Below are 113,715 nucleotides of genomic sequence, written 5' to 3' on the forward strand. Positions count from 1 at the left end.
GGCCCGAGGGCTTCCTCGAGCGGCAGGTGCGCCGCTGGACGACGCAGTGGGACGCCACCCGCGACACCGACCGCCCCGAGATGGACGCCGCGGTGTCGGGAGCGGCGGGGTCGCCCATCCCGGCCGGCGTGCCCGGCATCGGGGCGCTGGGCGCGTGGGCGGCCGTGGTCGCGGCGGCCGGGGCCGCGGGCTCGGCGTCGGCGCCGTCGGTGAGCAGGGCGCGCAGGGCGGCGCCGGTGACGCGGCGGAACGCCCGCTTGGGCCGCCGCCGGTCGAGCACCGCCACCTCGAGCTGCTCGGCGGGCAGCTGGGCGCCGTTGGCGGCGGGGCTGACCGACGACAAGGCCGCGACGCCGACCCCGAGCGCCTCGCGGAGGCTGAGCCCGGTGTGGAAGTGCTGGCGCAGCTGGCTGGTGACGGCCTCGGCCTGCCCGCCCATGACGACGAAGTCGGGTTCGTCGACCAGCGAGCCGTCGAAGGTGAGCCGGTACAGCTGGTCGGACTCGGGGGTGGCGCCCACCTCGGCGACGCACAGCTCGACCTCGTAGGGCTTCATCGACTCGGTGAAGATCGAGCCGAGGGTCTGCGCGTAGGCGTTGGCGACGATCCGGCCGGTGACGTCGCGGCGGTTGTACGAGTAGCCGCGGACGTCGGCCAGCCGCACGCCGGCGACCCGCAGGCTCTCGAACTCGCTGTAGCGGCCGATCGCGGCGAAGCCGATCCGGTCGTAGATCTCGCCGACCTTGTGCAGCGTGGAGCTGGGGTTCTCGGCGATGAACAGGACGCCGTCGGTGTAGGTGAGCACGGCGACGCTGCGACCGCGGGCGATGTTCTTGCGGGCGTACTCCGAGCGGTCCCGCATGACCTGCTCGGCCGACGCGTAGTACGGCATCGTCATATCTCAGCCCTCTCGGCTCGCGGCGGCCCGCTCGGCCACGATCGTCTCGGCGACGGCAGCGACCTCGTCGTCGGTGAGCCGGACGGCGCCCTCGGCGTCGACCCGGTAGAGGATCGGGAACAGCCGGCGGACGGTGTCCGGGCCACCGGTGGCGGAGTCGTCGTCGGCGGCGTCGTAGAGCGCCTCGACCACGGTGCGGGTGGCGGCGTCGGCGGACAGGCCCGGCCGCCACGTCTTCTTCAGCGAGTTCTTGGCGAACAGCGAGCCGGAGCCGACCGAGGCGTAACCGCGCTCCTCGTAGTTCCCGCCGGTGACGTCGTAGCTGAAGATCCGGCCAGGGCTGGCCCCCTCGGCGGCGTCGAGGTCGAAGCCGGCGAACAGCGGGACGACGGCGAGGCCCTGCATGGCGGCGCCGAGGTTGCCGCGGATCATCTGGGCGAGCCGGTTGGCCTTGCCGTCGAGGGACATCGTGACGCCCTCGATCTTCTCGTAGTGCTCGAGCTCGACCTGGTAGAGCCGGACCATCTCGATGGCCAGCCCGGCCGCACCGGCGATGCCGATGACCGACCAGGAGTCGGCGGCGTAGACCTTCTCGATGTCCCGGCTGGAGATCAGGTTGCCCATGGTGGCCCGCCGGTCGCCGCCCATCAGCACGCCGCCGGCGAAGGTCGCGGCGACGATGGTGGTGGCGTGCGGGGCGAGGTCACCGGCCGGCACGGGCGGCAGGGTGCGGCGGCCGGGCAGCAGGTCGGGCGCGGTGGTGCCGAGGAAGTCGGTGAACGACGAACCCACCCGGTCCAGGTAGGCGGGCGGGAAGCCACTCCGCCCGAACGACGTGTCGGTCACCCAGTCTCCTCTCTCGCCGCCGGCACAGCGCGGCCTCGACTGCACGAACGCGTCCCCCGGGGTGCCGGTGGACGTCGTTGCGACCCTACCGGCGGGCTCACCGGCCGGCTGGTCACCTCGGGACACCGCTGCGCCAGCGGGACCGGCCGCTCCCCCGCCTGCCGCCGGCGGTGCTCCTCGACGTACTCCGCGGCCGCGCGGAGCACCGCCGGGTCGTCCCTGAACTGGCCCAGCCCGCCGTTGCAGTTGAAACACAGCAGGGCGCGGACGGCGCCGGTCCCGTGGTCGTGGTCGACGTGCGCGGCCGGCGCCGCGCGGCAGATGGCGCACAGGCCGCCCTGGGCGGCCAGCATGCCGTCGGCCTCCTCGGCCGTGATGCCGTACCGCCGTTTCAGGTGGTACGTCCGTGACCCTCCCACCTTGTCCTTCGACGCCTTGCCCCGAGCGTTGTGGCAAGGCTTGCAGTAGCCGGCAAGGCCCGATGGCTGGCTCACGTTGCGGACGAACTGGTCGATCGGCTTCACCGTCGAGCAGTCCGGGCACCACTTGTGGCCGGGAGGCACGTGAGCATCGCGTCGATGGCGGGTCTTCGCCGGGCCCAGGCGCTCATCGCGGGATGCTCGTTGCCGCCGACGAGCGTGCATCTTGCAGTAGAAGCTCAGGCCATCGGGCCGTCGGCGGTCTGCAGTGAAGTAAGACGCCGGTCTGACTTCACCGCAGTCGCGGCAGAACTTGCCTGGAATGCTCATCCGCCCACCACTTAGAATGGCCGGAAATGCCCCTATTGGCCTCCCTTTTGCACGTAGCTCTTAACAAATTCCTCGGCATTCTCCTCGAGCACCCCGTCAATTTCGTCAAGCAGAGAATCGACGTCCTCGGTGACTTCCTTGGTGCGCTCCGAGGCCTCGGTGTCGACCGACGCCTCGACCTCCTCGGTCTCCTCGCGCGATCGCGTGGCCCGCTGCTGCCCGCCGGTGTCCCTCGTGGCCATGTCACCCTCCAGATCTCGTGTGGGGTGGTGCTGATCCAGAACGTACCCGTGGGAGGTGACAGTTCGCCGTCACGATTTCCACAGGCCTGTGCGGCGCGTCAGGCCACGCTCGCCGGGTGGTCGAGGGGATCCCGCGTCGCCGGGTGGCCGGCGTCCTGCGCGGTGTGCCGCCGTTCGGGTACCGGTTCGCCGGCACCGGCTGGTTCGGCGACGACGTCCTGTGGCTGGCGCCCGGCGACCCGGCGCCGTTCCGGGCGCTCAGCGACCGGCTCCAGGCGGAGTTCCCCGAGCACCCGCCGTTCGAGGGTGCGTTCGGCGACGTCGTCGTCCCCCACCTCACCGTCGGCCACCGGCACCCGCCGGCCGTGCTCGCGGCGGCCGAGCGGGAGGTCCGCACCGGCCTCCCCGTCAGCGGCACCGCCGCGGAGGTGGTCCTGCTGACCGAGGACGAGGTCGGCGGCGCCTGGTCGCCCCGGGCGGTGTTCCCGCTCGGCGGGTAGCGGTCAGCCGCCGGTGATGGTGTCGACCAGCTCGGCGGCGGTGGACGTCGTCTCGAACAGCTCGCCGACGTGGTCCCGGGTGCCGCGCAGCGGCTCCATGGTCGGGATGCGCACCAGGTTGTCCCGGCCCACGTCGAACACCACCGAGTCCCAGGACGCCGCGGCGACCTGGGCCGGGTAGCGGCGCAGCGCCTCGCCGCGGAAGTACGCCCGGGTGTCGGTCGGCGGGGCGGTCATCGCCCGGGTCACCTCGTCGTCGGTGAGCAGCCGCTGCATCGCGCCGCGGGCCACCAGCCGGTGGTACAGCCCCTTGTCCGGCCGCACGTCGGAGTACTGCAGGTCGACCAGCTTCAGCCGGGCGTCCCCCCAGCCGAGCCCGTCGCGCTTCCGGTAACCCTCCAGCAGCCGCAGCTTCGCCGGCCAGTCGAGCTGGTCGGCCAGCCGCATCGGGTCGGTCTCCAGGTCGTCGAGCACCTGCGCCCAGCGGCGCAGCACGTCGGCGGTCTGCTCGTCGTCGATCCCCCGGTGCGCGACGAACCGCTCCGCCTGCCCGAGGTACTCCCGCTGCACCTCGATCGCGGTCATCCGCCGGCCGTCGCGCAGCCGCACCCGGTGGGTGAGCGAGGGGTCGTGGCTGATCGCCTGCAGCGCGTCGACCGGCTCCTCGATGGTCAGGTCGCGGGTCAGCGCCTTCGCCTCGATCATCGCCAGCACCAGCGACGTCGTCCCGACCTTGAGGTAGGTCGACAGCTCCGCGAGGTTCGCGTCGCCGATGATCACGTGCAGCCGCCGGTACTTCTCGGCGTCCGCGTGCGGCTCGTCGCGGGTGTTGATGATCGGTCGCTTCAGCGTGGTCTCCAGGCCGACCTCGACCTCGAAGAAGTCGGCGCGCTGGGAGAGCTGGAAGCCCTGGGTGCGCCCCTCGGCGCCGATGCCGACCCGGCCGGAGCCGGCGAACACCTGCCGGGTCACGAAGAACGGGATGAGCCCGTTGACGATGGACAGGAACGGCGTCGCCCGGTCCATCAGGTAGTTCTCGTGGCTGCCGTAGGAGGCGCCCTTGCCGTCGGTGTTGTTCTTGTACAGCTGGATCTGCGGCGCCCCGGGGATGCGGGCGGCCCGGCGGGCCGCCTCGGCCATGATCTGCTCCCCCGCCTTGTCCCACAGCACGATGTCGCGCGGGCTGGTGACCTCGGGGGTGGAGTACTCCGGGTGCGCGTGGTCGACGTACAGCCGCGCGCCGTTGGTCAGGATGACGTTGGCCATCCCGGAGTCCTCGTCGAGGTCGTTGTGGTCCAGCGCGGTGGCCGGCGACAGGTCGAAGCCGCGCGCGTCGCGCAGCGGCGACTCCTCCTCGAAGTCCCAGCGGGGACGGCGGGGCGTCGGCGCCTCGGCCACCGCCCACGCGTTGACCACCTGGCTGGACAGCGTCGTCGGGTTGGCACCCGGCTGACCCGGCACCGAGATGCCGTACTCGAGCTCGGTGCCCATGACCCGTCGCACGCTCATGGCCACAGGTTAGGCGGACCCGGTGACGGGACGCCGGACGACGACCGGCCCCCGCCGCGGGTCGCAGCGGGGGCCGGTCGGGACGCCGGTCGTCAGAGGTACTGGCCGGTGTTCGTGGCCGTGTCGATGGCCCGGCCGCTGTCGGCGCCCTTGCCGCTGATGAGCGTGCGGATGTAGACGATCCGCTCGCCCTTCTTGCCCGAGATCCGCGCCCAGTCGTCGGGGTTGGTCGTGTTGGGCAGGTCCTCGTTCTCCTTGAACTCGTCGACGCACGCCGCCATCAGGTGCTGCACCCGGAGCCCCCCGGTGCCGGTCTCCAACCGGTCCTTGATGGCCATCTTCTTCGCGCGGTCGACGATGTTCTGCAGCATCGCCCCGGAGTTGAAGTCCTTGAAGTACAGGACCTCCTTGTCACCGTTGGCGTACGTCACCTCGAGGAAGCGGTTCTCCTCGCTCTCGGTGTACATCCGCTCGACGGTGCGCTGGATCATCCCGGCGATCGTCGCCTCGCGGCTGCCGCCGTGCTCGGCCAGGTCGTCGGTGTGGATCGGCAGCGACGTCGTCAGGTACTTGCTGAAGATGTCGCGGGCCGCCTCGGCGTCCGGGCGCTCGATCTTGATCTTCACGTCGAGCCGGCCGGGCCGGAGGATCGCCGGGTCGATCATGTCCTCGCGGTTGGAGGCACCGATGACGATGACGTTCTCCAGGCCCTCGACGCCGTCGATCTCGCTGAGCAGCTGCGGCACGATCGTGCTCTCGACGTCCGAGCTGACCCCCGACCCGCGGGTCCGGAAGATCGAGTCCATCTCGTCGAAGAACACGATGACCGGCGTGCCCTCGCTGGCCTTCTCCCGCGCCCGCTGGAACACCAGCCGGATGTGCCGCTCGGTCTCGCCGACGTACTTGTTGAGCAGCTCGGGGCCCTTGATGTTCAGGAAGAAGGAACGGCCCTGGCTGGTGTCGCTCTCGCCGCGCACCGCGGCCACCTTCTTGGCCAGCGAGTTGGCCACCGCCTTGGCGATCAGCGTCTTGCCGCAGCCGGGCGGGCCGTAGAGCAGGATGCCCTTGGGCGGGCGCAGCTCGTACTCGCGGAACAGGTCGGCGTGCAGGAACGGCAGCTCCACCGCGTCGCGGATCTGCTCGATCTGCCGGGCCAGCCCGCCGATGTCCTCGTAGTCGATGTCGGGGACCTCTTCGAGGACCAGCTCCTCGACCTCGCTCTTGGGGATCCGCTCGTAGACGTAACCCGAGCGGTTCTCCAGCAGCAGCGAGTCGCCGCTGCGCAGCGGCTGACCGTCGAGGGAGTCGGCGAGGAAGACCACCCGCTCCTCGTCGGTGTGCCCGATGACCAGCGCGCGGCGCGGCAGGCCGGGCAGCGGCTCGAGCAGCTCCTTGAGCATGACGACGTCGCCGGTGCGCTCGAACCCGCGGACGGCGATCACGTTCATCGCCTCGTTGAGCATGACCTCGCGGCCGTGCTGCAGCTCGTCGGGCTCGACGTCCGGGGAGACGGCGACCCGCAGCTTGCGGCCGCCGGTGAACACGTCGACGGTGCCGTCGTCGAACCGCTCGAGGAAGATGCCGTAGCCGGACGGCGGCTGCCCCAGCCGCTCGATCTCCTCCTTGAGCGTGACCAGCTGCTCGCGCGCCTCGCGGAGCGTCCCGGCCAGCTTGTCGTTGCGCTCGGAGAGGAAGGCCGCCCGGCCCTCCGCCTCCGCGAGGCGCTCCTCCAGCCCGCGCAGCTGGCGCGGCCCGTCGGCGACCTTCCGGCGCAGCAGCCCGATCTCCTCCTCGAGGTAGGAGATCTGGCTCACCAGCGAGGCGACGTCACGTTCACGCCGCGCTCGGAACTCGTCAGGACCTGTGCCCATACCGGGGCCCATCGCGCACCTCCACACTTCGGGGGAGCCAGGACGTCAATCTATACACGCGGGCACCGACGGCGCCGCCGTTCGACGAACACCTGTGCGAGGTGGGTCACACCGTCATCTCCCGGACACGTGGCCGGTCCGGGAGCGCGGTCAGGCGAGCTTCTTGCGGCGCTGGCGGACCGGCGCCACGACCCCGTCGGCGAGCCGGCGGGCGGTGATCAGGAAGGCGGTGTGGGCGACCATCCGGTGCTCGGGGCGGACCGCCAGCCCCTCGGCGTGCCAGGGCCGCAGCAGGGTCTCCCAGGGGTACGGCTCGGTCCAGCAGCCCTGCTCGCGCAGCGCCTCGACGTAGGTCGACAGCTGGGTGACCGTCGCGACGTAGCCGATGAGCACGCCGCCGGGCCGCAGGGCGGCGGCGACGGTGGGCAGCACCGCCCACGGCTCGAGCATGTCCAGGACGACGCGGTCGACGGTCTCCTCGGCCGGGTGCTGGTCCAGGTCGCCCAGCCGCAGCGACCAGTTGGCCGGCACCTCGCCGAAGAACGCCCCGACGTTGCCGCGGGCGACGTCGGCGAAGTCCTCGCGCCGCTCGTAGCTGGTGAGGGTGCCGCGCTCCCCCACCGCGCGCAGCAGCGAGCAGGACAGCGCGCCGGAGCCGGCGCCGGCCTCCAGCACCCGCATGCCCGGGCCGATGTCGCCGAAGCCGACGATCTGCGCGGCGTCCTTCGGGTAGATGACCTGCGCGCCGCGCGGCATCGACAGCACGAAGTCCGCCAGCAGCGGGCGCAGCGCGAGGTAGCCGGTGTTGGCCGTCGAGTGGACGACGGAGCCCTCCGGCGCGCCGATCAGGTCGTCGTGCCTGATGGCGCCGCGGTGGGTGTGGAACTCCTTGCCCGGGATGAGGACGAGCGTGTGGTGCCGGCCCTTCGGGTCGGTGAGCTGCACCCGGTCGCCGACCTCGAAGGCCCCCTCCACCGGCTCGGCCGCCGCGCCGACCACCTCCGGCTCGGCAGCGGGCTGCTCCGCGGGGGCGGGGGTGTCGGTCGGGTCGAGCTCGGTGTCCACGGGCGACCAGGGTACGGACGGCGTTCTGCGTGACCTCCGGCGCGGAGTCCCGGTTCTGTCGGAGGCCCCACCTAGCCTCGGTCCCATGACGGCGATCCTGGAGACGGACCAGACCGGTCAGCCCGATCAGGACGGCCAGCCGGCTCCCGCGGGCCGCACCACCGCCGCCCACGCGACCCCGCGGCGGCCCTCGCTGTCGCCGTCCCGCGCGGCCGACTTCAAGACCTGCCCGCTGCTGTACCGCTTCCGCACCATCGACCGGCTGCCGGAGAAGAAGAGCCGGGCGGCGGTGCGCGGCACCCTCGTGCACGCGGTGCTGGAGAAGCTGTACGACCTGCCGCAGGCGCAGCGCACGCCCGACGCCGCCCGCGAGCTGGTGGCCCCGGCGTGGGAGGAGCTGCGCCAGGAGGACGGCGTCGCCGAGCTGTTCGCGCCGCAGGACGGCGAGGCCCCTGCCGGGGAGTCGCTGGACGCGTGGCTCGCCTCGGCCGGGGCGCTGGTGGACAAGTACTTCGCCCTCGAGGACCCGACGCACATCCAGCCGGCCGGCCGCGAGGAGCTGGTCGAGGTCACGCTGCCCGACGGGCTGCTGCTGCGCGGGTACGTCGACCGGCTGGACGTCGCCCCGACCGGTGCGCTCCGGGTGGTCGACTACAAGACCGGCTCGATGCCCCGCGAGGCGTTCGAGTCCAAGGCGCTGTTCCAGATGAAGTTCTACGCGCTCGTGCTGTGGCGGACCCGCGGCGTGATCGCCGCCCAGCTGAAGCTGCTCTACCTCGCCGACGCCGACGCACTGGTCTACGCCCCCGACGAGGCGGAGCTGGTGCGGTTCGAGCGCACCTTGCAGGCGATCTGGGCGGCGATCGAGCGGGCGGTGCAGACCGGCGACTTCCGGGCGAACAAGAGCCGCCTGTGCAGCTGGTGCGACCACCAGGCGCTGTGCCCGGCGTTCGGCGGCACTCCCCCGCCGTTCCCCACCGAGGCCGCGGCCGCCGCCGGCTGGCGCACCACGCTGCCCGTCACCCCCGTCTGAGCTGCCGGGTGGTCGGCCGCCGTCCGCATCCGGCCGCACCGTACGACGACCTGCCCGTGCTCGTGGACGCGGTCCGGGCCCTGGTGGCGGAAGTGCTCGCCGCCCTGCCGCCCGGTGCTGCCACCGTGACCGAGGAGGCTGCTCCGTCGGGTGGGCCGGACGCGACGGTGCGGATCACCGCGTGCCCCACCCGGACAGGTGCGGTCGGGTTCATCCTGGAACCCGACGTGGCCACCACCGTCTTCGTCGCTGTCGGGGAGCACAGCTGGACGGAGGCCTTCCTCCCCGAGCGGGAGTGGCCCGAGCTGGTGCCGACCGTGCGCCGGCTGATCGAGGCGGTCGTGCAGGGCGACGTGCTCGAGCGCCGGTGGGTGCGGCGGGGGCGGGTGGTCGGGCGGCGGACCTCCGTGCGGGACGGCGACCGGTGGCGGCTGCTCGGCGGCGGTCCCGGCCATCGTCCGCTGCGGCGCGGTGTTGGGCTGACCGAGGAGCGGTTCCTCCCCTGGGCGACCGCAGGAGGCTGAACCGCCACGGCCCGGACCGCGCCGGGCCGCATCGATCATGCAGCCGCTGGAACGACGCTGGTCAGCTGGCCAGCGCGCTCTGCGACTCGGCCAGCACGGCGGCCAGGTCGTCGACCGTCAGCCCGGCCAGCGTGGGCCGCAGCACCAGCCCGTCGCGCTCGTCCAGCGGCTGCAACGACGGCACCCCGAGCACCGCCGCCCCGGCGACCAGCCCGGCGGTCACCCCCACGCCGGAGTCCTCGATCACCAGGCAGGCGGCCGGGTCGACGTCGAGCGAGGTCATCGCCCTCCGGTAGGGCGCCGGATCGGGCTTCCGGGCGCCGGCCTCGTCGCCGCAGACGGTGGTGCCGAACGGGTCCCCGCCCAGCTCGTCGGCGATCCGGCCCAGCACCAGCGAGGCGATCCGCCGTGGGGTCGTCGTCACCAGCGCCGTCCGCAGCCCGGCCGCACCCACCGCGCGCACCAGGTCGCGGGCGCCGGGGCGCCAGGCCACGCCCTCCGCGGCCATCAGCGCCGCCGTCCGGTCCTCGACCCAGCGGGCGTCCGCGGCCGCCTGCTCCTCGGTGCGCACCACCCCGAGGTCGGCGTGCAGGATCGCGATCGCCACCCGCATCGCCGTCCCGACGGTCCGTTCCCGCGCCTCGGGCGAGAACGTCCCGCCGAGCTCGTCGGCGAGCGCGAACATCGCCTCGCCCCAGTACTGCTCGGTCTCCACCAGCGTGCCGTCCATGTCGAACAGCACCGCCTCCAGCACGGGCACCGGCCGGTTCACTCCTCGTCGTCCGTGCGGTAGCCCAGGTTGGGCGACAGCCACTTCTCCGCCTCGGCGAGGGTCCAGCCCTTGCGCCGGGCGTAGTCCTCGACCTGGTCGCGGCCGAGCCGCCCGAGCACGAAGTACCGGGACTGCGGGTGGGAGAAGTACAGCCCGCTGACCGCCGCCCCCGGCCACATCGCCATGCTCTCGGTGAGCTCGATGCCGGTGGCCGCCTCGACGTCCAGCAGCTCCCAGATGGTGCTCTTCTCGGTGTGCTCGGGGCACGCCGGGTACCCCGGCGCCGGCCGGATCCCCCGGTACTGCTCGGCGATCAGCTCGTCGTTGCCCAGCGTCTCGTCGGCCGCGTAGCCCCAGAACTCGGTGCGCACCCGCTGGTGCAGCCGCTCGGCGAACGCCTCGGCGAGCCGGTCGGCCAGCGCCTCCAGCATGATCGCGCTGTAGTCGTCCTGGTCGGCCTTGAACGCCGCCACCCGCTCGGCCAGCCCGAGGCCGGCGGTCACCGCGAACGCGCCGACGTGGTCGGGCAGCCCGGTCTCCTTCGGCGCGACGAAGTCCGCGAGCGACTTGCGCGGCGCGCCGTCCCGGCCCTCGGTCTGCTGCCGCAGCTGGTGCAGCGTGGTGCGGACCGCGGTCCGCGACGCGTCGGTGTAGACCTCGACGTCCTCGCCGGCGACCCGGTTGGCCGGGAACAGGCCGAACACGCCGCTGGCCCGCACCCACTGCTCGGCGACCATCTGGTCGAGCATCGCCTGGGCGTCCTCGAACAGCCGGCGCGCGGCCTCCCCGGAGACCGGGTTGTGCAGCAGGTCGGGGAACCGGCCGCGCATCTCCCAGGCGGTGAAGAACGGCTGCCAGTCGATGTACTCGCGCAGCTCGTCGAGCGGGTAGTCGGTGAACACCCGCACGAAGCCCGAGCCGCCGCCCTGCTCGAGCATCCGCGGCTGCGGCGGCTGGTAGCCGGCCCAGTCCAGCTGCGGGGCGGCCGCCCGGGCGGCATCCAGCGACAGCAGCGTCCGGGTGTCCTGCCGGGCGGCGTGCCGCTCGCGCAGCGCCGCGTAGTCGGTGGCGACGTCGGCCAGCAGCCCCGGCCGCTGGTCGTCGGACAGCAGCGCCGCGACCACCGGCACCGACCGGGAGGCGTCCTTCACCCAGATCACCGGGCCGGAGTACTGCTGGTCGACCTTGACCGCGGTGTGCGCCCGCGACGTGGTCGCACCGCCGATGAGCAGCGGGATCTCGAACCCCTGCCGCTCCATCTCCGCGGCCAGGTTGACCATCTGGTCCAGCGACGGCGTGATCAGCCCGGACAGCCCGATGACGTCGGCGCCCTCCTGCTTCGCCGTCTCCAGGATCTTCTCCGCCGGCACCATCACGCCGAGGTCGACGACGTCGTAGTTGTTGCACTGCAGGACGACGCCGACGATGTTCTTGCCGATGTCGTGGACGTCGCCCTTCACGGTGGCCATGACGACCTTGCCGTTGCTGCGCTCGACGTCCCCGGGCTGCTTCTCCGCCTCGATGAACGGCACCAGGTGCGCGACGGCCTTCTTCATCACCCGCGCGGACTTCACCACCTGCGGCAGGAACATCTTGCCCGCGCCGAACAGGTCGCCGACGACGTTCATGCCGTCCATCAGCGGGCCCTCGATGACCTCGATCGGCCGGCCGCCGCGGGCGGCGATCTCCAGCCGCAGCTCCTCGGTGTCGGCCTCGATCGACGCGTCGATGCCCTTCACCAGCGCGTGGGTGATGCGCTCGCCGACCGGGAGGTCGCGCCACTCCTCGGTGGCCTCCTCCTTGCCGCCGCCGTCCGCGGCGTACTGGCCGGCGATCTCCAGCAGCCGTTCGGTGGCGTCGGGCCGGCGGTTGAGGACGACGTCCTCGATCCGGTCCCGCAGCTCCGCCGGCACCTCGCTGTAGACCTCCAGCTGGCCGGCGTTGACGATCGCCATGTCCAGCCCGGCGGCGATCGCGTGGTACAGGAACACCGAGTGGATGGCCTCCCGCACCCGGTTGTTGCCGCGGAAGGAGAACGAGACGTTGGAGATGCCGCCGGACACCAGGGCGCCGGGCAGGTTCTGCTTGATCCAGCGGGTGGCCTCGATGAAGTCCAGGCCGTAGCGGGCGTGCTCCTCGATGCCGGTGGCGACGGCGAAGACGTTCGGGTCGAAGATGACGTCCTCGGCGGGGAACCCGACCTGGTCGACCAGGATGTCGAACGCCCGCTGGATGACCTGCTCGCGCCGCTCCAGCGAGTCGGCCTGGCCCTGCTCGTCGAACGCCATGACGACGACCGCGGCGCCGTGCTTGCGGCACAGCCGGGCCTCGCGGACGAACTCCTCCTCGCCGTTCTTCAGCGAGATCGAGTTGACGATCGCCTTGCCCTGCACGCACTTGAGGCCGGCCTCGAGGACCTCCCACTTGGACGAGTCGATCATCGTGGGCACCCGGCAGATGTCCGGCTCGGTGGCGACCAGCTTGAGGAACCGGTCCATGGCCGCGACGCCGTCGATCATGCCCTCGTCCATGTTGACGTCGATCACCTGCGCGCCGTTCTCCACCTGCTGGCGGGCCACCGCGAGCCCCGCGGTGTAGTCGCCGGCCTTGATCAGGTTCCGGAAGCGCGCGGAGCCGGTGATGTTCGTGCGCTCGCCGACGTTGACGAACAGCGAGTCCTCGTCGATGGTCAGCGGCTCCAGCCCGGACAGGCGCAGCGCGGGGCGCACGGTCGGCGGGGTGCGCGGGGCCGTCCCCTCGACGGCGGCGGCGATGGCCGCGATGTGCGCCGGCGTCGTCCCGCAGCAGCCACCGACCAGGTTGACGAAGCCGCTGGCCGCGAACTCGGCGAGCACCCCGGCGGTCTCCTCGGGCTGCTCGTCGTACTCGCCGAACGCGTTGGGCAGGCCGGCGTTGGGGTAGGCGGAGACGAAGGTGTCCGCGACCCGGGACAGCTCGGCGATGTAGGGCCGCAGCTCCTTGGCGCCCAGCGCGCAGTTGAGCCCCACCAGCAGCGGGCGGACGTGCCGGACCGAGTGCCAGAACGCCTCGGTGACCTGCCCGGACAGCGTGCGCCCGGAGGCGTCGGTGATCGTGCCGGAGATCATCACCGGCCAGCGCCGGCCGCGCTCCTCGAACAGCGTCTCCAGCGCGAAGATCGCCGCCTTGGCGTTGAGCGTGTCGAAGACCGTCTCCACCAGCAGCACGTCCGCGCCGCCGTCGACGAGGCCGTTCGCCTGCTCCAGGTAGGCCTCGACCAGCTCGTCGTAGCTGACGTTGCGGGCGCCGGGGTCGTTGACGTCGGGCGAGATGGACGCCGTCCGGCTGGTGGGGCCGATCGCGCCGACGACGTACCGCGGCCTGTCCGGGGTGCCGGCCGCGTCGCAGGCGGCGCGGGCCAGCCGCGCGGCGGCCAGGTTGATCTCGTACGCCAGCTCCTGCATGCCGTAGTCGGACAGCGAGATGCGGGTGGCGTTGAAGGTGTTGGTCTCGACCAGGTCGGCGCCGGCGTCCAGGTACTGCTGGTGGATCGCGGTGATGACGGCCGGCTGGGTGAGGCTGAGCAGGTCGTTGTTGCCCTGGACGTCGACCGGCCAGTCGGCGAACCGCTCGCCGCGGTAGCCGGCCTCGCTGGGCCGGTCGCGCTGGATGGCGGTGCCCATGGCGCCGTCGAGCACCAGGATTCGCTGCCGGAGGGCGGCGGTGAGCTCGGCGGTGGCGTCCGGCCGGAGGGCGGGCGCAGGGGTCTCGAACACAGGGGTCTCGGGCACGGGGCGGTCCTCGAGTTCGTTCGGGCACGGTCACGAGTGCGTCCGGCGCCAGGGCCCTGGCAACTCCGACAGGCGGTCAGCCGCCCCGTCGTCCGCGAACGCCCCCATCGTGTCATCCCCCGGGCACCGTGTCCCCCATCCGGGGCCCCGGAGGGTCCGGACGCGCGGCCCGGCCACCCGGAGCGGCCCGGCCCGGTGGCGGTCTGGACGTAGGCTCGAAGGGTGATGGATCCGAAGTCCGCCGCAGCCGACCTGCCCGAGCTGACCGACCCCGTGGTGGTCGTCGCCTTCGAGGGCTGGAACGACGCCGGGGATGCCGCCACCGGAGCAGTCGAGCACCTCGAGCTGATCTGGGACGCCACCCCCCTCGCCGCGCTGGACCCCGAGGACTACTACGACTTCCAGGTCAACCGCCCCACCGTCTCCCTGGTCAACGGCGTCAGCCGCCGCGTCGAGTGGCCGACCACCCGCATCTCGGTGGCCAAGCCGCCGAACAGCGACCGGCACGTGGTGCTGATCCGGGGCATCGAGCCGAACATGCGCTGGCGCAGCTTCTGCGAGGAGCTCATCGAGCTGTGCGCCGAGCTCGACGTCCAGCAGGTGGTCGCCCTGGGCGCGCTGCTCGCCGACACCCCGCACACCCGGCCCACCCCGGTGACCGGCTCCGCGTACGACGACGAGTCCGCGGAGGCCTACGGCCTGGAGACCTCCCGCTACGAGGGCCCGACCGGGATCCTCGGGGTCTTCCAGGACGCCTGCGTGCAGGCCGGCCTGCCGGCGATCAGCTTCTGGGCCGCCGTGCCGCACTACGTCTCCCAGCCGCCCTCGCCGCAGGCGACCGTCGCGCTGCTGCAGCGGGTCGAGGAGGTGCTGGAGGTCGCCGTCCCGCTCGGGGCCCTGCCGCAGCAGGCCGAGGAGTGGGTGAAGACGGTCGACGAGATGGCCAACGAGGACGACGAGGTCGTGGAGTACGTCCGCTCGCTCGAGGAGCGGCAGACCGCCACCGACCTGTCGCAGGCCAACGGCGACCAGATCGCCCGCGAGTTCGAGCGGTACCTCCGCCGCCGGGGCTCCTCCCCCAGCTGACCGCGGCGCCCGCTGCCCGGTTCAGCGACCGAGCAGCGGGCGCATGCGGGTGGCCGCGTCGCCGTCGAACAGCCGGTCGTGGGTGGCCAGCGCGAACCGGTCGGTCATGCCGGTGACGTAGTCGACCACCTGGGTGACCAGGTCGGCCTCGGTGTCCCGGTAGCTCTCCGGGATCAGGTCGGGGTGGGCCAGGTGGTGGTCGACCAGCCGGCGGATGACGTCGACGGCCAGGTGCTTCTGCCCGGCGGCGACCTGGCTCTCGTAGACCCGCTCGAACATGAAGGTGCGGAACTCGTTCATCGCGTCGAGCGCGTCGGGGGCCATCCGGACGGCGGCCGGCTGCCCGGCGGCGTCCGCGGTGACGGTGCCGTCGATGACCGCCTCGATCATCGCCCCGACCATCGCGCCGCCGGGCGGGCCGAAGACGGCCAGCGTGCGCACCGGCAGGTCGGCCGGCCGCAGCACGCCGGCGCGGACGGCGTCCAGCGCGTCGTGCGACAGGTAGCCGATCCGGTCGGCGTACTTCACGCACTCGGCCTCGCGGGTGGCCGGCGGCGGGCTGATCTTCCAGCTGTGCGCCCGGATGCCGTCGCGGACCTCCCAGCTGAGGTTGAGGTCCTCGAGCACCTCGACGATCCGCACGCCCTGCGCGGCGTGGTGCCAGCCGCCGGGGACGTAGGGGTCCAGCGCGACCTCGCCGATGTGCCCGAAGGGCGAGTGGCCGACGTCGTGGCCGAGCGCGATCGCCTCGGCGAGCGTCTCGTGCAGCCCCAGGCCGCGGGCGATGGACCGGGCCACCTGCATCACCTGCAGCGTGTGGGTCAGCCGGGTGACGAAGTGGTCGCCGTCGGGGTGCAGGAACACCTGCGTCTTGTGCTTGAGCCGGCGGAAGGCCTTGGCGTGCAGGATGCGGTCGCGGTCGACCTCCCACACGGTGCGCAGCGGGTCGTCGGCCTCCGCGCGGGCGCGCCCGCGGGTCTGCCGGGACCGCGCCGCGGCCGGGGCCAGCGCGGCCTCGGCGTCCTCGCGCAGCACCCGGTCGACCCGGGAGAACGCCCCCACGGTCAGCGCACCCGGACGGTCACAGCGCGATGCCCAGCAGGGCATCGACCAGGTCGCGGACGACGGCCGGCGCCTGCTCCTCGCCCGCTGCGCGGTCCTCGGCCAGGCTGGCCGCGGCCCACGCGTCGACGGCGGCGATCGCGCCGGGGCTGTCGAGGTCGTCGGCGAGCCGCTCACGCACCGCGCGCAGCACCGGGCCGGCCGGGGCACCGGTGGGCAGGGCGGCGGCGCGCCGCCAGGTGGCCAGCCGCTCCTCCGCGGTGGTCAGCAGCTGCGGCGTCCAGGCCCGGTCGGTGCGGTAGTGGCCCGACAGAAGGGCCAGCCGCACCGCCATCGGGTCGACGCCGTCGCCGCGCAGCCGGGAGACGAACACCAGGTTGCCCCGGCTCTTGCTCATCTTCTCGCCGTCCAGGCCGATCATCGCGGCGTGCACGTAGGCCTGGGCGAAGGGCTTGCTGCCGGTGAGCGTCTCGCCGTGGACGGCGGAGTACTCGTGGTGCGGGAAGACCAGGTCGCTGCCGCCGCCCTGCACGTCGAAGCCCATGCCGATGGTGTCCAGCGCGATGGCGGCGCACTCGATGTGCCAGCCGGGCCGGCCGGCGGTGCCCCGCGGGCCCGGCCAGGACGGCTCGCCCTCGCGGGCGCCGCGCCACAGCAGCGGGTCGAGCGGGTGCCGCTTGCCCGGCCGGTCGGGGTCGCCGCCGCGCTCGGCCGACAGCCGCAGCATGGTGGCCTCGTCGTAGTTCGACTCCCCGCCGAAGCCGGGGGCCTGGGTGATGTCCTGGTAGACGTCGCCGGTGCCGTCGTCGAGGGAGTACGTCAGCCCGGCGTCCCACAGCTCCTCGATCTTGCCGACGATCTGCGGGATGGCCTCGACGGCGCCCACGTAGTCCTCCGGCGGCAGCACGCGCAGCGCGGTCATGTCCTCGCGGAACAGCGCGGTCTCGCGCATGCCCAGCACGATCCAGTCCTCGCCGTCGCGGTTCGCCCGCTCGAACAGCGGGTCGTCGACGTCGGTGACGTTCTGCACGTAGTGCACCGCCGACCCGGCGTCCCGCCACACCCGGTTGACCAGGTCGAAGGCCAGGTAGGTGGCCGCGTGCCCGAGGTGGGTGGCGTCGTAGGGCGTGATGCCGCAGACGTACATCCGGGCCGTGGGCCCCGGCTGGGTCTCGACGACCTCACCGCGCGCGGTGTCGAACAGGCGCAGGGCGGGACCGGACCCGGGCAGGGTGGGGAGCAGGGGGGCAGGCCAGGACAGCACGTCACGAGGGTAGTTCCGGCCACCGACGGCGCCGTACGGCGGCTCACCCCTGCGGGCGGGTCACGGCCAGGTGGTGGCGTAGCGGTCGAACTCCGGCGTCTGGACGGCGACGACGCAGAACACCAGCCCGGCCGGGTCGGTCAGCTGCCAGAAGCCGCCCATGTCGGCGAGCCGCCGGGCGCCGAGCGCCTCCAGCCGGGCCACCTCGGCGGGGACGTCGTCGGTCTCGACGTCGACGTGCCAGCGGGCCGGGGTGCCCGCGCCGGTGCGCTGCACCTCCAGGTGCCAGCCCCCGGCGAAGGTGCCCAGCGAGGTCCACCCCGCGTCGGTGGAATCGGGCTGCGCGGGGTGGCCGGTGGCGGCGGACCAGAAGTCCCGGCCCGCGTCGTGGCTCTCCGGTGGCAGGTCGAGCAGCAGGACGGCGAGTCGGCTCCGGTGCGGCATGCGGTCACCCTGGCACCGGCCGCCGGGCCTGCGCTCAGCTCAGAAGGGCGGCCAGGGCAGCGCAGGCCAGTCGCCGCTGGGCTCGGGGTGCAGCTGGGTGCGCAGCAGCCCGTCGACGCGCTGCTGGGTGCGGCGCACCTCGGCGCGGGTGAGGTGCTCGTGCAGCTGCTCGCCCAGGTCGCCGCGCAGGTCGTCGGCGAGCCGCTCGAGCACCTCCAGCGACGCGACCGGCAGCGGCTTGCCGGCCCACCGCCACAGCAGGGTGCGCAGCTTGGGGTCGACGGAGAAGCAGACCCCGTGGTCGACGCCGTACACGTGGCCGCCGCGCATCGGGATGAGGTGGCCGCCCTTGCGGTCGGCGTTGTTCACCACCGCGTCGAACACCGCGATGCGGCGCAGCTCGGGCAGGTCGCGGCGGACGAACTGCTGCAGGTCGACGGCGGGGTCGGCGTCCATCCAGAGCTGCACCATGCCGGGCCCGAACGGTCCGTCGCGCAGCACGGTGGGCGGCACGATCGACCAGCCGGTGGCCTCGCTGACCAGATAGGCGCTGATCTCCCGGCCGGCGAGGGTGCCGTCGGGGAAGTCCCACAGCGGCCGCTCCCCCGCGACCGGCTTGTAGACCGCGGCGCCGGCGAGGGTGCCGGTGCGGATGGCGCCGATGAGGGTGACGTTGCTGGCGTCCAGCAGCCGGCCCTCGAGGTCGAGCACGCCCTCGGTGAGCAGGGTGTGCGCCTCGTCGGGGCCGGCGGGGGCCCGGCGATCGCCGTGGTCGAAGTCGGTGAGGTCGAGGGTGCGCACCTCGCCGTCGTCCTCGGGCGCGTCCTCGTCGTCCTCCTCGTCGTCGAAGAGGTACTCCTCCTCGAGCTCCTCGTCGAAGCCGGACGGCTCGCCGCCCGGACGGTCGGGGGCGGTCAGCGCCGGTAGCCGTTCTGGCGCGGGCACACGTGCCCGGCGGGGTCCAGCGGCAGCGAGCAGAGCGGGCAGGAGGGCCGGCCGGCGGCGATCACCCGGCGGGCGCGGGCCACGAAGGCGCGGGCCGCGGCCGGGCTGATGGTCACCCGCAGCGCGTCCGGGCCGTCCTCGGCGTCGGAGAGGATGGCCTCCTCGTCGATCGGCTCGTCACCGGCGGCGACGGCCTCGACGACGACGGCGTCGGTCTCGCCGTCCCAGGCCAGGCCCATGGCGGCGACCCGGAACTCCTCGTCGACGGGGGCGGTGAGCGGCTCGAGGTCGTCGACGTCGGCCTCCGGCGGCACGACCACCGACGCGCGGGTGGCGACCTCGTCGAGCAGCTCGTTCATCCGCTCGGCGAGCACCTGCACCTGGGTCTTCTCCAGCGCCACGCTCACCGTGCGGCCGCCGTCGGTGGCCTGCAGGTAGAAGGTCCGGTCGCCGGGCTGGCCCACCGTCCCGGCGACGAACCGGGCAGGGCGGTCGAAGAGGAAGACCTGACGTGGCACGGGATCAGGTTACGCGGCGGAGGTCAGGCGGGGCCGCCGGCGCCGCCACCGACGACCGCGTCGGAGGAGGCCTTCCGCCGGGTGCGCTTCTTCTTCGGGGGGATCAGCGCGGACACGTCGCCACCGCTGTCGTTGACCCGCATCACGAACGGCCGGGTGTCGGTGTAGGTGACCACCGAGATGGACGCCGGGTCGACGACGATCCGCTGGAACTGGTCGAGGTGCTGGCCCAGCGCGTCGGCGAGCACCGCCTTGATCACGTCGCCGTGGCTGCACGCCACCCAGACGGCGTCCGGGCCGAGCTTCGCGTTCCACTCGCGGACGGCGGCGACGGCGCGGGCCTGGGTCTGCGCCAGCCCCTCCCCCTCGGGCCCGGGGAAGACGGCGGCCGAGGGGTGCTGCTGCACGACCTTCCAGAGCGGCTCCTTGGCCAGCTCCTTGATCGGCCGGCCGGTCCAGTCGCCGTAGCGCGCCTCGCCGAGCCGGTCGTCGGTCTGCAGCTCCAGCTCCCGGCCGGCGACGACCGCGCCGGCGGTCTGCTGGCAGCGCTCCAGCGGGCTGCTGACCACCGCGGCCAGCGGCACCGGGGCCAGCCGCTCGGCCACCGCGCGGGCCTGCGCCTGGCCGGCGTCGTCGAGCTGGACGCCGGGGGTCCAGCCGGCGAGCACACCGGCCGCGTTCGCCGTCGTCCGGCCGTGCCGGAGCAGGATCACCGTGGTCACAGGGGCGAGCCTAGGACCGGCCCGCTACTTCGGGTCGAGCACGCCCGCACCGACCAGCGCGAGCAGCAGCAGGCCCAGCGCGACCCGGTAGACGACGAACGGGGTGAAGCTGCCGCGCTCGAGGTAGCGCAGCAGCCAGGCGATGACGGCGAACCCGACGCCGAACGCGATCACGGTGGCCAGCAGCGTCGGGCCCCAGGAGATGCCGCCGTCCAGCGACTCGGCGGCCTGGAAGAACCCGGACCCGAGGACGGCGGGCACCGCGAGCAGGAACGAGTAGTGCGCCGCGGCGCCGCGGGTGTACCCGAGGAACCGGCCGGCGGTGATCGTGCCGCCGGACCGGCTGACGCCGGGGATGAGCGCCATCGCCTGCGCCAGGCCGTAGGTGATGCCGTGCTTCCAGGTCAGGTCGGTGAGCTCCCGCTTGTCGGCGCTGACCCGGTCGGCCCAGTAGAGGACCAGCGAGAACGCCACCAGCGCGATCGCGACGATGCGCAGGTCGCGGAACGTCGTCTCGATCTGGTCCTGGAACAGCAGCCCGAGCACCACGATCGGGACGGACCCGACGATGATCAGCCAGCCCATCCGGGCGTCGGGGTCGGCGCGCATCGCCGGGTCGCGCAGCGAGCGCAGCCAGGCCCACACGATCCGCCCGATGTCCCGGGCGAAGTAGATGAGGACGGCGAGCTCGGTGCCGATCTGGGTGATCGCGGTGAACGCCGCACCCGGGTCGTCCCAGCCGAACAGCTCCCCGACGATCCGCAGGTGCGCGCTGGAGGAGATCGGCAGGAACTCGGTGAGCCCCTGCACCAGCCCCAGGACGACGGCCTCGATCCAGCCCACGGTCAGCGCCCCGTTCCGGCGGACGGGCAGCGGGCAGGGATCGGGGCGGGCGCAGGCACGGGAGGCACCCTAGGTGGCGGACCCGGCGTCCCCAGGGTCGGCGCGCGGTGCCGGTCAGCGGCGGGCGGCCCGGGTAGGTTGACCGGTCGTGGAACAGCGGGGGCTCGGACGCAGCGGCCTGGTCGTGTCCCGGCTGGCGCTGGGCACGATGACCTGGGGCGGTGACACCGACGAGGACGAGGCCGCGATGCAGCTGACCGCCTTCGTCGACGCCGGCGGCACCCTGGTCGACACCGCCGACGTGTACGCCGACGGCGACAGCGAGCGGACGCTCGGGCAGCTGCTGTCCGACGTCGTCCCCCGGTCCGAGGTGCTGGTCGCGACCAAGGCGGTGGGCCGCACCACCGGCGGGCCGATGGGCCGCGGTGGGTCGCGGGGTCACCTGCTCGCCGCGCTCGACGCGTCGCTGGAGCGGCTGGGCCTGGACCACGTCGACCTGTGGCAGCTGCACGCCTGGGACTCCTCGACCCCGCTGGAGGAGACCCTCGCCGCGCTGGACACCGCGGTCGCCTCCGGCCGCACCCGCTACGTCGGGATCAGCAACTTCACCGGCTGGCAGACCGCGCAGGCGGCCACCTGGCAGCGCGCCTGGCCGGGCCGCACCCCGCTGGTGAGCACGCAGGTCGAGTACTCGCTGCTGCAGCGCGGCGTCGAGCGGGAGGTCGTGCCCGCCGCCGAGGCGCTGGGCCTGGGCCTGCTGCCGTGGTCGCCGCTGGGCCGCGGGCTGCTCACCGGCAAGTACCGGCACGCCACCCCGACCGACTCGCGCGGCGCCAACCCGCAGTGGGCCGGCTTCATCGACCAGCTGCGCTCGCCGAAGGCTGACCGGGTCGTCGAGGCGGTGATCACCGCCGCCGAGGGGCTGGGCAAGAGCCCGCTGGCCGTCGCGCTGGCCTGGGTGCGCGACCGGCCGGGCGTCGTGGCGCCGGTCGTCGGCGCGCGCACCGCGCAGCAGCTGCAGGCGTCGTTGGACGCCGAGGACGTCCGGCTGCCACCGGCCATCCAGACCGCCCTGGACGACGTGTCCGCTCCCCCTGCCGGCTACCCGGAGCGCCGGCCCGAACCGTGAGCAGCCCAGTGACCGCACCCTCTGACCAGGTCTTCGCCGCCTTCTGCCAGGCGGGCCTCTGGCCCGGCCTCGGCAAGCGGACGGCGGCCGAGCTGCCCGCCGCCGGCATCACCGGCCCCGACGACGTCACCGCCGACAAGCTGCTGAAGCTGCCCCGCGTGGGCAAGCAGCGCGCCGAGCGGCTGTTCTCCTCCTTCCTGTCCGCCGCGCCCACCTACGAGGTGGTCGAGCTCCTCGTCGGCGCCGGGGTCAACGCGAAGCTGGCGTCCAACGCGGCCGACGCGCTCGGCCCGGACGCCGCCCGCCGGCTGCGCGACGACCCGTGGGCGCTGCTGGGCCTGTCCGGCGTGAGCCTGGTGGACGCCGACCGGCTGGCGATCTCGCTGCTCAAGAACGCCGACCGGCAGGACAGCCGCCGCGGCCGGGCGATCGTCGCGCTCACCCTGCGCACCGCCACCCGCGACGGGCACACCGTGCTGCCGATCGACCTGGTCGTCGCCGCGGTGCGCGCCGAGGGCATCACCGACCCGGCGGCGGCCGTGCTGGCGGCGGTCGACTCCGGGGACGTGCTGCTGCACGAGCCGCCGGAGCCGGAGTTCGACGAGGACGCCGACGACCTCGACGAGCTGCCCGAGCCGGACCCGTCGCTGCGCACGCTGTCGCTGGCCCGCTTCGGGATGGCCGAGGAGGCCGTCGCGGAGAACGTGCAGCGGCTGCTGGCCACCGCCGAGCGGATCGCCGACCCGCAGTCGGTCCGTAAGGTGGCCAAGGGGCTGGACCCGGCGCAGTCCGCGGGCGTCGCGCAGGTGCTGGAGGCCGGTGTCTCGCTGCTGACCGGCGGGCCGGGCACCGGCAAGAGCCGCACCGTCGCCTCCCTGGTGCAGCTGCTGCAGGGCCGCGGCACCGAGGTGGCGCTGGCCGCGCCCACCGGCCGGGCGGCCAAGCGGCTGGAGGAGCTCACCGACCACCCGGCGGTGACCGTGCACCGGCTGCTGGGCGCGCAGGGCATGACCGGCGGCTTCGCGCGCAACGAGGAGTGGCCCCTGGACGCCGAGGTGGTGGTGGTCGACGAGGCCTCGATGCTGGACGTCGAGCTGGCCGCCGCGCTGCTGGAGGCCTGCCCGGACGGCACCCACCTGCTGCTGGTCGGCGACCCGGCGCAGCTGCCCTCGATCGGCCCCGGCCACGTGCTCGGCGACCTGATCGACTCGGGCGCGGTGCCGGTGACCGAGCTGACCACGCTGCACCGGCAGGCCGCCGGTGGGGCGATCGCCCGGCTGGCCACCGGCGTGCGCGCCGGGGAGCTGCCCCAGGTCGACTCCCCCGACCGGGAGGTGGTCATCGTGCCGGCGCAGGGCAGCGCGGAGGCGGCCCGGCGGGTGGTGCAGCTGGTCACCGACTCGATCCCGCGGGCGCTGGGCATCGACCCGGCCACGGTGCAGGTGGTCACCCCGGTGCACCGCGGCCCGGCCGGCACGATCGAGCTGAACAAGGCGCTCAAGGAGAAGCTGAACCCCGGCGACGGCACCGTGTTCGGGTTCGACGTCGGCGACCGGGTGGTCGCCACCGCCAACCACCTGGACCTCGAGCCGATCGGTTTCGCCAACGGCGAGGTCGGCGTGGTCACCGGCACCGGCGAGGGGTCGCTGAACGTCGACTTCAGCTCCGGGCCGGTCACCGTCACCGGCAACGCGCTGCCCGACCTCCGGCACGGCTGGGCGATCACCGTGCACCGCGCGCAGGGCTCGGAGTGGCCCGGCGTGGTCGTCGTGCTGCCGCCGGAGGCCGGCGGGATGCTGTCCCGGCCGCTCGTCTACACCGCGCTCACCCGCGCGCAGCGGCACCTGTCGATCGTGCACGCCAGCGGCGCGGCGCTGGCCCGGGCGGTGCGGGACGTCGACGTCCGGCCCCGCCGCACCCGGCTGGCGGAGCTGCTGCGTGAGGCGGCCGGCTGAGCCTCAGGTGGTTTGAGCAGGTGATCTTGAGGGCATCGAAGCGGCCATGATCACTGGCATCATCAGCTTCCTCGTGTTCGGCCTCGTCGTCGGCGCGATCGCCCGGCTCATCAAGCCCGGCAAGCAGAACCTCAGCATCCTCGCCACCCTCGCCCTCGGTGTCGTGGGCTCACTCGTCGGCGGCCTGGTCGCCAGCGCCCTGGGCACCGGCGACTTCGGTGAGCTGAACATCCTGGGTGCGATCGTCGCGATCGTGGTGGCGTTCCTGCTGATCGGCGTCGCCGAGAGCCTGTCCGGCGGCCGCCGGTCGGTCCGGCACTGACCTCCCGCTGAGGGACCGGGCCCCGGCCCGGTCCCTCAGCCGCTCACCGGCCCGGGCAGTCCGCCGCCCGGGCCGCGCACATGAGCCGGTGCACCGCCGGCCCCAGCTCGTCCTCGCACGTCACCGGCGCGGCGAAGGGCACCCGCACGTCGCGGTGCCCGGCCGGCTGCTCGATCCGCAGCCGGAAGCCGCACCGGTCCAGCCCCAGCGGGCGCACGACGTCCCCTTCCCCCAGCCAGCCGACCGGGATCCGCGACCGCAGCAGCGCCAGCTCCTCCGGGTGCGCGGTGTCCAGGTGCGCCAGCGCCGCCGCCTCCACCCCGGCGAGCGGGTCGGGTGCCGCGGCCAGGAACTCCTCCGGCTCGAGCTCGGCGACCGCCCCGCCCTCGCGCAGCACCACCTCGGCCAGGTCCAGCCGCAGCAGCGTGGCCTCCCGCCCGACGTCCAGCAGCTCCGCGACCGGGGCCACGTCGGCGAACGCCAGCGCCAGGCCGCGCTCCTCCGCCCGGCCGACCACGCTCAGCCAGCCCGACAGCCACACCTGCGCCCGCACCGGGTCGCGCAGCGGCACCGGCGCGTGGTCGGTGACGAGCAGCAGCGCGGCCAGGTCGCCGTCCGCGCTCGCCCGCACGGCGGTGGCGACCTCGCCGTCGGCGGCCACGACCAGCAGCACGTCACCGTCCGCCGTGGTGGCGTGCGCGAGCACCCGGCTGCCGTCGATGCCGGCCGCGCAGACGGCCGCCCCCGGGCGGGCGGCGACGGTGCGGGCGCGCTCGGCGACCGAGGGGCGCAGCGCCTCGGGAGCGGGCCCGGAGGCGCTGCGGGTGGGTCGCGGCATGCGGGCCTCCGTGGTCCGGGTCTCACCGACGAGGGGCTCGATCGGGTAGTAAGGTGAGCCTAACCGAACCGGAGGTCATCTGTGAACACGTCCCGCCCCAAGGTCCGGCGCAGCCGCGCGCTGGGCATCCCGCTGACCCCGAAGGACGTCCGCTACTTCGAGCGGCGCCCCTACCCGCCGGGCGAGCACGGGCGGAAGCGCAAGAACACGAGTGACTACAAGACCCGGTTGCTGGAGAAGCAGCGGCTGCGCGCGCAGTACGACATCAGCGAGACGCAGCTGCGCCGGGCGTTCGACCGGGCCAAGCGCACCGGCGGCAAGACCGGCGAGCAGCTGATCATCGACCTCGAGTCGCGGCTGGACGCCACCGTGCTGCGGGCCGGCTTCGCCCGCACGATCTACCAGGCCCGCCAGGTGGTCAGCCACCAGCACGTCACCGTCAACGGCAAGCGGGTCGACCGGCCCAGCTACCAGGTGCAGCCCTACGACGTCGTGGAGATCGCCGAGCGCAGCCGCGCCAAGGCGCCGTTCCAGGTCGCCGCGTCCGGGGCGCACGCCGCGGCGCCGAAGTACCTGGAGGTGTCGCTGGCCGACCTGCGCTGCGTGGTCGCCCGCCGGCCGCAGCGCACCGAGGTCCCGGTGATCTGCGAGGAGCAGCTGGTCGTGGAGTACTACTCCCGCTGAGCCGGCCCCTCCCCCGCTGCGGTGATCATGCAGTTGTTGCCCGCCGGCACGCCGTCCGGCGGCGTGTCGATGCGCAACATGTGCATGATCACCGCGGATCGGGCCGGTCGACCAGGTCCTCCGGTGCCCCGCCGTTGACCCGGGCCGCCCGGCGCAGCGCCGCCCGGCGTCGGCGCAGCCACAGCGCGCTCCCCATCCCGGCGACGATGGCCACCCAGTTGATCTCGCCCCAACGTCCCTGCGCCACCAGCAGCGCGGTGTTCGCCAGGAAGACGGCGAGCCACACCAGGATCAGCACGTGGACCCACCACGGCGCACGAGGCCGGTCGGGGCCGAGCTCCTGGTGCGCCCAGTCCACGACCGCCGCCCGCAGCCGCGCGCTCTCGAGCTCCTCACCGGTCCTCAGGGCCCGCCGCACCGTGGCCACGTCGGCGACCGACAGCCGGTGCCGGCGCACGGTCGCGCCGTAGGGGTCGCGCTCGGCGCGCGGGGTGAGCCGGTTCCACATCGCCCGCCGGCTCACGAACCAGCCGAGCAGCGGCAGGCCGACGAGGACGAGCGCGATCGCCACCCACGCGCCGGTCACCGGTGATCACCCACAGCCGGTGATCATGACGCCCCTCGCGCGTCGGCGCAGGTCAGCGCTCCCACCGAGCGCGGGCATCGATCCACCCGGGTCCGGGCGCGCGAACACCGGGCGTGACCGACCATCAGCGGGTGCGGATCCCTGCCCTGCTGGCCGTCCTGCTGCTCGCCCTGGCCGGCTGCGGCGGCGCGGACGACCGGCCGGCTCCCCGCCCGGGGGCGGCCGAGCCCGCCGACTCCCCCACGCCGACCACCGCACCGGCCGGCACCGTGCTGCCGCTCGCGGACGACCCCGAGGGCATGGTGCTCGACCCGGTCACCGGGCTGCTGGCGGTCGCCGTCCGCCACCCCGACCGGCTGCTGCTGGTCGACGGCGCGACCGGCGCCGTCCGCACCGAGGTGCCGCTGCCCGGGCACGCCCGGCACCTGCAGCTGGCCGCGCCCGGCGGTCCGGTGCTCGTGCCGGCCGAGGACGCGAACACCCTGGTCGAGGTCGCGCTCCCCGGCGGCGGGACGACGGCGGTCCCGGTGGGCACCTACCCGCACGACGCCGCCCGGCTGCCGGACGGCCGGCTGCTGGTGGGCGACGAGCGCGGCGGCACCCTCTCGGTGGTCGACGCCGGCCGGGTGACCGCGACGCTGACCGACCAGCAGCAGCCCGGCGGCGTCGCGGTCGCCGGCGACGTCCCCGGCGTGGTGGACGTCGGGGCCTTCACGCTGTCCACCTACGACCTGGCCGCCGGCCGCCGCACCGCGGTGGTCGCCGCCGGCCGCGGCCCCACCCACGTGGTCGCCGACGACCGCGGGCGCTTCCTGGTCGCCGACACCCGCGGTGACGCCGTCCGCACGTTCTCCGCCACCCCGTTGCGGGAGACCGGGTCGTACCGGCTGCCCGGCACCCCCTACGGGCTGGCGTTCGACCCGTCGCGGCAGCAGCTGTGGGTGACCCTCACCGCCACCAACGAGCTGGTCGTGCTCTCGACCGCCGGGAGCGCGCTGCGCGAGGTCGCCCGGTTCCCGACCGTGCGGCAGCCGAACACGGTCGCCGTCGACCCGGGCAGCGGCCGGGTGTTCGTGGCGAGCCGCACGACCGGCGAGCTGCAGGTGGTCGACCCGGGCTGAGGGGTCAGCTGCGCAGGTCGTCCTCGTCCTCGGGCACCGCGGCCTGCTGCTCCAGCACGTCGTACTCGTCGGCCTCCGCGTCGCCGGGCCGGCGGGTGGTGGAGCTCCCGGGGGCGGCGGTGAGCTGCTGCTCGATGCCGTCGGCCTCCGGCACGTCGTCGGCCAGCGGGCCCACCTCGTCGGCGAGCTCGGCGCCGGTCGGCGCGACGGCGGTGTCCTGCTCCTGGCGGTCGGCGTCGGTGGCTTCGGGATCGGTCACGGTGTGGTCCTCCTGGTCGGCGGGCGTCCGGTCGTGATCACCCTGCCCGGTCGGCGGGCGGCTGACACCCCACGGGAACGCGGTGACGACCAGCACATGACCGGACGGCGTCCGGCAGGCACAATCGAGCGCGTGTCAGTCGCCGGCGAGTACGAGTACGCCCCGCTGCGCATCCCGGCGGGCATCTCGCGCTCGGCGGCCGCGCAGCTCATGAGCCTCCAGGCCGACACCGGTGGGTGGGAGCTCGCCCGGCTGCAGCTGCACGCCGACGGCACCCGCAAGGTCGTCCTGCGCCGCCGGGCGCGGCTGTCCTACCTGCCCGGCCCCATGGTCTGACCTGCCCGGCGCCACGAGCCCGGGTGCTCCAGCACCGCGGGCACCCGGGTCGCGGCGTCCCCGACGGCGGCGGCCAGCTGCGGGCGGGTGAGGAACAGCGCGCCGGCCAGGTCGGCGCCCCGGACGTCGGCCGCGCGCAGGTCCGCGCCGAGCAGGTCGGTGCGGGTGAGGTCGGCGCCGCGCAGGTCCGCCCCGATCAGCAGCGCGCCGCGCAGGTCCGCGCCCACCAGCCGGGTCCGGCGCAGGTCGCGGCCCACCAGGTCGGCGCCGCGGCGGCTGCGGCCGGGGGTCGACGTGCTGGTGTGCGGAGCCCGCACGTGCGCGCTGGCCCGGCCCAGCAGGTCCTCGACCCGGGCCCGGTGCGCGGCCAGGTCGAAGGCCCGCAGGTCCGGCGCCGGCGCGTCGGCGACCGCGGCGGTGCGGTCGGCCAGCGCCCGGGCCTCGTCGTGCAGCGCCGCCGGCACCGGCAGGGTGGCCACCTCGGCCAGGTGCCAGAGCACCTCGTGCAGCTGCCGCATGACCGGCAGGACGGCGAACATCCCGGCCGCCAGCTCCGGCGACTCCCGCCAGCCGCGGCCGCCGGAGGTCGCCTGCACCACCTGCTGACCGGCGCCGAAGCAGTCGAACACCGTGCAGCCGGGGAAGCCGCGCTCGGGCAGCCGGTCGTGGATGCCGCAGCGGTCGTCGGTGCGCAGGTGGACGCACGGCGTCCCGGCCGGCTTGTCGATCGCGAAGTCGGCCGAGGCCGCGAACGCCGGCCCGACGCAGCACAGCCCCGCGCACCGCGCGCAGTCGGCCCGCAGCCGGGTGCGGGGGTCGGTCACGGGCGGAGGACGACCTTGCCGACGGTGCCGCGGTCGGCCAGCGCGGCCATCGCCCGGGGCAGCTGGTCCAGCGGCAGCGTCTCGCCCACCAGCGGGGCGATCGACCCGGCGGTGAACAACCGGCCGAGCTCGGCGTGCACCTGCCCGAAGAGCGCCGGGTCGTGCTTGCGGTACAGCCCCCAGTGCAGGCCGACGATGCTGTAGTTCTTCACCAGCGCGTGGTTCACCGGGGCCTGCGGGATGGTGCCGCTGGTGAAGCCCACGACGACCAGCCGGCCCTCGAACGCGATGCACCGGCGGGAGCCGTCGAACACCGCGCCGCCGACCGGGTCGTAGACGACGTCCGCGCCGTGCCCGCCGGTGATCTCCTTGACCCGGGCGACGAAGTCCTCGGCCGTGTAGTCGATGACGTGGTCGGCGCCGAGCTGCCGGCAGACCTCGGTCTTGCGCGGGCCACCGGCGGTCGCGATCACCCGCGCGCCGGCCGCCTTGCCCAGCTGGACCGCGGCCGAGCCGACCCCGCCGGCGCCGGCGTGCACCAGCAGCCACTCCCCCGGCTGCAGCGCGACCCGGCGGTGCAGCCCCACCCAGCCGGTCTGGTAGGTCAGGTGCAGCGCGGCCGCCTGCTCGTCGGTCATGCCGTCGGGCACCGGGAACGCCGCCGCGGCGTCCATCAGCGCGTACTCGGCGAACGCGCCGGGACCACCGGACGGCGAGCCGAGCACCCGCTGCCCGGTGCCGACGACCTCCCCGCACAGCTCGACGCCGGGGGTGAACGGCAGCGGCGGCCGCTCCTGGTACTCCCCGCGGGTCATCAGCACGTCGGGGAAGTTGAGGCCCGCGGCCAGCACCCGCACCAGCAGCTGGCCGTCGGCGGCTGCCGGCCGCTCGACCTCGTCCAGGGACAGCACGTCGGCGGGGTCGCCGAGGGAGTGGGCTCGCCAGGCACGCATGCGCCCGACAGTGCCAGAACGCGAGCCCGCCGGGATCCCCGGGTGGGCTTCCGCCACGCCGGACGAACGGTCCGGTTCGGCCAGATCCGCCAGTTAGGCTGCGGTGGGTTCGTGGAGCATCACCGTGCGTCCACAGTCGGCTCGGCGGGCGGGAGGCGCAGGTGGACCGGCTCGTGCGCTCCCGGCACCTGCTCCCGCTCACCGCGCTGGCGCTCATCGTCCTGCTGGACCTCGTCATCGGCCGGGGTCACGGCATCATCGGGCTGCTGGTCATGGCGCCGCTGGTGGCGGCGACCTCGGTCGGGCGGCGGGCCACCGCCACCTACGGCGCGGCCGCCTTCGCCGCAGCGGCGCTGCTCGGCTGGTACGACCGGATGTACGAGGCCGACGCGGTCACCGCCCAGGTCGTCCGCCTGGTCGGCCTGGCGGTCGGGACGGTCGTCGCCGTGGTGGCCTGCACGCTGCGGCTGCGGCGCGAGGCCCAGCTGGCCCGGGCCCGGGCGGAGGTCGCCGCCACCCGCGGTTCCGCGCAGCTCGCCGAGCGGCTGCAGCTGAGCCTGCTCACCGACCCGCCCGCCACGCCGGGCCTGGACATGGCGGTGCGCTACCTGCCCGCCGTCCGGCACGCGCAGGTCGGTGGCGACTGGTACGACGCGTTCCCGCTGGGCTGCGGGTCGACCATGCTGGTGATCGGGGACGTCGCCGGGCACGACACGACCGCCGCGGCCACCATGGCGCAGGCGCGGGGCGTGCTGCGCGGCATCGCCCAGTCGGTCGTCGAGTCCCCGGCCGGGGTGCTCGGCGCGCTGGACCGGGCGCTCGGCCGGCTCGGCGTCGACACGCTGATCACGCTGGTCGTGGCCACCGCGGAGGTCCGGCCGGACGGCGCGGTCGTCGTCCGCTGGTCCAACGCCGGGCACCCGCCGCCGGCGGTGCTGCGAGCCGACGGGACGGCGGAGCTGCTGCAGCCGGCCCCCAACCGGCTGATCGGCGCCGGGCCGGTGTGGCGCGACGACCACACCGAGGTGCTGCGGCCCGGCGACACGCTCCTGCTCTACACCGACGGGCTGGTCGAGCGCCGCGGCGTGCCGCTGGACGACAGCATCGACTGGCTCGCCGGCCGGCTGACCGCGCTCGCCGGCCGGCCGCTGGAGGAGCTGTGCGACGCGCTGCTCGCCGGCATGCCCGGGCGGGTGGCCGACGACGTCGCGCTGCTCGCCGTCCGGGTCGGCTGAGGTCAGTCCCCCCGCGGCAGCAGGGACGACGGCAGCCGCGCCGTCTCGCCGGTCGCCGTCCGCGCGGCGGGCACGCCCTTGAACGCGTAGGGCACCGCGCCCACCCCGGGCTGGACGACGTACGCCGCGCCCGGCTCGGCACCGGCCCACGCGGCGGCCAGCGCCTCGGCGACCTCCGCGGCCGACAGCACCGGGAAGCCCGCGTCGTCGAACGCCGCGCGCAGCGGGTCGATGATCGAGGTGTCGGCGAAGCCGGGGCAGACCGCGCTCAGCGTGATGCCGTCGGCGACGAGCCGCGGGGCCAGCGACCGGACGAACGCCACCGCGCCGGCCTTGGCCACGCTGTACCCGGGGTCGGTGGCGACCGGTGCCAGGCCGGCCAGCGACGCGGTCACCACGATCGACCCGCCGCCGGCCCGGCGCAGCGCCGGGAGCGCGGCCTCGGTGCCGTAGACGACGCCGAGCAGGTCGACGTCCAGCACGCGGAGGAACTCGTCGACGTCCAGGGCGTCCCGGCTGCTGCCGGCGATGCCGGCGTTGAGGAAGGCGGCGTCCAGCCGGCCGTGCTCCGCCTCCACCTGCGCGACGACGGCGGCGTTGGCGGCCCGGTCGGTGACGTCCAGCGGCAGGAACGGCGCACCGAGGTCGGCGGCGGCCGACCGGGCGCGCTCGCCGTCGAGGTCGGCGAGGACGACGGTGACGTCGCGCTCGCGCAGCAGCGCGGCCAGCGCCCGGCCGAAGCCGCCGGTGCCGCCGGTGACCAGGGCGACGCTGCCCGGGGTCGGGGTGGGGGTCATGGGTTCAGACCTCCCGCAGGAACCGGTCGAGCACCCGGATGCCGAAGTGCAGCGAGTCGACGGCGATCCGCTCGTCGATGCCGTGGAACAGCGAGGCGAAGTCGAGGTCGGCGGGCAGCCGGAGCGGCGAGAAGCCGAAGCAGCGCATGCCCAGGGTCTCGAAGCTCTTGGCGTCGGTGCCGCCGGCCATGGTGAACGGCACCGCGCGGGCGCCGGGGTCCTCCGCCTGCAGCGCCGCGGCCATGAGGTCGACGGTCGGCCCGTCGAACGTCGTCTCGACCGCCTGGTCGTAGGTGATCCACTCGCGGGTGACGCCCGAGCCGAGCAGCTCGTCGACCTGCTTCTCGAACGCCTCCTCCTGCCCGTAGAGGAAGCGGCCGTCGACGGTGGCGCTGGCGGTGCCGGGGATGACGTTGGTCTTGTAGCCGGCGTCGAGCATCGTGGGGTTGACCGTGTTGCGCAGCGCGGCGCCGATCATCCGGCTGATGCTGCCCAGCCGGGCGAGGCCCTCGTCGGGCTCGTCGGGGTCGATCTCGATGCCGTAGGCGTCGCCGACCTCGTCGAGGAACTGGCGCATCGGCGGGGTGAGCACCGTGGGCATCCGGGTCGAGCCGATCCGGGCGATGGCCGCGGCGAGCCGGGTGACGGCGTTGTCGTCGTGCACGAACGAGCCGTGCCCGGGGCGGCCCGAGGCGGTCAGCTTCATCCAGGCCAGCCCCTTCTCGGCGGTCTGGACCAGGTAGAGGCGCAGGTCGTCGCGGACGGTGATGCTGAACCCGCCGACCTCGCTGATCGCCTCGGTGCAGCCCTCGAACAGGTCGGCGTGGTGGTCGACCAGGTAGTGGGCGCCGTGCTTGCCGCCGGCCTCCTCGTCGGCGACGAACGCCAGCACGATGTCGCGGTCGGGCTTGACGCCGGTGCGGGCCCAGTCGCGCACCAGCGCGAGGGTCATGGCGTCCATGTCCTTCATGTCGACGGCACCGCGGCCCCACACGTAGCCGTCGCGCTCCTCGCCGGCGAACGGGTGCACGCTCCACTCGGCGGGGTCGGCCGGGACGACGTCCAGGTGGCCGTGCACCAGCAGCGCCGGGCGGTCCCGGTTCGCCCCCTCGATGCGGGCGACCAGGCTGGCCCGGCCGGGCTCGGACTCGTGGACGACGCTGCTGATCCCGACCTCGTCGAGCTTCCCGGCGACCCACTCCGCCGCGGCGCGCTCGCCCTTGCCGGTGCGGGTGTCGCCGGTGTTGGTCGTGTCGATGCGGATCAGGTCGGACAGCAGCTCCGCGACCTCGGACTGGGCGGCGGCGAGCGGTTCCGGGGTGGGCTGCGACATGCGGCCGAGCCTAGGACGGCGGACGGGACGGCGCGGTGTCGACCACCGCTCCCCCGCCGGGGTGAGCCGGCGCTACGGCCCGGCCGGTCCGCGGCCGATGTCGTACCCGTGACGATCATGGCCGGGTTGCGCGCCCGCGACCCCCGCGCGGCGGCGCGGTCGTGCGTCCTCATCCTGCTGGTCTGCGCCGGTGTGCTGTGCGCGTTCAACCTCACCGGGATGAGCGGGGGCTCCGCCGCCGCCGAGTCCGCCACCTGGGTGGGCATCGGGATCGAGCTGGTGCTCATCGCGCTGTGCACCCGCGTGCGGCCGGAGGTCCTCGACCGCTCGGGGCTGCTCGTCGTGGTGGGGCTGAGCGGGGTCACGCTCATCTGCTCGCTCAACCTGGTCACCGAGGACCCCTCGGCCGCCGCGCAGGCCTTCCTCGCCCTGCCGGTGCTGTGGGCGTCGTCCTACTTCCGGGCCGGCGCGGTGCTGCTGATCACGGCGGCGGCCGTCACCGGCGACGCGGTCACGCTCTTCCTGCTGGCGCCGCTGGGGACGGCGTTCACCGACGCCGTGTTCTTCGGCGCCGTGCTGGTGCTGATCGCGCTCATGCAGACCCGGTCCAACCGCACGCAGGACCGGCTGGTGGCCGCGCTGCACGAGCAGGCGACGGTGGACGCGCTGACCGGGCTGGCGAACCGGCGGTCCTTCGACGAGGCGCTCGGCACCGCGGTGCGACGTCCGCGGCCGGCCGGCACCGCCGTGGTGCTCATCGACGTCGACCGGTTCAAGTCGATCAACGACGCGTACGGCCACCCGGTCGGCGACGCGGCGCTCGTGCACGTGTCCGGTCTGCTGCGGGGGCGGGTCCGGGCCGGGGACGCGGTGCTGGCCCGGCTGGGCGGCGACGAGCTGGCGGTGCTGCTGCCGGGGTGCGGGGAGACGACCGCGGTGCACCGCGCGCAGGACCTGCTCGACGCGGTCGCCGCCCGGCCGCTGCGCCTGGACGACGGCACGCTGGTGCCGCTGTCGCTGAGCATCGGGGTGGCGCACACCGCCACCGCGACCGGCGCCGAGGACCTCTACTCGGCCGCCGACGGCGCGCTGTACCGGGCCAAGCGCGGCGGCCGGGGACGGGTGGCGACACCGGCCCGCTGACCGGACACCGGCCCACCGCGGGGGGTGTGCAGGACCGCCCGCGCGATCCGCTACGCTGATCGCACACTCGTCCGGGTGGCGGAATGGCAGACGCGCTAGCTTGAGGTGCTAGTGCCCTTTGCGGGGCGTGGGGGTTCAAGTCCCCCCTCGGACACCACGACGTGGGAGCTCTCCCACCTCCATCGGCCGGAAGCGGCCGCTGCGCAACCTGACCACACGGTTCCCCTCCTCCCGAGGTGCGCGATCATCCCGGGACTCCCGCGGCCCAGCCGTCGGCGAACCGCACCCGCCCACGGCGCTCGACGGTGCCGGCCGGGCGGCGGTGCGCCGACCTCTGGACGTCACTGCGCACGCGGCGGCCCGGCACTGATCCGCATCCCCAACGCCGCTCCCCCGCCGTCCTGCCCGGCTCTCTCGAGAGCCAACGGCCGCACTGCGCGTCGACCGCGCTGCCGCTGGACGGCCCCGGGGGCTCACCCAGAGCCCGGGCTCGGGTGTCCGGCCGGCATCCCCGCGATCAGCGGCGCGACGGCCTCGGCTGTCGCGGGCACGGCCTGACGCACGAACGACCACCGCGCGGTGCCAGGCGCTCCGGTGCAGGGCCCCGACGACCGGGAGGTCGGCCGGGGGACGCGGTCCAGGCGAACCTCCCGTCCGCAGCTCAGCCCAGCAGGGCCAGTCGCAGCTCCTCGGCCTCGACGCGCACCCGATCGACGACGGAGAGCAGTTGGTCCTCCGTGAGCATCGCGCCGCACAGGCCACCGACCGGCACCGGCTCGTAGTCGGGGACGCCCAGTCGGTTGGCCACCTCGAAGGCGACGCGCAGCAGGGCACCCTCGGGGGCAGCCGGCTGCTCGAGCCGGTCGAGCGCGGTCACCATCCGGGGCGGGAAACCCCAGTGGTCGAGGGCCACCGAGGTCATGCGCAGGGCGTGGACGCCGTACCGGTCGAGTTCGGCCGAGCGCCGACGCAGGAGGACCGGCTCCTCACGGCACAGCTCTGCGTACCCCTCGGGGTCGTCGTGGTGGAGCAGTGCGACCCCCAACTGGGCGAGCATGCCCAGGCACAGGGCGTCCGGTGGTCGCTCACCGAAGCGGGGAGCGACCGTGGCTGCCGCTTGGGCCACGTGCGTACCGCTCAGCCAGAACCCCGGCGGCAGCTGCTCCTCGTCGTCCAGGTCCGTGAGCGAGACGGTGGCCAGGGTGCGCACCGTCATGAAGCCGACCACCGAGATGGCGAACTGCAGCGAGCTGACCCGCCCGCGCATGCCGTAGTAGGCCGAGTTGGCCAGCTTCATCACCCGCCCGGTGAGCGCCACGTCGGCCGCCAGGAGGCCGGCCAGCTCCTTGGCGCCCGCATCGTCGGCGCTGGTCATGGCGACCACCTGGGCGGCGACCGGCTTCTGCGCGGCCATCGTGTCGATGCCGGCCAGCACGGTGGCCATGTCGATCGGTGCCTGCGGAGCACGCACGCTCACTGGCCGATCTCCTCTCGTCGTGCCGCGAACCAGCGGGTGCACTCGGCACCGCTCATCGGCCGGGCCAGGAAGAAGCCCTGCAGGTAGCTGACCCCCAGCCGGGCGAGCTCGTCGGCCTGCTGCGTGGTCTCGACGCCTTCGGCGACCGTGGTCAGTCCCAACGTCCGCGCCAGGGCTATGACCATCGCCGCGATCTCCTCCCCGCCGCTGGCCAGGTCCGCGACGAACGACCGGTCGACCTTGAGGCAGTCCACCGGCAGATGCCGTAGGTAGGCGAGCGACGAGTACCCGGTCCCGAAGTCGTCGATCGCCAGGTGCACACCGAGGTCGCGGAGCTCCTGCAGGACACCGCGCGCGAAGGCCGGGTCGCCCATCAACGCCGACTCGGTCAGCTCGATGGAGAGCCGGCCCGGCTGCAGGCCGTGACGGTCCAGCGCGGCGGCGACCAGCGCAGGCAGCGTGGCGTCGAGCTGCAGGGCCGACACGTTCACGTTGCCCACCCGGGGCGCAGCCGGCCCCAGCCGGCAGTCCCACTCGGCCAGCTGACGGCAGGTCTCGTCCAGGACGAGCAGGCCGAGTTGGCCGATCAGCCCGCTGGTCTCGGCGAGCGGCACGAACACCTCCGGCGACACCAGCCCACGGGTGGGGTGCTCCCAGCGGGACAGCGCCTCGACCGCGACGAGCCGGCCGTCCTGCGCGGCGAGGATCGGCTGGTACCAGACCTGCAGCGCGCGCTGCTCGATGCCGTCGCGGAGGTCGGACACCAGTGCGAGCCTGTCGCGGGCCGTGGTGCGAGCACGCTGGTCGAGCAGCGCGGCCCGCCCCTTCCCCTCCGCCTTGGCCTGGGACAGCGCGATGTCGCAGTCGCGGATCAGGTCCTCGGGGCTGGTGTGCTCCGCCGTCTGCACCATGACGCCGACGCTGACGCTCGGCCGGAGTTGCACGCCGTTGAGCTCCACCGGGGCAGCCAGCGCCGTCACCAGCCGCTCGGCCAGCGACACCACCCGGGCCTCGGTGACCGAGCCGCACACCACGACGAACTCGTCACCTCCGAAGCGGACCACCAGGTCGTCGGGGCGCACCGCCAGGTGCAGCCGCTCCGCGATCAGCTTCAGCAGGACGTCGCCCGCCCCGTGGCCCAGTGAGTCGTTGACCAGCTTGAAGTCGTCGACGTCCAGGAACAGGCAGGCCAGGCCCTCGGTGCCGGGCACGAAGCGGTCCGCCATCCACCGTGCCAGGTGCGTGCGGTTGGGGAGATCGGTCAACGTGTCGTGCTCGGCCTGGTGGACCAGGCGTGCCTCGAAGGCCAGCCGCTCGGTGATGTCCTCCAGGGTCCCGACGAACCCGACTCCCACCCCCGGGGTGTGCACGCGGCTCAGCCGCAGGACGGCCTGCCGGCTGTCCCCGTCGGGGCGCGCGAGGGTCACGGGCACCGACGCGGTGTCGCTGCCCTCCAGGACCGAGGCGACCTGGTCGACCACCCGATCGGCGTCGTGGGGGTCGATGAACGTCAACCACCCGGTGCCCAGCAGCTGCTCGGCGGGGGCGCCCGCCAGGTGGCAGAAGGCCTCGTTGACGTGCGCCAGGCGCATGCCCTGCTCGGACAGCAGCAACGGGACCGGCGACCGTTCGGTCACCGCGGCGAACCGCCGTTCGTGAGCATCGGCGCTGGCCTGCAGCGCTCGCTGGAGCTCGTTGGCCGTCGAGATGATGCGCACCGTCCACCGACGACCGCCGGGCTCGGGCATGGTGAGCAGCACGGCCTCCACCGGTCCGCCCGCTGCCCGCGCCACCTGCACGGTCAGCTGGGTGCTGCTCTCGGACGCGAACAGCCACCGCAGGTGAGCCACCTCGACGTCGGGCAGCAACTGCACGAGAGGGAGCCCGCGCAGCTCCGCGGCGGACCGGCCGATCACCCGACTGGCCTGGTCGTTGGCCCAGCTCACCCGGAGGACGTCGGCCTCGAGGTCGACGACCAGGAGCGCAGCCTCCCCGGTCACCTCCGCTGAGGAAGGAGGTGCCGGCAGGACCACCGAGGCGTCGACATCCCCGACCGCACCCCTGTACATGCTGCCCCCGTCATCGGCCAGAACGTGATCGAACGATCACAGTCGGTAGTACATGACTGAATGGTGCACTGCCAGCCGCCGTGCGAGGTGTCTCGACACCCGATCTCGCCCCTTGGGGGGTGACTTCGGGACGAGACGCCTGATGTCGTGCCGCCCGCTGTCCGGGGCCGTCGCACGATGCATTCGCGGCCCGTCGTCCAACCGCCCGGTGAGCGATCGACCGATGCGGTACTGCGTCGCCCTCCCCGCGTCGACCTGCCGGCAGTACTCGCCCGCCCGGTAGCAGGCCGCTGGCCAGCTCCTGGATCGGCGCGGTGCCCGAGCCCCTGGGACAGCACGCGGCTCCGCGACATCACGCCGTCCCCCTGATCACCGCGGAGCTGATGGCCCCTCGGCCCGGGGGTCCGGGCTCTCGTCGCGGTCGGGCTCCCCTCCTGGAGCGCGTCGCTCCAGGTCCTCCGCGAGGTAGCCGCTGACGCGACGTTCGGCGGTCGAGGAGGTGGCCGAGAACCCGCTGACGGCCGCGACGAAGTCGGGGCCGCTGAGCGCAGCCAGCTCCGTGTCCTCCACCGCGCGCACGGCCGCCGTCCGAGGAACCGCGCGGAGCAGCGCGATCTCACCGAAGGCGTCACCCGGACCGAGGCGCCGGACCTCCCTCCCGTCGCGGATCACCGCGACCGAGCCGGACTCGACGACGTAGAAGTCGTCGCCCGGGTCTCCTTGGCCGAAGACCTCGCCCCCCGCCGGCACGGGCGTCCGGCGCAGCCGCTGCGCCAGTCCCTCGATGGCAGGGACCGGCAGCAGGCGCAGCATGCCGACCCGGCGGAGCAGGACGATCCGGTCCTTCCGCACCCCGATGTCGGCGTCGGTGGCCCGCAGTGAGGTCCAGCGCACCGCGACCGCGAGCGGCAGGAGGCAGCCGGTGACGACGAGCGCCCCGGTCCCGCCCAGCCCGGCGACGAGGGCCGGGACCGTCAGCGACCCCAGCGCCAGCGCCAGGGAGAACACCGCCTCGGTCAGTGCGAGCACCCGGGCCAGCGTCTCGTCGGGGACGAGCCGCTGCAGGAGGGTGAACCCGGTGACGTCGACGAGCGCATTGGCGGCGCCGACGACGAGGAGCGCGCCGACCGCCACGTAGTCGCCGCTGCGCAGGCCGACGAGCACGAGAGGCAGCCCCCACAGCGCGATCCCGGCACCGAAGAGCGTGCCCAGCCGGGCACTGCCAGCGGCTCCGATCGACACCGTCGCAGCGACGAGCCCGCCCACCCCGAACGCCGACCACAGCAGCCCGACACCGGGGCGGCCGAGGTCCGTCACGTCGACCGCCACGACGACCGCCAGCACCGTCAGGGCGCCGCGCACCAGGCACTGCACGCCGCCCAGGAGGATCACGTCCGCCGCCCGGGGCCGGCGGCGCAGTTCACGGAAGCCGTCGGTGACGTCGGCGAGGACGCTCGAGCGCGCTCTCGGCCTCCCCGCCGCCGGTCGCGGGGACTCGTAGCGCAAGGCTGCGGCCAGCGCACCGGCGACCGCGGCGAGCACGGCCACCGCACCGAAAGCGACGGCCGCGTCCGAGACGGCGAGCAGGGCAGCAGCGGCCAGCGGGCCGATCAGCGCCGCCGCGCCGTCCAGGATCGAGCGGACCGCGTTCACCCCGGCAAGCTCCTCCGGCGTGGTGCACAGCGTCGGGAACAGGGCGCCGAGGACCGGCCGGTACGCGGCATGGCAGACGGTGGAGACGGTCAGGAGCGCGTACACGGCGGTCGGCCGGTCGACGGCCGCGGCCAACCCCGCTCCCCCCGCGGTGATCGCCCGCAGGCCGCACGCCACCACGAGCAGGCGGCGACGGTCGATCCGGTCGGCCAGCGCGCCCAGCCACGGGAGCGCGATCGTCGCGGGCAGCACCCGCAGGAACCCGATGACGCCGACCCCGACGGCGCCGTGGGTGTCGAACGCGTACACCGTCATCGCGGTGAGGAACAGGAACTCACCCGTCCACGCCAGCAGCGACGACAGCTGCGCGGACCGGAGGTTGCGGTTGCCCGCCACCGACGCCCAGGCCTCGCGGTAGGCACCCGGCACGGCGCGGACGCTAGCAGCGCAGAGGCGTTCCGAGGGGCCTCCCGCGGCCCCGGGAGGGTACGGTGCGCCCTCGTCGACGACGGGATGCCGCGCTGAGAGTGCACGGCCGAGCACCGCCGACGGGGGCGCCGAGGGCGCTAGGGTCCGGCATGGCGACTCGCCGCGCGCTGCTGCTGATCGCCGACATCGGCGGGTACACGCAGTACATGCAGTTCCATCGCAGCGTCCTCGGGCACGCGGAGGCGGCCACCCGGCGCATGCTCGACCGGGTCGTCGGTGCCGCCCGGGGTTTCGACCTGGTCGAGATCGAGGGCGACGCCGCCTTCCTCTCCCGGGACGTCGAGGGCCTGGACGGTCCCGCCACGCTGTCGGCCGTCACGCGCGCCGTCGTCGACATGCACCGCGCCTTCCACGTGGAGCGCCGGTTCGTCGAGCTCAACATGTGCCCGTGCGGCAGCTGCACCCGGACCAGTGACCTGACGTTGAAGTTCGTCGCGCACGTGGGCGACGTCGCGACGCAGACCATCAGGCGCCGGAAGAAGCTGGTCGGCGTGGACGTCATCTACGTCCACCGGCTCCTCAAGAACGCCGTCGACGTCCCCGAGTACCTCCTCGTCTCCGACGACCTCCACCGCAGCGGCGGCACCGCCGCCGCCGCCCTGCCGATGCGGGAGATGCCCCAGGACCTCGAAGGCATCGGCCCGGTGCAGACCTTCTTCGTGGACGTCGGGGACATGACAGCGCCCGTGGCGCTGCCCGATCCCTCGTTGCGGCGGCGCATCGGGCACACGTTCAGCATGGTCGGACGGGGGCTGCCCCACGTCCTCCCCCGCCGGACACCGCGCACGCTCGCGGCAGCGGACTGACCGCTGCCGGTCCGACGACCCCCGGCGGCCGAGGCGTGCCGCTCCGCTCCCGGGGGTAGTCGCGGGCATGGCCCAGACCAGAGCCGACCGTGACCCGGCCACCGTCCCGCCGACCTACCTGGACGCCAACCGGCTCTGGGTGGACTCCCGGCTGCGTGCCGCGGTCGCGGTGCGCGTCGAGGGGCCCGTGCTGGAGCGGCTGGGTGCCCGCGGGGCCCGGTGCGTGGAGATCGGCACCGGCCGCCGCGCGCTCGGGGCGCGCTGTGCGCTCACCCGGCTCGGGGCCACCGAGGTCCGCGCGTTCGACCTGCACGCCGCCACCGTGGCGCGCGCCCGGCAGCGCACGGCCGACCTGGGCGACCGGCTGCGGCTGCAGGTGTGCGACGCGACCTGCCTGCCGGTGGAGACCGGCAGCGTCGACCTGGTCGTCGACCTGCACGCCCTGCACCACATCGAGGACTGGCGGACGGCCGTCCGCGAGTGCGCCCGGATGCTCCGGCCGGGCGGACAGCTCGCGCTGGCCGAGATGACCCGGCGGTTCGTCGACGCGCCGTGGCTGCGCGCGGTCTCCCGGCACCCCGCCGACCGGTTCGACGCCGACGAGCTGCTCGCGGAGCTGCGCGCCGCCGGCTTCGAGCTGGGTCCGGCGGACGTCGTCCGGCGGATGGGCGACCGCTGGGTCGCCGCCGTCGCCCGCCGGGTGTGACCGCCGCGCAGGCGGTCCGGCCCGCGCCGGTCGTCGCTGCGGCGCTCCGGCTGCTTAGTCGCCGCGCTGCCCCCGCCTACGCCGCGGCGGCGGTCGCCACGCTGGTCAACACGGTGCCCGACGTCCTGCGCCAGGTGCTCGTCTGGGACGACCCCAGCCGGGGGCACGCCCTGCTCGTCGACGTCGTCGGCTTCCTCACCGGGCTGGTCGCCCAGCTGTGGGTGACCGGCGCCGTCGCCGGTCTCACCGCCGGGGACCGCGGGACCTGGCGCGGGGCGCTGACCGGCGGCACGGCACTGGCGTGGCGGGCGGTGCGCCGCTCGCCGGCGACCGTGCTGGCCGGGGTCGTTCTCGGTGGAGGCGTGTCCGCGGTGCTCACCCTGCCGGCGTCGATCGCCGCGCTCGGGTTCGGGCAGGTGCTCGGGCCGCTCGACGGGCCGTCGGTCGCCGCCTTCGCCGTGGCGGCCGTCAGCGATGCGGTCGCCAGCTGCGTCACGCTGCCCTTCCTCGGCCTCGTCCTCGCCCTGACCGGGGGTTCGGCCACCCCGCGCCCGGGCAGACCACCGCGGTGACCGAGACCTGGGACACCACCCGCAAGAGCGTCGGCAGCCTGTCCGTCTGGCTGGGCACGGCGGCGCTGTTCGCTCCCCGCGCGATCACCCGCGCCCTCGGGGTGCGCGAGGTCGCCACCTCCACCGACGTCGCGCTCCCGCTGCTGGTGCGGCTGGTCGCCGCGCGCAACATCGCGATGGGCGCCGCCCTGCTCGTGCAGCCGGCCCCGCAGGCGCGGCGCACCACCGAGATCACCCTGCTGCTCACCGCGCTGGACGCCGCCGCCGTGTACACGGCCGCGGCCGGCGGGGACGTCGCCCGGCGCAGCGCGGTGCTGTCGACGGTCGTCCTGGGACTCGCCTCGGCCGGAGCGGTCGTCTGGCACCGCCGGTGAGACCGGGCGCTGCCGTTCCCTGACCGGGGGCCTCAGGGCCCGTCCAGGCCGGGCAGCCGCGGATCCGGCTCCCGGTCGGCGACGGTCCAGGCGGTGCGCCCGTGCAGTGGCGGGGTCTTCGACCCGTCGGTGAACCAGACCACGACGCCGCCCCGCGCCCGGCAGTGCGCGCGCACCTCCCGCACCTCGCTGCCGCGCCGGGACCGGGCCGGCCGCACCAGCGGCAGGCCGAAGTCCGTGCCCTCGGCCGGGGTCGTCAGCACCAGCTGCCCCGCGGGCAGGTGGGCAGTCCCGACGGTGGTCATCGCCCGTTCCTCCCCTCCGGCACCCGTGTTCGAACGCATGTTCGATGGTGGCACCGGACGGGCCCGCTGTCGACTCCCCACGCCGCGCCGTCCGCACCCTCCCCGGGTCAGAGGCCGAGCCGGGCGGACGCCGGATCGGCCCACCGGCTGCTCGCGTCGTAGCCGCGCAGCGTGGTCACCGACGCCCACCGGCCGGTGCGGGCCAGCTCCCGCTCGCTGACCCCGGCCCGGTAGCCCTCGGTGGCGAACGACCGGCGCAGGCTGTGCGGGCTCAGCCCCTCGGTCGGGACGCCGGCACGCTCGGCGGCCCGGTGCAGCACCAGCCGCACCGACGACCGCGCCATCCGCGCCGTGCCGATCCGCGGCCGGGCGCCGCGGCCGACGCTGCGGAACAGCGGCCCGTCCGCGCCGGCCAGCCCGGCCGCCTCCACCCAGGCCTGCAGCGCCCGCACGGGGCAGGTCTGCGCCCGCACCCCGGGCGCCAGGGCCAGCACCTCCCCCGCGCCCTCCTGGTCGGTCTTGGACCACCGGACGGTGACGTCCAGGCCGCCGTGGCCGGCCGCGGCCAGGTCGCCCACGTCCAGGCCGCAGACGTCCGACGCGCGCAGGCCCAGCGCGAACGACACCAGGATCAGCGCCCGGTCGCGCACGCCGGCCACCCCGTCGGGCAGGTCGGCGACCAGCGCCCGGATGGTCGCGGTGTCCAGCGCGCGGGCCTTCTTCGGCCGGCGGCCGCTGCGGGCCGCCGTCCGGCGGATGCCGCGCAGCACCGCCCGGGTGCCCGGGTGCTCCGACGGGCTGGGGAGCCCGGCCTCCCGGTGCGCGTGCCCGATCCCCGACAGCCGGCGGGCGACGGTCCGCGGGCTGGCGCCGGCGTCCCCGAGCTCGGCCAGGTAGCTGGCGACCGCCGCGTCGGCCGCGGGCAGCGGGACGAACCCACGCTGCCGGGCCCACTCCGACCAGGCGCGGAAGTCCCCGGCGTAGGCCCGCCGGGTGGCGTCGGCCTTCGCCGCGGTGAGGTACCGCCCCACTGCCGCCACGTCCCCCGGCAGCAGGAGTCCGCCGGTGCCGTCGTTCGTCACCGGCACCGCATCGGCTGCTCCGTCACCATTCCGTCGCGAGGACTCCATAACAGTTGATTATGGAGTGCTGCGGCCGCTCACTCCACCGGACGTCAGCCGTCCGTTCGTTCGTCAACTGCATCAGACTGACGAACGAGCGCACACTCATCGTCGTGACCGCATCGACGCGCAGCTGTTCCTTCCCCGGCTGCGAGCGGCCGGTGGCCCCGCCACCCGCGACCGGTGGCCGCTCGTCCTACTGCGACCTGTCGGAGCACAACCGGGCCACCGCGTTCGCCGCGCGCCGTGCTCAGGCGTCCGGGATCCCCGCAGCCGACCCGGCCGACGCGCAGCAGGGGGCGTCCGCCACGGAGACGCTCACCGGCATCGCCGACCGGCTGCGCGAGACCCTGGGCACCATCGAGCGGGAGGTCGACCGGGCCCGCGCGGCGCTGACCCGGGCCGCCGACGCGGAGCTGCTCGAGACCGAACGGGCGGCGCTGCGGACCGAGGCGCAACGCCAGGTCGCCGAGGCCGAGCAGCGCGCATCCCACGCCGACCGGCTCCGGGCGGTCGCCGAGCGTGCCACCCGGGAGGCGTTGGACGCCGCCGCCCGGGCCGAGGCCGATGCAGAGGCCGCCCGCGAGGCAGCGGCGGGAGCCCGGCACCAGGAGGCCGGCTGGCGGGACGCGGCGGAGACGGCGCGCGGCGAGGCCGAGCAGGCGCACGCCGAGGCCGAGCGGGCCCGCAGGGAGGCGGCGCAGGCCCGCGCCGCGGCCGACGTGGCCGCCGCGGCAGGACGCGAGGCAGCGGCCGGCCGGCAGGACGCCGAGCGGCAGCGGGACGCCGCGGTGCGGGACGCCGACGCGGCGCGGGCCGCGGCCACCCGCGCGGACCGGGCGCGCGAGCAGGCGGACGCCGGTGGCGCGGCGGCCCTCGCACGGGCGACGGCCGCCGAGACGGCACGGGACCGGGCGCTGGCGGCCGAACGCGCGGCCCGCGAGGAGTCCGCCCGCGCGCAGGCCGACGTGGCCCGGGCGGTCGGCCGCGCCGAGCAGGCCGAAGCGGCGGTCCGGCTGGAGACGGCCGCCGCGGAGAGCCGGGTCCGGGCAGCGGAGTCCCGGGCCGAGGCAGCCGCCGAGCGGGTGGCTGCACAAGAGGCGCGGGCCGATCGCGCCGAGCGCGCCGCCGCGGAGAGCCGCCGGGACCGCCTGCGCGCCGAGGAGGCGCGCGACCGCGCGGTCGCCGATGCGGCCGCCGTCCGCGCCCAGCCGGCGGCGGCCACCCGTCCGGACGAGCCCGATGCCCGGGACGCCGGCACCGGGCCGCGACCACCTGCCTGAGCGGGCACCCTGGGTCAGGACCGGTCGAGGACCAGGTCCCAGGCCACCCCGGTGGCGCCGCAGTCGAAGCCCTGCAGCGTCGACTCCGCGTAGGTGCCGACCAGCCGGTCACCCCGGACGGTGAGCTCCAGCCGCCAGAGGGCGGAGCTGGCGGGCACCCCGTCGCAGGTCGGCGCGAGGTCGGCCGGCACCGGGCCGGCCGCCTGGTAGCTGCCGTCCCGGACCCGGAGCGGAGGGCGGCCCCAGCGCGGGCCGAAGGGGGTGACCAGGCAGGCCTGCCCGGCGCACTCGATGGTGAGCGTCACCGGGCGCGTCCGCGCGCAGTCGTCCAGGCCCGCGCAGCGCGCCAGCACGCCGGCGCCGGTCCACTCCCCCGCCAGGTCGAACCCCGGCACGACCGTCCCGCGCGGTGGCGCGGAGGTCCGCTCCCTCGCCGCTCCCCGGCGGTCCACGTCGCGGGCGTCGGGCACCACGGCGACGAGGACGACGACGAGGACGACGGCGACCAGGCCGGCCAGCGCCAGGACGACGCCGGCGACCACCCACCGGGTGCGTCGGCCGGCAGCAGCGGCCACGGCCCACCTCCCGGGAACGGCGTCGCCGGCCGCAACGGTAGCCGCGGGCGATCCGGCGGCCCCCGGGGACCTTCGGCCCGCGGACGGCGGCCGTCGGGACGTGGTCGGGCCCGGACGGCGGGCGCTCGACTGGGCTCCCGACGAGAGGAGCCGGACATGAGGGCGCTGGTCTACCACGGCCCGGGCGAGCGGTCCTGGGACGACGTCCCCGACCCGGTGCTCAAGGACCCCGACGACGCGGTGGTCCGGGTCGACGGCTGCACCATCTGCGGCACCGACCTGCACATCCTCCGCGGCGACGTCCCGGAGGTGCAGGTCGGCCGGGTGCTCGGCCACGAGGCGGTGGGCACCGTCACCGAGATCGGGCCCGGCGTGCGGACGGTCGCGCCGGGCGACCGGGTGCTGATGTCCTGCATCAACGCCTGCGGGCGCTGCCGCTTCTGCCGGGAGCAGCGGTACGGCCAGTGCCTGGCCGGCGGCGGCTGGGTCCTGGGGCACCTGATCGACGGCGTCCAGGCCGAGGCGGTGCGCATCCCGTTCGCCGACACCTCGGTGCACCCGCTGCCCGCGGAGGTCGGCGCGGAGGCCGCGCTCATGCTGGCCGACATCCTGCCCACCTCCTACGAGGTGGGGGTGCTCAACGGCGAGGTCGGGCCGGGCGACGTGGTGGTCGTCGTCGGTGCCGGGCCCATCGGGCTCAGCGCCGTCCTGACCGTGCGCCTGTTCGGGCCGGCCCGGGTCGTGGTGGTGGACCCGGTGGCCAGCCGCCGGGAGGCGGCGCTCGCCCTGGGCGCGGACCAGGCGCTGGCGCCGGACGACGACATGCTGGGCGCAGTGCACGCGGCCACCGAGGGCCTCGGCGCCGACGTGGCGATCGAGGCGGTGGGCGCACCCGCCACCTTCGACGCCGCCGTCGCCCTGGTGCGCCCCGGTGGGCGGGTGGCCAACGTCGGCGTCCACGGCCGACCGACGACGCTGCACCTCGAGGACCTGTGGGCGAAGGACCTCACCATCCGCACCGGCCTGGTCGACACGTCCTCCACGCCGACCCTGCTGCGCATGGTGCGGTCCGGGCAGCTGGACGCCGCCCGCCTGGTCACCCACCGGTTCGGCTTCGACGAGGTGCCCGCGGCCTACGACGTGTTCGAGGACCCGGCGTCCTCGGGGGCCCTCAAGGTCGCCGTCCTGCGCTCGTGACACCCGCCGGGGGACCGACGACCCGGCTGCGCTCCGACGAGCGCATGTACCTGTGGGTCGACGACCCGGACGTGCCGCTGCAGGTGGCGCTGCTCGGGCAGTTCGACGCCGCACCCGCCACCCGGCCCGACGGCGGCCTGGACGCGCAGGGCATCCGCGGCGAGCTGGTCGCCCGGGCGGGCCGCGTCCCGGCGCTGCGGCGCCGGGTGCTGCACGCCGGCCTGGGCGCGGGCCGGGCGGTGTGGGCGGACGACCCGTCGTTCGACGCCGGCCGGCACGTCGCCGTCGTCCGCCTGCCGTCGGAGACCGACCTGCTGAGCTGGGCGGCCGGCTGCGCGGCCCACCGGCTCCCCCGGGACCGGCCGCTGTGGCGCGCGGTGGTCGCCGACGGCCTGCCCGGTGGCCGGTTCGCGGTGCTCGTCGTGGTGTCCCACGCTCTGGCCGACGGGCTGGCCGGTCTCGCGCTCGTCGCGGCCCTCCTCGATGCCGAACCGGACACCACCGAGCCCGGGCCGGGCCCGCCCCGGCCGGAGCCCGCCCGCGGGCGCGGGGGCAGCGCACTGAGCGACCTGCGGGCCGCCGGCGGGACGCTGGCGGTCTTCGCGGGCCGGGAACCGGTCACCTCGCTGCCGCGCGACTTCGGTCCCGGCCGCCGCCTCCGCGCCGTCCGGCTCGGCCTGCCCCGGGTGGTGGACACCGGCCACGCGCTGGGCGTGACGGTGGACGACCTGCTGCTGGCCGCCGTCGCCGACGGTCTGCGCCGGCTGCTCACCGCCCGCGGTGAGCTCGTGCCGGGCACCTGCCTGCGCGCGACGGTGCCGGTGGCCGGCCCGGCCGGGCGCCCGGCTGCTGGAGGCGGTGCCCATCGCGCCGCTGGCCCCCGGCGTGCCGCTGGCCGTGTCGGCGCTGTCGTACGCCGGCGAGCTCACGGTCTCGGTGACCTCGCCGTCCTCGGTGCCCGACCTCGACGAGCTGGTCTCCGGCATCGCCGCCGGGTTCGACACGCTCGCGCGGCTGGCCCGCAGCGGACGGCGGGACCGATCCGCCCCGCCGGCGGTGTGACCCAGGCCATAATCCGACACCGCCGGGTCCGGTCCACCGACGCACCAGGAGGAGTTCGCGTGGCCAAGATGCGCTTCGGGCTGTTCATGCCCCCGTTCAACAGCCCGCCCACCCAGAACGCCACCACGTCGCTGCAGCGCGACGTGGAGACGGTCCAGCTGCTCGACCGGCTCGGGTACGACGAGGTCTGGGTCGGTGAGCACCACTCGGCCGCGACCGAGATCATCGCCGACCCGCTGACCTTCATCGCCCACGTCGGGGCGCTGACCCAGCACATCCGGCTGGGCACGGGCGTGGTCTCCATCCCGTACCACAACCCGCTCTGGGTGGCCGACCGCGCGATCCTCGTCGACCACCTGCTCCGCGGCCGGCTGATGCTCGGCGTCGGACCGGGCTCGCTGCCCACCGACGCCGCGATGATCGGGCTGGAGCCCGACCAGCTGCGCCCCGCGCTGGCCGAGGACCTCGACGTCCTCCTGCGACTGCTCACCACCGACGAGCCGGTCTCGGTGACGACCGACCGGTACGAGCTGGTCGAGGCCCGCTGCCAGCTGGCCCCCTTCCAGGACCCCTGCTTCGAGGTCGCCGTCGCGGCCACCGCCTCCCCCACCGGGCCGCGGCTGGCCGGCAAGCACGGCCTCGGCATGCTCTCGGTCGGCGCGACCACGGAGATGGGCTTCGACGCGCTCGCCCTGCACTGGGACGTCTGGGAGGCCGAGGGAGCCGCCTCGGGCCACCCGGCGGACCGGTCCCGCTGGCGGCTGATGGGGCCGATGCACATCGCCGAGACGCGGGAGCAGGCGGTCGAGGACATCCGCTACGGGTTCGACGCCTTCGTCGACTACACCCAGAAGACCCTCGCCCTGCCGCCGGTCCGCATCCCCGGCGACACCTTCGAGGAGCGCCTGGCGTGGATCGACTCGAGCGGGTGGGGCGTGGTCGGCACCCCGGACGACGCGATCCGGCAGATCCAGCGGCTGGTCGACCAGTCCAACGGCGGGTTCGGCTGCTTCATCCTGCTGCAGCACGACTGGGCGGACTGGCAGGCCACCCAGCGCAGCTTCGAGCTGTTCGCCCGGCACGTGATGCCGGTGTTCCAGCCCTCGCAGCGGCGGCTGCTGGCCGCCGAGGCCTGGGCGCGCAGCAAGCACGGCGAGCTGGACGCGAAGAACGGCGCCGCCATCCAGGCCGCGACCGACCGGTACGCCCAGGAGAAGGCGGGCGCCGGCCGGTCCTGACCGGGAGCGGGCTGCCGGCGTCCTGTGCCGCCGGCAGCCCGGGCGGCCCGGCTAGTTGCTGGCCTCGCCGTAGTTGAACGTGGTGGTGCACCCGCCGTCGACGGGCACGATCGAGCCGGTCATGAACGACGCCGCGTCGGAGGCGAGGAACAGCGCGACGGCCGCGACCTCGGCCGGCTGCGCCTGGCGCCCCAGCGGCTGCATCCCGGCCGCCTTCTCGCGCACCGCGGTGGCCGCCGCGAACTGCTCCTCGTCCAGCGTCGGCCCCCGCCGGCCCAGGCCGGTGTCGATGTAGCCGGGGCAGATGGCGTTGACCCGGATGCCGTCGGGCCCGTAGTCGACGGCCAGCTGGCGGGTCAGGTTGACGATGGCGCCCTTGGACGCGCAGTACGCCGGCGCCTTGGGTGCCCCGACCAGGCCGTACGTCGAGGCGATGTTGACGATGCGCCCGTCACCGGCCGCGAGGAAGTGCGGGATCGCGTACTTGGTGCACAGGAACGTCCCGCGCAGGTTCACGTCGATGACGCGGTCGAAGTCCGCCGGGTCCACCTCGTGCAGCCGCAGCTGGGCGCCGCCCGTCCCGGCGTTGTTCACCAGCACGTCGAGGCCGCCGAAGCGCTCGACGGCGCCGGCGACCAGCGCCTCGGACTGCTCCGCCACCGCGACGTCGGCGGCGATGAAGTGCGCCGATCCCCCGGCCGCGGTGATCTCCTCGACGACGCGCTGCCCGTCCTCGGCGAGGACGTCGGAGACGACGACCTGGGCGCCGGCGGACGCCAGGGCGACGGCGATGGCGCGACCGATCCCGTTCCCCGAGCCGGTGACCAGGGCGGTCTTGCCGTCGATGCGCGTCATGTGCAGGTGCTCCTCTGTGCCGGGCGGAAGGGTCGGTGCACCCTGCATCCAAACACCGGGTGATCACGGCGGGCACACTCCCCTGGTGCGACGGGGACGCGACGTCCGCGCTGCAGCCGACCCGCTCACCACACCGAGGAGTGCCCGTGGCGATCACCGCCCTGCTGGAACTTGACCTGGACCCCGAGCAGCTCGACGACGCGCTCGGCGTGCTGCGCGAGACCCTCGTCGCGACCCGGGCGTTCCCCGGCTGCCTGGGCCTCGAGGTGCTCCAGGACACCGACGACCCCGCCCACGTGGTCGTCGTCGAGCAGTGGGAGTCCCTGGAGCGCGACGACGCCTACCGCGCCTGGCGCGCGACGCCGGAGGGCGCCTCCCCGCTGGGCACCGTCCTGGCCGGACCGCCGAGCCTGCACCGGTTCAGCACCGTTCAGTGACCGCTCGGTGACAGCGTGGGCCCCCGGTCACCCGGGGGCCCACGTCCACCGATCGGGCGAAGTACGCGACCGGTCTTCTGGCGAGCGGACACCGAGGTGGCGCAGACCACCCCCTGCCGTCGAAGCTGTGCCCGTGACCGACATCGACGTCGTGATGGACCAGGCCGGACTCGTGAACCAGCACGTCCGGGACTACGTGCGCCAGTGGTTCGCGCTCACCGGGGCCGAGAGGATCGAGGTCGTCAACGCCTCGGACGACGCCCGGCTGGTGCGCGAGGCGCTGGACGCGGGCGAGATCCTGCCCGCGGGCGAGGGGCGCTACTACTCGCGCAGCCACCCCAAGGACACCGCCCGCTCCGAGGAGCGCACGGTGGTCGCCACGAGCAACCCCGCCGACGCCGGCGTCTACAACAACTGGCGCCCGGCCGCGGAGATGCGCCCGCTGCTCGAGGACCTGATGCGTGGCGCCTCGGCCGGCAAGACCATGTACGTCGTCCCGTACCTGATGGCGCCGCCGGGCTCGCCGCTGGCGTCCTACGCCACCGGGGTCGAGCTGACCGACACCCGCACGGTGGTCCTGCACATGATCCGGATGGCCCGGGTCGGCGTGCAGCACGTCAACGACCTCGCCGACCCCGGCAGCTTCGTGCGGGGTGTGCACGTCACCGGCGACCTGGAGTCCCTCGCCCACGGCACGACCGAGGACCAGCGCTACTTCGTCACCCTCGCCGACGAGCGGACGATCCTGCACTACGGCTCCTCCTACGGCGGCAACGCGCTGCTGGGCAAGATCGCCCACGGGCTGCGCCAGGCCACCTACGACGGCTGGGCGTCGGGTGAGTTCCTCGCCGAGCAGTTCCTGCTGCTGGGGATCACCGACAAGCAGACCGGCCGCAAGTACCACGTCTGCGGTGGCATGCCCAGCGCCTCGGGCAAGACCAACCTGGCCATGACGCTCGCCCCCGACGCGCTCGGCGACCGGTACCACGTCGACTTCTACGGCGACGACATCGCGTGGCTGCGGGTCGACCCCGAGGACGGCCGGATCTACGCGATCAACCCGGAGTTCGGCGTCTTCGGCGTCGCCAAGGACACCAACGAGGTCACCAACCCGACGGCCGTCGCGGCGATCGCCCCCGGGACGGGCACGATCTTCACCAACGTCGCCTACAACGAGACCACCGAGGAGGTCTGGTGGGAGGGGCGGACGCCGGGGCCGCCGGCCGACGTCACCGGCTGGCGGGACTGGAAGGGCGAGCTGATCTCGGAGCGCTCGGACGCCGACCGGGACACCCCCTGGGCGCACCCGAACAGCCGGTTCACCACCACCCTCGAGCACGTGCCGAACATCGCCGCCGACTTCGACACCCCGAAGGGCGTGCCGATCGACGCGATCATCTTCGGTGGCCGCACCCGGGACCGGGAGCCGCTGGTCCGGGCGATCACCGACCTCGCCGAGGGCGTCTACGACGGCCTCACCCTGGGCGCGGAGGCGACCTTCGCCGCCGAGGGCACCGAGGGCGTGCTGCGCTACGACCCGATGTCGATGCGCCCGTTCATGGCCTACCCCGAGGGCGCCTACGCCGCGCACTGGCTGGACGTCATCGGCAAGGCCACCGACCAGCCGATCTTCGCCCACGTCAACTGGTTCCAGCGCGACCCCGACGACGGTCACTTCCTGTGGCCCGGGTACCGCGACAACCTGCGCCCGCTGCTGTGGCTGCTGCAGCTGCGCAACGGGGAGGTGTCCGGCCGGCAGACCCCGGTCGGCGTCGTCCCCACCGCCGAGGAGCTGGACCTCACCGGGATGGACCTGCGGCCCGGTGACCTGGACCGGCTGCTCACCATCGACACCGCCCGGTGGCAGCAGGAGATGGCGCACCGCGAGGAGCACCTCGCCCAGTTCCCGGACCTGCCCGACGCCATCTGGGAGGCGCACCGGCGGGTGGCCGGCGCGCTCGACGCCGAGAGCTGACGGCGGCGTGCTCCCGCAGCCCGGACGGACGGCGGACCGGTGACCGCGCACGGGTCGCCGTCCGTCCGGGCGGAGCTGGCGTTCCTGGACCCGCGCAGCACCCTGATCCGGCAGTTCATCGCCCCGCAGGGCCGCGCGTCCACGGTGCGCTCCGAGGAGCACCCGGTGACGGTGCGGGACGGGCGGCCGGTGCAGGGCTCGTTCGCCCTCGACGTGCACGGGTTCGCCGTCCACGCCCACCGCAGCGCGGTCAGCGACTTCACCGACCCGGCGCAGCTGGCGTCGACGTACGTCGCCGAGGTCTGCGGGTTCGTGCAGGAGCAGCTGGGCGCCGACCAGGTGCTCTCGCGCGGGTGGGAGCTGCGCCGCTCGGTCGCCCCCGCCGAGCACGGCGCGCAGCCGCCGGCCGCCGGGGTGCACGTCGACTACGACCCCGACCACGTGCCCGGCATGGTGGCCCGGGCCTACGCCCGGCACTTCCCGGACGGGCCCGGCTACCGGCGCGCGGTCGTCACCAGCACCTGGCGGGTGTTCAGCCCGCCGCCGCAGGACTGGCCGCTGGCGCTGTGCGACGCCCGGACGATCGTCCCCGGGGACGGCGCGCCGGTTCCCACGTACTTCGTGGACGAGCTGCCGGCGGACCCGTTCGGCCCGGTCGACCACCTGAGGCCGGTGGGCAGCAGCTGGAAGACGCTGCACTCCCCCGCGCACGAGTGGTGGTACTTCCCCGGGATGACCCGGGACGAGGTGCTGCTGATCAAGCTGGGCGACACCGACCGCAGCGGGGCGTGGGCCGCGCCGCACGCCGCCTTCCCGGACCCCGCCGGGCGGGGTGCGGAACCCCGGCACAGCATCGAGTTCCGCACCTTCGCCTACTTCCGCTGAGCGTCACCCGGCGGGGACGGCGGCGGGAGCCGGCCGCAGGTGCGCCCCCTGCCGGAGCAGCTCGCGCTGCACCTGGCCGACGTCGACCGTCGCGGTCGTCGTGCCGGTCGCGACGGTCAGCGCGGCGGCGACCCCCGCGGCCTGGCCGGTCATCCAGCACTGCGGGATCTCCCGCATGAACGCCTGGGTCGCCGGGTCGGTCGCGATGTGCCGCCCCGCGGCGAGCACGTTGTCGAGGTCCCGTGCCACGAGCGCCCCGTAGGGCACGGAGATGTTGGCGAACTTCTGCGACGGGGACGGCGAGACGCCGACCTCGTCGGGGTGGACGACGCCGGCCGTCCACTCGGCGCGGGCCATCCGGTGCCGCCCGATCAGCCGACGGGTGTGCCGGATGCCCAGCTGCGGCGCCGACAGCACCACCCACGCCCGCTCGAAGCCCGGCGCGTGCGCCCGGAAGAACTCCAGGTGGGCGAGCATCCGCCGCCGCGACTCCAGCTCCACCGCGGTCAGGTCCGCGACGTCCAGGCCGCTGTAGCCGGACAGCCGGGGCCCGAGGAACACCGCGACGTCGTCCCGCCAGCCGACGAAGGGCCGCTCGACGTAGCCCAGTGCCTCCCGCGCGGCGGCCATCAGCGCCGTGTGCCCCCGCGGATCGGTGCGGCGGAACTCCAGCCAGCGGCCGAAGTCGACGCCCGCCCACATCCAGCTGGTGTTCAGGCAGTGCGCGACCGGGCTCTCCTGCTGGTCGACGTCGGACTCGAACGGCACCCCGGCGCCCGCGCAGACGTCCAGGTCGCCGGTGGTGTCGATGACCACCTTCGCCAGGACGGCCCGCCGGCCCTCCTTGCTCTCGAACAGCACGCCCCGGACGGTCCGCCCCTCCCGGATCGTGCCGACCACCCACGAGTGCAGCACCAGGGTGATGCCCTCGGAGTGCACCAGCTCGGCGGAGACCGTCTTCAGCCACTCGGGGTCGACCATCGGCGACCAGGTCACCGTCTCGCGGGCCGCGCCGAGGCGTTCCTGCCAGTGCGCGACGTGCGCCGGGTCGGTGGAGCCCCACAGGTCCCGTGGAGCACCGGCGACGGCGTCGGACGGCAGCCGGTCGAGGATCTCGGTGGCGAACCCGGAGATCACCGGGAAGCCCGTCCAGTCGGTCATCCGGTCGATCCAGATGACCAGACCACCCGTCGAGAGCCCGCCGAGGTGGTTGTAGCGCTCGACCAGGGTGACCCGTGCCCCGGCCCGGCGGGCGGCGATCGCCGCGGCGGTGCCCGCCGGGCCACCGCCGACGACCAGGACGTCGGTCTCCGCGTAGACCGGCGTGTCCCGGGCCGGCTCGTGCACCGAGCCGAGGTCCACCGGGGCCGCCGGTTCCTCGAGGTGCAGCACGCCGTCGGTCGTGTACCCCTCCTCCCGGCCCGGGTGGTACTCGCCGGCCTCGCCGTTGCCCGCCTGCGGATCGCTGCTCACGTCCGGCAGCCTGCTCCGCCCGGGCGCCGCGCCGCGACGGGTCTTCCGCACCGTGAAGGCCTCCCGGGGCGGGCAGCTCAGCCCCCGGCCTGCAGGCGCAGCCCGGCGAGCAGCAGGTCGAGGCCCGCGCGGAACTGGTCGGCGTCGTCGTGGCCGGCGAACTCGTCGACGACGTGGTGCACGAAGGGGAATTCGGCCGGGTCGAGCCGGCGCCACTGGTCGGCGAACCGGGCCAGGTACGCCTCGCGCCCGATCAGCCCGTCGACCACCTCCTGGGGCGGCTGCTGCCCCAGGTCGGCGGCGGTGCCGACGACGAAGCCCAGCACCGCCGACACCGCGTGGAAGCGCTGCCGGGGCGTCAGGTCCAGCTCCATCACCTGCTCACCGAGCCGCTCGTAGAGCCGCAGCGCGTTGGGCTGCAGCTCGGTGTCGCGCATGAAGTAGGCCGCCAGCCACGGCCGGACGACGATGGCGTCGAAGAACGTCACCGCGATCGCGCGCAGGTCCGCGATCGGGTCGTCGCCCCCGGTGAACCGCTCGGTCGCGGTGAGCACCTCCGCGAGCACGTGGTCGCTGGCCCGGTCCAGCAGCTCGTCCTTGCTGGCCACGTACCAGTAGATGCTCGCCACCCCGCCCCCCAGCCGGCCGGCCAGCGCGCGGAACGTCAGGGCCGGCTCACCGGCCTCGTCCAGCAGCCGGACCGCCTCCGCGATCACGGCCTCGAGGGAGTGCGACGCGCGGCGCCGGGTGCCGGGTGCCGCGCGTCCGGCCACGGGCTGAGGACCTGCCATGACCAGCATCTTGCCATGGATCGAACGGCGTTCTAGTCTCTCGAACGTCGTTCGATGGTCGAACGGCGTTCGATCTCTGGGAGGCGCCCGTGACCACCGCCGTCGGGACCGCACCGGCCCGCACCTACACCTCGCTGCGGGCGGCGTGGATCCCGCTGCTCGCCCTCTGCCTGGCCTTCTTCGTGGAGATGGTCGACAACACCCTGCTCACCATCGCCCTGCCCACCATCGGGCGGGACCTGGGCAGCACCACGACCGGGCTGCAGTGGGTCACCGGGGCCTACTCGCTCACGTTCGGCGGGCTGCTCCTCACCGCCGGCTCCGCCGCCGACCGGCTCGGGCGCCGGCGGGTCCTGCTGGTCGGGCTGACCGCGTTCGGCGCGATCAGCCTCGTCGTCCTGGCCGTGCGGACGGCGGGCGAGCTGATCGCGCTGCGGGCGGCACTCGGCGTCGCGGCCGCCGCGATGGCGCCCATCACGAACTCGCTGGTCTTCCGGCTGTTCGAGGACCAGGCGCTGCGGATGCGGGCGATGACGGTGATGATCGTCGTCGGCATGTCCGGCTTCGTGCTGGGGCCGCTGCTCGGCGGCACCGCGCTGGCGCACGTGCGCTGGGAGTGGCTGCTGGTCGTCAACGCCCCGATCGCGCTGGTCGCGTGGGTGGGGGTGCGCCTCGGCGTCCCGGCCGACCGGCCCGAGGACCTGACCCGCGACGCGCTGGACCTGCCCGGGGCCGTGCTGAGCATCGCGACGATTGGGCTGGCCTGCTACACGCTCACCAGCGGCGTCGAGCACGGCTGGCTCTCGCTCCCCACCGGCGGCTCCGGGCTCGGCGCGCTGCTCGCGCTCGCCGCCTTCCTGCGGCACGAGCGCCGCACCCCCGAGCCGATGCTGGACCTCCGGGTCTTCGCCGACGGCACGGTCCGCGGCGCCGCCGTCGCGCAGATCGGCACCTCGATCGCGATGGCCGCGGTCATGTTCGGGCTGATCCTGCACTTCCAGTACGCCTACGGCTGGAGCCCCGTGCGCGCCGGCCTGGCCAACCTCCCGCTCATCCTCACGATGATCGCCGCGACCCCCGTCTCGGAGTTCCTCGCGAAGCGGTTCGGCCACCGCGTCGCCTGCCTGATCGGCGCGGGACTGCTGGCCGGCGCCCTCGCCGGCCTCGCCGGAGCGGTCGACCACGGCTACCCGGCGATCGCGGTCTGCCTGGTGGTGCTGACCGTCGGGCTGCGCACGGTGATGACCATCTGCGCGGTCGCCCTGGTCAGCGCGATGCCCAGCAACCGCACGTCGGTCGGCGCGGCGCTCAACGACACCGCCCAGGAGGTCGGAACCAGCGTCGGCACCGCCGTCGTCGGCACGCTGATCGCCGCCCTGGTGACCGTCTCCCTGCCCGCGGGCACGTGGAGCGCCGACCTGGTCGCCTCGTTCTTCTCCGGGGAGCGGATCACCTACGCGGCGCTGGCCGTCGTCGTGGGCCTGGTCGCCGGGGTGGGCGCCCTGACCCTCAGCGACTCCCGCGAGACCGACGAGCCGCACTGACCGCCGGTCACCGCGCCGGCGCCGCGCCCCCGGGCACCACGGTGACCTCCACCCAGCTGTCGCCCCCGAAGTGCACGGTGTTCCGCGAGAGGTACGGCGGCACCGGGAGGTCGAACTGCGCGTACCCGTGGCCGACGGTCTCCCGCAGCAGCTTCACGAGCGCCTCCTCCGGGCGGCGGGGCCCACCCTCGGACGGACGGGTCCGATCCCGCTCCAACCGCGGGGACGGCGGAGGATGGTGGCGTGCTCTCCGTCGCCACCGCCCGCGCCCTGCACGAGGCGGGCCTGCAGTGGACCCCGGCCCGCGGCGACAGCTTCGTCGTCCCCGACCGTGACATGGACGCCGACGTCTTCGTGCTGTCGGACATGACCGTCGAGGTGCACGAGTTCCCCGCCGGGCCGGTGATCGGCTTCAACGGCACCACCGAGTGGGCGCTGGACTCGATCGAGCAGGCCGAGACGCTGTGGCTCCCGGCCGAGCACCAGCTGCGGGAGCTCCTCGGCGCGGCGTTCGCCGGTCTCGCGCCCACCGGCGACGGCTACCGGGTCACGGTGCGCATCGACGGCGTGACGAGCGGGTTCAACGGCCCCTCCCCCGCCGAGGCGTACGCCCGGGCGCTGCTGCACCTGCTGACGGCCGGCCGCGCCCGGTCCTGAGGAGGGCGGTCAGGGGCGTCCGCGCCAGCGCAGCACCTCGAGCGCGACCCCGACCTCGACCGTGTGCTCGGCGAGCGGACGGGGCAGGAGCTGGTCGGCGCGCGCGAGCCGGCGCAGCAGCGTGTTGCGGTGGCTGAACGACCGCGCCGCGGCGCGGGAGGCGTTGCACTGCGCCGCGATGAACCCCCGCAGCGCCTCGAGCACCTCCGGCGGGGCGCTCTCCAGGTCGCCCAGCGTCCGCGTGACGAAGCGGTCGGGGCGTTCCGGGTCGGCGGTCAGCAGCGCGACGAGCTCCACCTCGTCGTGCGCGGCGAGCCGCGAGGGCGAGGTGAGCCGGGCGAGCATCTGCTGGGTGGTGAGGGCGTCGAGGTGGCTGCGCCGGAAGCCGTCGACGCCCGGCGCCGGGGAGCCCAGCGCGATGCGCACCGCCGGCAGCCCGTCGAGCGCGGCCGCCAGCCGGTCGCGGTCGGGCCGGCCGTGCACCCACACCCACCGGGTGGCGGCGCTGGCGATGATGCTCAGCGACCGCGGCTGGGCGGCGGCCTCGGCGAGGGCGTCGGCGGCGCGGTCGAGCTCCCGCGAGTCGGCGTCCGGCTCGTCGGTCCAGACGACGGCGGCCGTGTGGACGGCCTCGAGTGCGTGGCCGAGCCGGCCCTCGGCGCGCTGGCGGGTGATGGGTGCGCCCTCCAGCAGCAGGACGACGGTCTCCCGGCGCTCGGCGTGGCTGCCGCGGGTGAGCTCGTCCCGCTCGGCGCGCATGCGCGCCGAGATGGCGCTGACGGTGTCGTCGACGAAGGCCGCGATCGAGCGCAGCGACACGTCCAGCAGCTCGCGCAGCTCGTCGGGATCGGTGGTCAGCCCGCAGGCGATCTGCGTCCACAACCGCACCGCGACGCCCTCCCCGGCCCGGTAGGCGTCCAGCGCCGACTCGTCCAGACCGCGGCGGATGAGGTCCCGCGCGACCACCAGCGGCGCCTCGGTGTCGTTGGCCGGCACCGGCTCCCCGGGGGCGCGGACGTTCGCGGCGGCCCAGAACAGCAGGTTGGAGCGGTTGGTCCGGCGCGTGCCGGCGGCCAGCACGGGGTCGGCGGCGATCTGCCGCCGCGCGGCGCCGCTGAGCGTCGCGGCGTCCAGCTCGGCGAGCCACTCGGCCGGCGGGTTGAGCGCCAGCTCGGCGCCCTGGCGGATCAGCTCCCGCACCCGGGGCGACGGGCTACGCCACGACACGGGGCTCCGACACGAGCCCACGGTAGTGGGGCACATCGCCACGTCGGGCGCCGCATCTGGTGCAGGTCGTGCCTGGCGGGGCTGTCGCGCCCGTCACAGGATGGGGGCCCAGGACCCGACGAGCTGGAGCTGCAGCCATGACCGGAGCCACGTCCCCGCCCACCCCCGAGCACCTCGACGTCCTCGTCGTGGGCGCCGGGCTCTCCGGGATCGGAGCGGCGCGCTACCTCAAGGTCGAGCACCCGGGGAAGAGCGTCGCCGTCCTGGAGGCCCGGGCCGCTTCCGGCGGCACGTGGGACCTGTTCCGGTACCCGGGCATCCGGTCGGACTCGGACCTGTACACCTTCGGCTACGAGTTCAAGCCGTGGCGGGACGAGCAGTCGATCGCCGACGCGCCCAGCATCCTGGCCTACCTGCGCGAGACCGCGACGGAGAACGGCCTGGACCCCTGCATCCGGTACCACCACCGCGTGGTCGCCGCTGCCTGGTCGACCGAGCAGGCGCGCTGGACCGTGGACGTCGAGCGCACCGACACCGGTGAGCGCGTCCAGCTCACCGCCGGCTGGCTGTTCTGCGCCGGCGGCTACTACCGCTACGACGAGGGCTTCACCCCGGTCTTCCCCGGCCGGGAGCGGTTCCGGGGCACGGTCGTGCACCCGCAGACCTGGCCCGAGGACCTGGACGTCACCGGCCAGCAGGTCGTGGTGATCGGCAGCGGCGCCACCGCGGTCACGCTGGTCCCGGCGCTGGCCGGCACGGCCGGGCACGTGACGATGCTGCAGCGGACGCCGACGTACGTGCTGCCCGTCCCCCGGCGGGACGTGCTCGCCAACGCCCTGAAGGAGCGCCTCGGCCCGGAGCGCGGCCACGCGCTGGCCCGCCGCAAGTCCATCGCCCAGCAGCGGCTCCTCTACGCCTTCTGCCAGCGGTACCCGCGGGCGGCGCGGCGGCTCATCCGGTGGCTCAACGTCAAGCAGCTGCCCGCGGGCTACCCGGTCGACGAGCACTTCAACCCGCCGTACGACCCGTGGGACCAGCGGCTGTGCGTCGTCCCGGACGGCGACCTGTTCCGGGCCATCCGCGAGGGCAGCGCCTCGGTGGTCACCGACCGGATCGCCACCTTCACCGAGGCCGGCGTGCTGCTGGAGTCCGGCCGGGAGCTGCCGGCCGACGTCGTCGTGACCGCCACCGGGCTCACCGTGCAGGCCTTCGGCGGGGTGGCGCTCACCGTCGACGGGGCGCCGGTGGAGCTGTCGGAGACGATCGCCTACAAGGGCGTGATGCTGTCCGGGGTGCCGAACCTGGCCTACGCGATCGGGTACACCAACGCGTCCTGGACGCTGAAGATCGGCCTGCTGTGCGAGCACTTCGTCCGCCTGCTCGCCCACATGGACGCGCACGGCTACGAGGTCTGCCGCCCCGTGCCGGCCGACCCGGCCATGCCCACCCGGCCGTTGCTGGACTTCGCCGCCGGCTACGTGCAGCGCGCCGTCGACCGGCTGCCGCGGCAGGGCGACCGGACGCCGTGGCTCACCTCGATGGACTACCGGGGCGACGTGAAGCTGCTGCGCGCCGACAGCGTCACCGATCCCGAGCTGCACTTCTCCCGGGCCGGCGCCCGGACGGAGGTGCCGGCGTGAGCGCGGTGCCCGCGGCGGACGCCGACCGGTTCGTCGACCTCCCCGCCGGACCGCGGATCTGCTATCGCGTCGACGGACCCGCCGACGGCGCCCCGCTGCTGCTGGTCGCCGGGCTGGGGCTGGACCTCACCTCGTGGCCGGCCGGCATGGTCGAGGGCTTCACCGGCCGCGGCCTCCGGGTGGTCCGCTTCGACAACCGCGACGCCGGCCGCTCCAGCCGGGTCGACGCCCCGCCCCCGGGCCGGGTCCGGCAGCTGCTGTCCCGGCCCCGGCCGGACGCCTACGACCTGGCCGACATGGCCGCCGACACCGTGGGCCTGCTCGACCACCTCGGCCTCGACCGGGTCCACCTGGTCGGCATGTCGATGGGCGGCATGATCGCCCAGACCGTCGCCGCCCGGCACCCCGACCGGGTCGCCACCCTGACCTCGATCTTCTCCACCACCGGGCACCGGCGGGTCGGCCGGCCGGCCTGGTCGACGCTGGTCCGCATGGCCCGGCCCCCGGCCCGCACCGTCGAGGAGTCCGCGACCCGGCACCTGTCCCTGCTGGACCACATCGGCGGCACCGGCTTCCCGCCGGACGAGGCCCTGGAGCGGGCCTGGGCGACCGCGGTCTGGGACCGGCGCGGCGACGCCGGCTCCGGCGCCCCGGTGGCCCGGCAGATCGACGCCATCCGCGCCTCCGGCGACCGCACCGCCGAGCTGCGGGGCATCACCGCGCCGACGCTCGTGGTGCACGGTGACCGCGACCTGCTGGTGCACCCCAGCGGTGGCCGGGCCACCGCCGCCGCGATCGCCGGTGCCCGCCACGTGGAGGTCCCCGGCATGGGTCACCACCTCGCCCCCGGCGTGCTCGACCGGCTGGTCGAGCTCACCGCCGACCTGGTCCGGACCGCCGGCGGAGCCGAGCCTGCACGGACCGGAGAGCCCGCACGGACAGGAGAGCCCGCATGAGCAGCGTCCGAGGCAAGGTCGCCGTCGTCACCGGCGCCGGCTCCGGCATCGGCCGCAACCTGGCCTTCGAGCTCGCCAAGCGCGGCGCCCGGCTCGCCGTCAGCGACGTCGACCCGCGGGGTCTGCGCGAGACCGCCGACCGGGCCGGGGCCCTGGGCGCGGAGGTGCACGCCGCGCCCCTCGACGTCAGCGACCGGGACGCCGTCGTGGCCCACGCCGCCGCCGTCGCCGACCGGTTCGGCGTGGTGCACCAGGTCTACAACAACGCCGGGGTCAGCGGAGGCGGCCGTACGGTGCTCGAGGCCGACTGGGAGGTCTACGAGCGCACGCTGGCGGTGAACCTGTTCGGCGTCGTCCACGGCACGAAGGCGTTCCTGCCGCACCTCATCGCCTCCGGCGACGGCCACGTCGTCAACGTCTCCAGCCTCAACGGCTACTTCGCCCAGCCCACCCTGTCGGCCTACACGGCCAGCAAGTTCGGCGTCCGGGGCTTCACCGAGACGCTGCGCACCGAGATGCTGGCCGCCGGCCACCCGGTGCAGGTGACCGTCGTCCACCCCGGCGGCGTGAAGACCGCCATCGCCACGTCGTCGCTGCGGGACGCCCGGGCGCAGGGGCTGGAGCCGACGCCGGAGCAGCTGCACCGGGCCCGCGTCTACGACGAGAAGCTGCTGACCATGCCGGCCGGACGGGCGGCGCGCATCATCGTCGACGGGGTCGAGGCCGGCTCGCCGCGCATCCGGGTCGGCACCGACGCGAAGCTCGTCGACCTGCTCGTCCGGCTCGCGCCCCGCCGGTACCCCCGGCTCGCCGTCGCGCTGGAACGACGCACGTTCGGCGGGAGCTGACCACCGCGCGCACCCGTCGCCGTGCGGGGACGAGAGGCCTGGACCGGTGCCCCGCCCACCCCCAGACTGGGGCGGCAACCGGAGTCAGGGGGTACCGGTGGACCTCGGCATCGACCTGGGGACGAGCAACACGGTCGTGAGCGACGCCCGGCACGGGGTGGTCCACGACGAGCCGTCCGTGCTGCTGCTGCGCGGGGTTGGCGGCCGGCGGGAGAAGGTGTTCGCCGTCGGGCGCGAGGCCGCGGACCTGCTGGGGCGGGCCCCGGCGGAGTTCGTGCCGGTCCGGCCGGTGCAGGACGGCGTGGTGACCGACCTGGAGACCGCCCGCACCTACCTGCGCTCGGTGCTGGCCAAGGCCGGCCGCCGGGGGTGGGGGCTGCCGCGCCGGGCGGCGATCGGGGTCCCGACCGGGTCGACCGCGCTGGAGCACCGCGCCTTCCTGGAGGCCGCGGAGGAGGCGGGCTTGCGCGCGGTGGTCGCGCTCGACACCGCGATCGCGGGTGCGGTGGGCTGCGGCATCGACCCGCTCGAGCGGCGCGTGCACCTGGTCGTCGACGTCGGCGGCGGCACGGCCGAGGCGGTGGCGTTCTGCTTCGGCGGCGTGCTCGCCTCCCGGTCGACGAAGCTGGCCGGGGACCAGATGACCCAGGCGGTGCTCCGGTACTTGCGCGAGGTGCACCACCTGCAGGTCGGCGACCTGGAGGCGGAGAGCGTGAAGGTCCGCGCGTCGGGCGGTCCGGACGAGCCGCTCGTCGTCCAGGGCCGGGACGCCCTCAGCGGGCGGCCGCTGCTGGCCACGGTGAAGGCCGCGGAGGTGGCCGAGGCGGTGCGGCCGGTCACCGAGGAGGTCCTGCGGACGCTCGCCGCCTGCCTCGACGACCTCCCGCCGCAGGCGCTGGCCGACGTGCTGGCCGACGGCGTCGTGGTGTTCGGCGGCTCCGCGCAGACCCAGGGCTTCCCCGCCGAGCTGGAGAAGTCCCTCGGGCTGCCGGTCACCCTGGCCGGCGCCCCGCTGACCTGCGTGGCGCACGGGGCCGCCCAGGCGCTGCGCAACCGCGGTCTGCTGTCGGCCTACGCCCGCCGCTGACGGCCGGCGGGGCGGTCACAGCCCCGGGTCACGGCCCCGGGTCACTGCCCCGGCAGCGGCGGCGTGGCCAGCACGTCGTCCCGGTGGTCGAGGTAGTAGCGGAGGCCGTCGGCCGCCACCGCGGTCGCGCTGTTGGCACCCTTCCCCGGCCCCTGCACCCAGGCGGTCAGCACGATCTCCGGGGCGTCCATCGGGGCGGCGGCGGAGATCCAGTTGTCGTACTCGTCGGCGGGCAGGCCGCCGCTCTGCGCCGTCCCGGTCTTGGCGCCGACCTGCAGCGGCAGGTCCGCGAGCCGGGTGGCGGTGCCGCCGGTCACCGCGGCCCGCATGCCGTCGCGGACCGGGCCCAGCTCGGCGGCGAACGGCAGCGGCGTCGGGGCGGCCCCGGGGAGCGCGGTGTACGCGCCCCGCTCGGCCGCGACCGCCAGGCCCAGCCGCGGCGTGACCAGGGCGCCGGTCGCCACCCCCGCCGTCCAGCGGGCGTTCTGCAGCGGCGTCACCTGCAGCTCGCCCTGGCCGATGCCCAGGATCACGGTGGAGCCGCCGTACCAGGCGCCGCCCTTGGCCTTGACCGACTCGGGCGTGCCGAGGTACCCGGCCGACTCCCCGGGCAGGTCGATGCCGGTGCGCTGCCCCACCCCCAGCGTCCGGGCGGTGTCGATGAGCGTCCCGGCGCCCAGCGCGACGGCGAGCCGGTAGAAGTAGACGTCGTTGGAGATGGCGAGCGACTGCACGAGGTCCATCGGGCCCATCGGCTTCCAGTTGTGGAAGACGTGCCCGCCGTAGGTGAAGTCGGCGCCGGTCGGGATCACCTGGCGGGGTCGGAACACCGGGTGCGCCTGGTTGGCCGCCGCCACGACCAGCTTGAACGTCGACCCGGGTGGCGCGACGGCCTGGGTGACGTGCTCCAGCGTCGGTGAGCCGGGGGCTTCCTGCTGCGCGGCCAGCGCGGCGGCGTCGATCGGCGGGCCGTAGACGTTGTCGTCCGCCGACGGGACGCTCGCCATGGCCAGCACCTGCCCCGACCGGGGGTCCATCGCCACCGCCGCGCCGAGCTTGCCGCGCGGCCGGGGCTGGGCGCGCACGGCGGCGGTGAGGCCGGCGTCCAGTTGCCGCTGCAGGCCCAGGTCGAGGGACAGCCGCACGTCCGCGCCGGGCACGGGGAGCTGCAGCGGGCCGAGCGCGGCCGGCACGCCGCTCGGGTCGACGTAGACGCACTGGCGGCCGTCGATCCCGCGCAGCAGCGCGTCGTACTGCCGCTCCAGACCCGCGCGGCCCACGAGCTCCCCCGGGGCGAGCCCGGGCCAGCGCTCCTGGTCCGCCGGCGTCGCGACCCCGGCGAAGCCGAGCACCGGTCCCAGCAGCGCGCCCTCCGGGTACGCCCGGCGCGGCTCCGGGGTGACCCGGACCGCCGGGATCGCCGCAGCGGTCACCGCCTCGCCGACCGGGCGCGGTACCTCGGCGACCACCGTCGACAGGGACGTCCGGGGCGCCGTCCGGAGCTGGGCGGTGAGGTCGGCCACCGGGCGCCCGGTGAGCTGGGCCAGCCGGTCGACGTCCGCGTCGCTGAGCAGCGCGGGGACGGCGACCACCTGGTCGACCCCGGTGCCCACGTCCGCGGCGTTCACCGCCAGCGGGGCGTCGTGCCGGTCGGTGATCGCGCCGCGGGGCGCGGGCAGCCGCGTGCAGCGGGTCATCTGCTCCTGGGCGACGCCCTGCAGCTGGGCGCCCTCGGTGCGCTGCAACCGCCAGCCGTAGAGCCCGAAGGACAGCAGCAGGAGCGACAGCGCCACCGCCGCGAGCCGGACCAGCCGCGGCCGGGGGCTCCGCCAGCGGGGCACCGCCCACAGCCGCCGACGCGAGCCGTCCCGGCGGACCGACAGGACCACCCCGATCGCGGCCAGGTGCACGACCAGCGCGGTGCCGCCGTAGCTGACCAGCGGGAACGGGACGCCGGCCAGCGGCAGCAGCCCGAGGTTGCCGCCGACCGAGACGACGGTCTCGACGCCCAGCAGCACCGCCAGCCCGCCGCCGACCAGCGCCCCGTGCTGGGTGCGGGACGCGCGGCTGGCCAGCGCGAGCCGCCAGACGAGCAGGATCGCGGCGAGGACGACCGCGGCCCCGGCGACCAGCCCCCACTGCCCGACCAGGCTGGCCAGGGCCAGGTCGGTGTCCCGCTCCGGCAGGTACTCCGCCCGCAGACCGCGCAGCGGGTCGTCGGTGCGCCCGAACAGGCCGCCGGAGCCGACCGCGATGCGCGCCTGGCGCAGCGCCCAGCCCGAGCCGGTGGACGACTCGTCCGCGCCGACCAGGTAGGTGCCGAGCCGTTCCAGCTGGTAGGGCCGCATCAGCGCGATCATCAACGGGGCGGCGATCGCCGCCGCGGCGCCCAGGGGCAGCAGGAAACGGGCGGGCACGCGCCCGATCACCAGCATGGCCACGGTGAGCAGGGTCAGCAGCATGGTGGTGCTCAGGTCCGGCTGCAGCAGCGTCAGCAGGACCGGCGGCAGCGCGAGCAGCACCGCCGCGGTGCAGCGCTGCCACGGGGGCCGGGACGAGCCGAGCACCGCGGCCAGCGCCATCAGCAGCCCCAGCTTGGCCAGCTCGGACGGCTGGAAGGTCACCGACCCGATGGCGATCCACCGGGTGGCGCCCTTGGTCGAGAGCCCGACGAGCTGCACGCCGACGAGGAGCACCACGGCCACGCCGTAGGCCGCCCAGCCCAGCACGCCCAGGTACCGGACCCGGACCCGCCAGAACGCCGCGAGCGCGAGCACTCCCCCGACCGCGATCGCGCCCTGCCGGGCGGCCAGCCCCGGCTCGCCGACGAGGTCGAGGTTCAGCAGCCCCAGGCCGACCAGCGCGAGCGCGGCGAGGACGGCGAGCACGTCGAAGGCGGTGCTGCGCCGGCGCCGGCGCTCCTCGAGGCTGCGCCGCCGGCGCCCGCGCCCCGGGACGGCGACCCGGCCGGCCGGCGACCCGGACGGGCTGCCGCGCAGCCGCCGGCGCTGCCGCCGGCTCCACGGCCGGCCCGCCCGGCCCCGCACCCGTCCTCGGATCAGCATCTGGCCGCCGCCTCCGTTCAGCCGGTGGGGTTCCTGCAGGAGCCCAGCGGCAGCGGCGCCGACGCCGCGACCGCGGGCTGCTCGGTGACGGCGACCACCGCGACCGCCGGCGCCGCCGGCAACGCGACGGTGGCGACGACGGCGGCGCGCTCCTGGCCGGGGGGCACGGACGCCGTCCCGCCCGGGGCCGTGACCACCGCGCCGGTGCACCGGTCGACGAGGTGCCAGGACCAGGTGACCGCCTGCGGCTCGGCCCCCGGGACGACCCGGACCAGCACGCGCACCGTGCACGGCTGACCGGGCGTGCACCCGGTCAGCGGCCGCACGTCGACCCCCCGGACGGCACCGGCAGCGGTCGGCGCGGGCAGCGCCACGGGCCGGCCGTCGGGCTCCGGGTCCGCGGACGGCGTCGCCCCGCTGCGGCCGGCGTCGAGCAGCACGTCGATGTCGTCGGCGACCTTGTCCCCGAGCAGCGCCCGCTCCAGCAGCACCGCGCCGACCAGGACCAGCAGCGACAGCAGCCACGCGCCGGCCCGCCGCCGGGTGTTCCGGCTGCCCCCGGGAGCGGTGGCGGGCGGCGCGGCCCGGCGGACCGGCCCGGTGCGGGTCGCTGCCGGGCCGGCGCCGGGCACCGGGCCGGTGCGGGCGGCGACCGCGCGGGCCAGCGCCCCGAGCTCCGCGCGGACGACGGCGCGGTCCAGGCCGTCGGCCAGCCCGGCGAGCGTCTGCGCCGTCCGCGCGACCCCGGCGCCCGGCAGCCCCGCGACCGCGGCGTCGAGCCGGTCCAGCAGCGGGTCGCCGTCGGTGCCCGCGCGGAGCCGCGCGGCGCGCACGACGTCGGCGAGCACCGCCCCGACGTCCGGGGTCCCGCCGACGACCATCCCCGCCGGCGTCACCCCGACCGGGCTCCCGCCCGCCTCGGCGGCCGCCAGGAGCTGCGCTGCCACCTCGACGGCCTGGCCGGAGCTGAGCCCGGCCAGCCGGAGCAGGCGGGCCAGCTCGACGGACTCCTGCCCGGGCGGGGGCGACGGGATCTGCGGCGGGTCGACGACCGGTGCCCCCCGGGGCCGTGGGAGGCCGTCGGCTCCCTCGTCCTGCCCGGCCCCCCGCTGGATCCGCAGGTCCGTCACCGGCCGCCACCCCCGTCCAACCGCCTCTGACTGGACCCCGTCCCCCATGACGCGCAGGTGCCATGCTCCGGCCGCCGGCCCTCCCTGTCACGGGGTTCGCGCGCGGCTCGCGGCGCAAGCCGGGCGCGGTTGCCGTCGGTCGGCAACCCGGGCCGCCGGATGTTGGCCGACGGCTGCCCTGGACCGGCAGTGGTGCCGCGGCCAGGCTGGGTCCCGACGACGGCGACCGGGAGGGGGACACGCGATGACCGCACCCCGCGTGCACCCTGCGGTCCTCCCGGCCGCCGTCGCCGACCGCGCCCGCGGGCTGCCCTGACCGTTCCGGTCCCGCAGCCCCACCCCACGCGTCCCGCCACCGGCGGGACGCGTTCTCGTCGCACCCAGGAGACCGCCATGACCGCCCTCGCCGGCCCCACCACCACCGCCACCGCCCGGGACTGGGCTCCGTTCCGGGTGCTGCTGGAGACCGAGCGGGAGGACTGCCTGCGCCGGCGGGAGCTCGCGCTGGCCGAGACCGTCGCCTCGCTGCCCGACCCCGTGGCGCTGCGCCGCAGCGCCACGCTGCTGCAGACCGTGGAGCAGATCGACGCGGCGCTGCAGCGGATCGCCGCTGGCACCTACGGGCGGTGCGTGGACTGCGGGCGGGAGATCCCGGTGGAGCGGCTCGAGTTCCGGCCTCACGCCGCCGGCTGCGTGGACTGCCAGCAGCCGACGCGCTGACGCCCGACCCGCACCGCCGTCCCGAGGAGCCCGCCGTGCCGCGGCCCCCTCGCCCGGGCGACGGCAACGACTAGGGTCGCCGGCGCGCAGGTCAGCGGTCCACGTTGCCGACCGACGGCAAGACGGCCGCCCACCACAGCAGGAGGCCCGATGACCGGCACCCGCCCCACCCCGGCCCCACCGGCGGAGCAGGACGCCTGGCTCGGCGCGGTCGGTGCCGCCGCGGCCGCCGCCCACGGAGCGCCGGAGGAGCTGCTCGGCGACTACCTGCCGCTGCTGGCCGACGCCGCGGTCCACGGCCGGCGGCCGGCCGCCGCCGAGCTCGCCGCCGTGCAGGAGCAGGGCCGCCGGGCCGCCGCCCGCGGCATCGAGGCGCGGCGGGCGGTCGACCTGTACCTGTCGGCGGCCTGGCGGCTGTGGCGGCAACTGCCCGCCGTCGAGCGCAGCAACGACCCGGAGAAGGTGCGGGCCGCCGCCGAGGCGGTGCTGCGGGTGCTCGACGACGCGGTCGGGGTGCTGGTCGACGGCCACCAGTCCGAGCGGCGGGCGATGATCCGGCACGAGGAGGCGCTGCGCGCGGAGTTCGTCGACGACCTGCTGCGCGGCGACGGCGACGTGTCCCGCATGGTCGAGCGGGCCGAGCCGTTCGGCATCGACCTGAGCACCCCGCACCACGTGGCGCTGGTCGCGCCGCGCGACCCAGGGGCCCCCACCGACCGGGCGGCGGCCGTGCTGGAGCGCGCGGTGGTCGACCGGTTCGGCGACCGCGAGGTGCTGGTGGCCACCAAGGACGGCCGGGTGGTCGTCGTCGTCCCCGGTGCTGCGCCGGCCGGCGGGCGGGCAGGCGGGCAGCCCGCAGCTGCCGACCTCGGCCCGGTGCTGCACGGGCACGTCGTCCGGTCCCGGCTGCCCGGCCGCTGGCGGATCGCGGCCGGCCGCGCCTTCCCGGGCGTGTGGGGAGTGCCCCGCAGCTACGAGGAGGCCCGCGAGTGCCTCGCCTTCGCGGACCGGCTGGGGCTCGACGCCGACGTCGTCCACGCCCGCGACCTGCTGGTCTACCGGGTGCTCGGCCGCGACCAGGCGGCGATCGTCGACCTGGTGCGCGACGTGCTCGGCCCGCTCACCGGGGTGCGCGGCGGTGCCGGCGTCCTGCTGGACACCCTGGCCGAGTACTTCGCCGCCGGCGACGTCGCCACCGAGGCGGCCCGCCGGCTGCACGTGTCGGTGCGCACCGTCACCTACCGGCTGGCCCGGGTCGCGCAGCTCACCGGCCACTCCGTCGGCGACCCGGCCCAGCGGTTCACGCTGCAGACCGCGGTGCTCGGCGCCCGGCTGCTCGCCTGGCCCGGCCGGCCGCTGCCCACCGAGCCGTGACCCGCCGCCGGTGGCAGGGTCGGGGCGTGCGCATCGGCGACATCGACGTCCACCCGGTCGCGGACGGCACCTTCCGCGCGTCACCGCAGTACTTCGGCGAGCACGTCACCGCCCAGGGCCACGAGGACCTGTTCGACGACGACGGGCAGGCGTACTTCCCGATCGGCTGCTTCCTGGTGCGGACCGGCGACCGCACCGTGCTCGTCGACACCGGCCTGGGGCCGGCGGTCCGGGACGACGGCCCGCGCCGGCTGCTGGTCGGCGGGCAGCTGCCGGTCGGGCTGCGCGCCGCCGGGGTGGATCCAGCCGACGTGACCGACGTCGTCTGCACCCACCTGCACGCCGACCACTGCGGCGGCCTGTTCGACCGCGACGGCGTCGCGGTCTTCGGCGACGCGACGATCTGGTTCGGCGCCGGCGACTGGGCGCACTTCGTCGCCGACCCCGGCTCGTCGATGGCCGACCGGGTGCGGCACGGCTTCCTCGGCGCGGACGCCGGCCGGCTGCGGCCGGTCGAGGCGGGGACGACGATCGCGCCCGGCATCGACCTGCTCCCCACCCCCGGCCACACCCCGGGGCACCACTCGGTGGTCGTCTCCTCGGGCCGGCGGCGGGCGCTGCTGCTCGGCGACGCGGTGATCTGCCCGGTGCAGCTCGACGAGCCCGAGTGGTCGGCGCTGGGCGACGTCGACCCGGAGCTGGCCGCCCGCACCCGCGAGCGGCTGTTCCGGGAGCTCGAGGGCGAGGAGGTGGTGGGCGCGGGGGCGCACTTCCCGGAGCTGCGGTTCGGCCGGGTGCTCGCCGGCGAGGCCCGGCGCTGGCTCGCCACCTGACCCGGCCGGCCGGCGGGCGGCTGGTAGAACCGACCGGTGAGCACCGGGACCCTGCTGCTGGTGCTCGACCTCACCGGGACGTTCGCGTTCGCGCTCAACGGCGCGCTGACCGCGCTCCGGACGGCGCGGCTGGACCTGGTCGGCATCGTGACGCTGGCGATGATCACCGCGCTCGGCGGCGGGATCATCCGCGACGTGCTGATCGACAGCCTGCCGCCGGCGACGTTCAACGACTGGCGGTACCTGGTCGTGGCGGCCGGCGGCGGGCTGGTCACCTTCCTGCTCGGTGCCCGGCTGGAGCGGTTGAGCACCCCGATCACCGTGCTGGACGCGGCGGGCCTGAGCCTGTTCGCGGTCACCGGGGCCAGCAAGGCGCTGGAGCTGGGGCTGGGTCCGGCGCAGGCGGCGATCCTCGGTGCGGTCACCGGGGTGGGCGGCGGCACGCTGCGGGACGTGCTGATCCGGCAGGTGCCCTCGGTGCTCAGCAGCGGGCTGTACGCGATCCCGGCGCTGCTGGGCGCGACGGCCACCGTGGTCGCCGTCCGGCTGGACGCCTACGCCCTGCCCGCCGCGGTCGGCGCGGCGGCGCTGTGCTTCGCCGTCCGGATGGCCGGGGTGCGGTTCGGGCTGAACGCGCCGATGCCCCCCGGGTCCCGCAGCGACCGCGCCGCCGAGCCGCCCCGATGACCTCACGTCGTCCCCGGTTCACGCCCCGAGGTCCGCGGCCACCGCGACGGCGGCCGCTCCCAGAGCGGCGCCCCAGCGGGGCACCAGGTCGCGGGCGAACCGGACGCTGGGCATGGCCAGCGACAGCGCCGCGGCCGGGGCGCCCGGCACCGGCGGGACGGCGACGCCGACCGCGGTGAGGCCGGCCTCGGTGGCCTGGTCGTTGACCGCGAACCCGCGCCGCCGGACCGCCCGCAGCTCGCGGCGCAGCCGGGCGGCCGCCGCCTCGTCGAGCTCCTCGGTGGCGGTTGCCAGCGCGTCGTCGGGGAGCGCGGCGAGCAGCGCCTTGCCGCCGGAGCTCAGCCGGGCCGGCAGCGTCCGGCCGGTGCGGTCGCCCACCCGCAGCACGTGGCCGCACTCGACGGTCGCGACGAACCGGACGTCGCTGCCGGCCAGCACCACGAGGTTCACCGTCTCCCCCAGCCCGTCGACCAGGGCGTGCAGGTGCGGGAGCGCCACCTCGCGCAGCCGGGCGACTGTCGCCCGGGGCAGCGCCCCGCCCTGCAGCAGCCGGCCGGGCCCGTAGCGCCGGTCGGGCAGCTGCTCGGCGAAGTCCCGGTACACGAGCATGCCGAGCAGCCGGTGCGCCGTCGACACCGAGACGCCGAGCCGGTCGGCGGCGTCGGTGACGCGCAGCGGCCCCTCCTGCTGCAGCACGGTCGCCAGCAGCAGCGCGGAGTCGACCGAGGCGATCGCGTACGGCGGCTTGTTCCTCACAGCAGAAAACGCTATCCCGGATGGCAGAACCGGGTCACCGTCGAGGCGCACGGTCGACGACGAGAGAGGCGCCTCCCATGCAGTTCCACCTCGACGGGTACGAGACCGGCGACCCGGCCACGGCACCCGCGCACCCCTCGGTCGCCGACCGCCCCGCGGGCCTGCCCGACGAGCTGGACGTCCTGGTGGTCGGCAGCGGCCCGGCCGGTCTGGTGCTGGCCGCCCAGCTGGCCGCCTTCCCCGAGATCCGCACCGCGGTCGTCGACCGCCGGGAGGGCCCGCTGCTGATCGGCCAGGCCGACGGCGTCGCCTGCCGCACGGTCGAGGTCTTCGAGACCTTCGGCCTGGCCGGCCGGCTGCTGGAGGAGGCCTACTGGGTCAACGAGGTGAGCTTTTGGCGCCCCGACCCCGCCGACCGCGGCCGGATCGTGCGCACCGGCCGGGTGCAGGACACCGAGGACGGCCTGTCGGAGTTCCCCCACGTCATCGTCAACCAGGCCCGGATGCTGACCTGGCTGCGCGAGCACATGGCCCGGTCGGCGGCCCGCCTGGCGCCGCACTGGGGGCTGCGGGTCACCGACGTCCGGGTGGACGACGACGACGCGACCGGCCACCCGGTGACGGTCACGCTCGAGCAGGTGCGCGACGGCCGGCCCACCGGTGAGGTCACGACCGTCCGGGCGCGCCACGTGGTCGGCTGCGACGGCGCCCGCAGCGCCGTCCGCGCCGCCATCGGCCAGGAGCTGCGCGGCGACGCGATGGACCAGGCGTGGGGCGTGGTCGACGTGCTGGCGGTCACCGACTTCCCCGACGTCCGGCTGAAGTCGGTGGTCCACTCCGCCGCCGGCAACATCATCCTGATCCCCCGGGAGGGCGGGTACCTGGCCCGCTTCTACGTCGGGCTGGGCGAGGCCGACGGCCGCGAGCACACGCTCGAGGACGTCCTCGCCGCCGCGAACCGCATCCTGGCGCCGTACACCCTCGACGTCCGGGACGTCGGCTGGTGGTCGGTGTACGAGATCGGCCAGCGGCTGTGCGACCGCTTCGACGACGTGCCGGCCGACCAGGCGGGCACCCGGCTGCCGCGGGTGTTCATCGCCGGCGACGCCTGCCACACCCACAGCGCGAAGGCCGGCCAGGGCATGAACGTGTCGATCGCCGACGCGTGGAACCTCGGCTGGAAGCTCGCCGGCGTGCTGCGCGGCACCACCCGGCCCGAGGTGCTGCGCACCTACACCGAGGAGCGGCAGTCCGTGGCCGCCGAGCTCATCGACTTCGACCGCGAGTACGCGAGGATGGCGAGCGCGCCGCCGCGGGAGACCGACGACGGCGCCGGCGTCGACCCGGCGGAGTTCCAGCGCTACTTCGTCCAGCAGGGCCGGTTCACCGCGGGCGTCGCCACCCGGTACGCGCCGTCCCTGGTCACCGCCGAGCCCCGGCACCAGCAGCTGGCCGAGGGCTTCCCGGTCGGCATGCGGTTCCACTCCGCCCCGGTGGTCCGGCTGGCCGACGCCAGGCCGCTGCAGCTGGGGCACGTCGCCCGGGCGGACGGCGCCTGGCGGCTGTACGTCTTCGCCGACCCGGCGCACCCCGCCGCCGCGGGCTCCCGGGCCCGGGCGCTGTGCGGGTTCCTGGCGTCGGAGAAGTCACCGCTGGTCCGCTGCACGCCCGCAGGTGCCGCTCCGGACTCGGTGGTCGACGTCCGGGCGGTGTTCCAGCAGGGGCACCGGGAGCTGAGCCCCGCCGACCTGCCCGCGGTGCTGCTGCCCGCCAAGGGCCGGTTCGGGCTCACCGACCACGAGAAGGCCTTCTGCCCCGACCCGCGGGCCGGGAACGTGTTCGACGTCCGCGGCATCGACCGGCAGGGCTGCGTGGTCGTCGTCCGCCCCGACCAGCACGTCGCGCACGTGCTGCCGCTGGACGCGCACGACGAGCTGGCCGCGTTCCTGTCCGGCGTGCTCATCGACGCCGGGTAGCCCGCCCTCAGGCGGGGACGGCGACCGGCGCCTGCGCGGCGGCGCGCTGCAGCACGCCCAGCAGCCAGTGGTGGCCCGGGTCCAGCTGCCGGCTGGGGTGCGACCACGCGGTCTCGATGATCGGCGGCAGCGCCGCGGGCAGCTCCACCCGGCGCAGCCCCTGCGCGGTCAGGTCGCCGGCGACCGCCTCGTGCGCGAGCACCAGCAGGTCGGTGCCCTGCACCATCCGGTGCAGCAGGGTCAGGCTCTGCACCTTGACGGTGCTGCGCCGGTCGATGCCCAGCGCGGACAGCGCGGCGTCGGCCGGCGAGTTCATCGGCGGGTCGCGGAAGGAGACCACCCACCGGGCGGCGGAGACCTCCTCGGCGGTCAGCGACTCCCCAACCGTGGTGTTGTCCGCCGAGGTGATGCACACCCAGCGGTCCCGGTAGAGCTCGAGGTGCTGCAGGGTCGGGGCGGAGAACAGCCCGCGCGGCGCGATCATCACGTCGATGTCGCGGGCGGCGGCCAGCGGGTCGTGCGCGAACCGCGGGTCCAGCGGCTGGAAGTCCAGGGTGGCCAGCGGCGAGACGGTCACCACCTCGCGGACGACGGCCGGCCCGATCAGCGACTGCACCGAGTCCGAGCACTGCACCACCCACTGCCGCTCGGACGTCGCCGGGTCGAAGTCCGGCCGGGCGTTGAGCACCAGCTGCAGCCGCTGGATCGTGTCCCGCACCTGCGACTGCAGGGCCCGGGCCAGCGGGGTCAGCTCGTAGCTGGTGCCGGTGCGCTCGAGCAGCTGGTCGTCGAAGTGCCGCCGCAGCCGGGCCAGCGCCGCGCTGGTGCCCGGCTGGCTGAGCCCCACCCGCTCACCGGCGCGCGTGACGTTGCGTTCCTCCAGCAGCGCGTGCAGCACGATGAGCAGGTTGAGGTCCAGGCTGGGCAGTTCCACGGCCACACTCCACGGTGAGCGTCGACGGTCGGTGTGCCGCGGGATCGTAGGCGCGCCCGGGACCCGGGGGCACGCCCCGCCGGTCGCGTGTCCTCCGGACGGGGCACCCATCAGCCCCGCCGATGGCACCCCATACGGACAAGGCGTTTCCGTTCTGTGACCCCGGTCGCACAAGCTCGTCCCCGTCCGGCGGCACCCCGCCGGACGCGGTGCGGCGACGAGGAGCAGGGCAGATGGGCGCAGCGGGGCCGGAGGCGATCGACCACGCCGGGACGTGGGCGGTGGCGCAGCTCGAGGACGGCGCCGGGCGGGTGTTCCCCGCGCTGGTGAGCCGGGACCGGGTGCTGGACCTGTCCGACCAGGCGGCGCTGGGCCGCCCGACCGGCACGGCCGCGCTGCTGGAGCGCTGGGACGACGTGCTGCCGGTGCTGCGCGGGCTGGGCAGCCGGCCCGACGGGTGGCTGCCGCTGGCCGGCCACCGGGTGCTGAGCCCGGTGACCCCGCGGCAGGTCTTCCAGGCCGGGGCGAACTACCGCACGCACGTGATCGACCTGGTGGTGGCCCACCACGACGGCTCCGACGGCCGCACCGCCGAGCAGGTCCGCGCCGACGCCGCGGCCACGATGGACGCCCGCCGCGACCAGCCGCCGTACGTGTTCCAGGGGCTGCCCAGCGCGATCTGCGGCGCCCACGACGACGTCGTCCTCCCAGCGGACGGCGAGCAGCCGGACTGGGAGCTGGAGCTGGCCGCGGTCATCGGCCGCCCCGCCCGCCGGGTGTCGGCCGAGCACGCCCTGGACCACGTCGCCGGCTGGACGATCGTCAACGACCTCACCCTGCGCGAGAAGGTCTTCCGCAAGAACGACAGGTCGGCGCTGGGTGCGGACTGGCTGGCGGCGAAGAACGCGCCCACGTTCCTGCCCACGGGGCCCGTGCTGGTGCCGGTCGAGACGCTGCCGGACCCCGGCGACCTGCGCATCACGCTGCGCCTCAACGGCGAGGTCATGCAGGACGAGTCGACCAAGGACATGGTCGTCGACGTCGCCCGGATCATCGCCTGGTGCTCCGAGGTGGCCACCCTGCTGCCCGGCGACCTCGTCCTGACCGGCAGCCCCGCCGGCAACGGCCTGCACCACGGCCGGCTGCTGCGCGCCGGCGACGTCATGGACTCCACGATCACCGGCCTCGGGGCGCAGTCCAACCGCTGCGTCGACGAGGTCTGACCCCGCTCCCCGACCGCACACCCCAGAGAAGGCAGCCATGTCCGATCGGCTCATCACCCACCTGCGGCACGTCGACATCGCCGTGCCCGACTACGCCAAGCAGCGGCAGTTCTACACCGAGCTGTGGGGCCTCACCCCGGTCGCCGAGGACGGCGACCTGGTCTACCTGGCCGCCGAGGGCTCCCCCGAGCAGTACATCGTCCGGCTGCGCAAGGACGCCGACAAGCGGCTGGACCTCATCGCCTACGGCGCCGCCTCCCGCGAGGACGTCGACGCGATGGCCCAGCGCCTGGGCACCGCCGGCGTGCAGCTGGTCACCGAGCCCGACACGCTGCAGACCGCCGGCGGCGGCTACGGCTTCCGGTTCTTCGACTGCGACGGCCGCACGGTCGAGATCTCCACCGAGGTGGAGAACCGCCGGCACCGCCGGATCGAGGAGCGCGAGGCGATCCCGGTGCGCCTCTCCCACGTGGTCGTCAACTCCCCCGACACCGCCCGAACCACCGCCTTCTACGAGCAGCACCTCGGCTTCGCGGTCTCCGACAAGCTCACCCACCCCTACGTCGGCGACCTGATGACGTTCATGCGCTGCAACCCGCAGCACCACAGCTTCGCCGTCGCCAAGGCGCCGCACGCCTCGCTGCACCACGTCTCCTTCGAGATGCGCGGCCTGGACGAGTACATGCGCGGCACCGGCCGGCTGCTGCGGGCGGGCACGAAGATGATCTGGGGCCCCGGCCGCCACCTGGCCGGTGACAACACCTTCAGCTACTTCATCGACCCGCACGGCAACACGATGGAGTACACGACCGAGCTCGAGCAGCTCGACGAGGACAGCTGGCACCCCAGCCTCTACGACGTCACCGACGTCGAGGTGCAGGACCAGTGGGGCACCGCCAACCCGTTCGACGAGCTGGTCGGCACGGCCAGCTTCAACGACCCCGACCGCGGCGTGTTCGTCGCCCCGCCGGTCTGAGCACCGGGACCGGGACAGGAGAGCCGACATGAGTGCAGTGCAGAAGGTGCTGGTCATCGGCGGCGGCGCCGCGGGGCTGGCGGCCGCCACCCTCCTCGCCGACGGCGGGGTCGAGGTCGACCTCGTCGAGGTCAAGCCGGACGTGTCCGCGCTGGGCTCCGGCATCACCCTGCAGGCCAACGCCCTGCGGGTGCTGCGGGAGGTGGGCGTGCTCGACCAGTGCCTGGTCGAGGGCGCCGACTCCACCCGGCTGCGGCTGCGCGCGCCCGACCCGGACGCGACCGTGCTGGTGACGATGGGCGGTGAGCACCCCAGCCCCGACGGCCTGCCGAACGCGATCGGCATGTACCGGCCGACGCTGGCGGCGCTGCTCGCCGACCGCGCCACCGAGGCCGGCGTGACGTTCCGCTTCGGCACCACGGTGGACCAGCTCGACCAGGACGAGCACGGCGTCGACGTGGTGCTCAGCGACGGCAGCGCGCACCGCTACGACCTGGTGGTCGCCGCGGACGGCGTCCGGTCGGCCACCCGGGCGCTGCTCGGTGTCGAGCTGGAGACCCGCCCGCTCGGGATGGGGATCTGGCGGGTGTTCGCGCCGCGGCCGGACGACGTCCCCACCGGCGAGCTGTACTACGGCGGCCACTGCTACATCGCCGGGTACACGCCCACCTCCAAGGACATGCTCTACGCCTTCCTCGTCGAGGACGCGCAGGACCGCTCGCAGCTCACCGGCGAGGAGAAGGTCGCCGTCGTCCGCGACCTCGCGGCGCACTACGGCGGGCCGTGGAAGGAGATCCGGGAGTCCATCGAGGACCCGGACGCCATCCACTACACGCAGTTCGAGGAGCACCTGCTCCCCGCGCCGTGGAACCGCGGCCGGGTGGTGTTCATCGGCGACGCCGCGCACGTCTGCCCGCCGACCTTCGCGCAGGGCGCGGCGCTCGGCCTGGAGGACGCGATGGTGCTCAGCGAGCTGCTGCTGGCCGCGCCGGCGGTCGACGACGCGCTGTGGGACCGGTTCACCGAGCGCCGGCACGCGCGGGTGCAGACCGTGGTCGACGGGTCGGTGACCCTCGCCCGCTGGCAGCTGGAGCACGTGCAGGGCGACCTGCCGGGGCTGATGGGCCGGGTCCAGGCGGTGATCGCCCAGCCCGCCTGACCCGCCCCGCAGCCGCCACCGCGCTCCACCACCCACCCGCCCAGGAGAAGTCAGTGCCGACATCCCCACCCACCCCTGCGATCGACGTGCACGCGCACGTCGCCCTCCCCCAGGTCGACGCCCTGCTCGACGGGCAGCCCGGGCTGGCCGACCAGCGGCGCACCGACGCCGCGATGCTGGGACCGGCGTCCCTGCAGTACAACATCGGCCAGCTCGCGCAGCTGATGCCCCGGTTGACCGGCCTGGACCTGCGCCTGGCCGCGATGGACGGCGCCCGGGTCGACCTGCAGGTGGTCAGCCCGATGCCGGCACCGGCGCACTGGGCCGACCGCGAGCTGGCCGGCCGGTTCGTCACGGCGACGAACGAGGGGGTCCGGGCGTACTGCGACCAGGCCCCCGACCGGCTGCTGCCGATCGGCACGGTCTCGCTGCACGAGCCGGACCTGGCGGTCGAGCAGCTGCGCACCGGCATGCGGGACCTGGGGCTGCGCGGCGTGCAGATCTCCACCTCGGCCGGCCCCGGCCGGGAGCTGGACGACCCGTCGCTGGCGGAGTTCTGGGCGGCCGCCGAGGAGCTCGGCGCCGCGGTGCTCGTGCACCCGTGGGGCTGCACGCTCGGCGAGCGGCTGGACGCCTACTACCTGTTCAACACCGTCGGCAACCCGACCGAGACGGCGCTCGCGCTGTCCCGGATCGTGTTCTCCGGCCTGCTGGAGCGCCACCCCGGCCTGCGGATCTGGTCCGCCCACGGCGGCGGCTACCTGGGCAGCTACGCCGTCCGCGCCGACCACGCCTGGCGCGCCCGCGGCGACGCCCGCACGACCGAGGCGCCGCCGAGCGAGCTGCTGCGCCGCACCTGGGTCGACTCGCTGGTCTACGACGCCGAGCAGCTGCGGCACCTGGTCGCGGTGATGGGCCCGACGCAGGTCACCCTGGGCAGCGACTACCCGTTCGACATGGGCGTCGAGGACCCGGTGGACCGGCTCGAGGCCGCCGGTCTCGACGCGGCCACCACCGAGGCCGTCCGCGGTGGCAACGCCGCCCGGCTGCTGGGTCTGGACGTGCGCGAGCCGCAGGAGGCGACCCGATGAGGATCGCGCGGCACGCGACCGGCGGGCGGCCGCGGCTGGCCGTCCAGGACGGCGACGAGCTCGTCGGCCTGCCCGCGGGCGTCGGGCTGGCGGAGCTGATCGGCACCGCCGGGGCGCTGGAGGCGGCCGCCGGGGCGGCGCTGGCGTCCCGGGCGGACGTCGTCCCCGTGGCCGGGACCGAGCTGCTCGCGCCGCTCGCGCCACCCACCTTCCGGGACTTCTCCACCTTCTACGAGCACGCCAACGGCATCTCCCGGAACGGGAACCCGGCGGGCGGGGTGGCGCCGGAGTTCTTCGAGATCCCGACGTTCTACTTCTCCAACCCGTACGCGATCACCGGCCCGACCGCGGACGTGCCGGTCCCGCCCGGCTGCGAGCTGTTCGACTTCGAGCTCGAGGTCGGCGCGGTCATCGGGACGGCGGGGCGCGACCTCACCGTCGAGGAGGCCGGCGCGCACATCGCCGGGTTCGTGATCGTCAACGACTTCTCCGCCCGCGACGTCCAGTTCCACGAGATGGGCATGCGGCTGGGCCCGGCGAAGGGCAAGGACACCGCCACCTCGCTCGGGCCGTGGTTCGTCACCCCCGACGAGCTGGCGCCGCACCGCTCCGGCCCGTCCTACGACCTGCGGATGGAGGTGCGGGTGAACGACCGGCTGATCGGCGGCGACACCCTCGCCAGCATGTCGTGGACGTTCGAGGCGCTGGTCGCCTACGCCTCGCGCGGCACCGAGGTCCGGCCCGGCGACCTGCTGGGCTCGGGCACCTGCCAGAACGGCTGCCTGGCCGAGCTGTGGGGCCGCTTCGGTCACGAGGACTGGCCCTCGCTGCAGCCCGGTGACGTGGTCACCGCCTCGGTGGCCGGCCTCGGGGAGACCCGCAACCGGATCGTGCCCGGCAGCGCACGGCACGAGATCCTGCCCTGGAGGACCCGGTGAGCACCTCGCACGCCCACGAGCACCTGGCCCTGGGGCCCGGCGCCGCCGAGGAGGTCGCCGACGGCGTCTTCGCCTTCGTCCAGCCCGACGGCAGCTGGATGATCAACAACTCCGGGTTCCTGGTCGGCCGGGACGGCGTCAGCGTGATCGACGCCGCCTCGACCGAGCGGCGCACCCGCGACCTGCTCGCCGCGGTCGCCGAGCGCAGCCCGGCACCGGTGCGCACGCTGGTCAACACCCACAGCCACCCCGACCACACGGGCGGGAACGGGCTGTTCACCGGGGCCACCATCGTGGCGCACGAGGACGCCCGCCGGGAGATGATCCAGCTCGGCGTCGTCGGGAACGGGCCGATCTGGGAGCACGTCGACTACGGCGACCTGACGCTCGCGCCACCGTTCCTGACCTTCCGCGACCGGGTCACCCTGTGGTCGGACGACCTGGAGTGCCAGGTCGTGCACTCCGGCGGGCCCGCGCACACCACCAACGACGTGGTGGTCTGGATCCCGGAGCGCTCGGTGCTGTTCGCCGGCGACCTGCTGTTCAACGGCGGCACGCCGTTCCTGCTGTCGGGGTCGGTGCTGGGCGCGATCGACGTGCTGGAGCGCTTCGTCCGGCCGCTGGGCGCGCAGACCATCGTGCCCGGCCACGGTGCGGTCACCGGCCCGGCGGTCATCGACGAGGTGCTGGACTACCTGCGCTTCGTCGAGTCGCTGGCCCGCGAGGGGGTGGCGGCCGGCGTCACCCCGCTGGAGCTGGCCCGGGCCACCGACCTGGGGCGGTTCGCCGACCTCACCGACCCCGAGCGGATCGTCGGCAACCTGCACCGCGCCTACGCCGATCTCTCGGGCACGGTCGAGGAGCGTGGCCGGCCGATCAACGTCCCCGCCGTGCTGCAGGAGATGGTCGCCTACAACGGCGGCCGCCCGCTCACCTGCCTCGCCTGACCCCACCCGCCTGACCCTGCAGGACCCAGGGCCGGCTGCCGTTCCACCGGAACGGCTGCCGGCTCCCTGAGGCCTGCCCGCGGCCCGGTGGGTCATCCGCCGGCCTGATGGTCGGCCATACCGAAACGGCGTTTCCGCACGCCGCCCCGCGCTCCCCATGCTGGGCCGCGATGTAGCCGGCGTCACACAGCGCCGGCCCCGGCCCCCTACCGAATCGAGGTTGCAGGTGCACACGATGCCGTCGGCACCCGCCCACCGCACGTCGGGGCACTCCCCCGCGCCGGTCGCGACCGGGACCGAGCCGACCCTCTCCCTGCGCTCGGTGTCCAAGCGCTTCGGGCCCGCCCTCGTCCTGGACGACGTCTCCCTCGAGCTGCACCCCGGCGAGATCCACGGCCTGGTCGGGCAGAACGGCTCCGGCAAGTCCACCCTGATCAAGCTGCTGTCCGGGCTGCACCGCGCCGACGCCGGCACCGTGGTCAGCCGCGGCGGTGAGCACCCGCTGCCGCTGAGCGTCGCGCAGCTCGACGCGCTCGGCGTCGCGTTCGTGCACCAGGACCTCGGCCTGGTCGAGAGCCAGACCGTGCTGGACAACGTCCGGGTCGGCCGCTACCAGCGCGGTCGGTTCAGCCGCGCGGTCCGCCGCGGCCCCGAGGCCGACGCGGTCCGCGCGTCGCTGGCCCGGCTGCGCTCGGACATCGACCCGCTGGCGCTGGTGGCCTCGCTGCCCCCGGCGGACCGGGCCCTGGTCGCCATCGCCCGCGCGCTGCAGAACGCCGGGGCCGACGACGACGGGGCCGGCAGCGGCGTGCTGGTCTTCGACGAGTCCACGCAGTCGCTGCCGCGGGAGGTGCTCACCGGCTTCTACGCGACCGTCCGCGAGCTCGCCGCGGCCGGCACCGCGATCCTGCTGGTCAGCCACCAGCTCGACGAGGTCATCGCGCTCACCGACCGGGTCACCGTGCTGAAGGACGGCCGCGTCGCCGGTGCGGGCATCCCCACCGCGCAGACCAGCCGCCGCGAGATCACCCGGCTCATGCTCGGCGCCGACGCCGACACCCAGGCGCTGCACGACGCGGTGCCCACCAGCCCCGGCGAGGACGGCCTGGTGCTGCGCGGCGTCACGTCGCCGACCCTGCACGGCCTGGACCTCACCGTCCGCGCCGGTGAGGTCGTCGGCATCACCGGCACCACCGGCGCCGGCCACGACGAGCTGCCGTACGTGCTCGCCGGGGTCAGCCCGGGCCGGGGCGCCGTCCGGGTCGGCGGGACCGAGGTGCAGCTGGCCGGTGCCGATCCCCGCGCGCTGCTGGACGCCGGCGTGGCCCTCGTGCCGCAGGCCCGGGCGCACCAGGGGCTCGCGCTGGTGATGACCGCCCAGGACAACCTGAGCCTCCCGCGGCTGCGCGACCGCAGCGGCCGCTGGCGGGTGACCAACGGCTGGCAGCGCGACGAGTTCGCCTGGGTGGTCGAGCACCTGGGCGTCACGCCCCCGCGCGGCGACCTGCCCGTGGCGGCGTTCAGCGGCGGCAACCAGCAGAAGCTGCTGCTGGGCAAGTGGCTGGTGGCCGGGCCCCGCGCCCTCGTGCTGCACGAGCCCACGCAGGCCGTCGACGTCGGCGCCCGCCGGGACATCCTCCGCAGCGTCCGCGCCGCCGCCGCGGCCGGCGCCGCCGTGCTCGTCTCCTCGATCGACAACGAGGACCTCGCCACCGTCTGCGACCGCGTCCTCGTCCTGGAGGGCGGGGTGGTCGTCGGCGAGCTCACCGGGCCGCTGACCGCCGACCAGGTCCTCGACGCCGTCTTCCGCACCGAGCTCACGACCGAAGGACAGCCCGCATGAGCACCTCCGTCTCCGCAGCAGACCGCTCCGGCACCCCGGACCAGCTGCCCACCCCCGACCGCCCGACCCCGGCCGCCCGCCCGGCGCGCCGGCTGTCCGGTGGTGACCTGCTGCGCCGCTGGGCGGTCGTCCTGCTCTGGGTCGCCATGGCCGCGGCCTTCGCGATCGCCTCGCCGGACCTGTTCCTGCGGCAGGGCACGTTCAACATCATCTTCGGCGCCAACGGCCAGCTGGTGTTCCTGTGCATGGCTGTGCTCGCCCCGTTCTGCGTCGGGGAGTTCGACTTCTCCGTCGCCGGCGTGATGGGCCTGACCGGCGTGACGGTCACCGTCCTCTACGGCGAGCACGGCTGGAGCCTGCCCGCCGCGGTGGTCACGGCGCTGCTCGTGGGCATGGTCGCCGGCGCGCTGAACGGCTTCATCGTCGTGGTGCTGGGCGTCGACCCGATCATCACCACGCTGGGCATGGCCACCGCGCTGCAGGGCGCCTCGCTGTGGGCGTCGGGCATGAGCACCGTCACCGGCCTGCCGGTCTCCTTCGGCAACGTCGTGACCACGAAGTTCCTGGGCATGCCGCTGTTCTTCTGGTACGGCGTGGTGCTCACCCTCGCCTTCGCCTACGTCCTGCACGTCACCCCGCTCGGCCGGCACATGGCCTTCGTCGGGGCCAACCGCGAGGTCGCCCGGCTGGCCGGCATCCGGGTCAACCGGCTGCGGTTCGGCGCGTTCACCTTCTCCGGCACCATCGCCGGCCTCGCGGGCGTGCTGCTGGCCGCCAACATCGGTGGCTTCGACCCGACCAGCTCCGGCATCCAGCTGCTGCCGGCCCTGGCCGCGACCTTCCTGGGCACGGCGATCCTCTTCCCCGGCCGGTTCAACCCGCTCGGCACCTGGATCGCGGTGTTCTTCCTGTCCACCGGGATCGTCGGCCTCCAGCTGCTCGGCCTCACCGGCTGGATCAGCGACGTCTTCTTCGGCGGCTCGCTCGTCGTGGCCGTGACGGTCTCCACGCTGCTCCGCCGGCGCAAGACCCGCTTCTGAACCCGTCTCCCACTCCCCACCTCCTCTCCCCCTCCCCACCCACCCTCTGAAAGGCACATCCATGTCGGCACGGTTCGGTCACAACGTCGTGGTCAGAGGCCTCATCGCCGCGGCGTGCGCGAGCACGCTCCTGGTGACGGCCGCCTGCGGCAACTCCGACGACGGGGACTCCTCGTCGGCGGCGGGCGCCTCCGGCTCCAGCTCCGCGGCGGCCCCCGAGGGCGTCAACCCCGAGGCGCTCGCCACGGTCAAGAAGAACCTCGCCGTCCCCGCGGCCTTCGAGGCGCCCGGCCCCGCCCTGGAGAACGTGGACCAGGTCAAGGGCAAGTCGATCCTCTACATCCCCATCTCCCTGCAGATCCCGGCGTTCCAGCAGGTGTCCAAGGCCATGGAGGAGGCCGCCGGCAAGGTCGGCATGACCGTGGGCTCCTGCGACGGCAAGTTCAACCCGGCCGGCGTCGCGGCCTGCATCAACCAGGCGGTGCAGCAGAAGGTCAGCGCCGTCGTCCTCGACCAGATCCCGCTGGGCCTGGCCGCCCAGGGCGTCGACCAGCTCAAGCAGGCCGGCATCGCGATCCTGGTCGGCGAGCAGGAGGCTGCCCCGGGCGACAACAAGCTGGCCTACCTGGCCACCGGCGGTGACCGGATCATCAGCGAGATGGCCGACTGGGTCGCCGTCGACTCGAAGGGCAAGGCCAACGTCCTGGTCGTCGCCCAGAGCGACAGCCCGCAGCAGCGCGCCTACGTCGACGAGGGCCTGATCCCCCGCTTCAAGAAGGTCTGCCCCGACTGCAAGACGGAGGTGACCGACGTGTCGTCCGCGCAGCTGTCGCAGCTGGGCACCCAGGTCAACACGCTGCTGCTGAAGAACCCCGACATCGACTACATCGTCTCGGAGTTCGACGCCAACGTCAGCTACATCCTGCAGGGCCTGAAGAACGCCCCGAACGGGGACAAGGTGAAGGTCGTCAGCGTCATCGGCGACATCTCCTCGCTGCAGCGGGTCAAGAACGGCCAGCAGGTCTACGACGCCCTCGGCAACTACCGCTGGGCCGGCTGGGCGCTCACCGACCAGGTGCTGCGCATGCTGACCGGCGCGAAGGTGCTGGAGAGCGCCACCGGCCCGGGCCGTGCGTTCGACAAGACCAACATCGACTCGGTCGAGCTCTCGGACGCCAGCATCGAGAACGAGTCGCTGTGGGGTGGCGACACCTACAGCAAGGTGTACCAGCAGCTGTGGGGCCTGAACTGATCTTCACCCCGCTGCCCGTCGCACGGGTGGACCGGCTGGGCCCGGACGCGGCGGCCGTCACCTTCGAGGTGCCGGCCGCCGCCCGGGCCCGGTTCGACTTCCGGGCCGGGCAGTGGATCTCGCTGCGCCGGCAGGTCGACGGCCGGGACGTGCGCCGGAGCTACTCGCTGTGCACCCCCGCCGGCGGCTCCCTCACCATCGCGGTGCGGGAGCCCGCCGGCGGCGGGCTGTTCTCCTCCTGGCTGGTCCACCGGGTCCGGCCCGGGGACCAGGTGGAGGTGAGCGGCCCGGCCGGCGCGTTCGGGCAGGGCGCGCCCACCGGTCGGGCGCTGTTCGTGGCCGCCGGGGCCGGCATCGCCCCGGTCCTGTCGGTCGTCGCGACCCGGTTGCGCGACCCGCGGGCGCGCATCCGGGTGGTCCGCGTCGACCGGACGCCGGCCAGCGCGCTGTTCACCGACGAGCTCGACCGGCTGCGGGCCGAGCACCCCGACCGGCTCACCGTCACCCCGGTGTGGACCCGCACCCCCGGCGGGAGCCGGCCCACCCCGGAGGGCTGGCGGCAGCTGCTCGCCGCCGGGGGCCCGCTGTCGGGGGCGTCGGGCGTGTGGCTGTGCGGGCCACCGGACCTGGTCGCGGTGCTGCGCCCGGTGCTCGCGTCGCTCGGCGTCCCGCACCGGCGGGTGCACGCGGAGCTGTTCGACGTCCCCGAGCCGCCCGCGCCGGACGCCGTCGGGGTCAGCACCGTGCGCGTGGTCGCCGGCGGCCGGACGACGGTCGCCACCGTGCCGCGCTCGGCCTGGCTGCTGGACGCCGCCCGTGGGTCGCGGCCGGACGTCCCCTGGTCCTGCCTGGGCGGCATGTGCGGCATCTGCCGGGCCCGGGTCGCCGACGGCGAGGTCGACGTCGTGGCCAACCACCAGCTCAGCGCGGCCGACGTCGCCGCCGGGGCGGTGCTCACCTGCCGCACCCGGCCGGTCAGCCCGCTCGTGACCGTGGACTTCGACGCGTGACCGGCGACGCGCTCCGCCGCGGCTGGCGGCGCTGGTGGGCCCGCCGGCTGGTCGCGGCCCTGGAGCGGCGGCTGCAGACCGAGGCGTGCGCGCACGACGGCCTCTCGCTGTGCCCGGTCTGCCGGCTGGTCACCTCGGTCGGGTTCCTCCCGGCGTCGGTGCACCGTCCGACGCCGCCCAGCTGGCCAGCAGCCTGAGCCCGTCCTCGTCGGGGGTGCCCGGCTCGGCGGTGTAGACGGTGAGCACGAGCTTCCCCTGGTCCGGGGTCGCGACGTCGAACGAGTGGTAGACCAGTCCCAGGGTGCCGACGGCCGGGTGGCGGAACTGCTTGGCCCCGGTGTGGTGCAGGCGCACGTCGTGCGCCGCCCACCGGGTGCGGAACTCCTCGCTGACCGTGGACAGCTCACCGACGAGCTCGCGCAGGTCCTGGTCGTGCGGGGTGCGGCCGGCCTCGGTGCGCAGCAGCGCCACCGTCGTGCTGGTCGCCGCCTCCCAGTCCGTGTGGTAGTCCCGGGCGCGCGGGTCGAGGAACTGGAAGCGGGCGATGTTGGCCCGCCAGCGCGGCTCGTCGAGCACCGGCGAGTACAGCGCGCGGGCCAGGGAGTTGGCGGCCACGATGTCCAGCCGGCCGTTGGCGACGAACGCCGCCGAACCGCTGATCGAGTCCAGCATCCACTGCAGCCGCGGCGGCACCGGCGCCCTCTCCCGCCGCTGCGGCGTCCGGCGCGGCCGGGCGGCGCGGGCCAGGTCGAACAGGTAGGTGCGCTCCGCCTCGTCGAGCTGCAGCGCCCGGGCCACCGCCTCGAGCACCTCCTCGGAGACGCCGGCGATGTGCCCCTTCTCCAGCCGGGTGTACCAGTCGGTGCTCACCCCGGCGAGGACGGCGACCTCCTCGCGGCGCAACCCGGCCACCCGCCGCCGTCCGCCGCCCGGCAGCAGACCGGCCTGCTCCGGGGTGATCCGCGCGCGCCGGGTGGTCAGGAAGTCGCGGATGTCGGAGCGGTTGTCCACGCCGTCGACGGTACGGCGGGCGCCGGATCGAGGGAGGTCGAGCTTCTACCCCCTACCGCCCCGCCCTCCCACACCCGCGGCGGACGGGGTTGTCTCGAGTGGTCAGCCCGGTCACCGGAGGAAGAGGGCCCCCTGCAGATCACCCGCAGTTCCGTCGCCACCGTCAAGGGCCCGACCGACTGGTTCACCGGCGACGTCTACATCGACGCCGTCGCCGCCGCCCCGGCGCCGTCCCGGGTGACGGCCGGCCTCGTGCACTTCATGCCCGGCGCCCGCACCCACTGGCACCGGCACCCGCTGGGGCAGACCGTGTTCGTCACCGAGGGCGTGGGCCTGTGCCAGCGTCGCGGCGGGCCGGTCGAGGTCATCCGGCCGGGCGACCGCGTGCTGTTCGAGGCCGGCGAGGAGCACTGGCACGGGGCCGCGCCGAACCGGCTGATGGTCCACGTCGCCATCAACGAGGGCGACGACGACCACGCCGTCGTCCACTGGCTGGCTCCGGTCACCGACGACGAGTACACCGCGGCCCCGGCCGCCGACTGACCACCGCCCGCCCCACCGAGGAGGAGCACCACCCCATGCGCGTCAACGCCTACGCCGCCCCCGCAGCCGGCCGACCCCTTTCCCCCACCACCATCGAGCGCCGGGACGTCGGCCCGCGCGACGTGCTGATCGAGATCACGCACGCCGGCATCTGCCACTCCGACATCCACACCGTCAACGGGGACTGGGGCCCCCAGCCCTTCCCGGTCGTGCCCGGCCACGAGATCGTCGGCACCGTCACCGAGGTCGGCTCCGCGGTGACCACCCACCGGGTCGGGGACCGGGTCGGCGTCGGCTGCATGGTGAACAGCTGCCGCGAGTGCACCAACTGCCTGGCCGGCGACGAGCAGTACTGCCTGAACGGCATGGTGGGCACCTACGCCGCTCCCGACCGGGACGGGACGACCACCCAGGGCGGCTACTCGACCCACGTCGTGGTGGACGGCGACTTCGCCCTGCGGGTGCCCGACGGCATCGACTCCGCGGCCGCCGCGCCGCTGCTCTGCGCCGGCATCACCACCTACTCCCCGCTGCGGCGCTGGGGCGCGGGGCCGGGCAAGCGGGTCGCCGTCGTCGGCCTGGGCGGGCTCGGCCACATGGCCGTCAAGCTCGCGCACGCGATGGGTGCGGAGGTGACCGTCCTGTCGCAGTCGCTGAAGAAGCAGGAGGACGGCCTGCGGCTCGGCGCGGACGCCTACTTCGCCACCGGTGACCCGGCCACCTTCGCCGCCCTGGCCGGCCGGTTCGACCTCATCGTCAACACCGTCAGCGCGGTGGTCGACGTCGACGCGTACCTCTCGCTGCTGGCCGTGGGCGGGTCGCTGGTCAACGTGGGCGCTCCCGCCGAGCCGCTGAGCCTCAACGCCATGTCGCTCATCGGCGGCCGCCGCACCTACGCCGGCTCGATGATCGGCGGCCTGGCCGAGACCCAGGAGATGCTCGACTTCTGCGCCGAGCACCGCATCGGCGCCGAGGTCGAGGTGATCCCCGCCGACCAGGTCAACGAGGCCTACGAGCGGGTGCTCGCCTCCGACGTCCGCTACCGGTTCGTCATCGACGCCGCCACCCTGCGGTGACGGCGGAGCCCCAGGTCGCCGCCCCGGCCGCCCCGGCCGCCACGGCCGGGGCGGCGCGGGCGCGCCTGCCGCTGGTCGTCTACGTGCTCGCCGCCGGCACCTTCCTGATGCTCACGACCGAGTTCGTCGTCGCCGGCCTGCTGCCGGAGATCGCCGGCGACCTGGACGTCGGCGTGGCCCGCGCCGGGCTGCTGATCACCGTCTTCGCGGTCGGCATGATCATCGGCGCCCCGGCGATGGCGCTGCTCACCCGGCGGCTGCCCGCCCGCACGACGCTGGTGCTGGCGCTCGCGGTGTTCGCCGCCGGGCACGTCGTCGTCGCGCTGGCCGGCGACTTCGCGCTGGTGCTGGCAGCCCGGTTCGTCACCGCCTGGGCGACCGGGGCGTTCTGGGCGGTGGCGTCGGTGGTGGCCACCCGCGCGGCCGGGCCGTCGTCGGCGTCCCGCGCGCTCGGGCTGGTGGGCGCCGGGGGGATGCTGGCCAACGTGGTCGGGGTGCCGCTCGGGGCGTTCGCGGGACAGCTCTCCGGCTGGCGCGGGCCGTTCTGGGCGCTGGCGGTGCTCGCGCTGGCCGCGGTGGTGCTGGTCGCGAGGCAGGTCCCGGGCGGCGGACCGGGCGGGCAGCAGCTGCCGGTCCGCGCCGAGCTGGCCGCGCTGCGGTCGGGGCGGCTGTGGTTGCTGCTCGCCGCCTGCGCCACCACGACCGGCGGCGTGCTGTCGGCCTACTCCTTCGTCTCCCCGCTGCTCACCGACCGGGCCGGGCTCGCCGCGGGCCTCGTGCCGGTGGTGCTCGTGCTGTTCGGCGTCGGCTCGCTGATCGGCTCGATCGTCGGCGGGCGCCTCGGCGACCGCTGGCCGCACGCGACGACGGTCGCCGTCCCGCTGGCCACCACGGCAGTGCTCGCGGCGCTGTGCCTGCTGTCCGCGCACGCCGTGCCGACGGTGGTGCTGGTCGCGCTGCTCGGGCTCCTGGGGCTCACCGCGAACCCGGTGCTCATCAGCCTCGCCGTCCGCGCGGCGGGCCGGGCGGAGACGCTCGGCGCGGCGCTGACCGTCGCGGCGTTCAACGCCGGCACCGCCGCCGGCACCGCCATCGCCGGGGTGGCGCTCGACTCGGGTCTCGGCCTGGTCGGCCCGGCCGTCGTCGGCACCGTCGTCGTCGCGCTCACCCTGGTGCCTACGGTGCTCGTCGCCGCCGGGATGCGCAGGACCGCCCCCGCTGGGTAGGCAGTGCTGCATGGACACCCCCGCGCAGCTCCCCTCCCCCGCCGGCCACACCCCCGACGGCGGGGTGCTGGTCGGCAGCTCCGGCGCCCGCCGCCGCCTCGTCGTCTTCGAGGACCCGCAGTGCCCGTACTGCCGGCAGTTCGAGGAGGCCAGCGGCGACCTGCTGCGCCGCGAGGTCGCGGCCGGCGCGGTCGCCGTCGAGTACCGGATGCGGAGCTTCCTCGGGCCCGAGTCGGTGCGCGCCGGGAACGCGCTCGCGCTGGCCGCCGAGGAGGGCCGGTTCGACCAGCTGCGGCGCGAGGTGTTCGCGGCGCAGCCGGCCGAGCACAGCGGCGGCTTCACCGCCGAGGACCTGCTGGCCCTCGGCCGCGCCGCCGGGCTGGACAGCCCCGGCTTCGTGACCGGCGTGCGGGAGGGCCGGTACGAGCCGTGGGTCGCCGAGGCCGACCGGGCCTTCCAGGAGGAGGACCCGAACGGCACCCCGGCGGCGCTGCTCGACGGCCGGCCCCTCGACGCCGAGGTGCTCTACGACCCGCAGGCCCTCGGCGACGTGCTGCGCGGCTGACCGGCCCGGCTCACCGCCGGGCCGGCCTCACCGCTGGGACAGGGCGTCGGTGAGCAGGGTGACCAGCGCCTCCAGCTGGACGTCGGTCGAGGCCGAGAGCTCCTCGTCCGAGCCGTCCAGGGCGCGGGCGGCGAGCCCGGCCTTGCTGTCGATCAGCTCCGCGATGCGCGCGTCCAGCGTCTGCGCGGCGATGATCCGCCACGCGGTGACCGGCTCGGTCTGCCCGATGCGGTGGCTGCGGTCGATCGCCTGGGTCTGCTCGGCGTCGGTCCACGACAGCTCGGCCAGCACGATGTTGGAGGCCACCTGCAGGTTGAGCCCCACGCCGGCCGAGGTCAGCGAGCAGACCGCCACCCCGACGTCGGGGTCGGTGACGAACGCGTCGATGTTCTTCTGCCGGACGCCGGGCGTCTGGTCGCCGCGGATCGAGGAGTACCGGATGCCGAGCCGGTCGAAGGTCTCCTCGGCGGTGTCCATGACGTCGACGTGCTTGGCGAAGAAGACGACCTTGCCGGCGCTGCGGGCCAGCTGGCCGGCGTAGTCGGCGGCCAGGCCGGCCTTGGCCTGCCCGATCTTGCGCATCATGGTGAAGACGTTGTCGCCGGACTTCGCCTCGCTGGCGTCCTTGAGCTCCCAGCGGGCCACCCGGCGGACCAGGTCGTGGTCGATCTCCTCGACCACGGTGGCCGACTCGCGGGCGGCGAGCGCGGACTCGTACCGGGCCACCAGCCGGCGGGCCAGGTCGCGCTCGGCCGCGCGGATCGACCGGCCGGAGGCGCCGTCCAGCTCGACCGGGAGGTCGGCGATGCGGCGGGCCGGGATGTCGGCGGCGACGTCGACCTTGCGGCGGCGCACGATGCCCTGGTCGATGACGGCCTTGCGGGCCGCGGGGTAGAAGCCGGGGTCGGCGGGCGTGAGGCCGGTGGTCTCCAGCGCCGCCATCAGCTCGCCGAGCGGCTTGCCCTCGTCGATCCAGCCGAGGAACTGCCAGATGGCCCGGAAGTCCTCGATGTCGTTGATCAGCGGGGTGCCGGTGAGCGCCATCAGCAGCGGGTTCGGGGTGCGCGTGCGGATCCGCTCGGAGAGCTCCAGCACGTGCTGCGACCGCTGCGAGGTCTTGTTCTTGATGAAGTGCGCCTCGTCCACGACCATGCCGCGGAAGCCGAAGTCGCCGAGCCAGCCGACGTGCCGGTCGAGGACCTCGTAGTTGACGACGACGATGTCGGCGAACCCGTCGACGGTGTTGCCGTCGCCCTGCACGACCGTCGCCGGCCGGTGCGGGGTCCACCGGGCGGCCTCGCGCGCCCAGTTGGTCTTGACCACGTTGGGGACGACGACCAGCAGCGGGTAGGCGTCCGCGGCCTCGGCGGCCAGCAGCGACTGGGCGGTCTTGCCCAGACCCGGCTCGTCGGCGAGCAGGAAGGTGCGGTGACCGGCCGCGGCGGAGGCGACCAGCTGGCCCTGGTGCGGCATCAGCTCGAGGCCGGCCGGGGTGAACCGGCTGGTCGGGAAGGGCAGGTCCATGCACGCCGGCGCGCCGCCGGCGGCCCGCTCGAACGAGCTCAGCAGCGGGGCGATCAGCTCCCAGCCGGCCAGCCGCTGCGGCCGCACGGCGCTGGGCCGGGGCGTGGAGAAGTCGGGGGCCAGGAACGGGTTGGCCAGCTGGCGGGAGATCACCGACTGCGGCACCACCCGGCGTTCCGCCCCGGCCGGCGCGGCCTCGGGCTCGGGCTCGGGGGCCTCCTCCTCGACCGGCTCCTGACCGGTGGAGCGGAGCATCTCGCGCTTGAGCGCGCGGGCGGCGTCGGAGACGACGGCGTCCTCCGCCAGCAGGGCGAGCAGCCCGGCGTCGCGGACGGCGGTGCGGGCCAGGATCTGCGCGATCCCGTCCAGCCGCTTGTCCTGCTCGCTGCGGGCCGCGCTGCTGGTGGGCTGCTCGCCCTTCACGCGAGCGTGCTCCTCGCGCATCAGCAGCGCGATGGCCTGGAACTTGGTGCGCACGGCCGGGGTCACGCGGCCGCGCTGGGCGGCCGCCTCCACCTCTCGGACGGCGCGGGCGAGCACCTGGATGACGTCCTGCTCGCCGGACGGGGCGCGCCGCTGGTTGCGCGGTGCGCTGCGGCGGGCGCCGTGCTGGCGCTGGCCTGGTCGAGCCACGTGCTCCTCCTCTGCAGTGCCGGGCACGACGGCCGCGGCTGCACGCCGGACACCGTTTCCCGTGCTCGGACGGGGACCGGCCCGGACAGCGGCCCGATCGGCCGCTCCGGCGGACCCCGGCCCAGCCGGCGGATCCGACGAGGGATCGACGCCGCGGGGTCCGGCAGCCCGTCCTCGACGCGGACCCGGGACCACCGAGCGGCGGCCCCGGCGTGACCGGGGACGGCGCCGCCCGACGGGCGACGTCCGACCCCCACGGCCGGGCTCTGCGCATCGTAACGGCTGGACCGTGCCGGCGATTCCCGGCACGGGCCCGGAGCCCGCGGCCGGCTCCGCACCGGGACACCCCTGTGCGGAGCGCGGTCGACCACGTACAGTCGTCGGCGGTCGCTGTCGTGCCTCTGCTTCGTTCTCGAACGTCCGCAGTCGTCCCTGCCTGACGTTCCTCTCGGTCCTGCCGGTCGGTGCGGCGACCCCGGACCGGCACCTGCTGGTCCGGACACCCCAGCACGGAGAAGAGAACGACATGACCCAGGGCACTGTGAAGTGGTTCAACGCGGAGAAGGGCTTCGGCTTCCTGGAGCAGGACGGCGGCGGCCCCGACGTCTTCTGCCACTTCTCGGCCATCCAGGGCAGCGGCTACCGCTCGCTCGAGGAGGGTGCGCGCGTGGAGTTCGACGTCACGCAGGGCCAGAAGGGCCCGCAGGCGGAGAACGTCACCGCTCTCTGATCGCCGGTGGCTGCTGACGGCCGCCTGAGCACGCCCGAGAGGGGCACGGGGTCTCCCCCGTGCCCCTCTCGTCGTTCCCGGGCCCGCCGCGGCGGCTCAGTAGCGCAGGCCGTGGCCCAGCCGGTAGAGCGGACGGTCGGAGTCGGCCGGCCGGTCCGAGGCCTGGGCCGCGACGGCGGCCATGGACGAGGGCAGCTCGAACGGCAGCCGGCCCTGCGGCTGCGCCTGCCCGGTGACGAGGGCGAGCAGCGCGTCGTCGCTGATGCCGAAGTCGGCCAGCAGGCCGGCGACGTGCGGCTGCAGCTCGGTGAGCACCGCCGGGCGGTCCATGTACACCGACACGACGGTGGGCACCTCCGCGCTGATCGCGGTGATGGCGTCGAAGTCCGGCTGGCCGGGCGCGAACGCCAGGTTGCCCTCGTGCTGCATGCTGCCGAAGACGTACTGCGGGTGGAGCGTCTCGTAGGGGGTCGACGTCCGGGCCAGCGCCAGGTCGGCGTCCTCGGGCCGGTCGACGACGGTCAGCCCGGCCCGCTCGGCGGCGGCCCGGTCGACGCCGTACAGGTAGACCTTGCTGCCGGCCCGCGCGGGCAGCACCCGGTCGTGCCCGGTGGTGCGGCCGTTCTCCAGCAGCACCGTGGCGCGTTGCTGGGCCGCGGTGGCCTCGGCCTGGAACTGCGCGTTGCCGACGACGCGTGCGGCGGCGGCCGGGTCGACGTAGGGGTCCTCGAACAGGCCCTGCTGGAACTTCTGCGCCAGGATGCGGACGACCGACTCGTCGATGCGCGCCTCGGTGAGCTTGCCCTCCTGCACGGCCTGGACGATCGGGGCGGAGGCCTCGGTGCCGCCGAACTGGTCGATGCCCGCGTCGATGCCCTTGGCGTAGCGGTCGACGACCGGCAGGTCCTCGACGCCCCAGGGGGTGCCGAACCCGGCGAAGCCCGGCCGCTGCTCGGCGGGCCAGCCGTTCTCGCAGTTGGCGTCGCAGTCGCTGGTGATGCCCCAGTCGCTCAGCACCACGCCGTCGAAGCCGTACCGGTCGCGCAGCAGGTCGGTGAGCATCTGCCGGCTGAACCCGGCGCCCACCTGCTCCAGCGGCCGGCCGTCGACGGTGACGCCCTCGATGATCGAGTACGTCGGCATCACGCTGGCGGCACCGGCCCGGAACGACCCGGTGAAGGCGTCGAGGTGCTGGAAGAAGCTCTCGTTGCTGCTGAACGTCGCGTACCTGCCGTAGGCGTTGTGGCTGTCGAAGCCGTTCTCCTGGGCGCCGTAGCCGCCCCAGTGCTTGACGACGGTGACGACGCTGTCGGGGTTGATCCCGGAGCGGCCGGCCTGGAAGCCGGTCACGTAGGCGGCGGCCATCCGGTCGACGACGGCGGGGTCCTCGCCGAAGGTGCCGTTGATGCGGGCCCAGCGCGGTTCGGTGGCGACGTCGGCCTGCGGCGACAGCGCCATGGTGATGCCGACGGCGCGGTACTCCTGCCGGGCGATGTCACCGAAGCGGCGCACCAGCTGCGGGTCGCGGGTCGCGGCCAGACCGGTGGTCTCCGGCCACTGCGAGAACGAGCCGGCCTGCACGCTCGCACCGGCCACGTACTGGAAGGCGTTGCGCGGGTCGGTGCTGATGGTGAGCGGGATGCCGAGCCGGCCCTCCTCGGCGATCTGCTGCAGCGTGTTGTGCTGCTCGGCGAGCTCGTCGGCCGGGCCGCTGACCCGGGAGATCGCGCTGGTCACCCCGAGCGTCTGGATGATGCGCCGGGCGCCGTCCAGGTCGTAGGCGCTGCCGCCGCCGGGCACGCCGGTGGTCGTGGTGGGCAGGGTGCCGTGCACCATCGTCGCGGCCTTCTCCGCCAGCGTCATGCGGCTGGTGAGGTCCTCGGCCCGCCGCTGCGGGGAGAGCCGCCAGTCCTCGTAGGGGTCCAGCCGGCCGTTGCGGTCCAGATCCTTGAACTGCCGGCCGTGCACCTGCAGCAGGGGCACCGAGCGGGCCTCCAGCGACGGCTGCCCCGACCGGCCGGTGGCCTGGGCGGGCACCGCCCCGGCCACCACCGTCCCGGCGCCGAGCGCGAGTGCGAGTCCTACGGCGGGGAGCCGGCGTCGTTGCGCGGTCATCCGTCCTCCAGGTGTCGACGGCCGCGGCGGGCGGCCGGGTACCCCGGACTCTAGGAGCGGGCTGAGCGCCCGGCGCGTCGAGCGCCCTGGACGGACCGGACCCCTCGCTCAGGCGTTGCGGACGGCGGCCGCCGCCTGCAGGCCGAGCTCGGTCACCGACACCTCGCGCATCTCCACCTTGCGCACCTTGCCGGTGACGGTCATCGGGAAGGCGTCGACGACCTTCACGTACCGGGGCACCTTGTAGTGGGCGAGCTTGCCGGCGCAGAACGCGCGCAGGCTCTCGGCGGTCATCGGCTCGGCGTCCGGGCGCAGCCGCACCCAGGCCATCAGCTCCTCGCCGTACCGCTCGTCGGGCACGCCGATCACCTGGGCGTCCACGACGTCCGGGTGCGTGTAGAGGAACTCCTCGACCTCGCGCGGGTAGACGTTCTCCCCGCCGCGGATGACCAGGTCCTTGATCCGGCCGACGATGTTCAGGTAGCCCTCGGCGTCCATCACCGCGAGGTCGCCGGTGTGCATCCAGCGGGCGGCGTCGAGCACCTCGGCGGTCTTCTCCGGCTCCTGCCAGTAGCCGAGCATCACCGAGTAGCCGCGGGTGCAGAACTCCCCCGGCGTACCGCGCGGCACGGTGAGCCCGGTGGCCGGGTCGACGACCTTCACCTCGAGGTGCGGGTGCACCCGCCCGACGGTCGACGTCCGGCGGTCGAGGTCGTCGTCCGCGCCGGTCTGGGTGGAGACCGGGGAGGTCTCGGTCATCCCGTAGCAGATGGTCACCTCGGTCATGCCCATCTCGTCGACCACCCGCTTCATCACCTCGACCGGGCACGGCGAGCCGGCCATGATCCCGGTGCGCAGGGTGGAGAGGTCGTAGTCGGCGAAGTCCGGCAGCCCCAGCTCGGCGATGAACATGGTCGGGACGCCGTAGAGCGAGGTGCACCGCTCGTCCTGCACCGCGCGCAGGGTGGCCGCCGGGTCGAAGCCGGGGGCCGGGATGACCATCGTGGCGCCGTGCGAGGTGCAGCCGAGGTTGCCCATGCCCATGCCGAAGCAGTGGTAGAAGGGCACCGGGATGCAGACCCGGTCGGCTTCCGTGTAGCCGCAGCCCTCGCCGACGAAGAAGCCGTTGTTGAGCAGGTTGTGGTGGGTGAGCGTGGCGCCCTTCGGGAAGCCCGTCGTCCCGGACGTGTACTGGATGTTGATCGGGTCGTCGGCGGACAGCTGGGTCTCGCGCTCGGCGAGCAGGCCGTGGTCGGCGGCGCGGCCGGTGTCCATCAGCTGCTGCCAGGCGGGGTCGCCGAGGAAGAGGACGTCGCGCAGGCCGGGGAGCTCGCCGCGCACCTCGTCGACCATCGCGCGGTAGTCGCTGCCCTTGAACTCCGGCGCGGCGATCAGCACGGAGACGCCGGCCTGGCGCAGCACGAAGGCCAGCTCGTGGGTGCGGTAGGCGGGGTTGATGTTGACCATGACGGCGCCGAGCTTGGCGGTGCCGTACTGGACGAACACCCACTCGGCGCAGTTGGGCGCCCAGATGCCGACCCGGTCGCCCTTGGCCACGCCGAGCGCGTCGAGACCGAGCGCGCAGGCGTCGACGTCGTCGACCAGCTGCGGGTAGGTCCAGCGACGGCTGGTGGCGCACTCGACGAGCGCCTCGTGGTCGCCGACCCGGGCGGCCGTGCGGTCGAGGTTCGCGCCGATGGTGTCGCCGAGCAGCGGCAGGGTGGAGGTGCCGCTGGCGTACGAGGGCAGGGCTGGTGCAGGTGGGGCGGGCGGCGTGCTGGCGCGGTCGGGCATGGCGGCTCCTGGGGTCGGCCACCACCGTGGTGGACGGCTCCCGACCCTAGGGTGACCGCGCTCACAGGGACAAGCGTGGGCGGCCGCGCGCGGGGCTGCTGTGCGGCGGGGTGGTGCGGGGGCCGGGCGCGGCAGCCAAGATGGCCGGGTGACGTCGCAGCTCCCCTTCCTGCCCACGATGATCGTCGGCAGCCTGCCGCAGCCGGACTGGCTGATCGACCGCGACCGGCTGGGCCACCAGTTCCCGCCCCGGGTGCGCGCGGCGGAGCTGTGGCGGGTGCCGCCGGAGTTCCTGGCCGAGGCGCAGGACGACGCGACGCTCGCCGCGATCCGCTCGCAGGAGGAGGCGGGGCTCGACGTCCTGACCGACGGTGAGATCCGGCGCGAGTCGTACTCCAACCACTTCGCGACGGCGCTGGAGGGGCTGGACCTCGACGACCCCGGGCACGTGCGCAACCGGTCGGGCATCGACATCCCGGTGCCGCGGGTGACCGGTGAGCTGCGCCGGCCGAAGCCGGTGCAGGTGGACGACGTGCGGTTCCTGCGGGCGCACACCGACCGGGCCGTGAAGATCACCGTGCCGGGGCCGTTCACGATGGCGCAGCAGGCGCAGGACGACCACTACGGCGACGACCGGGCGCTGGCGCTGGCGTATGCGGACGTGGTGCGCGAGGAGATCGCCGACCTGTTCGCGGCCGGTGCGGACATCGTGCAGCTGGACGAGCCGTGGCTGCAGGCGCGGCCGGACGTGGCCCGGCGGTACGGGGCGGAGGCGGTGACCCGCGCGGTCGAGGGCGCGCCGGGGCCGGTGCACGTGCACCTGTGCTTCGGGTACGCGGCGATGGTGGCGGAGCGGCCGGACGGCTACTCGTTCCTGCCGGAGCTGGCCGACGTGCCGGCGGAGGTGATCAGCGTGGAGACCGCGCAGTCGCACCTGGACCCAGCGACGCTGCGGCCGCTGCGCGGCAAGGGCATCGCCCTGGGTGTGCTGGACCTGTCGACGCCCGAGGTGGAGAGCGTCGAGACGGTCGCCGACCGGGTGCGGCGGGCGCTGGACGACGTGGACGTCGACAAGCTGGTGCTGTCCAGCGACTGCGGCCTCAAGTACCTGCCGCGCGCCTCGGCGGCCGGCAAGATGCGCTCCCTCGCCGGCGCTGCGGCCCTGCTCCGCGCCGAGCTCGCCCGCTGAGCTGACCCGCCGCCTTCTGTCGTGTCGCCATGACGACACAGCGACGTGGCGACACGACGACATGGCGACCTCCCGGCGGGTCAGCGGTCAGAACGGTGGTGGGTCGTCGTTCGGGTCGTACGGCGGGCTCTCCGGCCTAGGTGGTCCCGGTTCGGGCGGCGGTGGGTCGGGTGCCCGGACGCGCATGCCCGGTGGCCGGGTCGTCCGGGTGACCCCGCTCGGGGTGGTGACGGTGAGCATCCCGTCGGGTGTCATGGCGAACCGCCAGCCGCGGGCGAAGGTCTTCAGGCGGTGGTGTGAGCGGCAGAGGCAGCAGAGGTTGGTGCAGTCGGTCCGCCCACCGCAGGAGTGCGCGATCACGTGGTCGAGGTCTGCCCAGCCGACGCGCTGGCCGCAGTTGGGGAACCGGCACCGCCGATCCCGGGTGGTGACGAACGCCCGCTGCCTGGCGGTGGGCTGGTAGGCCTCGGTCTCCGGCGGAGGCCCGAGCACCGCACACCTACACGCGGCGTCGGGGTGGTCGGGGCAGCCGCGCTTGACCAGCCGCTCCAACTCCGCGGCGGTGACCGTGGCGAGGAGTTCACCGTCCGGGCCGGTGATCGCGAACGACAGCGACCCACCCTCGGGCGCGGTCAACCCCAGCGCACCCACGCGGGCGAGCAGCTCCCGCAGGTGGGCTGCGGTGATCAGCAGCCCGTTGATCTCCCCGGGCCGGTCACCCCGGTCTGCCAGGGAGGCGAGGTCGGCGGTGATGGTGAGGTGCGGGCACACCTCCGGCATGCCCGCGGCGCGCAGCCGCCGGAACCAGGCCGTGTAGACCTCGGTGCGGATGACCCCGATCGGCCGCGGGTCCCCGTCGCGTTTCGCGGCCTGGGCGAGGTCGTTGATGAACGCGTACTCGATCACCGCCTCATCGGCGGGCAGGTCCACCGCCAGCGTCGCCCGGCCCTCCACCGGTGAGGGGTGGACCCGCACGTCCGCGGCCAGGGCGGCCTTGGCCCGCCGCTCCTCGGCCGCGACCGGGTCCAGCTCGGCCATCAGCTCGGCGGCGCGCTTCTCCAGCCCGGTGGCCGACAGGTCACCGGCCTGCGGCAACAGCGCAGCCTCCACCCGCCCCGCGACATCCGGGGTCGCGTGCTCCAGCACCTTCGCCAGCACGATCGCCCGCCGCTCATCGAGCTCACCGCGCTGCAGCAACGCGAACGTCCCCGGCAACTTGTCCCGCCAGGTCAGCGCATGCGCCAGCCGGTGCGCCGCGGTGCCGCGGCCCACATTGAGCACCATCGACAACTCCGCGGTGGCGAACTCGCTGATCCCCTCCGCCACCTCCGGCAGCCACCCCGGCCGCCGGGCACCCGAATGGTCCGGCGGTGGATCCGCCGCCGCCGGCCGCAGCCCGGCCAACTGCAGGACGAGTTCGGCCTCGTACGCGGTGTCCCGCGCGCGGCGGGCCTGCAACCGCCGCAACTCGATGGCCACGTCCTCATCCGACAGCCACGCCACCGGCAGCCGCGTCGGCTCGACCGGGTGCTCGATCACCCAGTCGACGAGCACACCCTCGAGAGTGCTCACCCCCGCCGTCCGCGTCATACCGAGAACCTAGAAGGGGGGTCTGACAATTCTGGCTGGTCAACCAGCCGATGCGTGTAGACCGTCGCCGGAACACCAACAGAGAGCCGCGCCCGAGCGCGCCGGCTCGCTCGCCATAGGCATCTCTGAAGGCGGCCCAAAGGCGCTTAGAGATGATTGAGCCCAGCCCGCCAGGAGCACGTCTGCGTTCCTGGCGGACTCGGCCAGGCTGGGCGGCTAACCTTCGGCCGTGCGACCACTGGGAACGTGCGAACAGGTCCCGGTCACGGTCGACCGCATCGAGTGGGTCAACCACCCGCGTCGGATGGCGATCCCGTCTGCTCCTGTGCACGACGAGTGGCACTTGGAGATCGACTTCGTCTGTGAGGATCGGGCGGTACGCGCCGCGACGATGCTGCTTATGGACGGGGTCCTCGACCACACCCGGGGATGGGCCGACCGGCCGTCCACCACCGTCGCCTACCGGGTCAGGCTGTTTCCCTACAATCTGGAGCACAGCGACGAAGTTCAGATCAACATCCACGCCGGCATCAGGCGAGCCGTCACCTCAGAGACGTTGAAGACTCAGCCGCAGGCCGCAGTGCAATCACTCGTGCAGACCGGCGACAGACTCACTACCGGTTCAGTGATCGACCTGTTCAACGTCGTCGAAACCGGGTGGACTGCCCAGATTGCTCTTTTCGTCACCGAAGACACGAAGAACGACCGAACCCGATGGCACGTCCGGAAACCCTTGAAGCTGCAATCTCCGTACGACTTCCTTATGACCGGCCGCCGCTCAGGCTGGGTTGGCGCAGCAAACGCGCTCGAATGACCTGTCGCGCGGGTCGCCCAAAGTCGCTCTGAATGGGCCGCTTAGAGCGTGGCTGGACAGGGTGGGCGTTACCGTGCCGCCGTGCTCCAGGACCTCTCTGCCGAACAGTGGGATGCGGTTGATGGCGGCCGGTTGAGTGCGCCGACCGGCACGACGTACAGCCGCCGGACCACTCGCATGAAGCGCCAGGAAGCCGCGTCGCTGGTGGAGTCCGGTTGTCCCGTGGTCACCTACTGGCCCGGCGGGTTGCCCGAGAAGACGCGGGTCGTCTGGCACGACGGAGCAGACGCTGGAGTTGCGTGGGAGACCGCCCGAGCCGACGTCAGCAGCGACAGTCCGCGTCCACCCCGCGGCGGATCGGTCGTCACGGCCGGGCGCTGGGAGTCAGTCAACGGCGACACCTTGGTCGTCCTCACCTGGCAGCACTGACCGGGCCCCAGCGGCACCGACCCCGCTTCCGACCGGGCTCTGCCCCATGGTGGGCCGCTCAGAGCGCACCTCGGGGTGGGCGACGAGCACGTCGAAGGAAGCGCCTGGCGCGCGGCCGACCGCCGTTCGCGCCCCGGCGAGCGCGGCAGTCGACGTCACGCCCGTGACCAACAGACGGGGTCTGACAGTCTTCGCTGGTCAGACGGCCGATGACAGCGACGAGCGGCGGACCAGCAGGCCGTTGCAGGTGATCAACACGTCGGCGGCCTCGACGACGATGCACTCGACGCACGGCAGGACGCGGTTGACGCTGCGGCGGGTCAGGGCGTGCACTGCGGCGCGTGGAGGTCTACCTGCTCTGGCACATGCGACCGCTCGAGGGGCAGGAGGACCTGGACCCCGAGATGGACCACGTCGAGACCGACGACAAGCTCTGCGGCGTCTACTCGACCAGGTCCTTGGCCGAGAGTGCCCGCAGCCAGCTCGCAGTCCGGCCAGGTTTCAGCCGCCACCCCGACGACTTCCTGATCGACGAGTACCGGGTCGACCAGCTCCAGTGGGCCGAGGGCTTCGTGACCGACCAGCCCTGAGGTGGCCGCTCAGGGACATCGACCTCCGATGCGGCGCCGGGTCACCCGGATGCAGCACGCCTCGCGCCGATCCGGGTCCACGAGGCGATGCTGGAGCTGTGAGGTCACACCGCCGGCAGGACGGAACGCAGCCCCCGGTGGACGAGACCGTGCGCGAGACGGGTCCGGTCTCGTGGCCCTCTCCGATCCGGGATCGCTGCTGGCAGGACGAGGACGGGGCCGAGTGGCATCCGCGCAGCGGTGGTCAGTGCCCTCCTCCCAAGCGCCTGCGCCAGCTCATGAACTCGGCGGAGACCCGCGTCCTGCTCTTCTACGGCCCCGACGGCCCGAGTGAAGTCGCACTCGCCGACCGCGAGGCGCTGCGGGCGCGTGTCACTCCCTACCTCTACGGAGAGCCGGCTCGAGGCGACCACACGAGCTTCTTCGCAGCCGAGTTCCGGGACGAGCAGCGCAGGTCTCTGCTGGTCATCGAGCAGGTCTGCTGACCCGAGGACGCTCGACCCGGCTCGTGCGCAGAGCGTGACGGGACTGCGCTGGCACATCCGGTCCTCGCTGGCGCCAAGGGCGGCTCCAGATGCACCTTGCGGTGCAGTGACCCGCTCTCAGCCGACGGACCCGTCCGGCAGGTGGGTACCGGTCTCGATCATGGCTCCGTCGAGCTGGCCCTCGTCGACGCGGATCCTCGTCAACAGCGTGCGGCCACTCTCGTCGCCGGTGTTGACCGACCCGAACGACGTGCCCTGGAGATCCGCACCCCTCGGGTCAGCTCCGGTGAAGTCGCAGGCGCTGAAGCGCGTTCCTCGGAGCGAGGCACCACGCAGGTCGGCGTCCGTGAAGTCGCACAGCTTGAAGCGCGCCCCGTCGAGGGTCGACTGACGCAGATCTGCGCCGATGAACGCGCGCCGCTCCGCCCAGAGCGTGGCAGGGAGGCGCAGCGACACGAGGTCCATGCCGTCGAACGACCGTCCCCGCAGGTCCACCACAGCCGAGAGCAACTCCTCTCGACTTCCGGGGTTCCGTGCCGACTTCGCCACGCGGACATGGTCCAGCAGGCGATGACTCCGGTCCACGATCCGCGGGCGCGCGGCACCCCCTGGCCACGCGCCGGGGGCGCGGTCAGCATGGGGCGATGGGCTTCGACGTCGAGCGGTTGCTGCGGCTCTGGACGGACCCGCTGCCGGCGGACGACGAGACCGCAGCGGAAGGGTTCCGGGAGCTCTACACCGACCCGGTGACCGTGAACGGCAGCCCGCTGGCCGCCCGGGACCTGGTGGTGCGCGCCCGGCGCATGCAGCAGGCGCTGGCCGAACCGGAGCGGGAGGTGCTCGCCGTCGTCGACGCCGGCGGCACCGTCGCGGTCGCCTTCCGGCTCGCCGGGAACCAGGTCGGCCCGCTCGACACCCCCGCCGGCCCGGTCCCCCCGACCGGGCGGTGGGTCGACGTGCGGGTCATCGACGTCCTCACCCTCACCGACGACGGGCGGATCGCCGCGATCTGGATGGTCGCGGACTGGCTGGCCGCGCTCACCGCCGTCGACGCGGTCACCCTCGCCACGGGCGCGTGACCGGGGGAACTCAGGTGCCGCAGAAGGTCGTGTACGGGCCGAAGTCCTCCGGCGCGGGCGCCGCGTAGCGCTCCAGCCCCGGCCGCTCGTCGAACGGCCGGGAGACCGCCTCGAGCAGCCGGTGCAGCGGCGCCAGGTCGTCGCCGACCGCCGCGGTGAGCGCCTCCTCGACCAGGTGGTTGCGCGGCACGTAGACCGGGTTGGTCCGGTCCATCAGCTCCGGGTCCGGGCCGAGCGCCCGCCACCGCTCGAGCCACGCGTCGAGGCCGGCGAGGTCGAGCACCACCCGGCGCGCGGGCTCGGCGTCCCCCCGCGCGGCGGTGCCCAGCAGCCGGAAGAACGACGTGAAGTCGACCCGGTTCGCCGCCACCAGCGCGAGCAGGTCGTCGAGCACCGGGTCAGGACCGGTGCCGCGCAGCCCCAGCTTCGCCCGCAGCCCCGCCGTCCAGGCGGCGTCGTACTCCGCGACGAACCCGTCCAGCGACGCGACCGCCAGCTCCACCGCCGCGTCCTGCTCGTCGGCCAGCAGCGGCAGCAGCGCCTCGGCGAACCGGGCGAGGTCCCACTGCGCGATGCCCGGCTGGTTGCGGTACGCGTACCGCCCGCCCTCGTCGATGGAGCTGAACACCGTCGCCGGGTCGTACGCGTCCAGGAACGCGCACGGCCCGTAGTCGATCGTCTCCCCGGAGATCGTCACGTTGTCGGTGTTCATCACCCCGTGCACGAAACCGACGAGCATCCACCGCGCCACCAGCGACGCCTGCGCCGCGACGACCGCCTCGAACAGCGCCAGGTAGGGGTTCGGCGCCCCGGCGGCGGCCGGGTGGTGCCGGGCGACCGCCACGTCGGCGAGCCGGCGCAGCAGGTCGACGTCCCCGGTGGCGCGCGCGTACTGGAAGCTGCCCACCCGCAGGTGGCTGCTCGCCACGCGGGCCAGCACGGCGCCGGGCAGCACCGTCTCCCGGCGCACCCGGCGGCCGGTGGCGACCACGGCCAGCGCCCGGGTGGTCGGGATGCCGAGCCCGGCCATCGCCTCGCTCACCACGTACTCGCGCAGCATCGGGCCGACGGTGGCCAGCCCGTCGCCGCCGCGGGCGAACGGGGTGCGCCCGCTGCCCTTGAGGTGCAGGTCGCGCACCCGCCCCCCGGGATCGGTGAGCTCGCCGAGCAGCAGCGCCCGCCCGTCGCCCAGCCGCGGCGAGTAGTGCCCGAACTGGTGCCCGGCGTAGGCCTGCGCCACCGGCGCCGCACCGGGCGGCACCTCGTTGCCGACCAGCAGCCGGACGCCGTGCGGCCCGCGCAGCTCCCCGGCGTCCAGCCCCAGGGCGGTTGCGAGCGGCTCGTTGAGCACCAGCAGCCGCGGGTCCGGCGCCTCCTCGGCCTGCCACGGCAGGGCCAGCTCGGGCAGCTCGGTGGCGAAACGGGACCCGAGGACGACGGCCGGTCCGGCGGTGAGGCTCACCCCGCCGAGCGTACGTCCGCGGACGCCGGGGTACCGGGCGGACGACCACCGACCGGACCGCACCCCGGAGGCACCCCATGACAGCCAGCACGGACGGACGCGACGTCGTCGACATCCTGACCACCGACCACCACGAGGTCCTCGACCTCGTCGGCGCGATCCCCGCGGCCGACCCGGAGCAGCGGCGGGACATCGCCGACACGATCATCGCCGAGCTCATGCGGCACTCCGTCGCCGAGGAGATGTACGTCTACCCGGCCATGCGCGACCACCTGCCCAACGGCGCCGAGGAGGTCGAGCACGACACCCGCGAGCACCAGCAGCTGGTCGAGCTGATGAAGGAGTGGGAGTCGGTCGACTCCGCCGACCCGCGCTTCCTCGAGGTCCTCGGCCGGCTGGAGGCGGTGCTGCGCGACCACGTGCAGGACGAGGAGGCCGACCAGTTCCCCAAGCTGCGCACGCACCTCAGCCGGGAGCAGCTGGTCGAGATCGGCACCAAGGTCGAGGCGGCGAAGAAGGCCGCGCCGACCCGGCCGCACCCGTCGGCCCCGCACAGCCCGCTGTTCCACAAGACGCTGGGCCCCGGCGTCGGGCTGGTCGACCGGCTGCGCGACAAGCTGACCGGCCGGCCGAACAGCAACTGACCGGACCGGGCGGGGGCGATCCCCGGGTCACCCCCGCCCGGCGCCCTCCAGCGCCAGGTCGAGGTCCAGCGCGAAGTGCCGGCCCACCAGACCGCGGCCACCGGTGACGCCCCACGCGTGCCGGTCCAGGCCCTCGGCCCGGGCGTGCACCCGGACGACGCCGCCGGCCTGCTCCGCCCGGTCGACCACGAGCTCGACCGGGACGTCGCGGCCGTGCGCGCCCACCGTCCCGGTCAGCACCCAGCGGTCGCCGTCGGGGCGCAGCCCGGTCGAGGTGAACCGGATCGTCGGGTGGGCCGCGACGTCCAGGTACCGGCGGCTGACCACGTCCTGGTCGCGCCGGGCGTGGCCCGACCGGAAGCTCGCCGGGTCGACCACCGCGGTGACCGTCGAGTCCGTCACCGGGTCGGCGACCACCACCCGGGCCTCGCTGATGTCGAACGTGCCGCGCACGGTGCCCAGCCCGAACAGGTGCCTGCCGGTGAACGTGAGCGTCGACCGGGCGGTGTCGACGTGGTGCACACCGGCCGCGGGCAGGTCGATGCGTGTGCTGCTGCCGAGGGTCATCGGTCCGTCTCCTCACCCCCCGTGCCGGTCCCAGTCCAGCACCGCGGGCTCGCGGGGGGAACCGGCTGCTGCACGCGGACCGGGTCTTCCGCCGTCCGCGAGTGGCGGTTGCCGCCGCCCCGGCGGGCGAGGAACGTGTGCCCGACGGACCCCGGCACGACCGACCTGGAAGAGGTGCGGCTGCACATGTACGCCCGATCGACGACGATCTCCGGCGAACCCTCGGCGGTGGAGGCGGGCATCGCCTACGTCCGCGACGAGGCGATGCCCGCGCTGCGCGGGATGGACGGCTGCGCCGGCCTGTCGCTGCTGGCCAACAGCCGCACCGGCCGGAGCATCATGACCACGTCCTGGCGGGACGAGGACGTGCTGCGGGCCAGCCGCGACGCCGTCCGCCCCTGGGCCGACCGCACCGCCGAGGTGCTGCGCGGCACCGCCGAGGTCGAGGAGTGGACCGTCGGGGCGATGCACCGGGTGCACGAGGCGCACTCGAGCGTCTGCACCCGGGTCACCTGGCTGCGCACCGCACCGGACGCCGTGCAGAAGGCGGTGGACGCCGTCCGGCTGTCGCTGATGCCGCAGCTCGACGACCTGCCCGGCTTCTGCAGCGTCAGCGCGCTGACCCGCGCGGCCGACGGCACGACCGTGGCCGCCGTCGCCTACGACAGCTGGGAGGACCTGGAGAAGGCCGCCGAGGGCGCCCGGGTGTTCCGCGAGGAGTTCGGCCCGTCGCTGGGCATCGAGGTGCTCGCCACGGAGGACTTCGACCTGGCCCTGGCGCACCTGCAGCTGCCCGAGACCCTCTGACCTCCGGTCGCGGCGGCCCGCACCCGCGGGCCGCCGCGGGCGGTCAGCGGCCGGCGGCGGTGAGCGCCGCGTCCAGCCGGGGGTACACCCGGCGGACGTTGCCCTCGTACACGTCGTCCCGGGCCTGCTCGTCGAGCCGGCCGGCGGCCACGGCCGCCTCGATGTAGCGCTTCGTGTCGTCGAAGTGGAACCCGGTCTGCGGGTCGATGCCGCGGACCGCGCCCACCATCTCCGACCCGAACAGCACGTTCTTCGTCTCGATGACGTCGAGCAGCAGGTCGATGCCCGGCTGGTGGTAGACGCAGGTGTCGAAGTAGACGTTCTCCATCACGTTCGTCTCCACCGGCGGCTGCCCGAGCATGTCGGCCAGGCCCCGGTACCGGCCCCAGTGGTAGGGCACCGCTCCCCCGCCGTGCGGGATGACCAGCCGCAGCCCGGGCAGGTCGCTGAACAGGTCGCCCTGGACGAGCTGCATGAACGCGGTGGTGTCCGCGCTGATGTAGTAGGCGCCGGTGGCGTGGAAGAACTTCGTCGCCGATCCCGACACGTGCACCATCGCCGGGACGTCGAGCTCCACCATCGCCTCGTAGAACGGGTACCAGCTCGGGTCGGTGAGCGCCGGCGACGTCCAGTGCCCGCCGCTCGGGTCGGGGTTGAGGTTGCAGCCGACCATGCCGAGCTCCTCGACGCAGCGGCGCAGCTCGCCGATCGACTCCTCGATCGGCGAGCCGGGCGACTGCGGCAGCTGGCAGACCCCGATGAACCGGTCCGGGTACAGCGTGGTCACCCGGTGCACGAGGTCGTTGTTCCGCCGCGCCCACTCCAGGCTCACCGCGGGGTCGCCGAGGTGGTGGCCCATGGCGGAGGCCCGCGGCGAGAAGACCGTCAGGTCGATCCCGCGCTCGTCCATCAGCTTGAGCTGGCTGGACTCGATGGTCTCCCGGATCTCGTCGTCGCTGATCGACGGGTAGGCCGGGGCGGCGGTGCCGGCCTCGAAGGCGGCGAGCTGCTGCTCGCGCCAGGCGGTGTGCGCGGCCGGCGCGGTCGTGTAGTGACCGTGGCAGTCGATGATCACGCAGGTGCTCCCTGTTCTCGGTCGCGCAGCTCGGCGAGCAGGTCGCGGGCCGCGGCAGCGATCCGCGGCTCCACCCCCAGCTCGGTCAGCTGCTCGGTGGCGGCGGCCATCTCGTCGGCCCGCCGCCGGGCGTGCTTGTGGGTCCCGTCGACCAGCCGGTCGATGGTGCGGTCGTCGAAGCCGGCGAGCTCCGCGCTGATGTTGCCGCGCAGCCAGTCGGCGCAGCCGGCCACCTCGGCGGCGGCGAGCGCCTCGACGACCGCGGCGGCCAGCCCCTTGTAGAAGACGCTGCGCAGCAGCTTGCGGGAGATGGCCTCCCCCACCGGGCCGGGCTGCACGGTCACCTGCGCGCCCAGCGGCGCGAGCAGGTCGGCGTACCGCTGCGCGGCGGGCCCGGAGACCAGCATCGGGGTGCGCAGCCCCTTGCCGGGCACCGGGCTCATCAGCGCGACGTCGACCACGTCGGCGGTGGCGCCGGCCGCCTCGGCGAGCGCGACCTTCACCCCCGGCGAGGCGGTGTTGAGGTCGGCGAACACCGTGCCCGGCCGCAGCCCGGGCAGCGCGTTGGTCAGCGCGGTCAGCGCGTCGTGCGAGCTGTTGGCGCTGAGCACCAGGTCGGCGTCCCGGACGGCGTCCGCCTCGCCGGTGCGGGCGGCCACCCCGGGGACCGCCGGCACCGCCGGGTCGTAACCCCGGACGTCGGCGCCGGCGGCCACCAGGTCGCGCGCGATCTCCGATCCGGCCTCGCCGAGGCCGAGCAGGGCGATGCGCAGGGTCACCGGGCGGCCCCGTAGGCGTCGCCCTCGAGGTCGGTCTCCTGGGACTCGTCCTGCTCCTCACCGACCGGCGGCGTGCCGTGGGTGTGGAAGGTGGAGATGGTCTGCAGGCCCCACGCCTGGCCCTTGGCCCGCTCCGCGGCCGACCAGTCGATCGGCTGCCAGTCGGGGGCGAACACCAGCCGGGCACCGGGGTTGTCCAGCTCGATCCGGTTGCCCGCCGGGTCCCAGATGTAGAGGAAGAAGCTCTGCTGGATGGTGTGCTTGTGCGGGCCGGTCTCGATGTGGATGCCGTGCTCCAGCGCCAGGTCGGCGGCGCGGATGACGTCGTCCCGGCTGTCGACGGCGAACGACAGGTGGTGCAGCCGGCCGGCGGTGCCGGTGTTGTCCCGGGTCCACACCGCGTCGTAGCCCTTGTTGGTGAACGTCGTCCAGCTGCCGGCGACACCGTCGTCCAGCACGATCTGCTCGGTGATCATCCCGCCGAGGACGTCGACGGCGAAGTCGCGGTTGGCGACCGGGTCGACGCCGAGGTAGTTGATGTGGTCGATGCGGCGCACGCTCACGCCGCGGCCCGGGTAGGCCTGCGCCTGGTTCTTCAGCGCCGGCTTGAGGTCGCCCTCCGGCCGGTACCACTCGGTCTCGTAGTAGACGCCCATCTCGTGGCCGTCGGGGTCGCTGAACACGTAGACCGGGCCGTAGCCGGGGTCGCCGTCCTGCCAGCCCTTGCCGAGCCCCGTCGCCTCGATCGCGGCGACCCGGCGCTGCAGCGCCTCGGGGCTGCTGGCCCGGAAGTTGGTGCGCCCGACGCCCGGCTTGGCGGCGGCGGTCAGCTTGATGGTGGTGTTCTCGTAGTCGTCCCAGGCCCGCAGGAAGACCGAGTCGCCGTCCCGCCCGTTCTCGGTCATGCCGAGGTAGCGGACGTAGAAGTCCAGGCACTCCTCGGGCTTGTGGGTGAGGACCTCGACGTGCGCGAGGTGGGCGATGTCGTGGAGCGGCGGCACAGGGCTCTCCTTCGAGTCGGGTGTCGTGCTGGTGCTCAGCGGGGGTAGGCGGTCCCGTCGAACAGCTTGCGGGCGGTGCGCACGACGCCGGAGCGCCGCACGGACGGCGGGGTGGTGCTCGCGTCGACGACGACGTCGACGAGCAGGTGGCCGGTCGGGTGCTCGACGTCGACCTGGGTAGTGCCCTCCGGCCAGTCGTCGGTGAGCTCGTGGCCGACGGCGCCGGGCAGCAGCATCCCGGTGACGACGCTGACCGCGGCGAGCACGCCGATCGAGGTGTGCGGCGTGACCGGGATGAACGAGCGGGTGCACACCTGGCCGCCGTCGCGGGCCGGTGCGAGCAGCGCGGTCTTGGGCACCGAGCCGCCGGTGACGTCCCCGAGGCCCATCAGCGCGCCCGCCTTGGTGCGGAACGCGTCGATCCGCGCCAGCAGGTCGGCGTCGGCGGCGAGCTCCTCGTGGCTCTCGTACCCGGTCAGCCCGAACGACGAGGCCAGCGCGACGACGACCGGCATGCCGTTGTCGACGCAGGTGGCCTCGACGCCCTCGATCGTGTCGCGCACGGAGCCGGTGGGCAGCAGGGCGCCGGTCGCGGAGCCCTCGGTGTCGGTGAACGCCAGCACCACCGGCGCCGCGGTGCCCGGGACGCCGGCGATCTCGACGTCGCCGCGGTACTCCGGGCGGCCGCCGGGCGTCGGGAAGGTGGCGACGGCGACGCTGTCGGAGTTGACCATGCGGATGCGCACCGTGGTCTCGCCGTCCGCGCCGGGCACCAGGCCGCGCTCGACGGCGAACGGGCCGACGCCGGCGAGGATGTTGCCGCAGTTCTGCTGGTCGCTGACCGTGGCCTGGTCGACGCCGAGCTGCAGGAAGAGGTAGTCGACGTCGGCGTCCGGGTGCTCGGAGGGGCCGACGACCGCGACCTTGCTGGTCAGCGAGGTCGACCCGCCGAGGCCGTCGATCTGCCGCGGGTCGGGGGTGCCCATCAGCCGCAGCAGCAGGTCGTTGCGCGCGGCCTCGTCGGCGGGCAGGTCACCCGGCTCGAAGTACAGGCCGCGGGAGGTGCCGCCGCGCATCATGGTGCAGCGGACGCCGGTCTGGTCGTAGCTCGCCATGCGCGTGCTCCTCACTGAGCCGGACGGTCCACCGACGCTAGGTCCGGCCCGCGCGGATTGTCAACAATTCCGGGGCCATCGCGCGTCACGCCCCCGGGACGGCCTCGGGAGTGGCCTCCAGCGCAGCGATCACGGCCGCCATGTGCGCGCGGGCGGCCGCCTCGGCGGCGTCGGCGTCACCCGCGCAGACCGCCGCCACGACGCGCTGCAGCTCGACCAGCGACCGCTGCGGGCGGCCCGGCCGCAACGACAGCCGGAACTGGTGCCGGACGATCTGCGCCTGCAGGCGCTCGACCAGCGCGGCCGCCACCGGCTGCCGGGCGGTCTCCCGCAGCAGCGCGTGCAGCTCCTGGATCAGCTGGGAGTAGCGCACCAGCTCACCGGCGGCCAGCGCCTCCGCCAGCCGGTCGGCGTGCGCGGCGAGCCGGCCGGCGTCCGCGTCGGTGACCGCGGTGGCCGCCTTGCGGGCGACCAGCCCGTCGAGCACCAGGCGGCACTCCATGATCGCCACCGCCTCGGCGGTCGAGACGGTGCGCACCCGGGCGCCGCGGTTGGGGATGCGCTCGACCAGCCCCTCGGCGGCCAGCGCGTCCAGGGCGAGGCGCGCGCCGTTGCGGGTGACGCCGTACCGCTCGGCGAGGTCGGCCTCCACCAGCCGCTGCCCGGGCACCAGGTCGCCGCGGGCGATCTCGTCCCGCAGCCGCTCCTCGGCCGTCTCCCTGCCGCGGGCACCGCTGAGCGGCGTGCCCTGGGGTGCGCTGCTGTCGGTCACGCACCGCAAGGTAGCCGCGGGCGCGGGGAGCTACGTCGTCCGTCTCGGTCGGCGCGCGACACCGCCGATCGCGAGTGGAGTCGAACGTGGCTTCCGCCACACGGGGCGGCGTTCCTAGCGTGACCACGACGCCCCGCCCCCGAGGAGAGGACCCTCCGCCGTGACCTCCCAGCCCGAGAGCACGCCCACCGAGACGCTCGCCCAGGCCATCGCCCGGGTCGGCGACCCGGTGCAGCTGCTGCGCAACCTGCCCACCCGCGCGCACACGTTCCCCGTGCAGCCGGAGTTCACCAACTGGCGCAGCGAGCAGCGGGCCTGGCTGGACAGCTGCGCGCTGCTCGACCAGTCGCACCACATGACCGACCTGTTCATCTCCGGCCCGGACGCGCTGCGGCTGCTCAGCGACGTCGGCGTGAACACCTTCGCGAACTTCGGCGTCGGCCGGGCCAAGCAGTTCATCGCGGTGAACCCGCAGGGCCAGCTGATCGGTGACGCGATCCTCTTCCACCTCGAGGACGAGCTGTTCGACCTGGTCGGCCACCCGTTCGTGCTCGACTGGGTGCAGTTCCACCTCGAGCGCGGCAGCTACGACGCCACCACCGAGCGCGACGACAACTCCGCCGTCCGCCGCTCCGGCCCGCCGCGCTTCTACCGCTACGAGCTGCAGGGCCCCACCTCACCGGCGCTGATGGAGGCCGTCACGGGCGGCCCGGTGCCGGAGACGAAGTTCTTCCAGATGGCCGAGTTCACCATCGCCGATCACCGGGTGCACGGGCTGCGCCACGGCATGGCCGGCCAGCCCGGGTTCGAGCTGTTCGGCCCGTGGGCCGACGGCGAGGACGTGCTGCAGGCGCTGCTCACCGCCGGCGCCGACCACGGGCTGGTGCGCGCCGGGGCGAAGGCGTACTCGACCGCCAACCTGGAGTCGGCGTGGGTGCCCGCGCCCTTCCCGGCGGTCCTGGGCGACGACCCGCTGCTGCAGGCCTACCGCGAGTGGCTGCCGCTGGAGTCCGTCGGCTCGCTCGGCGGCAGCAACGACCCGGCGGACGCCGACGGCTACGCCCTCACCCCCTACGACCTCGGCTACGGCCGCAGCGTGAAGTTCGACCACGACTTCGTCGGCCGGGAGGCGCTCGAGCGGATCGCCGAGGGACCGCACCGCACCAAGGTCACCCTGGTCTGGGACGCCGACGACGTCGCCGACGCCATCGGCTCGCTGTACCGGCCGGGCCCGGGCGCCAAGTTCATCGACCTGCCCAAGGCGCGGTACGCGACCCACCACGAGGACAAGGTGCTGCTGGACGGCCGCCAGGTGGGCCTGTCGCTGGACTGCGGCTACCTGGCCAACGAGCGGGTGATGGTCTCGCTGGCCACCGTGGACGCCGAGGTGGCGACGCCGGGCACGCAGGTGACGGTGCTCTGGGGCGAGCAGCCCAACACCGCCAAGCCGCAGGTCGAGGAGCACGTGCAGCGGGAGATCCGGGCCACCGTGGCACCGGCGCCGTTCACCGACTTCGCCCGCGAGGGCTACCGCCGCAACTGACCGCCCCCGGCCGGCGCCCCGCACGGGCGCCGGCCGGGCCGCTGCGGGACACCTCAGCCGCGGCCGGGCTCGACCAGCCCCTCCCGGACGGCGAGCAGCGCCGCCTGGGTGCGGGAGGCGACG

At 74.7% G+C, this 113,715-nt stretch carries 110 protein-coding genes, 1 tRNA gene and 2 pseudogenes (1 of these 113 only partly in view); 60 read left to right on the forward strand and 53 right to left on the reverse strand.

Translation table 11 applies throughout. The features are described from left to right. The 4 genes from prcA to AB0J00_RS14535 all read right to left on the reverse strand — a co-directional run. Positions 1-892 (reverse strand): proteasome subunit alpha (gene prcA / locus AB0J00_RS14520; RefSeq protein ID WP_357745611.1); only part of this gene is annotated, 892 nt, incomplete at its 3' end. Between the two features lie 9 nt (positions 893-901). Continuing rightward, the gene (gene prcB / locus AB0J00_RS14525; RefSeq protein ID WP_357745613.1) at positions 902-1,744 is read right to left on the reverse strand and encodes a proteasome subunit beta; all 843 of its coding nucleotides are present in this window, start codon (positions 1,742-1,744) and stop codon (positions 902-904) included. Continuing rightward, positions 1,741-2,268 carry an endonuclease VII domain-containing protein gene (locus tag AB0J00_RS14530; protein ID WP_357745615.1) on the reverse strand — a complete coding sequence of 176 codons (528 nt, stop codon included), beginning with the start codon at positions 2,266-2,268 and terminating at the stop codon, positions 1,741-1,743. Before AB0J00_RS14530 ends, prcB begins: the two co-directional genes overlap by 4 nt. Before the next feature lie 257 nt (positions 2,269-2,525). Then, positions 2,526-2,735 (reverse strand): ubiquitin-like protein Pup, encoded by a 210-nt coding sequence (locus AB0J00_RS14535; protein ID WP_357745618.1) that lies wholly within the window; start codon positions 2,733-2,735, stop codon positions 2,526-2,528. A gap of 116 nt (positions 2,736-2,851) precedes the next feature. On the opposite strand from AB0J00_RS14535, the gene AB0J00_RS14540 reads away from it, so the two are divergent. Next, positions 2,852-3,235, forward strand: coding sequence for a 2'-5' RNA ligase family protein (locus AB0J00_RS14540; RefSeq protein WP_357745621.1), 384 nt, complete (start codon positions 2,852-2,854; stop codon positions 3,233-3,235). A 3-nt stretch (positions 3,236-3,238) separates the two neighbouring features. Here the strand turns inward: AB0J00_RS14540 and dop are convergent, their stop codons facing one another. The 3 genes from dop to AB0J00_RS14555 form a co-directional block, all read right to left on the reverse strand. Then, positions 3,239-4,744, reverse strand: coding sequence for a depupylase/deamidase Dop (gene dop / locus AB0J00_RS14545; RefSeq protein ID WP_357745623.1), 1,506 nt, complete (start codon positions 4,742-4,744; stop codon positions 3,239-3,241). A 92-nt stretch (positions 4,745-4,836) separates the two neighbouring features. Next, entirely contained in the window at positions 4,837-6,558 is a 1,722-nt protein-coding gene (arc, locus tag AB0J00_RS14550; RefSeq protein WP_357745626.1) for a proteasome ATPase, read from the reverse strand. Between the two features lie 207 nt (positions 6,559-6,765). Further along, positions 6,766-7,614 (reverse strand): tRNA (adenine-N1)-methyltransferase, encoded by an 849-nt coding sequence (locus AB0J00_RS14555; protein WP_357745991.1) that lies wholly within the window; start codon positions 7,612-7,614, stop codon positions 6,766-6,768. A gap of 151 nt (positions 7,615-7,765) precedes the next feature. On the opposite strand from AB0J00_RS14555, the gene AB0J00_RS14560 reads away from it, so the two are divergent. Then, on the forward strand, positions 7,766-8,713 hold the full coding sequence (locus AB0J00_RS14560; RefSeq protein ID WP_357745629.1) for a RecB family exonuclease: 948 nt from the start codon (positions 7,766-7,768) through the stop codon (positions 8,711-8,713). A 227-nt stretch (positions 8,714-8,940) separates the two neighbouring features. Beyond that, the gene (locus AB0J00_RS14565) at positions 8,941-9,237 is read left to right on the forward strand and encodes a hypothetical protein (protein WP_357745632.1); all 297 of its coding nucleotides are present in this window, start codon (positions 8,941-8,943) and stop codon (positions 9,235-9,237) included. Between the two features lie 61 nt (positions 9,238-9,298). Here AB0J00_RS14565 and AB0J00_RS14570 read toward each other — a convergent pair whose 3' ends face one another. Together AB0J00_RS14570 and metH are read right to left on the reverse strand one after the other, a co-directional pair. Next, complete coding sequence (locus AB0J00_RS14570; RefSeq protein WP_357745634.1) at positions 9,299-9,997, reverse strand: HAD family phosphatase; 699 nt, start codon at positions 9,995-9,997, stop codon at positions 9,299-9,301. An 8-nt stretch (positions 9,998-10,005) separates the two neighbouring features. Then, positions 10,006-13,779 (reverse strand): methionine synthase, encoded by a 3,774-nt coding sequence (metH, locus tag AB0J00_RS14575; protein WP_357745636.1) that lies wholly within the window; start codon positions 13,777-13,779, stop codon positions 10,006-10,008. Positions 13,780-14,004: 225 nt separating this feature from the next. Between metH and AB0J00_RS14580 the strand changes: the two genes are divergently transcribed. Continuing rightward, positions 14,005-14,865 carry a PAC2 family protein gene (locus AB0J00_RS14580; protein ID WP_357745994.1) on the forward strand — a complete coding sequence of 287 codons (861 nt, stop codon included), beginning with the start codon at positions 14,005-14,007 and terminating at the stop codon, positions 14,863-14,865. 21 nt (positions 14,866-14,886) lie between these two features. On the opposite strand, the gene AB0J00_RS14585 is transcribed toward AB0J00_RS14580, so the two are convergent. From AB0J00_RS14585 to AB0J00_RS14615, 7 genes are read right to left on the reverse strand one after another with little or no spacing between them, the layout of a single operon-like run. Continuing rightward, positions 14,887-15,927 (reverse strand): HD domain-containing protein, encoded by a 1,041-nt coding sequence (locus AB0J00_RS14585; RefSeq protein WP_357745639.1) that lies wholly within the window; start codon positions 15,925-15,927, stop codon positions 14,887-14,889. 19 nt (positions 15,928-15,946) lie between these two features. Further along, positions 15,947-17,191 (reverse strand): cysteine--1-D-myo-inosityl 2-amino-2-deoxy-alpha-D-glucopyranoside ligase, encoded by a 1,245-nt coding sequence (gene mshC, locus AB0J00_RS14590; RefSeq protein ID WP_357745642.1) that lies wholly within the window; start codon positions 17,189-17,191, stop codon positions 15,947-15,949. 60 nt (positions 17,192-17,251) lie between these two features. Beyond that, positions 17,252-17,635 (reverse strand): VOC family protein, encoded by a 384-nt coding sequence (locus tag AB0J00_RS14595; RefSeq protein ID WP_357745645.1) that lies wholly within the window; start codon positions 17,633-17,635, stop codon positions 17,252-17,254. A 39-nt stretch (positions 17,636-17,674) separates the two neighbouring features. Then, positions 17,675-18,580, reverse strand: coding sequence for an SCO1664 family protein (locus tag AB0J00_RS14600; RefSeq protein ID WP_357745647.1), 906 nt, complete (start codon positions 18,578-18,580; stop codon positions 17,675-17,677). Next, positions 18,550-19,098 (reverse strand): DUF3090 family protein, encoded by a 549-nt coding sequence (locus AB0J00_RS14605; RefSeq protein WP_357745649.1) that lies wholly within the window; start codon positions 19,096-19,098, stop codon positions 18,550-18,552. The genes AB0J00_RS14600 and AB0J00_RS14605 overlap by 31 nt, the downstream gene beginning before the upstream one ends. A gap of 23 nt (positions 19,099-19,121) precedes the next feature. Next, positions 19,122-19,820: a histidine phosphatase family protein gene (locus AB0J00_RS14610; RefSeq protein ID WP_357745652.1), complete on the reverse strand. Its 699-nt coding sequence runs from the start codon at positions 19,818-19,820 to the stop codon at positions 19,122-19,124. Positions 19,821-19,844: 24 nt separating this feature from the next. Beyond that, complete coding sequence (locus tag AB0J00_RS14615) at positions 19,845-20,663, reverse strand: undecaprenyl-diphosphate phosphatase (protein ID WP_357745654.1); 819 nt, start codon at positions 20,661-20,663, stop codon at positions 19,845-19,847. A 148-nt stretch (positions 20,664-20,811) separates the two neighbouring features. Here AB0J00_RS14615 and AB0J00_RS14620 point away from each other — a divergent pair, with 148 nt between their 5' ends. From AB0J00_RS14620 to AB0J00_RS14630, 3 genes are read left to right on the forward strand one after another with little or no spacing between them, the layout of a single operon-like run. Continuing rightward, entirely contained in the window at positions 20,812-21,792 is a 981-nt protein-coding gene (locus AB0J00_RS14620) for an aldo/keto reductase (protein ID WP_357745656.1), read from the forward strand. An 8-nt stretch (positions 21,793-21,800) separates the two neighbouring features. Next, entirely contained in the window at positions 21,801-23,747 is a 1,947-nt protein-coding gene (locus AB0J00_RS14625; protein WP_357745659.1) for an AAA family ATPase, read from the forward strand. A gap of 46 nt (positions 23,748-23,793) precedes the next feature. Continuing rightward, positions 23,794-24,069 carry a hypothetical protein gene (locus AB0J00_RS14630; RefSeq protein WP_357745661.1) on the forward strand — a complete coding sequence of 92 codons (276 nt, stop codon included), beginning with the start codon at positions 23,794-23,796 and terminating at the stop codon, positions 24,067-24,069. A gap of 43 nt (positions 24,070-24,112) precedes the next feature. On the opposite strand, the gene AB0J00_RS14635 is transcribed toward AB0J00_RS14630, so the two are convergent. Then, the gene (locus AB0J00_RS14635; protein WP_357745664.1) at positions 24,113-24,907 is read right to left on the reverse strand and encodes a DUF2470 domain-containing protein; all 795 of its coding nucleotides are present in this window, start codon (positions 24,905-24,907) and stop codon (positions 24,113-24,115) included. Between the two features lie 81 nt (positions 24,908-24,988). Here AB0J00_RS14635 and rpsD point away from each other — a divergent pair, with 81 nt between their 5' ends. Then, entirely contained in the window at positions 24,989-25,591 is a 603-nt protein-coding gene (gene rpsD, locus AB0J00_RS14640) for a 30S ribosomal protein S4 (protein ID WP_357745666.1), read from the forward strand. An 88-nt stretch (positions 25,592-25,679) separates the two neighbouring features. Here rpsD and AB0J00_RS14645 read toward each other — a convergent pair whose 3' ends face one another. After that, a complete protein-coding gene (locus tag AB0J00_RS14645) occupies positions 25,680-26,177 on the reverse strand; it encodes a hypothetical protein (RefSeq protein WP_357745668.1) in 498 nt (165 codons plus the stop codon). A gap of 131 nt (positions 26,178-26,308) precedes the next feature. Here AB0J00_RS14645 and AB0J00_RS14650 point away from each other — a divergent pair, with 131 nt between their 5' ends. After that, positions 26,309-27,298 carry a YncE family protein gene (locus AB0J00_RS14650; protein WP_357745669.1) on the forward strand — a complete coding sequence of 330 codons (990 nt, stop codon included), beginning with the start codon at positions 26,309-26,311 and terminating at the stop codon, positions 27,296-27,298. A 4-nt stretch (positions 27,299-27,302) separates the two neighbouring features. Here AB0J00_RS14650 and AB0J00_RS14655 read toward each other — a convergent pair whose 3' ends face one another. Beyond that, positions 27,303-27,557: a hypothetical protein gene (locus tag AB0J00_RS14655; RefSeq protein WP_357745671.1), complete on the reverse strand. Its 255-nt coding sequence runs from the start codon at positions 27,555-27,557 to the stop codon at positions 27,303-27,305. A 132-nt stretch (positions 27,558-27,689) separates the two neighbouring features. Between AB0J00_RS14655 and AB0J00_RS14660 the strand changes: the two genes are divergently transcribed. Then, complete coding sequence (locus tag AB0J00_RS14660) at positions 27,690-27,893, forward strand: DUF5703 family protein (protein WP_357745674.1); 204 nt, start codon at positions 27,690-27,692, stop codon at positions 27,891-27,893. Here AB0J00_RS14660 and AB0J00_RS14665 read toward each other — a convergent pair. Together AB0J00_RS14665 and AB0J00_RS14670 are read right to left on the reverse strand one after the other, a co-directional pair. Then, on the reverse strand, positions 27,869-28,717 hold the full coding sequence (locus tag AB0J00_RS14665) for a pentapeptide repeat-containing protein (protein WP_357745676.1): 849 nt from the start codon (positions 28,715-28,717) through the stop codon (positions 27,869-27,871). The genes AB0J00_RS14660 and AB0J00_RS14665 overlap by 25 nt on opposite strands. Next, on the reverse strand, positions 28,714-29,670 hold the full coding sequence (locus AB0J00_RS14670; RefSeq protein WP_357745679.1) for an NADPH:quinone oxidoreductase family protein: 957 nt from the start codon (positions 29,668-29,670) through the stop codon (positions 28,714-28,716). Before AB0J00_RS14670 ends, AB0J00_RS14665 begins: the two co-directional genes overlap by 4 nt. A gap of 161 nt (positions 29,671-29,831) precedes the next feature. Between AB0J00_RS14670 and AB0J00_RS14675 the strand changes: the two genes are divergently transcribed. Next, on the forward strand, positions 29,832-30,905 hold the full coding sequence (locus tag AB0J00_RS14675; protein ID WP_357745681.1) for a PP2C family protein-serine/threonine phosphatase: 1,074 nt from the start codon (positions 29,832-29,834) through the stop codon (positions 30,903-30,905). A gap of 2 nt (positions 30,906-30,907) precedes the next feature. Here AB0J00_RS14675 and AB0J00_RS14680 read toward each other — a convergent pair whose 3' ends face one another. Beyond that, entirely contained in the window at positions 30,908-31,702 is a 795-nt protein-coding gene (locus tag AB0J00_RS14680) for an SDR family NAD(P)-dependent oxidoreductase (RefSeq protein ID WP_357745683.1), read from the reverse strand. Between the two features lie 4 nt (positions 31,703-31,706). Beyond that, positions 31,707-33,035 (reverse strand): M20/M25/M40 family metallo-hydrolase, encoded by a 1,329-nt coding sequence (locus tag AB0J00_RS14685; RefSeq protein WP_357745685.1) that lies wholly within the window; start codon positions 33,033-33,035, stop codon positions 31,707-31,709. A 117-nt stretch (positions 33,036-33,152) separates the two neighbouring features. On the opposite strand from AB0J00_RS14685, the gene AB0J00_RS14690 reads away from it, so the two are divergent. Continuing rightward, complete coding sequence (locus AB0J00_RS14690) at positions 33,153-34,178, forward strand: GGDEF domain-containing protein (RefSeq protein ID WP_357745997.1); 1,026 nt, start codon at positions 33,153-33,155, stop codon at positions 34,176-34,178. Between the two features lie 69 nt (positions 34,179-34,247). Next, positions 34,248-34,335 (forward strand) — tRNA-Leu (locus tag AB0J00_RS14695). 504 nt (positions 34,336-34,839) lie between these two features. Here the strand turns inward: AB0J00_RS14695 and AB0J00_RS14700 are convergent. The 3 genes from AB0J00_RS14700 to AB0J00_RS14710 form a co-directional block, all read right to left on the reverse strand. Further along, positions 34,840-35,655, reverse strand: a complete 816-nt coding sequence (locus AB0J00_RS14700; RefSeq protein ID WP_357745687.1) for an HDOD domain-containing protein — start codon at positions 35,653-35,655, stop codon at positions 34,840-34,842. Then, positions 35,652-37,655 carry an EAL domain-containing protein gene (locus tag AB0J00_RS14705; protein WP_357745689.1) on the reverse strand — a complete coding sequence of 668 codons (2,004 nt, stop codon included), beginning with the start codon at positions 37,653-37,655 and terminating at the stop codon, positions 35,652-35,654. The genes AB0J00_RS14700 and AB0J00_RS14705 overlap by 4 nt, the downstream gene beginning before the upstream one ends. A gap of 438 nt (positions 37,656-38,093) precedes the next feature. Continuing rightward, entirely contained in the window at positions 38,094-39,806 is a 1,713-nt protein-coding gene (locus AB0J00_RS14710; protein ID WP_357745691.1) for an MFS transporter, read from the reverse strand. A 149-nt stretch (positions 39,807-39,955) separates the two neighbouring features. Here AB0J00_RS14710 and AB0J00_RS14715 point away from each other — a divergent pair, with 149 nt between their 5' ends. The 4 genes from AB0J00_RS14715 to AB0J00_RS14730 all read left to right on the forward strand — a co-directional run bounded on the left by AB0J00_RS14715 (position 39,956) and on the right by AB0J00_RS14730 (position 42,324). Continuing rightward, positions 39,956-40,672, forward strand: coding sequence for a DUF2652 domain-containing protein (locus tag AB0J00_RS14715; protein WP_357745694.1), 717 nt, complete (start codon positions 39,956-39,958; stop codon positions 40,670-40,672). A 67-nt stretch (positions 40,673-40,739) separates the two neighbouring features. Further along, positions 40,740-41,378, forward strand: coding sequence for a class I SAM-dependent methyltransferase (locus tag AB0J00_RS14720; RefSeq protein WP_357745696.1), 639 nt, complete (start codon positions 40,740-40,742; stop codon positions 41,376-41,378). Then, the gene (locus AB0J00_RS14725) at positions 41,375-41,950 is read left to right on the forward strand and encodes a hypothetical protein (protein ID WP_357745697.1); all 576 of its coding nucleotides are present in this window, start codon (positions 41,375-41,377) and stop codon (positions 41,948-41,950) included. Before AB0J00_RS14720 ends, AB0J00_RS14725 begins: the two co-directional genes overlap by 4 nt. After that, positions 41,947-42,324: a hypothetical protein gene (locus AB0J00_RS14730; protein ID WP_357745699.1), complete on the forward strand. Its 378-nt coding sequence runs from the start codon at positions 41,947-41,949 to the stop codon at positions 42,322-42,324. Before AB0J00_RS14725 ends, AB0J00_RS14730 begins: the two co-directional genes overlap by 4 nt. A gap of 32 nt (positions 42,325-42,356) precedes the next feature. On the opposite strand, the gene AB0J00_RS14735 is transcribed toward AB0J00_RS14730, so the two are convergent. Continuing rightward, complete coding sequence (locus tag AB0J00_RS14735; RefSeq protein WP_357745702.1) at positions 42,357-42,629, reverse strand: hypothetical protein; 273 nt, start codon at positions 42,627-42,629, stop codon at positions 42,357-42,359. A gap of 107 nt (positions 42,630-42,736) precedes the next feature. Next, complete coding sequence (locus tag AB0J00_RS14740; RefSeq protein ID WP_357745704.1) at positions 42,737-43,717, reverse strand: site-specific integrase; 981 nt, start codon at positions 43,715-43,717, stop codon at positions 42,737-42,739. A 146-nt stretch (positions 43,718-43,863) separates the two neighbouring features. On the opposite strand from AB0J00_RS14740, the gene AB0J00_RS14745 reads away from it, so the two are divergent. Next, a complete protein-coding gene (locus AB0J00_RS14745; protein ID WP_357745706.1) occupies positions 43,864-45,033 on the forward strand; it encodes a hypothetical protein in 1,170 nt (389 codons plus the stop codon). A 14-nt stretch (positions 45,034-45,047) separates the two neighbouring features. Here AB0J00_RS14745 and AB0J00_RS14750 read toward each other — a convergent pair whose 3' ends face one another. After that, positions 45,048-45,608, reverse strand: coding sequence for a hypothetical protein (locus AB0J00_RS14750; protein WP_357745708.1), 561 nt, complete (start codon positions 45,606-45,608; stop codon positions 45,048-45,050). A 156-nt stretch (positions 45,609-45,764) separates the two neighbouring features. Here AB0J00_RS14750 and AB0J00_RS14755 point away from each other — a divergent pair, with 156 nt between their 5' ends. From AB0J00_RS14755 to AB0J00_RS14770, 4 genes and pseudogenes are all read left to right on the forward strand, one after another. Next, positions 45,765-46,805 (forward strand): alcohol dehydrogenase catalytic domain-containing protein, encoded by a 1,041-nt coding sequence (locus AB0J00_RS14755; RefSeq protein WP_357745710.1) that lies wholly within the window; start codon positions 45,765-45,767, stop codon positions 46,803-46,805. Between the two features lie 44 nt (positions 46,806-46,849). Continuing rightward, positions 46,850-47,332, forward strand: a pseudogene (locus tag AB0J00_RS14760) (wax ester/triacylglycerol synthase domain-containing protein); the annotation flags it as partial. Between the two features lie 370 nt (positions 47,333-47,702). Next, positions 47,703-47,867 (forward strand): hypothetical protein, encoded by a 165-nt coding sequence (locus tag AB0J00_RS14765; protein ID WP_357745999.1) that lies wholly within the window; start codon positions 47,703-47,705, stop codon positions 47,865-47,867. A gap of 80 nt (positions 47,868-47,947) precedes the next feature. After that, a pseudogene (locus tag AB0J00_RS14770) lies at positions 47,948-49,105 on the forward strand (LLM class flavin-dependent oxidoreductase); the annotation flags it as partial. Between the two features lie 51 nt (positions 49,106-49,156). Here AB0J00_RS14770 and AB0J00_RS14775 read toward each other — a convergent pair. Further along, positions 49,157-49,960 (reverse strand): SDR family NAD(P)-dependent oxidoreductase, encoded by an 804-nt coding sequence (locus tag AB0J00_RS14775; RefSeq protein WP_357745711.1) that lies wholly within the window; start codon positions 49,958-49,960, stop codon positions 49,157-49,159. A gap of 146 nt (positions 49,961-50,106) precedes the next feature. Between AB0J00_RS14775 and AB0J00_RS14780 the strand changes: the two genes are divergently transcribed. From AB0J00_RS14780 to AB0J00_RS14790, 3 genes are all read left to right on the forward strand, one after another. Continuing rightward, entirely contained in the window at positions 50,107-50,397 is a 291-nt protein-coding gene (locus AB0J00_RS14780; protein ID WP_357745714.1) for an antibiotic biosynthesis monooxygenase family protein, read from the forward strand. Between the two features lie 133 nt (positions 50,398-50,530). Then, on the forward strand, positions 50,531-52,372 hold the full coding sequence (locus tag AB0J00_RS14785; RefSeq protein ID WP_357745716.1) for a phosphoenolpyruvate carboxykinase (GTP): 1,842 nt from the start codon (positions 50,531-50,533) through the stop codon (positions 52,370-52,372). Positions 52,373-52,411: 39 nt separating this feature from the next. Next, positions 52,412-53,257, forward strand: coding sequence for a CmcJ/NvfI family oxidoreductase (locus AB0J00_RS14790; protein ID WP_357745717.1), 846 nt, complete (start codon positions 52,412-52,414; stop codon positions 53,255-53,257). Positions 53,258-53,260: 3 nt separating this feature from the next. Here AB0J00_RS14790 and AB0J00_RS14795 read toward each other — a convergent pair whose 3' ends face one another. Beyond that, positions 53,261-54,730, reverse strand: coding sequence for an FAD-dependent oxidoreductase (locus AB0J00_RS14795; protein WP_357745718.1), 1,470 nt, complete (start codon positions 54,728-54,730; stop codon positions 53,261-53,263). Between the two features lie 77 nt (positions 54,731-54,807). Continuing rightward, positions 54,808-55,521: a TetR/AcrR family transcriptional regulator C-terminal domain-containing protein gene (locus tag AB0J00_RS14800; protein WP_357745720.1), complete on the reverse strand. Its 714-nt coding sequence runs from the start codon at positions 55,519-55,521 to the stop codon at positions 54,808-54,810. 89 nt (positions 55,522-55,610) lie between these two features. Between AB0J00_RS14800 and AB0J00_RS14805 the strand changes: the two genes are divergently transcribed. After that, positions 55,611-57,065, forward strand: a complete 1,455-nt coding sequence (locus AB0J00_RS14805; RefSeq protein WP_357745723.1) for an MFS transporter — start codon at positions 55,611-55,613, stop codon at positions 57,063-57,065. A 7-nt stretch (positions 57,066-57,072) separates the two neighbouring features. On the opposite strand, the gene AB0J00_RS14810 is transcribed toward AB0J00_RS14805, so the two are convergent. Next, a complete protein-coding gene (locus tag AB0J00_RS14810; RefSeq protein ID WP_357745724.1) occupies positions 57,073-57,222 on the reverse strand; it encodes a hypothetical protein in 150 nt (49 codons plus the stop codon). An 86-nt stretch (positions 57,223-57,308) separates the two neighbouring features. Here AB0J00_RS14810 and AB0J00_RS14815 point away from each other — a divergent pair, with 86 nt between their 5' ends. Continuing rightward, positions 57,309-57,722, forward strand: coding sequence for a hypothetical protein (locus AB0J00_RS14815; protein ID WP_357745726.1), 414 nt, complete (start codon positions 57,309-57,311; stop codon positions 57,720-57,722). Positions 57,723-57,731: 9 nt separating this feature from the next. On the opposite strand, the gene AB0J00_RS14820 is transcribed toward AB0J00_RS14815, so the two are convergent. Continuing rightward, positions 57,732-58,922: a PucR family transcriptional regulator gene (locus AB0J00_RS14820; protein ID WP_357745729.1), complete on the reverse strand. Its 1,191-nt coding sequence runs from the start codon at positions 58,920-58,922 to the stop codon at positions 57,732-57,734. Positions 58,923-59,086: 164 nt separating this feature from the next. Here AB0J00_RS14820 and AB0J00_RS14825 point away from each other — a divergent pair, with 164 nt between their 5' ends. The 4 genes from AB0J00_RS14825 to AB0J00_RS14840 all read left to right on the forward strand — a co-directional run bounded on the left by AB0J00_RS14825 (position 59,087) and on the right by AB0J00_RS14840 (position 63,480). Then, positions 59,087-60,589 carry an NAD(P)/FAD-dependent oxidoreductase gene (locus tag AB0J00_RS14825; protein ID WP_357745731.1) on the forward strand — a complete coding sequence of 501 codons (1,503 nt, stop codon included), beginning with the start codon at positions 59,087-59,089 and terminating at the stop codon, positions 60,587-60,589. Further along, a complete protein-coding gene (locus tag AB0J00_RS14830; protein ID WP_357745733.1) occupies positions 60,586-61,545 on the forward strand; it encodes an alpha/beta fold hydrolase in 960 nt (319 codons plus the stop codon). The genes AB0J00_RS14825 and AB0J00_RS14830 overlap by 4 nt, the downstream gene beginning before the upstream one ends. Continuing rightward, the gene (locus tag AB0J00_RS14835) at positions 61,542-62,393 is read left to right on the forward strand and encodes an SDR family oxidoreductase (RefSeq protein WP_357745737.1); all 852 of its coding nucleotides are present in this window, start codon (positions 61,542-61,544) and stop codon (positions 62,391-62,393) included. The genes AB0J00_RS14830 and AB0J00_RS14835 overlap by 4 nt, the downstream gene beginning before the upstream one ends. Positions 62,394-62,490: 97 nt before the next feature. Then, a complete protein-coding gene (locus tag AB0J00_RS14840) occupies positions 62,491-63,480 on the forward strand; it encodes a rod shape-determining protein (protein ID WP_357745740.1) in 990 nt (329 codons plus the stop codon). A 41-nt stretch (positions 63,481-63,521) separates the two neighbouring features. Here AB0J00_RS14840 and AB0J00_RS14845 read toward each other — a convergent pair whose 3' ends face one another. Further along, the gene (locus tag AB0J00_RS14845) at positions 63,522-66,545 is read right to left on the reverse strand and encodes an FtsW/RodA/SpoVE family cell cycle protein (RefSeq protein WP_357745743.1); all 3,024 of its coding nucleotides are present in this window, start codon (positions 66,543-66,545) and stop codon (positions 63,522-63,524) included. A 17-nt stretch (positions 66,546-66,562) separates the two neighbouring features. Next, positions 66,563-67,675 (reverse strand): hypothetical protein, encoded by a 1,113-nt coding sequence (locus AB0J00_RS14850; RefSeq protein ID WP_357745746.1) that lies wholly within the window; start codon positions 67,673-67,675, stop codon positions 66,563-66,565. Positions 67,676-68,068: 393 nt separating this feature from the next. Between AB0J00_RS14850 and AB0J00_RS14855 the strand changes: the two genes are divergently transcribed. The 4 genes from AB0J00_RS14855 (at position 68,069) to AB0J00_RS14870 (ending at position 71,289) form a co-directional block, all read left to right on the forward strand. Then, entirely contained in the window at positions 68,069-68,395 is a 327-nt protein-coding gene (locus AB0J00_RS14855) for a TraR/DksA C4-type zinc finger protein (protein ID WP_357745748.1), read from the forward strand. Positions 68,396-68,545: 150 nt separating this feature from the next. Then, on the forward strand, positions 68,546-69,769 hold the full coding sequence (locus AB0J00_RS14860; protein ID WP_357745750.1) for a helix-turn-helix domain-containing protein: 1,224 nt from the start codon (positions 68,546-68,548) through the stop codon (positions 69,767-69,769). Positions 69,770-69,795: 26 nt separating this feature from the next. Beyond that, positions 69,796-70,602: an MBL fold metallo-hydrolase gene (locus AB0J00_RS14865; RefSeq protein WP_357745753.1), complete on the forward strand. Its 807-nt coding sequence runs from the start codon at positions 69,796-69,798 to the stop codon at positions 70,600-70,602. Positions 70,603-70,638: 36 nt separating this feature from the next. Beyond that, positions 70,639-71,289, forward strand: a complete 651-nt coding sequence (locus tag AB0J00_RS14870; protein ID WP_357745755.1) for a TRIC cation channel family protein — start codon at positions 70,639-70,641, stop codon at positions 71,287-71,289. A gap of 18 nt (positions 71,290-71,307) precedes the next feature. Here the strand turns inward: AB0J00_RS14870 and AB0J00_RS14875 are convergent, their stop codons facing one another. After that, on the reverse strand, positions 71,308-72,045 hold the full coding sequence (locus tag AB0J00_RS14875; protein WP_357745757.1) for an IclR family transcriptional regulator C-terminal domain-containing protein: 738 nt from the start codon (positions 72,043-72,045) through the stop codon (positions 71,308-71,310). 77 nt (positions 72,046-72,122) lie between these two features. On the opposite strand from AB0J00_RS14875, the gene AB0J00_RS14880 reads away from it, so the two are divergent. Beyond that, complete coding sequence (locus AB0J00_RS14880) at positions 72,123-74,021, forward strand: FAD-dependent monooxygenase (protein ID WP_357745759.1); 1,899 nt, start codon at positions 72,123-72,125, stop codon at positions 74,019-74,021. Between the two features lie 7 nt (positions 74,022-74,028). Here AB0J00_RS14880 and AB0J00_RS14885 read toward each other — a convergent pair whose 3' ends face one another. After that, positions 74,029-74,955, reverse strand: a complete 927-nt coding sequence (locus AB0J00_RS14885) for a LysR family transcriptional regulator (RefSeq protein ID WP_357745761.1) — start codon at positions 74,953-74,955, stop codon at positions 74,029-74,031. Between the two features lie 233 nt (positions 74,956-75,188). On the opposite strand from AB0J00_RS14885, the gene AB0J00_RS14890 reads away from it, so the two are divergent. From AB0J00_RS14890 to AB0J00_RS14935, 10 genes are all read left to right on the forward strand, one after another. Further along, a complete protein-coding gene (locus tag AB0J00_RS14890) occupies positions 75,189-76,178 on the forward strand; it encodes a fumarylacetoacetate hydrolase family protein (protein ID WP_357745764.1) in 990 nt (329 codons plus the stop codon). A 37-nt stretch (positions 76,179-76,215) separates the two neighbouring features. Beyond that, entirely contained in the window at positions 76,216-77,154 is a 939-nt protein-coding gene (locus AB0J00_RS14895; protein ID WP_357745766.1) for a VOC family protein, read from the forward strand. A gap of 28 nt (positions 77,155-77,182) precedes the next feature. Next, positions 77,183-78,313, forward strand: coding sequence for an FAD-dependent monooxygenase (locus tag AB0J00_RS14900; RefSeq protein WP_357745769.1), 1,131 nt, complete (start codon positions 77,183-77,185; stop codon positions 78,311-78,313). 53 nt (positions 78,314-78,366) lie between these two features. After that, a complete protein-coding gene (locus AB0J00_RS14905) occupies positions 78,367-79,404 on the forward strand; it encodes an amidohydrolase family protein (RefSeq protein ID WP_357745771.1) in 1,038 nt (345 codons plus the stop codon). Then, complete coding sequence (locus AB0J00_RS14910; RefSeq protein WP_357745774.1) at positions 79,401-80,342, forward strand: fumarylacetoacetate hydrolase family protein; 942 nt, start codon at positions 79,401-79,403, stop codon at positions 80,340-80,342. The genes AB0J00_RS14905 and AB0J00_RS14910 overlap by 4 nt, the downstream gene beginning before the upstream one ends. Further along, positions 80,339-81,289: an MBL fold metallo-hydrolase gene (locus AB0J00_RS14915; protein ID WP_357745777.1), complete on the forward strand. Its 951-nt coding sequence runs from the start codon at positions 80,339-80,341 to the stop codon at positions 81,287-81,289. Before AB0J00_RS14910 ends, AB0J00_RS14915 begins: the two co-directional genes overlap by 4 nt. A gap of 235 nt (positions 81,290-81,524) precedes the next feature. Continuing rightward, entirely contained in the window at positions 81,525-83,132 is a 1,608-nt protein-coding gene (locus tag AB0J00_RS14920) for a sugar ABC transporter ATP-binding protein (protein WP_357745779.1), read from the forward strand. Beyond that, positions 83,129-84,172, forward strand: a complete 1,044-nt coding sequence (locus tag AB0J00_RS14925) for an ABC transporter permease (protein WP_357745782.1) — start codon at positions 83,129-83,131, stop codon at positions 84,170-84,172. Before AB0J00_RS14920 ends, AB0J00_RS14925 begins: the two co-directional genes overlap by 4 nt. Before the next feature lie 88 nt (positions 84,173-84,260). Continuing rightward, positions 84,261-85,424, forward strand: a complete 1,164-nt coding sequence (locus tag AB0J00_RS14930; protein ID WP_357745784.1) for a substrate-binding domain-containing protein — start codon at positions 84,261-84,263, stop codon at positions 85,422-85,424. Beyond that, positions 85,409-86,434: a 2Fe-2S iron-sulfur cluster-binding protein gene (locus tag AB0J00_RS14935; RefSeq protein WP_357745786.1), complete on the forward strand. Its 1,026-nt coding sequence runs from the start codon at positions 85,409-85,411 to the stop codon at positions 86,432-86,434. Before AB0J00_RS14930 ends, AB0J00_RS14935 begins: the two co-directional genes overlap by 16 nt. Positions 86,435-86,563: 129 nt before the next feature. On the opposite strand, the gene AB0J00_RS14940 is transcribed toward AB0J00_RS14935, so the two are convergent. Next, entirely contained in the window at positions 86,564-87,445 is an 882-nt protein-coding gene (locus AB0J00_RS14940) for a helix-turn-helix transcriptional regulator (RefSeq protein ID WP_357745788.1), read from the reverse strand. Between the two features lie 237 nt (positions 87,446-87,682). Here AB0J00_RS14940 and AB0J00_RS14945 point away from each other — a divergent pair, with 237 nt between their 5' ends. From AB0J00_RS14945 to AB0J00_RS14960, 4 genes are read left to right on the forward strand one after another with little or no spacing between them, the layout of a single operon-like run. Next, positions 87,683-87,988, forward strand: coding sequence for a cupin domain-containing protein (locus AB0J00_RS14945; protein WP_357745789.1), 306 nt, complete (start codon positions 87,683-87,685; stop codon positions 87,986-87,988). 35 nt (positions 87,989-88,023) lie between these two features. Further along, positions 88,024-89,064: an NAD(P)-dependent alcohol dehydrogenase gene (locus AB0J00_RS14950; protein ID WP_357745791.1), complete on the forward strand. Its 1,041-nt coding sequence runs from the start codon at positions 88,024-88,026 to the stop codon at positions 89,062-89,064. Continuing rightward, positions 89,061-90,290, forward strand: a complete 1,230-nt coding sequence (locus AB0J00_RS14955) for an MFS transporter (protein ID WP_357745793.1) — start codon at positions 89,061-89,063, stop codon at positions 90,288-90,290. Before AB0J00_RS14950 ends, AB0J00_RS14955 begins: the two co-directional genes overlap by 4 nt. A gap of 10 nt (positions 90,291-90,300) precedes the next feature. Beyond that, complete coding sequence (locus AB0J00_RS14960) at positions 90,301-90,855, forward strand: thioredoxin domain-containing protein (protein WP_357745796.1); 555 nt, start codon at positions 90,301-90,303, stop codon at positions 90,853-90,855. A 27-nt stretch (positions 90,856-90,882) separates the two neighbouring features. On the opposite strand, the gene AB0J00_RS14965 is transcribed toward AB0J00_RS14960, so the two are convergent. Beyond that, positions 90,883-93,012, reverse strand: coding sequence for a DEAD/DEAH box helicase (locus tag AB0J00_RS14965; RefSeq protein WP_357745798.1), 2,130 nt, complete (start codon positions 93,010-93,012; stop codon positions 90,883-90,885). Between the two features lie 526 nt (positions 93,013-93,538). On the opposite strand from AB0J00_RS14965, the gene AB0J00_RS14970 reads away from it, so the two are divergent. Then, positions 93,539-93,742: a cold-shock protein gene (locus tag AB0J00_RS14970; protein ID WP_357745801.1), complete on the forward strand. Its 204-nt coding sequence runs from the start codon at positions 93,539-93,541 to the stop codon at positions 93,740-93,742. Between the two features lie 96 nt (positions 93,743-93,838). Here the strand turns inward: AB0J00_RS14970 and AB0J00_RS14975 are convergent, their stop codons facing one another. Continuing rightward, complete coding sequence (locus tag AB0J00_RS14975) at positions 93,839-95,857, reverse strand: glycoside hydrolase family 3 N-terminal domain-containing protein (RefSeq protein ID WP_357745804.1); 2,019 nt, start codon at positions 95,855-95,857, stop codon at positions 93,839-93,841. A 108-nt stretch (positions 95,858-95,965) separates the two neighbouring features. Further along, entirely contained in the window at positions 95,966-97,651 is a 1,686-nt protein-coding gene (locus AB0J00_RS14980; protein WP_357745807.1) for an AMP-binding protein, read from the reverse strand. A gap of 148 nt (positions 97,652-97,799) precedes the next feature. Here AB0J00_RS14980 and AB0J00_RS14985 point away from each other — a divergent pair, with 148 nt between their 5' ends. Beyond that, positions 97,800-98,840 (forward strand): uroporphyrinogen decarboxylase family protein, encoded by a 1,041-nt coding sequence (locus AB0J00_RS14985; protein WP_357745809.1) that lies wholly within the window; start codon positions 97,800-97,802, stop codon positions 98,838-98,840. A gap of 87 nt (positions 98,841-98,927) precedes the next feature. On the opposite strand, the gene AB0J00_RS14990 is transcribed toward AB0J00_RS14985, so the two are convergent. Next, positions 98,928-100,412: a DUF222 domain-containing protein gene (locus tag AB0J00_RS14990; RefSeq protein ID WP_357745812.1), complete on the reverse strand. Its 1,485-nt coding sequence runs from the start codon at positions 100,410-100,412 to the stop codon at positions 98,928-98,930. Between the two features lie 361 nt (positions 100,413-100,773). On the opposite strand from AB0J00_RS14990, the gene AB0J00_RS14995 reads away from it, so the two are divergent. Next, positions 100,774-101,244: a hypothetical protein gene (locus AB0J00_RS14995; protein WP_357745814.1), complete on the forward strand. Its 471-nt coding sequence runs from the start codon at positions 100,774-100,776 to the stop codon at positions 101,242-101,244. 81 nt (positions 101,245-101,325) lie between these two features. Continuing rightward, positions 101,326-101,673 carry a hypothetical protein gene (locus AB0J00_RS15000; protein WP_357745817.1) on the forward strand — a complete coding sequence of 116 codons (348 nt, stop codon included), beginning with the start codon at positions 101,326-101,328 and terminating at the stop codon, positions 101,671-101,673. 198 nt (positions 101,674-101,871) lie between these two features. Here AB0J00_RS15000 and AB0J00_RS15005 read toward each other — a convergent pair whose 3' ends face one another. Further along, a complete protein-coding gene (locus tag AB0J00_RS15005; protein ID WP_357745820.1) occupies positions 101,872-102,006 on the reverse strand; it encodes a hypothetical protein in 135 nt (44 codons plus the stop codon). Positions 102,007-102,014: 8 nt separating this feature from the next. Between AB0J00_RS15005 and AB0J00_RS15010 the strand changes: the two genes are divergently transcribed. Beyond that, a complete protein-coding gene (locus AB0J00_RS15010; RefSeq protein WP_357745822.1) occupies positions 102,015-102,263 on the forward strand; it encodes a hypothetical protein in 249 nt (82 codons plus the stop codon). Positions 102,264-102,400: 137 nt separating this feature from the next. Continuing rightward, positions 102,401-102,748 carry a hypothetical protein gene (locus AB0J00_RS15015; RefSeq protein ID WP_357745824.1) on the forward strand — a complete coding sequence of 116 codons (348 nt, stop codon included), beginning with the start codon at positions 102,401-102,403 and terminating at the stop codon, positions 102,746-102,748. Positions 102,749-102,865: 117 nt separating this feature from the next. Here AB0J00_RS15015 and AB0J00_RS15020 read toward each other — a convergent pair whose 3' ends face one another. Then, on the reverse strand, positions 102,866-103,297 hold the full coding sequence (locus AB0J00_RS15020) for a pentapeptide repeat-containing protein (protein WP_357745826.1): 432 nt from the start codon (positions 103,295-103,297) through the stop codon (positions 102,866-102,868). Positions 103,298-103,392: 95 nt separating this feature from the next. Between AB0J00_RS15020 and AB0J00_RS15025 the strand changes: the two genes are divergently transcribed. Further along, positions 103,393-103,827: a nuclear transport factor 2 family protein gene (locus AB0J00_RS15025; protein WP_357745828.1), complete on the forward strand. Its 435-nt coding sequence runs from the start codon at positions 103,393-103,395 to the stop codon at positions 103,825-103,827. Positions 103,828-103,837: 10 nt separating this feature from the next. On the opposite strand, the gene AB0J00_RS15030 is transcribed toward AB0J00_RS15025, so the two are convergent. After that, positions 103,838-105,289 (reverse strand): protein adenylyltransferase SelO, encoded by a 1,452-nt coding sequence (locus tag AB0J00_RS15030; protein WP_357745830.1) that lies wholly within the window; start codon positions 105,287-105,289, stop codon positions 103,838-103,840. A gap of 77 nt (positions 105,290-105,366) precedes the next feature. On the opposite strand from AB0J00_RS15030, the gene AB0J00_RS15035 reads away from it, so the two are divergent. After that, positions 105,367-105,933 (forward strand): hemerythrin domain-containing protein, encoded by a 567-nt coding sequence (locus AB0J00_RS15035; RefSeq protein ID WP_357745832.1) that lies wholly within the window; start codon positions 105,367-105,369, stop codon positions 105,931-105,933. A 27-nt stretch (positions 105,934-105,960) separates the two neighbouring features. Here AB0J00_RS15035 and AB0J00_RS15040 read toward each other — a convergent pair whose 3' ends face one another. Further along, positions 105,961-106,500, reverse strand: coding sequence for a YceI family protein (locus AB0J00_RS15040; RefSeq protein ID WP_357745834.1), 540 nt, complete (start codon positions 106,498-106,500; stop codon positions 105,961-105,963). A gap of 186 nt (positions 106,501-106,686) precedes the next feature. On the opposite strand from AB0J00_RS15040, the gene AB0J00_RS15045 reads away from it, so the two are divergent. Further along, complete coding sequence (locus AB0J00_RS15045) at positions 106,687-107,307, forward strand: hypothetical protein (RefSeq protein ID WP_357745836.1); 621 nt, start codon at positions 106,687-106,689, stop codon at positions 107,305-107,307. Between the two features lie 43 nt (positions 107,308-107,350). Here AB0J00_RS15045 and AB0J00_RS15050 read toward each other — a convergent pair whose 3' ends face one another. The 5 genes from AB0J00_RS15050 to AB0J00_RS15070 form a co-directional block, all read right to left on the reverse strand. After that, positions 107,351-108,382 carry an amidohydrolase family protein gene (locus AB0J00_RS15050; protein ID WP_357745838.1) on the reverse strand — a complete coding sequence of 344 codons (1,032 nt, stop codon included), beginning with the start codon at positions 108,380-108,382 and terminating at the stop codon, positions 107,351-107,353. Then, positions 108,379-109,161 carry a DUF1932 domain-containing protein gene (locus AB0J00_RS15055; RefSeq protein ID WP_357745841.1) on the reverse strand — a complete coding sequence of 261 codons (783 nt, stop codon included), beginning with the start codon at positions 109,159-109,161 and terminating at the stop codon, positions 108,379-108,381. The genes AB0J00_RS15050 and AB0J00_RS15055 overlap by 4 nt, the downstream gene beginning before the upstream one ends. Beyond that, entirely contained in the window at positions 109,158-110,162 is a 1,005-nt protein-coding gene (locus AB0J00_RS15060) for a VOC family protein (RefSeq protein WP_357745843.1), read from the reverse strand. The genes AB0J00_RS15055 and AB0J00_RS15060 overlap by 4 nt, the downstream gene beginning before the upstream one ends. 35 nt (positions 110,163-110,197) lie before the next feature. Next, positions 110,198-111,277 carry a 4-oxalomesaconate tautomerase gene (locus AB0J00_RS15065; protein WP_357745846.1) on the reverse strand — a complete coding sequence of 360 codons (1,080 nt, stop codon included), beginning with the start codon at positions 111,275-111,277 and terminating at the stop codon, positions 110,198-110,200. A gap of 85 nt (positions 111,278-111,362) precedes the next feature. Further along, positions 111,363-112,049 (reverse strand): GntR family transcriptional regulator, encoded by a 687-nt coding sequence (locus AB0J00_RS15070; protein WP_357745849.1) that lies wholly within the window; start codon positions 112,047-112,049, stop codon positions 111,363-111,365. A 160-nt stretch (positions 112,050-112,209) separates the two neighbouring features. Between AB0J00_RS15070 and AB0J00_RS15075 the strand changes: the two genes are divergently transcribed. Further along, on the forward strand, positions 112,210-113,592 hold the full coding sequence (locus tag AB0J00_RS15075; RefSeq protein WP_357745852.1) for an aminomethyl transferase family protein: 1,383 nt from the start codon (positions 112,210-112,212) through the stop codon (positions 113,590-113,592). 53 nt (positions 113,593-113,645) lie between these two features. Here AB0J00_RS15075 and AB0J00_RS15080 read toward each other — a convergent pair whose 3' ends face one another. Further along, positions 113,646-113,715: the 3' end of a response regulator transcription factor gene (locus tag AB0J00_RS15080; protein WP_357745855.1), read on the reverse strand. 599 nt of this gene lie beyond the right edge of the window; the window shows 70 of its 669 coding nt (coding positions 600-669); its start codon lies beyond the right edge, outside the window; its stop codon occupies positions 113,646-113,648.

Origin of the sequence: Modestobacter sp. NPDC049651, from assembly GCF_040659695.1 — a bacterium.
Taxonomy (GTDB): Bacteria; Actinomycetota; Actinomycetes; order Mycobacteriales; family Geodermatophilaceae; genus Modestobacter.

Bases quoted from the DNA above. Each gene is read 5' to 3' on its own strand.
- AB0J00_RS14535 (WP_357745618.1), bottom strand. From the start codon at position 2,735: ATGGCCACGAGGGACACCGGCGGGCAGCAGCGGGCCACGCGATCGCGC.
- dop (WP_357745623.1), bottom strand. From the start codon at position 4,744: ATGAGCGTGCGACGGGTCATGGGCACCGAGCTCGAGTACGGCATCTCG.
- AB0J00_RS14560 (WP_357745629.1), top strand. From the start codon at position 7,766: ATGACGGCGATCCTGGAGACGGACCAGACCGGTCAGCCCGATCAGGAC.
- AB0J00_RS14580 (WP_357745994.1), top strand. From the start codon at position 14,005: ATGGATCCGAAGTCCGCCGCAGCCGACCTGCCCGAGCTGACCGACCCC.
- AB0J00_RS14595 (WP_357745645.1), bottom strand. From the start codon at position 17,635: ATGCCGCACCGGAGCCGACTCGCCGTCCTGCTGCTCGACCTGCCACCG.
- AB0J00_RS14630 (WP_357745661.1), top strand. From the start codon at position 23,794: ATGATCACTGGCATCATCAGCTTCCTCGTGTTCGGCCTCGTCGTCGGC.
- AB0J00_RS14635 (WP_357745664.1), bottom strand. From the start codon at position 24,907: ATGCCGCGACCCACCCGCAGCGCCTCCGGGCCCGCTCCCGAGGCGCTG.
- AB0J00_RS14670 (WP_357745679.1), bottom strand. From the start codon at position 29,670: ATGCGTGCCTGGCGAGCCCACTCCCTCGGCGACCCCGCCGACGTGCTG.
- AB0J00_RS14680 (WP_357745683.1), bottom strand. From the start codon at position 31,702: ATGACCCCCACCCCGACCCCGGGCAGCGTCGCCCTGGTCACCGGCGGC.
- AB0J00_RS14685 (WP_357745685.1), bottom strand. From the start codon at position 33,035: ATGTCGCAGCCCACCCCGGAACCGCTCGCCGCCGCCCAGTCCGAGGTC.
- AB0J00_RS14690 (WP_357745997.1), top strand. From the start codon at position 33,153: ATGGCCGGGTTGCGCGCCCGCGACCCCCGCGCGGCGGCGCGGTCGTGC.
- AB0J00_RS14715 (WP_357745694.1), top strand. From the start codon at position 39,956: ATGGCGACTCGCCGCGCGCTGCTGCTGATCGCCGACATCGGCGGGTAC.
- AB0J00_RS14720 (WP_357745696.1), top strand. From the start codon at position 40,740: ATGGCCCAGACCAGAGCCGACCGTGACCCGGCCACCGTCCCGCCGACC.
- AB0J00_RS14735 (WP_357745702.1), bottom strand. From the start codon at position 42,629: ATGACCACCGTCGGGACTGCCCACCTGCCCGCGGGGCAGCTGGTGCTG.
- AB0J00_RS14755 (WP_357745710.1), top strand. From the start codon at position 45,765: ATGAGGGCGCTGGTCTACCACGGCCCGGGCGAGCGGTCCTGGGACGAC.
- AB0J00_RS14775 (WP_357745711.1), bottom strand. From the start codon at position 49,960: ATGACGCGCATCGACGGCAAGACCGCCCTGGTCACCGGCTCGGGGAAC.
- AB0J00_RS14800 (WP_357745720.1), bottom strand. From the start codon at position 55,521: ATGGCAGGTCCTCAGCCCGTGGCCGGACGCGCGGCACCCGGCACCCGG.
- AB0J00_RS14825 (WP_357745731.1), top strand. From the start codon at position 59,087: ATGACCGGAGCCACGTCCCCGCCCACCCCCGAGCACCTCGACGTCCTC.
- AB0J00_RS14835 (WP_357745737.1), top strand. From the start codon at position 61,542: ATGAGCAGCGTCCGAGGCAAGGTCGCCGTCGTCACCGGCGCCGGCTCC.
- AB0J00_RS14845 (WP_357745743.1), bottom strand. From the start codon at position 66,545: ATGCTGATCCGAGGACGGGTGCGGGGCCGGGCGGGCCGGCCGTGGAGC.
- AB0J00_RS14855 (WP_357745748.1), top strand. From the start codon at position 68,069: ATGACCGCCCTCGCCGGCCCCACCACCACCGCCACCGCCCGGGACTGG.
- AB0J00_RS14860 (WP_357745750.1), top strand. From the start codon at position 68,546: ATGACCGGCACCCGCCCCACCCCGGCCCCACCGGCGGAGCAGGACGCC.
- AB0J00_RS14880 (WP_357745759.1), top strand. From the start codon at position 72,123: ATGCAGTTCCACCTCGACGGGTACGAGACCGGCGACCCGGCCACGGCA.
- AB0J00_RS14890 (WP_357745764.1), top strand. From the start codon at position 75,189: ATGGGCGCAGCGGGGCCGGAGGCGATCGACCACGCCGGGACGTGGGCG.
- AB0J00_RS14895 (WP_357745766.1), top strand. From the start codon at position 76,216: ATGTCCGATCGGCTCATCACCCACCTGCGGCACGTCGACATCGCCGTG.
- AB0J00_RS14900 (WP_357745769.1), top strand. From the start codon at position 77,183: ATGAGTGCAGTGCAGAAGGTGCTGGTCATCGGCGGCGGCGCCGCGGGG.
- AB0J00_RS14910 (WP_357745774.1), top strand. From the start codon at position 79,401: ATGAGGATCGCGCGGCACGCGACCGGCGGGCGGCCGCGGCTGGCCGTC.
- AB0J00_RS14920 (WP_357745779.1), top strand. From the start codon at position 81,525: ATGCCGTCGGCACCCGCCCACCGCACGTCGGGGCACTCCCCCGCGCCG.
- AB0J00_RS14925 (WP_357745782.1), top strand. From the start codon at position 83,129: ATGAGCACCTCCGTCTCCGCAGCAGACCGCTCCGGCACCCCGGACCAG.
- AB0J00_RS14950 (WP_357745791.1), top strand. From the start codon at position 88,024: ATGCGCGTCAACGCCTACGCCGCCCCCGCAGCCGGCCGACCCCTTTCC.
- AB0J00_RS14960 (WP_357745796.1), top strand. From the start codon at position 90,301: ATGGACACCCCCGCGCAGCTCCCCTCCCCCGCCGGCCACACCCCCGAC.
- AB0J00_RS14970 (WP_357745801.1), top strand. From the start codon at position 93,539: ATGACCCAGGGCACTGTGAAGTGGTTCAACGCGGAGAAGGGCTTCGGC.
- AB0J00_RS14975 (WP_357745804.1), bottom strand. From the start codon at position 95,857: ATGACCGCGCAACGACGCCGGCTCCCCGCCGTAGGACTCGCACTCGCG.
- AB0J00_RS14980 (WP_357745807.1), bottom strand. From the start codon at position 97,651: ATGCCCGACCGCGCCAGCACGCCGCCCGCCCCACCTGCACCAGCCCTG.
- AB0J00_RS15025 (WP_357745828.1), top strand. From the start codon at position 103,393: ATGGGCTTCGACGTCGAGCGGTTGCTGCGGCTCTGGACGGACCCGCTG.
- AB0J00_RS15035 (WP_357745832.1), top strand. From the start codon at position 105,367: ATGACAGCCAGCACGGACGGACGCGACGTCGTCGACATCCTGACCACC.
- AB0J00_RS15040 (WP_357745834.1), bottom strand. From the start codon at position 106,500: ATGACCCTCGGCAGCAGCACACGCATCGACCTGCCCGCGGCCGGTGTG.
- AB0J00_RS15045 (WP_357745836.1), top strand. From the start codon at position 106,687: ATGTACGCCCGATCGACGACGATCTCCGGCGAACCCTCGGCGGTGGAG.
- AB0J00_RS15065 (WP_357745846.1), bottom strand. From the start codon at position 111,277: ATGGCGAGCTACGACCAGACCGGCGTCCGCTGCACCATGATGCGCGGC.